This is a genomic window from Burkholderia sp. MSMB1588 (assembly GCF_001546925.1).
GTDB classification, from domain to species: domain Bacteria; phylum Pseudomonadota; class Gammaproteobacteria; order Burkholderiales; family Burkholderiaceae; genus Burkholderia; species Burkholderia humptydooensis.
Genome location: NZ_CM003770.1, coordinates 745,345 through 859,580 on the forward strand (window position 1 = coordinate 745,345; position 114,236 = coordinate 859,580).

102 protein-coding genes and 6 pseudogenes (1 of these 108 running past the window's edge) are annotated in these 114,236 nt (G+C 65.6%); 48 read left to right on the forward strand and 60 right to left on the reverse strand.

Features of this window, described 5'->3' with window-relative positions:
* Positions 1-26 precede the first annotated feature (26 nt).
* The 4 genes from glnH to hpnD form a co-directional block, all read right to left on the reverse strand.
* The gene (gene glnH / locus WS92_RS03090) at positions 27-779 is read right to left on the reverse strand and encodes a glutamine ABC transporter substrate-binding protein GlnH (RefSeq protein ID WP_006028340.1); all 753 of its coding nucleotides are present in this window, start codon (positions 777-779) and stop codon (positions 27-29) included.
* 418 nt (positions 780-1,197) lie between these two features.
* Positions 1,198-1,905, reverse strand: coding sequence for a phosphorylase (locus WS92_RS03095; RefSeq protein WP_015603417.1), 708 nt, complete (start codon positions 1,903-1,905; stop codon positions 1,198-1,200).
* Between the two features lie 6 nt (positions 1,906-1,911).
* Positions 1,912-3,930, reverse strand: a complete 2,019-nt coding sequence (shc, locus tag WS92_RS03100) for a squalene--hopene cyclase (RefSeq protein ID WP_059934545.1) — start codon at positions 3,928-3,930, stop codon at positions 1,912-1,914.
* Positions 3,931-4,132: 202 nt separating this feature from the next.
* Complete coding sequence (gene hpnD, locus WS92_RS03105; protein ID WP_006028343.1) at positions 4,133-4,981, reverse strand: presqualene diphosphate synthase HpnD; 849 nt, start codon at positions 4,979-4,981, stop codon at positions 4,133-4,135.
* Between the two features lie 553 nt (positions 4,982-5,534).
* On the opposite strand from hpnD, the gene WS92_RS03110 reads away from it, so the two are divergent.
* On the forward strand, positions 5,535-6,440 hold the full coding sequence (locus tag WS92_RS03110; RefSeq protein ID WP_059934524.1) for an alpha/beta hydrolase: 906 nt from the start codon (positions 5,535-5,537) through the stop codon (positions 6,438-6,440).
* 47 nt (positions 6,441-6,487) lie between these two features.
* Here WS92_RS03110 and WS92_RS03115 read toward each other — a convergent pair whose 3' ends face one another.
* The 4 genes from WS92_RS03115 to WS92_RS36295 all read right to left on the reverse strand — a co-directional run bounded on the left by WS92_RS03115 (position 6,488) and on the right by WS92_RS36295 (position 9,044).
* Positions 6,488-7,423, reverse strand: a complete 936-nt coding sequence (locus WS92_RS03115) for a sensor domain-containing diguanylate cyclase (RefSeq protein ID WP_009916150.1) — start codon at positions 7,421-7,423, stop codon at positions 6,488-6,490.
* Positions 7,420-8,043, reverse strand: a complete 624-nt coding sequence (locus WS92_RS03120; protein ID WP_006028347.1) for a chemotaxis protein CheC — start codon at positions 8,041-8,043, stop codon at positions 7,420-7,422. Before WS92_RS03120 ends, WS92_RS03115 begins: the two co-directional genes overlap by 4 nt.
* On the reverse strand, positions 8,036-8,404 hold the full coding sequence (locus tag WS92_RS03125) for a response regulator (protein WP_006028348.1): 369 nt from the start codon (positions 8,402-8,404) through the stop codon (positions 8,036-8,038). Before WS92_RS03125 ends, WS92_RS03120 begins: the two co-directional genes overlap by 8 nt.
* 61 nt (positions 8,405-8,465) lie before the next feature.
* Positions 8,466-9,044, reverse strand: a complete 579-nt coding sequence (locus WS92_RS36295; RefSeq protein ID WP_231756006.1) for a hypothetical protein — start codon at positions 9,042-9,044, stop codon at positions 8,466-8,468.
* Here WS92_RS36295 and WS92_RS03130 point away from each other — a divergent pair.
* Positions 9,013-11,190, forward strand: coding sequence for a hybrid sensor histidine kinase/response regulator (locus WS92_RS03130; protein ID WP_231756005.1), 2,178 nt, complete (start codon positions 9,013-9,015; stop codon positions 11,188-11,190). The genes WS92_RS36295 and WS92_RS03130 overlap by 32 nt on opposite strands.
* Before the next feature lie 17 nt (positions 11,191-11,207).
* Here WS92_RS03130 and WS92_RS03135 read toward each other — a convergent pair whose 3' ends face one another.
* Positions 11,208-11,765: an NADPH-dependent FMN reductase gene (locus WS92_RS03135; protein WP_059934525.1), complete on the reverse strand. Its 558-nt coding sequence runs from the start codon at positions 11,763-11,765 to the stop codon at positions 11,208-11,210.
* A gap of 364 nt (positions 11,766-12,129) precedes the next feature.
* On the opposite strand from WS92_RS03135, the gene WS92_RS03140 reads away from it, so the two are divergent.
* Positions 12,130-12,735: an RNA polymerase factor sigma-70 gene (locus WS92_RS03140; protein WP_059934546.1), complete on the forward strand. Its 606-nt coding sequence runs from the start codon at positions 12,130-12,132 to the stop codon at positions 12,733-12,735.
* On the forward strand, positions 12,716-12,913 hold the full coding sequence (locus WS92_RS03145; protein WP_009916152.1) for a zf-HC2 domain-containing protein: 198 nt from the start codon (positions 12,716-12,718) through the stop codon (positions 12,911-12,913). Before WS92_RS03140 ends, WS92_RS03145 begins: the two co-directional genes overlap by 20 nt.
* 316 nt (positions 12,914-13,229) lie before the next feature.
* Here the strand turns inward: WS92_RS03145 and arsC are convergent, their stop codons facing one another.
* Positions 13,230-13,586 (reverse strand): arsenate reductase (glutaredoxin), encoded by a 357-nt coding sequence (arsC, locus tag WS92_RS03150; RefSeq protein WP_059934526.1) that lies wholly within the window; start codon positions 13,584-13,586, stop codon positions 13,230-13,232.
* A 481-nt stretch (positions 13,587-14,067) separates the two neighbouring features.
* On the opposite strand from arsC, the gene parA reads away from it, so the two are divergent.
* The gene (parA, locus tag WS92_RS03155; protein ID WP_006028354.1) at positions 14,068-14,730 is read left to right on the forward strand and encodes a ParA family partition ATPase; all 663 of its coding nucleotides are present in this window, start codon (positions 14,068-14,070) and stop codon (positions 14,728-14,730) included.
* A gap of 24 nt (positions 14,731-14,754) precedes the next feature.
* Positions 14,755-15,822 carry a ParB/RepB/Spo0J family partition protein gene (locus WS92_RS03160; RefSeq protein WP_059934527.1) on the forward strand — a complete coding sequence of 356 codons (1,068 nt, stop codon included), beginning with the start codon at positions 14,755-14,757 and terminating at the stop codon, positions 15,820-15,822.
* A 93-nt stretch (positions 15,823-15,915) separates the two neighbouring features.
* Here WS92_RS03160 and WS92_RS03165 read toward each other — a convergent pair whose 3' ends face one another.
* The gene (locus WS92_RS03165) at positions 15,916-17,289 is read right to left on the reverse strand and encodes a replication initiation protein (RefSeq protein WP_059934528.1); all 1,374 of its coding nucleotides are present in this window, start codon (positions 17,287-17,289) and stop codon (positions 15,916-15,918) included.
* A gap of 2,453 nt (positions 17,290-19,742) precedes the next feature.
* Here WS92_RS03165 and WS92_RS03170 point away from each other — a divergent pair.
* Positions 19,743-20,930 (forward strand): DNA-binding protein, encoded by a 1,188-nt coding sequence (locus tag WS92_RS03170; RefSeq protein WP_059934529.1) that lies wholly within the window; start codon positions 19,743-19,745, stop codon positions 20,928-20,930.
* A 92-nt stretch (positions 20,931-21,022) separates the two neighbouring features.
* Here the strand turns inward: WS92_RS03170 and WS92_RS03175 are convergent, their stop codons facing one another.
* The 3 genes from WS92_RS03175 to WS92_RS03185 all read right to left on the reverse strand — a co-directional run bounded on the left by WS92_RS03175 (position 21,023) and on the right by WS92_RS03185 (position 23,304).
* Positions 21,023-22,069, reverse strand: a complete 1,047-nt coding sequence (locus WS92_RS03175) for a tyrosine-type recombinase/integrase (protein ID WP_059934530.1) — start codon at positions 22,067-22,069, stop codon at positions 21,023-21,025.
* Positions 22,070-22,235: 166 nt separating this feature from the next.
* Positions 22,236-22,616: a DUF2471 family protein gene (locus tag WS92_RS03180; RefSeq protein WP_059934531.1), complete on the reverse strand. Its 381-nt coding sequence runs from the start codon at positions 22,614-22,616 to the stop codon at positions 22,236-22,238.
* 67 nt (positions 22,617-22,683) lie between these two features.
* On the reverse strand, positions 22,684-23,304 hold the full coding sequence (locus WS92_RS03185) for a helix-turn-helix domain-containing protein (RefSeq protein ID WP_006028360.1): 621 nt from the start codon (positions 23,302-23,304) through the stop codon (positions 22,684-22,686).
* A gap of 167 nt (positions 23,305-23,471) precedes the next feature.
* Here WS92_RS03185 and WS92_RS03190 point away from each other — a divergent pair, with 167 nt between their 5' ends.
* Together WS92_RS03190 and tdh are read left to right on the forward strand one after the other, a co-directional pair.
* Complete coding sequence (locus tag WS92_RS03190; protein ID WP_059934532.1) at positions 23,472-24,671, forward strand: glycine C-acetyltransferase; 1,200 nt, start codon at positions 23,472-23,474, stop codon at positions 24,669-24,671.
* Positions 24,672-24,683: 12 nt separating this feature from the next.
* The gene (gene tdh, locus WS92_RS03195) at positions 24,684-25,715 is read left to right on the forward strand and encodes an L-threonine 3-dehydrogenase (RefSeq protein WP_015604146.1); all 1,032 of its coding nucleotides are present in this window, start codon (positions 24,684-24,686) and stop codon (positions 25,713-25,715) included.
* Position 25,716: 1 nt separating this feature from the next.
* On the opposite strand, the gene kdpA is transcribed toward tdh, so the two are convergent.
* The 4 genes from kdpA to WS92_RS03215 form a co-directional block, all read right to left on the reverse strand.
* Complete coding sequence (gene kdpA / locus WS92_RS03200) at positions 25,717-27,528, reverse strand: potassium-transporting ATPase subunit KdpA (RefSeq protein WP_015603749.1); 1,812 nt, start codon at positions 27,526-27,528, stop codon at positions 25,717-25,719.
* Positions 27,529-27,671: 143 nt separating this feature from the next.
* The gene (locus WS92_RS03205; protein ID WP_006028364.1) at positions 27,672-28,091 is read right to left on the reverse strand and encodes a hypothetical protein; all 420 of its coding nucleotides are present in this window, start codon (positions 28,089-28,091) and stop codon (positions 27,672-27,674) included.
* Entirely contained in the window at positions 28,088-28,741 is a 654-nt protein-coding gene (locus tag WS92_RS03210; protein WP_006028365.1) for a GNAT family N-acetyltransferase, read from the reverse strand. The genes WS92_RS03205 and WS92_RS03210 overlap by 4 nt, the downstream gene beginning before the upstream one ends.
* Before the next feature lie 174 nt (positions 28,742-28,915).
* Positions 28,916-29,566, reverse strand: coding sequence for a YceI family protein (locus tag WS92_RS03215; RefSeq protein ID WP_059934533.1), 651 nt, complete (start codon positions 29,564-29,566; stop codon positions 28,916-28,918).
* An 88-nt stretch (positions 29,567-29,654) separates the two neighbouring features.
* On the opposite strand from WS92_RS03215, the gene WS92_RS03220 reads away from it, so the two are divergent.
* Entirely contained in the window at positions 29,655-30,272 is a 618-nt protein-coding gene (locus WS92_RS03220; protein WP_059934534.1) for a TetR/AcrR family transcriptional regulator, read from the forward strand.
* 100 nt (positions 30,273-30,372) lie between these two features.
* Complete coding sequence (locus WS92_RS03225; protein WP_006028368.1) at positions 30,373-30,852, forward strand: nuclear transport factor 2 family protein; 480 nt, start codon at positions 30,373-30,375, stop codon at positions 30,850-30,852.
* 58 nt (positions 30,853-30,910) lie between these two features.
* Here WS92_RS03225 and WS92_RS03230 read toward each other — a convergent pair.
* Together WS92_RS03230 and WS92_RS03235 are read right to left on the reverse strand one after the other, a co-directional pair.
* Positions 30,911-31,322: pseudogene (locus tag WS92_RS03230) on the reverse strand (succinylglutamate desuccinylase); the annotation flags it as partial.
* A 129-nt stretch (positions 31,323-31,451) separates the two neighbouring features.
* A complete protein-coding gene (locus tag WS92_RS03235; protein ID WP_269435041.1) occupies positions 31,452-32,639 on the reverse strand; it encodes a tartrate dehydrogenase in 1,188 nt (395 codons plus the stop codon).
* Between the two features lie 63 nt (positions 32,640-32,702).
* Between WS92_RS03235 and WS92_RS03240 the strand changes: the two genes are divergently transcribed.
* Positions 32,703-33,620, forward strand: coding sequence for a LysR substrate-binding domain-containing protein (locus tag WS92_RS03240; RefSeq protein ID WP_059934535.1), 918 nt, complete (start codon positions 32,703-32,705; stop codon positions 33,618-33,620).
* 51 nt (positions 33,621-33,671) lie between these two features.
* The gene (locus tag WS92_RS03245; RefSeq protein WP_015603261.1) at positions 33,672-34,349 is read left to right on the forward strand and encodes a methyltransferase family protein; all 678 of its coding nucleotides are present in this window, start codon (positions 33,672-33,674) and stop codon (positions 34,347-34,349) included.
* Positions 34,350-34,664: 315 nt separating this feature from the next.
* Here WS92_RS03245 and WS92_RS03250 read toward each other — a convergent pair whose 3' ends face one another.
* The 4 genes from WS92_RS03250 to WS92_RS03265 all read right to left on the reverse strand — a co-directional run bounded on the left by WS92_RS03250 (position 34,665) and on the right by WS92_RS03265 (position 38,016).
* Positions 34,665-35,129 carry a hypothetical protein gene (locus tag WS92_RS03250; RefSeq protein ID WP_059934536.1) on the reverse strand — a complete coding sequence of 155 codons (465 nt, stop codon included), beginning with the start codon at positions 35,127-35,129 and terminating at the stop codon, positions 34,665-34,667.
* A 79-nt stretch (positions 35,130-35,208) separates the two neighbouring features.
* On the reverse strand, positions 35,209-36,447 hold the full coding sequence (locus WS92_RS03255) for a DUF3734 domain-containing protein (RefSeq protein ID WP_015604053.1): 1,239 nt from the start codon (positions 36,445-36,447) through the stop codon (positions 35,209-35,211).
* Positions 36,444-37,229, reverse strand: a complete 786-nt coding sequence (locus WS92_RS03260) for a 3-hydroxybutyrate dehydrogenase (RefSeq protein WP_061083804.1) — start codon at positions 37,227-37,229, stop codon at positions 36,444-36,446. The genes WS92_RS03255 and WS92_RS03260 overlap by 4 nt, the downstream gene beginning before the upstream one ends.
* Before the next feature lie 46 nt (positions 37,230-37,275).
* Complete coding sequence (locus WS92_RS03265; protein ID WP_015603353.1) at positions 37,276-38,016, reverse strand: acetoacetate decarboxylase; 741 nt, start codon at positions 38,014-38,016, stop codon at positions 37,276-37,278.
* A 468-nt stretch (positions 38,017-38,484) separates the two neighbouring features.
* Here WS92_RS03265 and WS92_RS03270 point away from each other — a divergent pair, with 468 nt between their 5' ends.
* Entirely contained in the window at positions 38,485-39,081 is a 597-nt protein-coding gene (locus tag WS92_RS03270) for a phosphatase PAP2 family protein (protein WP_059933643.1), read from the forward strand.
* 32 nt (positions 39,082-39,113) lie between these two features.
* Here WS92_RS03270 and WS92_RS03275 read toward each other — a convergent pair whose 3' ends face one another.
* The 4 genes and pseudogenes from WS92_RS03275 to WS92_RS36300 form a co-directional block, all read right to left on the reverse strand.
* The gene (locus tag WS92_RS03275) at positions 39,114-39,350 is read right to left on the reverse strand and encodes a hypothetical protein (protein WP_006028379.1); all 237 of its coding nucleotides are present in this window, start codon (positions 39,348-39,350) and stop codon (positions 39,114-39,116) included.
* Between the two features lie 497 nt (positions 39,351-39,847).
* A complete protein-coding gene (locus WS92_RS03280; RefSeq protein WP_059933681.1) occupies positions 39,848-40,675 on the reverse strand; it encodes a siderophore-interacting protein in 828 nt (275 codons plus the stop codon).
* A gap of 42 nt (positions 40,676-40,717) precedes the next feature.
* The gene (locus tag WS92_RS03285; protein WP_059933641.1) at positions 40,718-41,425 is read right to left on the reverse strand and encodes a PadR family transcriptional regulator; all 708 of its coding nucleotides are present in this window, start codon (positions 41,423-41,425) and stop codon (positions 40,718-40,720) included.
* Between the two features lie 113 nt (positions 41,426-41,538).
* Positions 41,539-42,069 (reverse strand): annotated as a pseudogene (locus tag WS92_RS36300) (IS5/IS1182 family transposase); the annotation flags it as partial.
* 501 nt (positions 42,070-42,570) lie between these two features.
* Here WS92_RS36300 and WS92_RS03290 point away from each other — a divergent pair.
* Positions 42,571-43,638, forward strand: coding sequence for a JmjC domain-containing protein (locus WS92_RS03290; RefSeq protein ID WP_141667956.1), 1,068 nt, complete (start codon positions 42,571-42,573; stop codon positions 43,636-43,638).
* A complete protein-coding gene (locus WS92_RS30880; RefSeq protein WP_082743863.1) occupies positions 43,628-44,854 on the forward strand; it encodes an MFS transporter in 1,227 nt (408 codons plus the stop codon). The genes WS92_RS03290 and WS92_RS30880 overlap by 11 nt, the downstream gene beginning before the upstream one ends.
* Before the next feature lie 115 nt (positions 44,855-44,969).
* Here WS92_RS30880 and WS92_RS03300 read toward each other — a convergent pair.
* Both WS92_RS03300 and WS92_RS03305 read right to left on the reverse strand, forming a co-directional pair.
* Positions 44,970-46,260, reverse strand: a pseudogene (locus tag WS92_RS03300) (IS4 family transposase).
* Positions 46,261-46,503: 243 nt separating this feature from the next.
* A pseudogene (locus WS92_RS03305) lies at positions 46,504-46,855 on the reverse strand (ABC transporter permease); the annotation flags it as partial.
* Between the two features lie 240 nt (positions 46,856-47,095).
* Here WS92_RS03305 and WS92_RS03310 point away from each other — a divergent pair.
* The 6 genes from WS92_RS03310 to WS92_RS03335 all read left to right on the forward strand — a co-directional run bounded on the left by WS92_RS03310 (position 47,096) and on the right by WS92_RS03335 (position 53,593).
* Positions 47,096-48,505 carry a RiPP biosynthesis cytochrome P450 ApyO gene (locus WS92_RS03310; protein WP_059933634.1) on the forward strand — a complete coding sequence of 470 codons (1,410 nt, stop codon included), beginning with the start codon at positions 47,096-47,098 and terminating at the stop codon, positions 48,503-48,505.
* Between the two features lie 151 nt (positions 48,506-48,656).
* Positions 48,657-48,857, forward strand: a complete 201-nt coding sequence (locus WS92_RS03315) for an aminopyruvatide family RiPP (protein WP_006028385.1) — start codon at positions 48,657-48,659, stop codon at positions 48,855-48,857.
* Between the two features lie 111 nt (positions 48,858-48,968).
* On the forward strand, positions 48,969-49,820 hold the full coding sequence (locus WS92_RS03320) for a multinuclear non-heme iron-dependent oxidative enzyme ApyH (protein ID WP_059933631.1): 852 nt from the start codon (positions 48,969-48,971) through the stop codon (positions 49,818-49,820).
* Positions 49,817-50,650, forward strand: coding sequence for a RiPP maturation protein ApyI (locus WS92_RS03325; protein ID WP_059933627.1), 834 nt, complete (start codon positions 49,817-49,819; stop codon positions 50,648-50,650). The genes WS92_RS03320 and WS92_RS03325 overlap by 4 nt, the downstream gene beginning before the upstream one ends.
* The gene (locus WS92_RS03330; RefSeq protein ID WP_059933624.1) at positions 50,647-52,590 is read left to right on the forward strand and encodes a RiPP biosynthesis radical SAM protein ApyD; all 1,944 of its coding nucleotides are present in this window, start codon (positions 50,647-50,649) and stop codon (positions 52,588-52,590) included. The genes WS92_RS03325 and WS92_RS03330 overlap by 4 nt, the downstream gene beginning before the upstream one ends.
* A 13-nt stretch (positions 52,591-52,603) precedes the next feature.
* Positions 52,604-53,593 carry a RiPP biosynthesis methyltransferase ApyS gene (locus WS92_RS03335; protein ID WP_009914073.1) on the forward strand — a complete coding sequence of 330 codons (990 nt, stop codon included), beginning with the start codon at positions 52,604-52,606 and terminating at the stop codon, positions 53,591-53,593.
* 231 nt (positions 53,594-53,824) lie between these two features.
* Here the strand turns inward: WS92_RS03335 and WS92_RS03340 are convergent, their stop codons facing one another.
* Complete coding sequence (locus WS92_RS03340) at positions 53,825-54,445, reverse strand: LysE/ArgO family amino acid transporter (RefSeq protein ID WP_006028390.1); 621 nt, start codon at positions 54,443-54,445, stop codon at positions 53,825-53,827.
* 107 nt (positions 54,446-54,552) lie between these two features.
* Between WS92_RS03340 and WS92_RS03345 the strand changes: the two genes are divergently transcribed.
* Entirely contained in the window at positions 54,553-55,446 is an 894-nt protein-coding gene (locus WS92_RS03345) for a LysR family transcriptional regulator ArgP (RefSeq protein WP_006028391.1), read from the forward strand.
* Positions 55,447-55,490: 44 nt separating this feature from the next.
* On the opposite strand, the gene fnr is transcribed toward WS92_RS03345, so the two are convergent.
* Positions 55,491-56,246, reverse strand: coding sequence for a fumarate/nitrate reduction transcriptional regulator Fnr (fnr, locus tag WS92_RS03350; protein ID WP_009914074.1), 756 nt, complete (start codon positions 56,244-56,246; stop codon positions 55,491-55,493).
* A gap of 149 nt (positions 56,247-56,395) precedes the next feature.
* On the reverse strand, positions 56,396-56,863 hold the full coding sequence (locus WS92_RS03355) for a universal stress protein (protein WP_006028393.1): 468 nt from the start codon (positions 56,861-56,863) through the stop codon (positions 56,396-56,398).
* A 343-nt stretch (positions 56,864-57,206) separates the two neighbouring features.
* Here WS92_RS03355 and WS92_RS03360 point away from each other — a divergent pair, with 343 nt between their 5' ends.
* The 3 genes from WS92_RS03360 (at position 57,207) to WS92_RS03370 (ending at position 60,356) form a co-directional block, all read left to right on the forward strand.
* Positions 57,207-57,437 (forward strand): hypothetical protein, encoded by a 231-nt coding sequence (locus WS92_RS03360; protein WP_009914076.1) that lies wholly within the window; start codon positions 57,207-57,209, stop codon positions 57,435-57,437.
* 391 nt (positions 57,438-57,828) lie between these two features.
* Positions 57,829-59,409 carry an aldehyde dehydrogenase (NADP(+)) gene (locus WS92_RS03365; protein ID WP_059933621.1) on the forward strand — a complete coding sequence of 527 codons (1,581 nt, stop codon included), beginning with the start codon at positions 57,829-57,831 and terminating at the stop codon, positions 59,407-59,409.
* Positions 59,410-59,414: 5 nt separating this feature from the next.
* Positions 59,415-60,356: an SMP-30/gluconolactonase/LRE family protein gene (locus WS92_RS03370; RefSeq protein ID WP_059933678.1), complete on the forward strand. Its 942-nt coding sequence runs from the start codon at positions 59,415-59,417 to the stop codon at positions 60,354-60,356.
* Positions 60,357-60,683: 327 nt separating this feature from the next.
* On the opposite strand, the gene WS92_RS03375 is transcribed toward WS92_RS03370, so the two are convergent.
* Positions 60,684-61,100, reverse strand: coding sequence for a DUF3005 domain-containing protein (locus WS92_RS03375; protein ID WP_006028397.1), 417 nt, complete (start codon positions 61,098-61,100; stop codon positions 60,684-60,686).
* A gap of 268 nt (positions 61,101-61,368) precedes the next feature.
* Between WS92_RS03375 and WS92_RS03380 the strand changes: the two genes are divergently transcribed.
* Positions 61,369-61,605 (forward strand): HlyU family transcriptional regulator, encoded by a 237-nt coding sequence (locus WS92_RS03380; protein WP_009914080.1) that lies wholly within the window; start codon positions 61,369-61,371, stop codon positions 61,603-61,605.
* A gap of 112 nt (positions 61,606-61,717) precedes the next feature.
* Entirely contained in the window at positions 61,718-62,641 is a 924-nt protein-coding gene (gene epsC, locus WS92_RS03385; protein WP_006028399.1) for a serine O-acetyltransferase EpsC, read from the forward strand.
* A 39-nt stretch (positions 62,642-62,680) separates the two neighbouring features.
* On the opposite strand, the gene WS92_RS03390 is transcribed toward epsC, so the two are convergent.
* The 3 genes from WS92_RS03390 to WS92_RS03400 form a co-directional block, all read right to left on the reverse strand.
* On the reverse strand, positions 62,681-63,484 hold the full coding sequence (locus WS92_RS03390; RefSeq protein ID WP_059933618.1) for an SDR family oxidoreductase: 804 nt from the start codon (positions 63,482-63,484) through the stop codon (positions 62,681-62,683).
* Complete coding sequence (folE, locus tag WS92_RS03395) at positions 63,485-64,156, reverse strand: GTP cyclohydrolase I FolE (protein WP_006028401.1); 672 nt, start codon at positions 64,154-64,156, stop codon at positions 63,485-63,487. It abuts the gene before it with no gap.
* 144 nt (positions 64,157-64,300) lie between these two features.
* Complete coding sequence (locus WS92_RS03400) at positions 64,301-65,224, reverse strand: LysR family transcriptional regulator (RefSeq protein ID WP_006028402.1); 924 nt, start codon at positions 65,222-65,224, stop codon at positions 64,301-64,303.
* A gap of 220 nt (positions 65,225-65,444) precedes the next feature.
* On the opposite strand from WS92_RS03400, the gene pobA reads away from it, so the two are divergent.
* The 7 genes from pobA to WS92_RS03435 all read left to right on the forward strand — a co-directional run bounded on the left by pobA (position 65,445) and on the right by WS92_RS03435 (position 72,487).
* The gene (pobA, locus tag WS92_RS03405) at positions 65,445-66,668 is read left to right on the forward strand and encodes a 4-hydroxybenzoate 3-monooxygenase (RefSeq protein WP_059933615.1); all 1,224 of its coding nucleotides are present in this window, start codon (positions 65,445-65,447) and stop codon (positions 66,666-66,668) included.
* 206 nt (positions 66,669-66,874) lie between these two features.
* Positions 66,875-67,579 (forward strand): 3-oxoacid CoA-transferase subunit A, encoded by a 705-nt coding sequence (locus WS92_RS03410; protein ID WP_059933612.1) that lies wholly within the window; start codon positions 66,875-66,877, stop codon positions 67,577-67,579.
* A gap of 18 nt (positions 67,580-67,597) precedes the next feature.
* Entirely contained in the window at positions 67,598-68,254 is a 657-nt protein-coding gene (locus WS92_RS03415) for a CoA transferase subunit B (RefSeq protein ID WP_015602988.1), read from the forward strand.
* A 139-nt stretch (positions 68,255-68,393) separates the two neighbouring features.
* On the forward strand, positions 68,394-69,752 hold the full coding sequence (locus tag WS92_RS03420) for a 3-carboxy-cis,cis-muconate cycloisomerase (protein WP_059933675.1): 1,359 nt from the start codon (positions 68,394-68,396) through the stop codon (positions 69,750-69,752).
* Positions 69,753-69,764: 12 nt separating this feature from the next.
* Positions 69,765-70,550, forward strand: a complete 786-nt coding sequence (gene pcaD, locus WS92_RS03425; protein WP_009914085.1) for a 3-oxoadipate enol-lactonase — start codon at positions 69,765-69,767, stop codon at positions 70,548-70,550.
* 15 nt (positions 70,551-70,565) lie between these two features.
* Positions 70,566-70,952, forward strand: coding sequence for a 4-carboxymuconolactone decarboxylase (gene pcaC / locus WS92_RS03430; RefSeq protein WP_006028408.1), 387 nt, complete (start codon positions 70,566-70,568; stop codon positions 70,950-70,952).
* A gap of 179 nt (positions 70,953-71,131) precedes the next feature.
* Positions 71,132-72,487, forward strand: a complete 1,356-nt coding sequence (locus WS92_RS03435) for an MFS transporter (protein WP_059933609.1) — start codon at positions 71,132-71,134, stop codon at positions 72,485-72,487.
* A gap of 58 nt (positions 72,488-72,545) precedes the next feature.
* On the opposite strand, the gene WS92_RS03440 is transcribed toward WS92_RS03435, so the two are convergent.
* The 4 genes from WS92_RS03440 to WS92_RS03455 form a co-directional block, all read right to left on the reverse strand.
* Positions 72,546-72,794: a hypothetical protein gene (locus WS92_RS03440; RefSeq protein WP_006028410.1), complete on the reverse strand. Its 249-nt coding sequence runs from the start codon at positions 72,792-72,794 to the stop codon at positions 72,546-72,548.
* Positions 72,795-72,894: 100 nt separating this feature from the next.
* Positions 72,895-73,512, reverse strand: a complete 618-nt coding sequence (locus WS92_RS03445; protein WP_006028411.1) for a LysE family translocator — start codon at positions 73,510-73,512, stop codon at positions 72,895-72,897.
* A 188-nt stretch (positions 73,513-73,700) separates the two neighbouring features.
* Entirely contained in the window at positions 73,701-74,774 is a 1,074-nt protein-coding gene (locus WS92_RS03450; protein WP_059933607.1) for a TIGR03118 family protein, read from the reverse strand.
* Between the two features lie 577 nt (positions 74,775-75,351).
* Positions 75,352-75,957: a TetR/AcrR family transcriptional regulator gene (locus WS92_RS03455; RefSeq protein ID WP_043283032.1), complete on the reverse strand. Its 606-nt coding sequence runs from the start codon at positions 75,955-75,957 to the stop codon at positions 75,352-75,354.
* A 112-nt stretch (positions 75,958-76,069) separates the two neighbouring features.
* Here WS92_RS03455 and WS92_RS03460 point away from each other — a divergent pair, with 112 nt between their 5' ends.
* The 5 genes and pseudogenes from WS92_RS03460 to WS92_RS03475 all read left to right on the forward strand — a co-directional run.
* Entirely contained in the window at positions 76,070-77,125 is a 1,056-nt protein-coding gene (locus WS92_RS03460; RefSeq protein ID WP_059933604.1) for a sugar phosphate isomerase/epimerase family protein, read from the forward strand.
* A 31-nt stretch (positions 77,126-77,156) separates the two neighbouring features.
* Positions 77,157-78,041 (forward strand): alpha/beta fold hydrolase, encoded by an 885-nt coding sequence (locus tag WS92_RS03465; RefSeq protein WP_059933601.1) that lies wholly within the window; start codon positions 77,157-77,159, stop codon positions 78,039-78,041.
* Entirely contained in the window at positions 77,965-78,753 is a 789-nt protein-coding gene (locus tag WS92_RS36305) for an alpha/beta hydrolase fold domain-containing protein (RefSeq protein WP_231755975.1), read from the forward strand. Before WS92_RS03465 ends, WS92_RS36305 begins: the two co-directional genes overlap by 77 nt.
* Positions 78,735-84,635: an excinuclease ABC subunit UvrA gene (uvrA, locus tag WS92_RS03470; protein ID WP_059933598.1), complete on the forward strand. Its 5,901-nt coding sequence runs from the start codon at positions 78,735-78,737 to the stop codon at positions 84,633-84,635. Before WS92_RS36305 ends, uvrA begins: the two co-directional genes overlap by 19 nt.
* Positions 84,636-84,646: 11 nt before the next feature.
* Positions 84,647-85,168 (forward strand): annotated as a pseudogene (locus WS92_RS03475) (porin); the annotation flags it as partial.
* A gap of 43 nt (positions 85,169-85,211) precedes the next feature.
* Here WS92_RS03475 and WS92_RS03480 read toward each other — a convergent pair.
* From WS92_RS03480 to WS92_RS03525, 10 genes are all read right to left on the reverse strand, one after another.
* The gene (locus WS92_RS03480; RefSeq protein ID WP_015602695.1) at positions 85,212-86,480 is read right to left on the reverse strand and encodes an MFS transporter; all 1,269 of its coding nucleotides are present in this window, start codon (positions 86,478-86,480) and stop codon (positions 85,212-85,214) included.
* A gap of 56 nt (positions 86,481-86,536) precedes the next feature.
* Entirely contained in the window at positions 86,537-87,403 is an 867-nt protein-coding gene (locus WS92_RS03485; protein ID WP_015604149.1) for an alpha/beta fold hydrolase, read from the reverse strand.
* A 225-nt stretch (positions 87,404-87,628) separates the two neighbouring features.
* Complete coding sequence (locus WS92_RS03490; RefSeq protein WP_059933596.1) at positions 87,629-89,113, reverse strand: catalase; 1,485 nt, start codon at positions 89,111-89,113, stop codon at positions 87,629-87,631.
* Between the two features lie 94 nt (positions 89,114-89,207).
* On the reverse strand, positions 89,208-90,602 hold the full coding sequence (locus tag WS92_RS03495) for a pyridoxal phosphate-dependent decarboxylase family protein (protein ID WP_059933593.1): 1,395 nt from the start codon (positions 90,600-90,602) through the stop codon (positions 89,208-89,210).
* 67 nt (positions 90,603-90,669) lie between these two features.
* Positions 90,670-91,569, reverse strand: coding sequence for an iron-containing redox enzyme family protein (locus WS92_RS03500; RefSeq protein WP_059933590.1), 900 nt, complete (start codon positions 91,567-91,569; stop codon positions 90,670-90,672).
* Between the two features lie 46 nt (positions 91,570-91,615).
* On the reverse strand, positions 91,616-92,860 hold the full coding sequence (locus WS92_RS03505; RefSeq protein WP_059933587.1) for an ATP-grasp domain-containing protein: 1,245 nt from the start codon (positions 92,858-92,860) through the stop codon (positions 91,616-91,618).
* 14 nt (positions 92,861-92,874) lie between these two features.
* Entirely contained in the window at positions 92,875-94,218 is a 1,344-nt protein-coding gene (locus WS92_RS03510) for an ATP-grasp domain-containing protein (RefSeq protein WP_059933583.1), read from the reverse strand.
* A 3-nt stretch (positions 94,219-94,221) separates the two neighbouring features.
* Positions 94,222-95,565 carry an ATP-grasp domain-containing protein gene (locus WS92_RS03515; protein ID WP_059933580.1) on the reverse strand — a complete coding sequence of 448 codons (1,344 nt, stop codon included), beginning with the start codon at positions 95,563-95,565 and terminating at the stop codon, positions 94,222-94,224.
* A 17-nt stretch (positions 95,566-95,582) separates the two neighbouring features.
* On the reverse strand, positions 95,583-96,287 hold the full coding sequence (locus WS92_RS03520) for a heme oxygenase-like domain-containing protein (RefSeq protein ID WP_006028427.1): 705 nt from the start codon (positions 96,285-96,287) through the stop codon (positions 95,583-95,585).
* Between the two features lie 109 nt (positions 96,288-96,396).
* Positions 96,397-96,696: a 2Fe-2S iron-sulfur cluster-binding protein gene (locus tag WS92_RS03525; protein ID WP_059933577.1), complete on the reverse strand. Its 300-nt coding sequence runs from the start codon at positions 96,694-96,696 to the stop codon at positions 96,397-96,399.
* 508 nt (positions 96,697-97,204) lie between these two features.
* Between WS92_RS03525 and WS92_RS03530 the strand changes: the two genes are divergently transcribed.
* Positions 97,205-97,663, forward strand: a complete 459-nt coding sequence (locus WS92_RS03530) for a winged helix-turn-helix transcriptional regulator (RefSeq protein ID WP_009914101.1) — start codon at positions 97,205-97,207, stop codon at positions 97,661-97,663.
* 134 nt (positions 97,664-97,797) lie between these two features.
* Here the strand turns inward: WS92_RS03530 and WS92_RS03535 are convergent, their stop codons facing one another.
* The 3 genes from WS92_RS03535 to WS92_RS03545 all read right to left on the reverse strand — a co-directional run bounded on the left by WS92_RS03535 (position 97,798) and on the right by WS92_RS03545 (position 100,212).
* Positions 97,798-98,538, reverse strand: a complete 741-nt coding sequence (locus WS92_RS03535) for an SDR family NAD(P)-dependent oxidoreductase (RefSeq protein ID WP_043282967.1) — start codon at positions 98,536-98,538, stop codon at positions 97,798-97,800.
* An 85-nt stretch (positions 98,539-98,623) separates the two neighbouring features.
* Entirely contained in the window at positions 98,624-99,229 is a 606-nt protein-coding gene (locus WS92_RS03540) for a glutathione S-transferase family protein (protein WP_009914102.1), read from the reverse strand.
* 485 nt (positions 99,230-99,714) lie between these two features.
* The gene (locus tag WS92_RS03545) at positions 99,715-100,212 is read right to left on the reverse strand and encodes a winged helix-turn-helix transcriptional regulator (protein WP_006028432.1); all 498 of its coding nucleotides are present in this window, start codon (positions 100,210-100,212) and stop codon (positions 99,715-99,717) included.
* 176 nt (positions 100,213-100,388) lie between these two features.
* Between WS92_RS03545 and WS92_RS03550 the strand changes: the two are divergent.
* A pseudogene (locus WS92_RS03550) lies at positions 100,389-100,520 on the forward strand (formaldehyde dehydrogenase, glutathione-independent); the annotation flags it as partial.
* Positions 100,521-100,618: 98 nt separating this feature from the next.
* Complete coding sequence (locus WS92_RS03555; RefSeq protein ID WP_059933672.1) at positions 100,619-101,080, forward strand: SRPBCC family protein; 462 nt, start codon at positions 100,619-100,621, stop codon at positions 101,078-101,080.
* 62 nt (positions 101,081-101,142) lie between these two features.
* On the opposite strand, the gene WS92_RS03560 is transcribed toward WS92_RS03555, so the two are convergent.
* Positions 101,143-101,661 carry a hypothetical protein gene (locus tag WS92_RS03560; RefSeq protein WP_082743859.1) on the reverse strand — a complete coding sequence of 173 codons (519 nt, stop codon included), beginning with the start codon at positions 101,659-101,661 and terminating at the stop codon, positions 101,143-101,145.
* A gap of 147 nt (positions 101,662-101,808) precedes the next feature.
* Here WS92_RS03560 and WS92_RS03565 point away from each other — a divergent pair, with 147 nt between their 5' ends.
* On the forward strand, positions 101,809-103,743 hold the full coding sequence (locus WS92_RS03565) for an SMP-30/gluconolactonase/LRE family protein (RefSeq protein WP_059933574.1): 1,935 nt from the start codon (positions 101,809-101,811) through the stop codon (positions 103,741-103,743).
* Between the two features lie 243 nt (positions 103,744-103,986).
* Positions 103,987-105,063, forward strand: coding sequence for a hypothetical protein (locus WS92_RS03570; RefSeq protein ID WP_015603633.1), 1,077 nt, complete (start codon positions 103,987-103,989; stop codon positions 105,061-105,063).
* Here WS92_RS03570 and WS92_RS03575 read toward each other — a convergent pair.
* Positions 105,041-106,027, reverse strand: a complete 987-nt coding sequence (locus WS92_RS03575; RefSeq protein ID WP_006028437.1) for a ribose-phosphate diphosphokinase — start codon at positions 106,025-106,027, stop codon at positions 105,041-105,043. The genes WS92_RS03570 and WS92_RS03575 overlap by 23 nt on opposite strands.
* Positions 106,028-106,117: 90 nt before the next feature.
* A complete protein-coding gene (locus tag WS92_RS03580; RefSeq protein ID WP_059933571.1) occupies positions 106,118-108,250 on the reverse strand; it encodes an NAD(+) synthase in 2,133 nt (710 codons plus the stop codon).
* Positions 108,251-108,619: 369 nt separating this feature from the next.
* On the opposite strand from WS92_RS03580, the gene WS92_RS03585 reads away from it, so the two are divergent.
* From WS92_RS03585 to WS92_RS03595, 3 genes are all read left to right on the forward strand, one after another.
* A complete protein-coding gene (locus WS92_RS03585; RefSeq protein ID WP_006028440.1) occupies positions 108,620-109,069 on the forward strand; it encodes a CBS domain-containing protein in 450 nt (149 codons plus the stop codon).
* A gap of 124 nt (positions 109,070-109,193) precedes the next feature.
* Positions 109,194-110,309, forward strand: coding sequence for an alanine dehydrogenase (gene ald / locus WS92_RS03590; RefSeq protein ID WP_006028441.1), 1,116 nt, complete (start codon positions 109,194-109,196; stop codon positions 110,307-110,309).
* Positions 110,310-110,500: 191 nt separating this feature from the next.
* Entirely contained in the window at positions 110,501-110,848 is a 348-nt protein-coding gene (locus tag WS92_RS03595; RefSeq protein WP_015602628.1) for a hypothetical protein, read from the forward strand.
* 211 nt (positions 110,849-111,059) lie between these two features.
* Here the strand turns inward: WS92_RS03595 and WS92_RS03600 are convergent, their stop codons facing one another.
* The 3 genes from WS92_RS03600 to WS92_RS03610 all read right to left on the reverse strand — a co-directional run.
* Entirely contained in the window at positions 111,060-111,599 is a 540-nt protein-coding gene (locus tag WS92_RS03600) for an Hsp20/alpha crystallin family protein (protein ID WP_015603372.1), read from the reverse strand.
* A gap of 145 nt (positions 111,600-111,744) precedes the next feature.
* On the reverse strand, positions 111,745-114,126 hold the full coding sequence (locus WS92_RS03605; protein ID WP_059933568.1) for an exo-beta-N-acetylmuramidase NamZ domain-containing protein: 2,382 nt from the start codon (positions 114,124-114,126) through the stop codon (positions 111,745-111,747).
* Positions 114,081-114,236 carry the end of a putative glycoside hydrolase gene (locus tag WS92_RS03610; protein ID WP_015602578.1) on the reverse strand. 1,107 nt of this gene lie beyond the right edge of the window, so only the last 156 of its 1,263 coding nucleotides appear in the window; the start codon falls outside the window, past its right edge; its stop codon occupies positions 114,081-114,083. Before WS92_RS03610 ends, WS92_RS03605 begins: the two co-directional genes overlap by 46 nt.

The window sequence follows — 114,236 nt, forward strand, 5'->3', positions numbered from 1 at the left end:
CGCGCCGCGTCGCCCTGATGCGTCGCTCAAGACTTCGGCGGCTCGGAGCCGAACCATTTCTTGTAGATCTTCGCGTAGCGGCCGTCGGCCTTCATCTTCGCGAGCTCCGCATTGACCTTCGCGACGAGCGGGCTGCCCTTCGGGAAGCCGATGCCGTACTTGTCGCCACTCACCGGCGCGCCCGCCACCTTCACGCGCCCCTTGCCCTCGTTGTTCACGAAGAACAGCACGTTCGGCGTGTCGTGCATCGCGGCGTCGACACGGCCCGCCTCCAGCGCGAGATACGCCTGATCGATGTTCGGGAACTGGCGGATCTCCTTGGGCTTCAGGTGCGCCTTGATCCAGTCGATCGTCGCGGTGCCCGTCTTCGCGGCAATCACCTTGCCGTTCAGATCGTCGATCGACCTGATCATCGTGTCGTTCGCCTGCACCATCGCGGCGAGGCCGCTGTCGTAGTACGGGTCGGAGAAATCGATCGCCTTCCTGCGCTCCTCCTTGATCGTCATCCCGGACAGCGCGACGTCGATGTTCTGCGTCTGCAGCGCCGGAATCAGGCCGGCGAAATCCATCGGCTGGATCTTGTAGGTCCAGCCGGCGTCCTTCGCGATCTCGGCCCACAGGTCGAGATCGAAGCCGACGTACTTGTCGCCCTGCTTGAATTCGAACGGCATGAACGAAGTGTCGGTGCCGACGACGAGCTCCTTCGCATGCGCGCTCGCGAGGCTCGCGCCGACGAGCGCGACCGCGACGACTGTCTTGATGAACGAACGGCGTCCCATGATTTCTCTTCTCCGCAGTGAATGGCGATGCCCCGAGCCGACGGGGGATTGGCGACGAACACCGGCGACATCGAAACATACGATGTCATTATCGTAGTCTATGCAACATGTGTTGTCATGACGGATGCTAAGCCGCCAAAAAAGAAAGCAACAGGAATTCGTGTCGCGAGAAACCCTAGGGTCGGTGGAGGATGGGAAGGAGGGCGGAATGGCCGCGCGCGCCGGTCATGGTGGAGCGGATGTCGGAATCTCTGGCGGGGTCGGAGCAAGAACGGGCGCGCATTGCTTCGAATGACGAACCGATTCGCACGGCGGCTGCGCAGCGGAATGCGGCCGCGTCGCACGCGCGCCGAAACGACGCAACGACGCAACGACGCAACGGATCAGTCCATGCTGATCGCGGACCGCCGCCCCGTGCTCAACCGATCCGCCACGCCCCCGCGCGCTCGAACGCCTGCCGCGCCTGCACGAGCGTCGCGCGGGCGGCGCGCGCGTCGCCCGCGACTTGCAGCAACGCGCCGAGCTGCGACGGCGCTTTCGCGAGTTCGCGCAGGATCGGCAGGATCGCCGTGCTGCCGTCTTCACGCAGGCCGGCCATCGCGGCCTTCGGCAGCGTGCGCCACGCCGGATCGACGATCGCGCGGCACACCGCGAACGGCACGCCGCGCGCCGCCGCGAACGCGCCAGCGATATGCGATTCCATGTCGACCGCGAGCGCGCCCTTCGACCGGTGCAGCGCGTCCTTCTCGCGCGCGTCGACGACGGGCGCGCCGACCGCCGCGACCGCGCCGCGACGCGTGCGCGACGCGACCGGCGTGCCGGCGAGCGCGGCGACGATGCGCGCGCTCCACGCGGCATCGGTATCGAGCACGCCGAACGGCCCGTCGACGGAATCGGCGACGATCAATGCGCCCGGCGCGAGTTCGGGCGCGAGCCCGCCCGCCGTGCCGAAGCTGACGACGCCCGCGCAGCCGTGCGCATCGGCCGCCTCGGCGAGCGCACGCTCAAGCCGGTCCGCGCGCGCCGCATAGACGGCCTCGACGCCCACGCCGCGCGCGATCCGCGCTTCGAACGCCATTCCGGCGACGGCGATCACGGGTGCGGCCGAACGACCGAAACCAGCCATCGGCCGTTACATCCCGACCGTCACGCGCGCCGCACCCGCGCGCTTCAGGTTGCGATAGCGGGCGAGCGCCCACAGCGGGAAGAACTTGCGGTAGCCGTGATAGCGCAGATAGAACACGCGCGGGAAGCCCGTCGCGGTGAAGCGCGTCTCGTCCCACAGGCCATGCTCGCGCTGCGTGCCGAGCAGATGGTCGATGCCGCGCGCGACGGCCGGATTGTCGACCTCGCCCGCCGCCATCAGGCCAAGCAGCGCCCACGCGGTCTGCGACGACGTGCTCGGCGCGCGCTCGTAGCCGCGGTAGTCGAGCTTGTAGCTGTCGCCGTCCTCGCCCCAGCCGCCGTCGGGATTCTGGATCGACAGCAGCCATTGCGCGGCGCGCTTCACGCGCGGATCGTCGTGGCCGAGGCCGGCCGCGTTCAGCGAGCACAGCGCGGTCCACGTGCCGTAGATGTAGTTCATCCCCCAGCGGCCGTACCAACTGCCGTCCGGCTCCTGCTCCTTCAGCATGTAGTCGAGCGCGCGGCGCGCGGGCTCGCTCGACGCGCTCGTCTCGCCGAGCTGCGCGAGCATCGACAGGCAGCGGCCCGACACGTCGGCCGTCGGCGGATCGAGCAGCGCGCCGTGATCGGAGAACGGGATGTTGTTCAGGTAGTACTGCGTATTCTCCGGCTCGAACGCACCCCAGCCGCCGTCGCTGCTCTGCATGCCGACGACCCACTCGCGCGCGCGCGCGATCGACTCGCGGTACGCGTCCGTCTGATCGTGCTTCGCGACGCGGTCCATCGCCATCACGACGACCGCCGTGTCGTCGACGTCCGGATAGTGCGCATTCGCGTACTGGAACGCCCAGCCGCCGGGCCGCACGTGCGGGCGGCGCGAGATCCAGTCGCCGCGCACGTCGAGGATCTGCCGCGGCACGAGCCAGTCGAGGCCGCGCACGGCCGCTTCGCGCGCGCGCTCGTCGCCCGTTTCGAGCAGCGCGTGCGCGGCGAGCGACGTGTCCCAGACGGGCGACAGGCACGGCTGGCAATACGCCTCCTCTTCGCCGACGACGAGCAGCTTCTCGATCGACTGGCGCGCGATCGCGCGGTTCGGATGATCCTCGGGGTAGCCGAGCGCCGCGTACATCATCACCGCGTTCGCCATCGCCGGATAAATCGCGCCGAGGCCGTCCTCGCCGTTCAGGCGCTCGTCGACGAACGCCGCCGCCTGGCGGATCGCGCGCTCGCGCGTATAGCGCGGGAAGAGGCCGTCGGCGAGACGCAGCACGCCGTCCACCGCGCGGAAGAACGCAAACCAGCCGGCATGCTGATGCGGCTGCTTCGGCAGCAGGCCGGTGTTGACGGGCGCGCTCTTGAACAGCTCGTCGATGCGCACGCCGCGCGGGTTCTTCGCGACCGGGCGCTTCGCGTTCAGCACGAGAAGCGGCACGATCACGGTGCGCGCCCAGTACGACACCTTCGACAAATGGAACGGGAACCACTGTGGCAGCAGCATGATCTCGACCGGCATCATCGGCACCGCGTACCACGGCACGACGCCGTACAGCGCAAGCTGGATCCGCGTGAACACGTTCGACATCTCCGCGCCGCCCATCGCATGGATCGCGCGGCGCGCACGCTGCATGTGCTCGGCGTTCTCGTCGTCGCCGATCACCTTCAGCGCGAAGTACGCCTTCACGCTCGCGCTGATGTTCGGCGCGCCGTCGGTGAAGAGCGGCCAGCCCCCGTCCGGCTGCTGGATGCGGCGCAGATAGCGCGCGATCTTCTGCTCGAGCTCGGCGTTCGGCTCCTCGCCGAGATAGTGGACGAGCAGCACGTATTCGGCGGGAATCGTCGAATCGGCTTCGAGCTCGTAGACCCAGTGGCCGTCCGCGTTCTGCGCGGCGAGCAGCGCATCGGTCGCGCGCGCGACGGCGGCGTCGAGGCCGGTCGTCGCGGCGGACGGGGCGGGCGCATCGGCGGCGGCCGGCGCGGCGGGCACAGCGGTGGCGTCGAGCGTGTGCATTTCGGTCATGTCGTTCATCGGTCCCTCTCTTATTGCCGGCGCGTGCCCGGCGGTTTCGCCTGGCGGAGCGCGCCCGTTCGTCGCGGGCCGGCCTGCGGCCGTCCAAGCGCCCGCGAGCACCTGGATCGGCACGCGCATGCGCGTGCCGGGGGGGTTGCATGCGCCGCGCGGGTGTCGCGCGACGGCGAATGGCGATGCGGCGCGCGCCGCCCGCATCGAATCAGAACAGCGCGTAACGCGCCACGAGCAGCAGCATCCGCGCGCGCGGCTTGCGCAGCGGCGCGCGCGGCGGCGCGAAGCCGCGCGCGACCGCGGCTTCGAGAATCAGGCGATACGCGCCCGACATGATGCGCGGCGCGCGAACCTGCGCGCGCCGCGACGCGTCCATCACCGCGTCGGCCTGCGCAAAATGTTGCTGCGCGCGCTCGACGAGCGTCGCGCACACGCGCGGCAGCTTCGGGTCGCGCGCAATCGTCTGCGGATCGGCGATCGCGATCCCTTCGCGCGCGAGCAGCTCGCGCGGCAGGTAGCAGCGGTTGATCGTCGCGTCGTCGTCGATGTCGCGCAGGATGTTCGTCAGTTGCAGCGCGCGGCCGAGGTGATGCGACAGCTCGCGGCCGGGCTCGTCCGGCATCCCGAAAATCCTCACCGATAGCCGGCCGGCCGAGCTGGCGACGCGGTCGCAGTACAGATCGAGCGTCGCTTCGTCGGGCGCGCAGATGTCCTCGGCGGCGTCCATCGCCATGCCGTCGATCATCGCGTGAAAGTCTTCGCGACGCAGGCCGAACTTGCCGATCTCGCGCGCGAGCGGCACGAGCGACGCGCGTGGCTTGCCCGCGTAGCAGTCGTCGATGTCGGCGCGCCAGCGGTCGAGCTGCGCCGCGCGCTCGGCGCGCGGACCGCCTTCGTCGGCGATGTCGTCGACCGCGCGGCAGAATGCGTAGACCTGGAACATCGCGTCGCGCTGCTCCGCGGGCAGGATGCGCATCGCGAGATAGAAAGAGCTGCCCGATGTGACGGCAGCGGCGTCGGTTTCGTTATCGTCCACGACGGGATTGGAAACGGCCAAGACGAGCTCCGCTAAGACGCCCCCGCGGGGCGATTGAAGAAGCCATGCCCGGCTGGGGATGGTAAATGCGTGCGAGATGCGCGAACGATCGGCGCAGACAGGCACAAATTACCGGCGGGAAACCGGAATTGGGCGTGAGTATAGCAATCTTTAAAGGCCGTTGCCGCGCGGTTCGGCTGTCGAATTCGGGGCGGGCGGCGAAGCGTGGCGCGGTTGCGACGCGGTCGTGGCGAATGCCTGGCGATGGTGTGGCGAGCGATCCGGCTTGGCGGACGGAGCCTGGCCGAATGGCCGGTGGAATAGGGGACGGAAGCGCGGCAATGGTTGACGTCGAAGACCAATTTCACTCCCATAAAACCACAATTCGTCAATTTCCCTAGAATTGACAACCTCATAAATTCAATCGAGATCAGCCTGCGCCAGACACGCCGCCCACGACGGCGGAGTACATTCTTGGGGCACGATCACCCGCCACAGTGCGCCGATTCGTCACTAAGATGGCGCTGGCTCGCACCCGAAGTTTGAAGCAAATCGAAGATAGAAGGAGACAGACTTGCCGACCGAACCGCGCGACACCCCCGCCGACCGCCGCGACCCCGCGGCCGCGACCCCGCTGCCTTTCGTGCTGGTGCACGGCGCCTGGCACGGCGCATGGGCCTACGAGCGGGTGATCCCCGCGCTCGCCGCGCACGGCCACGCGGCCATCGCACGCGATCTGCCCGCGCACGGCGTCAACGCCCGCTTCCCCGCGTCGTTCTTCAAGCGGCCGCTCGATGCCGCCGCCTTCGCGAGCGAGCCGTCGCCCGTCGCGGGCACGACGCTCGACGATTACGTCGACCACGTGCTGCGCACCGTCGACCAGGCTCGCGCGCTCGGTCACGAGCGCGTCGTGCTGGTCGGCCACAGCATGGGCGGCATCGCGATCACGATGGCCGCCGAGCGCGCACCCGAGAAGATCGCGAAGCTCGTCTATCTGGCCGCGTTCATGCCGACCGCCGGCACGAAGGGGCTCGACTACGTGCGCGCGCCGGAGAACCAGGGCGAAATGCTCGCGCCGCTGATGATGGCGAGCCCGAAAGCGACGGGCGCGCTGCGGATGGACCCGCGCAGCGAAGATCCGGCGTACCGCGCGGCCGCGAAACGCGCGCTCTGCGACGACGCGGACGACGCCGATCACACGGCCGTCGGCCATCTGCTCAGTTGCGACGTGCCCGCGGCGCCGTTCGCGGCGCGCATCGAGACCACGGCCGCCCGCTGGGGCGCGATCGAGCGCCATTACGTCAAGTGCCTGCGCGACCGGGTGCTGCTGCCGGCGCTGCAACAGCGCTTCATCGACGAGGCCGACGCGCTCGCCCCCGGCAACCGCACGCACGTGCACACGCTCGACAGCAGCCACTCGCCGTTCATTGCGCAGGCGGGCGCGGTCGCCGATACGCTCGCCGCGATCGCGCGCGGCTGACGCCGGTCGTCCGACGAAGCGAGGCAGGGCAAACCGGCCTCGCCGCCTCAGCCGAACGCAACCGAGCAGTTGCGCCCCTGCCGCTTCGCGCGGTAGAGCGCGGCGTCGGCTTCGTTGACGAGCGTCTCGTGCGTGAGCGCGCCGGCGTGCGCGGCCGCGCCGCCGACGCTCGCCGTCACCGGCACCCGCACGCCTTCCGCTTCGATCGGCGTGCTGCCGATCGTCTGCCGGATCTTCTCGGCGACGTGCATCGCCTCGTCGAGCGACGTGCACGGCAAGAGCAGCGCGAATTCCTCGCCGCCGAAGCGGCCGAACGTGTCCTGCGAGCGCACGACGTCCGCGACGCGCTGCGCCATCATGCGCAGCACGTTGTCCCCGACGACGTGGCCGAAGCGATCGTTGATCGTCTTGAAGTGGTCGAGATCGAACAGCAGCACCGACAGATTGCCGCCGTAGCGCTGCCAGCGCGAGAATTCGTCGCGCAGCCGCGCCTCGAAGAAGCGCCGGTTCGCGATGCCCGTCAGGCCGTCGCGGTTCGCGTATTCCTGCAGCTTCGCGACGGCCTCCTCGCGCTCGCGCTGCATCACGCTCACGTGCGTGACGTCGGAGATCGTCACGCAGACGGCCTCCACTTCGCGCCCGCGTGCGATCGGCACGAACGTGCAGTCCTGCTGCATGAAGTCGACGCCGCCCGTGATCGGCCGGTCGTGATCGAAGCGGAACAGATACGGGCGCTGCTCCCACGAGCTGAACGCGAAACCGCCGAGCTGGAACACGCTTTCGATCTTGCGCGACAGCCACGCGCGCGGCAGGTCCGGAAAGCTGTCGAACAGATTGCGGCCGATCACGTCGGCGGCCGCGACGCCGCTGTGATCCTGCATGAACCGGTTCCACATGAGTACCCTCATCTCGCGGTCGACCACGAAAATACCGAAGCTGACCCGTTCGATGACGAGATCGCTCAGTGAGGAAAGCAGGTTCATAAGCTGGACAACAACGAATCGAGCGCGTCGCTCATGTGGCGAATCGAATCTTCCGCGAGCAGCATCACGAAATGCGTGCGCGCACCGTCGTCCGCGACGCCGAAGTTCACTTCGAGAAGAAGCGTCTCGCTCCACGCGAGCACGTCGGGCTGAAACACGTCGTCGAGCGCGATGTCCTCGCCGAGCAGCCCCGGCGGCGAAAACACCGGCGTGCGCCCGAGCTCGTCAAGGATCGACGATACGCACGCGCCCATCAGCACGTTTGCCATGTCGAACACGAGCTCGGCCTGCGTGACGGTGCCGAACTCGTCGTCCGCGTATGCGTCGTCGACGAGCGACACGAGCTGGCCGAGGCCCGCGCTGCGGCACAGCATCAGCGCCTCGCCCTTGATGTCCGAACGAAAGCCCTGGCGCACGGCGGTCACGTTGTCGTGAATGCCCGTCATGTCGCGCAGCACGCGCCCGACGTCGGCCGCGCGCACGACGCGCACGCGCGGCACCGAAAGCTCGATGAAGGTGCCGAGGAGAAGCGCGAGCCGCGCCGCCGCGCGTCCCATCGCGAGGTTGGCGATCTCCTGCAGGGCGTCGCGTTGCTCCGCCGTCAACACCGTCTCAGACATACAACCCATACTCCTTGAGAATGGGCAGCAATGCTTCCGAGGTGACGGGCTTGGCGACGAAAGCCACCGCGCCCAGCTCACGCACGCGTGCCTGCGCCATCGGTTGGATATCGGCGGACACGACGATCACGAACGTGTTCAGATCCTCGCCGCGCAACGTCTCGAGCACTTCGTAGCCGCTCATGTCCGGCATCGTCAGATCGAGAAACATCACCGATGCCTTGCCGTCGCGATACAGCGCCAGCGCCTCGCGACCGTTCGACGCGTAGTTCACGTCGACGTCCCAGTCCGCCGGCAGCGCCTTCGTCAGCAGCTTGCGGGCAAGCAAGGAATCGTCGGCGATCACAATCGGCAGGGGCATGGCTGTCGTGGCGGTAAACGGAGTCGTATGTCTCGCGTTAACGACGGTTCGCCGCGCTTCTTTAGGCAAGGTGCGACTGGCGATACGAGGGACGGACCACGCGCGCGCCGCTCGGCTCGCAAGAACCGGCCGACCGCCTGACGCACCCGCCCGCGGATGGGCCTCGTCGAGGCCGCGCCCGGGCATCGCGGGCGTTTTCCGCATAGGAAAGCGATGCGCGATTCTGGTAGTAAACCCCGTGCGTTGCAACTCGCCATTTTTGGCGGTTCGAACAGAATTGATTAGCTCGAATTCGAATCCGGGAATAGCTCGAATTGTTTTGGCGATAAGCACGCAAATTATTCTTTTGCTTACGTTTGCGCTTTTGAATTCGTCGCTGTTTGCGCGCGGCGCGCGCAACCGCCGGAAATCCGGCCTTGCGCAAGCTCCGCGCCCCACGCGGATCGCGCGTGCGCGACTCGTTTATGATGCCGATCAATCCTTTCCGCATTCGTTCGCCCACCATGACGCCCGAACGGCCCGACGCCTCACGCCCGACATCGACCGACAACGACGATTGGGAGGACGATGCTTCGTTCGCCCCCGGCGCGCCGGAGCACGATTTCGCGGTGCGGCGCGTGACGCTCATCGTGATGCTCATCGCCGCGATCGTGCTGCCGTGCGTATACGTCGCGGTGATGGCGTACAACGACATGCGCACGCGCGAGGCGACCGCGCGCGACGTGACGATGCGCACCGTGCGCGTCGCCGAGGAGCACGCGCTGAAAGTGTTCGATCTGTCGGAGACGCTCGACGCGCGGATCGTCGATCTCGTGCAGGATCTCGACGACGCCGCGGTGCGCAACGCCGAAGCCGACATCCACGATGCGCTCAACACGATCGGCGGCGGCTATCCGCAAGTCGCGTCGGTGTCGATCTTCGGCGCGAGCGGGATGCTGCTCGCGAACAGCCTCTATTACCCGGCGCCGTATGCGTCGATCGCGGAGCGCGACGATTTCGTCGGCATCCGCGACGGCAAGGTGATCGAGCACATCTCGCGCGTGATGCCGGGACCGCTGAAGGCGGCGAATCCGGGGCCCGTGTTCAACACGGGCGTCGCGCGGCGCCATAGCGACGGCACGTTCGCCGGGATGGTGTCGATCGCGCTGAAGTCGTCGTATTTCAACGCGTTCTATCGCGATCTGCTCGGCGGCGCCGACGCGCCGATGTCGATGGCGCTCACGCGCACCGACGGCGCCGTGCTCGCGTCGTATCCGCCCGCGCCGCGCGGCGCGCCGGGCGACGCCGCCGCGCAGGCCGACAGCGCGAATCCGTTCGGCGGCGCGCAAGGCGATCAGCACGCGGGCATCGTGCGCGTGAAGCGCGACGGCGACAGCGAGATCGTCGCGTACCGGCAGGTCGGCAGCTATCCGGTGTTCGTATCGTGCGCGTACCGCACGTCGGCGATCCGCCACGCGTGGTACGAGCACCTGAGCGTGCTGTTCATCTCGATGTTCGCGCCGTCCGCCGCGCTGTGGGGCGTGATCTGGCTGTCGCTCAAGCGGCTGCGCGCGGAAGAGGAGGCGTGGGAGCGATGGCAGGCGGAGGCGTCGATGCGGCGCTCGATCGAATCGGCATACCGGCAGTCGCGCAAGATGGAGGCGCTCGGCAACCTGGTCGGCAGCGTCGCGCACGACTTCAACAACCTGCTGATGATCATCTCGAGCAACGTGCAGATCGTGCGGCGGCGCGGCGTTCAACATCTGGACACCGAGCTCGCCGCGATCGAGCGCGCGCTGAAGAACGGCCAGTCGCTCACGCGCCAGTTGCTCGGCGTCGCGCGCAAGCAGCCGCTGCGCAGCGAGACGATCGACATCGCGCACTGGCTCGCGTCGTGCCGCGAGCTGCTGAAGACGTCGCTCGGCTCGAAGTCGACGCTCGCCGTCGACACACAGCTCGATTTGTGGCCCGTGCGCGTCGACGTCGCGGAGCTCGAGCTCGCGGTGATCAATCTCGCGGTCAACGCCCGCGACGCGATGCCGCAGGGCGGCCGCTTCAAGATCAGCGCGCACAACATCACGTTCCGCCGCGAGGATGGTTTTCCGCTGACGGGCGACTTCGTGCAGATCTCGGTCGAGGATACGGGTCTGGGCATGTCGCCCGAGGTGCTCGCGCGCGCGTTCGAGCCGCTTTTCACGACGAAGGCGAAGGGGATGGGCACGGGCCTCGGGCTGCCGCAGGTGTTCGCGTTCTGCGAGCGCTCTGGGGGGCTCGCGACGATCGACAGCGAAGCCGGCGCCGGCACGTCGGTGCGGCTCTACCTGCCGCGCACGACCGACGCCGTGCCGCCCGCCGATACGCCGAACGCCGTCGACGGTCCCGCGGCATCGACGCCCGCCGGGCTGCGAATCCTGCTCGTCGAGGACAACGGCGAAGTCGCGGCGGGCACCGAGGCGCTGCTCGAGCTGCTCGGCCATCAGGTCACGCACGCGCCGAACGCGGACGATGCACTGCGCATGCTGAACGCAGCGGGCGCCGAGCCGGCGGCGCCCGGCGCGTTCGATCTGGTGATCTCTGACATCCACATGCCCGGCACGATGAACGGGATCGACCTCGCGGAGGCGATCGAGCGCGGTGACCTGAAGCTGCCCGTGATTCTCGTCACCGGCTATGCGGAGGAATTCGACCGGACGCGCCGCGTGCATGCGCGACTGCTGTCGAAGCCGTTCGACATCGCGCTGCTCGACGACTTGCTGCAGAAGATCCAGCACGAGCGCGATGCGCGGCTCGCGGGGCATGAGGATTGAAGGTAGTACGCCGTTGCTCAGGCCGACTTCGCGTGCCGGCGCACCCACTCCGCGTAGCGATCGACGAAACCCTGCAGGAACTTGCGCGTGTCGTCGTTGACGACGTTGCCCTGCTCGTCGATCTTCGATGCATCGTGCTTGATGAATATCTCGGGCTGGCCGAGCGTCGGAACGTCGAGATACGCGAGCACGTTGCGCAGATGCTGCTGCGCGAGCGCAGTGCCAGTCGCGCCCGGCGACGTGCCGAGCACGGCGGCCGGCTTGCCCGACCACGAATTGCTGCCCCACGGACGCGAACCCCAATCGAGCGCGTTCTTCAGCACGCCGGGCATCGAGCGGTTGTACTCGGGCGTGACGAACAGCAAACCCTGCGCGGCTTCGATCGTCTGCTTGAAACGTTTCGCGACGTCGGGAAAGTCGGCGTCGTAATCCTGGCTGTAGAGCGGCAGCGAGCCGATATCGACCATTTCGAACGACAATTCGGCCGGCGCGACCGAAATCACGGCGTTTGCGAGCGCGCGATTGAACGACTCGCGCCGTAGACTGCCGACAATCACTGCAATGCGGTAAGTCATCTGCGTCTCCTTCCGCTCAGTAGGTAATCAGCTAGTTTTGTTTCCGATTGCGCACCAACCGGCCCTTTTATGTGCAAGCCAGCTTGAGTCCCGGCGCATCGGGGCTTCGAACCAGATTTCCACAAAGTTTTCCACAGAAACTGTGGATAACCTGATGAATATGTACGCCGGTTACATTGATGTCGACGGCATGCGTTTCATGTCTCTGTCATCGATCGCCGGCGCGACCTACGATGTCAGCATAGCGCGCGATGGCGACGCGCGTTGCTTGCAGCGCTCTTGCAACGACGCGCATCGCATGGATAATCTTGCGCTGCCGCCCGGGCGTGCCGTATGCGCGCGGGCACGAACCGGAAGCCATCCCATGCAGCACGCGCGCGCCGCGCACGACGATCCCGCCTATCTCGCGCAATTGCGCCACGATTTACTTCGCTTCGCGCGCCTGCAATTGCGCGACGCCGATGCAGCCGAAGACGCCGTCCAGGAGGCGCTCGCGGCCGCATGGGCGCAGGCCGAGCGCTTCGACGGACTGTCGAGCCACAAGACCTGGGTGTTCGGCATCCTGCGCAACAAGCTGATCGACACGATCCGGGCGCGGCGAAAGACGATCAACGCGTCGGCGCTCGACGCCGAGCTCGATGGCGAAGCGCTTCTTGAGCGCGAACTGTTCGCGGACAATGGTCACTGGGCGCCGCATGCGAAGCCGCGTCCGTGGCCGAAGCCGGAAACGATCCTGCAGCAGCGGCAGTTCTGGATGCTGTTCGAGATGTGTCTCGATCACCTGCCGGAGCAGATCGGCCGCGTGTTCATGATGCGCGAGTTCCTCGACCTCGCAATCGACGACATCTGCATGGAGCTCGAACTGAAGGCGAACCATTGCAGCGTGCTGCTATACCGCGCACGGACCCGGCTGCGCACCTGTCTCACCGAAAAAGGCCTGACGACCGAAGATGCTACTGGGGAAATGTAAGGACATCACGCGACTTTTGTCGGACGAACTCGATCGTCCGCTGTCGCTCGTCGAGCAACTCCGCGTGCGCGTGCATCTGCCGGCTTGCACCGGCTGCCGCAATTACCGGATGCAGATTCGCGTGCTGCGGGAAGCGGCTCGCGTCGCGGGCGGGAACGACGCGCAACGGAGCGAGTGAGCGCAGCGGCGCGGCCGATGCGATGCGTGCGAGGCGCATGGACCGTGCACGGCCGAATCGACGGAGAATCAACGATTGGCAATCGTCCGATCGGCAGCCTCCCGGGTTTGGCGAAACCACAGAGCGAAACTGAGAGACGCGTGAAAACGCTCGTGTCTCGACGAGCGATGGCCAGGCCCCGGACCTCCCGGGCGGCGCGACTGTTGGGCGATGCACGCCGGATCGGCGTTGGGTCGGCGCGCATTGCATCTCGCCTCTACATCGGGAAGCGCTGTCGCGCACCGACATCCTCTTCGAATTATTATTTTTTTAATAATTATTCGAATAACGACTTCACTACCTCCGGCGGACGACCGATCGCGGCCTTGTCGCCATGCACGACGATTGGACGCTGCAACAGGATAGGGTGCTCCGCGATCGCGTCATACAGTTGCGCATCTGACAAGGCAGGGTCGGCAAGATTGAGGTTTTTATAAGGCGCTTCGTTGTCACGAATCATGTCGCGCACTGGCCGTCCGAGCTTGCGGTGCAGCGCTTTCAGTTGCGCCACGGTCGGCGGCTGCTTCAGGTACTCGACGACATTGATTGCCTCCCCGGTCTGATTGAGCGTTCCGAGCAATGCCAGTGTTTCGCGCGATCTGGAGCAGCGGGGGTTGTGATAAATCGTGATCATCGGTTGCAGGTGGGAGTAGGTTAAAGACACGGGTATTGTAGCGGCCGGGCGATGGGGGGGCTTGGTGCTCGGGAATCTGATCTTGAATCGTCTGTACGTTCCGGCTTTCCACGATCAGCCGAGCTGGGCGTACGTTACGCGCTACAGCGTAGGTAGGCGATGCGGCCATTCACTGCTTTATGCGCATAAAGGCCACCGCGGCTCGTTGGCGTTGGCACGCCACAGCATAGGCGCAAGACCGATCGCCCCGTCACATACGCATCAGTTCAAGTGCAGTGCGCGATAGCTTCGTCCGCACGAAGGCGCGAATTGCACCACGCAGGCTCTGCCCATCTTCTTCCACGTGCTCAGATCGACATCCCCCCGGCTTTATGCGCATAAACCATCGGCCAGGTGGCTAACGCGTCGTTCCTTCACAACAAATTCATTGAAATAAAAAAATTGTCCGGTAAAATTCTCCCGATCAAAATAGGAGTGAAAATTGGCGGCTGAAATCATTGCAGTCACTCAACAAAAGGGCGGTGTCGGCAAGAGCACCATTGCGATGCACCTCGGCGCCGCATTCCACGAAAAAGGGCGACGCGTTCTGGTCATCGACGCCGACGGCCAAAACACGCTCGTTCACTGGTCCAGTTCCTCCGCGGACAGCGAAACCGGCATCCCGTTTCCTGTCGTGAACCTTGCCGAAGCCGGCGGCCAGATCCATCGCGAGATCAAGAAGTTCATCAACGACTACGACATCATCATCGTCGACTGTCCACCGTCGATTACGGAGAAAGTGTCCGGCGTCGTATTGCTTGCCGCGACGATTGCGGTGATCCCGACGTCGTCATCGCCGGCTGACTACTGGTCGAGCGTCGGCCTCGTCAAACTGATTCAGCAAGCGCAGGTGATGAATGAGGATCTTCGCGCCGTGTTCCTGCTGAACAAGACTGAAGAGAAGCGGATGCTCACGCGTGAATTGAAGCGTGCGCTCGAAGAACTCGGCTTCCCGCTTCTCAAGACGCAAATCCCCACGCGCGAAGCCTACAAGCAAGCAATGGCGCTAGGCCAAACCGTCTTGCAGATGAACGACCGCGGCGCAAAGCTCGCAGCGGCAGAAATCCGTGCATGTGCTGACGAGATCGGCGCGATGCTGCCCTGACTTTATGCGCATAAAGGACCCTGAATGAAACCCTCCCAATTCGCCAAAGGCTTCCAAGCGCGCCCCGACATCACGACGAGCGAAAAGCGCACGGCGCTCGATCGACTCAATGCAATTGATGGCCTCGTCAAATCCGAGGCCGCGACGCCCGCTGCTCCCGCCGGTAAATCGTCGAAGAAGACCATCCCGGTCACAATCGTCGAAACGCCGCCCACCACGGACCCGATCGACGAATCGAACCAATATCGCGCGTGGCGAATCGAAAACCGCTATCAGTCCGGTCAGGTGATCGAACTGCCGCTCAAGGCGATCAAGCCGAGTCCCTTCAATCCTCGGCACTTCTATTTGAAGTCATCGATCGCGGAGCTGGCCGTCAATCTGGCGAAGCAGGGTCAGCAACAAGCGATTCACGTCATCCCTGATTACGACAATCCCGGCTCGTACTTCGTCAGCGACGGTGGCCGTCGCGTCCGCGCGCTGAAGGAAGCGAACAAGGAATCGGTCAAGGCGATCGTCATCGATCTGCCGATCGGCATTCAAAGCTACAAGCTCGGCTACGACCTCAACGTCCAACGCGATTCACAAACGGTCTTCGACAACGCGATCGTCTGGAAGCGCTTTCTCGAGGAAAAGTATTTCCAGAGCCAGAAGGAATTGGCCGAGCATCTCGGGCTCGACGAATCGACGGTCGCCGTTGCGCTCTCGATCGGCAAGTTGCCCGAAGCCGTCATGCAGGAGATGGTTGCGCGTCCGGATCGCTTCGGCTCGAACATGGCGTATCAGGTCGGCCGTTACCACACGGCACGCGGCACCGACTCGACGCTGCGTCTCATCAACAAGATTCTGTCCGACGACCTCAGCACTCGTCAGGTCGCCGATATCGTGAAGGGAAGGGCGACCGCGCAGGAAAACCCGAAGCCCGCAAGCCGGCAGCGGTATGCGCAGCGACATGAGATCAAGCTGAACGGCGTGTCGGTCGGCGATTTGAAGTCTTACGGCGAAGATCGGCTAGAGTTGCGGCTGCGCGGCCTGACGCGAGAAAAGCGGGACGAAATCCTGCAGCAGCTCGAACGGATGCTGTTGTCGAACTAAACGAACGAACCGAAAAGAAACGGGGCCCAGCAGGCTCCGTTTTTTGTTGCTAGTCGCGGAAGAGGAGAAGAATCCGGTGAATCGGGCATTCGCTCAAGCCGCGCGAGACTGGCTGAGCGTGAAGGCGAGCAGATCGCCGTCGGTCGGTTCGCCCCAGGTCTTTTGCGCGAGCCAGTCGAAGAAAGCCGTTTCGACAAGCTTCGAGTCGAGCCCGCGCCGTCGCCAATCGTCCCGCAGATGCGGACCCAGCGCCGGCAGCACGTCGGACTCGAACGACGCGCGCGCGATCTCCCGCTCCGCGTCGCCTTGTTCCTCATACAACTGTTTCGCTTCCTTGCGCCGGTAAGCATCGTACTCGCTGCGCAGACGCGCCTTCGGGTCGTCCGCCTGCCCGGCGTTGGCCGCGACGGCCAACTTGGCGCTGCTGCCGAGCGGCGGCGTTTCGACCGTGTCGACGGGCGGCGCATATCCCTTCTTCAGCGCATCCTTGAACAACGCCGGCGCGCTGCGCACGGGCGGCAGCGTCGTGCTGCGCACCCGCTGCTCGGTCAGTTGGAGCGCGGCGCGAATCCGGTTTTCCTCGTTGTCCGCGTAGAGCGTCTGCGCTTCCTTCAGCGGAATGCCGATCTTCACCATCCGGTCGACGAGCGTGCTGTCGAACACATTCGGATGCTCGTCGAGCGCGAGCATCGGCTGCTTGCGCTCCGATACGCGGAACTGGATCTCGGCAACCCGGCGTCCTTCGCGATGCTCGACCAGTTCGACGAAGATGTTCGTCACCGCGTTCACCTCGGCGATCGCCGGACGCAGGTAGTCGCGCTTGAAATACTTGTATTCGCGCTTCGCCTCGTCGCCGGCCTCGGTATCGGGCGTGCCGGACAGAATCGGGCGCCACCATTCCCACGGCTCGCGCATCGTCAGATGGCTCGGATTCGTCAGGTAGCGCACGCAGATTTCGTACAGCGCGAGCCCCGCGCTGCTGCGCAGTTGGCTCTGGAACTGCAGGCTCAGGCGCGCGTACTGCACCGGGTCGAGCAGTTTCTTCTTGATTTTCGGCGCAAACGAGAATTCGACCCATACGCGCCGCGTCGCCGGATCTTCGAGAATTTCGGCGTCGGCGATCAGCGTGGAGATCCCCCACTTCCGGCCGGGCTTCTGGCTCGACGTGCCCGTGCTCCATTCCACCTGCACCGACACCATCCGCCGCAAGTGCTCCTTGACGAGCGCGGTATCGTTGGAATCGAAAGCCGAGTTCGCGACGATGTCCGACAACAGCGCACGATAGGTGTCGCCGGAATCGTCCGCTTGTTGGGCGACCGCAAGCAGCACGTTGAACAGCTTGCGGGTCAGGAGGGTGATCTTGCCGTTTTTCGGCTGAATTGCGATTGCCTCGACGGCCTTACGCAATTCGGCGGAACTAGCACTCACCACATCCACATCGGTTTTCTTGGCGCGCTTTGTGGCCATGCGTCGGGTCGGAGGAGAAGTTTCCGGAAGGATAGCGTCTGTGGTGATGTGCGTCCAGAACGGCATGCTCACCATATGCGGTGAAGCTCGGCGATTTGCCGCCGCTCACCCGATCGGGCTCCCGTAAACGCTCACCGGTCCAAAATCCGGCCATCGTCGACTCACCTTTGCGGGCAGCGTCAAGCGCGGCGAACGCCGGCTTTCCCGCATTCGCGTTCCGCGGCGCAGCGGCTCCCGTATCGTCTCACCTCCAATCCTGTCGCAAAATTGCTACGACAAATTCACGCGCACGGGCATCTCCGTGATCGACTTGCAACGCCGGCCTGAGGAACAGCGCGCAGCAAGCCGATGCCGACACCGATCGAAGCCCAGCCGGCCCGGCGCCGGGAGTCTGTCGGTATGCACGGATCGGATCAGCCGGGCGGAATGAGCGGCGATGCACATGACTCGGCGTACGCCTGCCCCGGATCTTCAGGCGTTGACGTTCGACCGGCGTGTCTCGTCCGTCCGGGCGCCCCCGATGGAAAGGTGTCAAATGAAGGCGAGACGGGCAACGACTGCCGGCCGCCGGCGCGAATCGGCCACGCGTGAGCCGTCGAAATCGATCGGCCTCACCAGTACGCGCGCCAAGCGGGAGCGTGGAGCGGCCGCATTACGTGTCGCGCGACCTCGAGCGCGGCACGCCATGCGTCATCGCCGACCGACAATGACGCAGGTCCGGCATCGGACCGCATCCGGATGCCGTTCGGCGATGCGAGCGAGCGCGCCCAAGTTCGCCTCACCGGACGAGAGATCATCCCCGACATGAAACGCATACGCGCGCCCCGCACGGCCTCCCGGCCGCGAGCCGCTTATGGACGGCAAATCAGCCCGGCGACCAGCCTCGGGCCGCAAGCGTGAGCCCTCCCAAGCCGAGTCGACTCACCCGAGCGTGCGACAGCCCGTCAAACGTGAGCAGATCCAATGCATCCGACTAACCGGATGGATATCCGTCAAAGACAAAATGAGTTGCGATGCAGCGTTTCGACTAGCCCCAAGAGCCCCACCTGGGCCCCTGCCGGAGAAATGGCCGGCTTACGAAGCGTTTTTTCCAAGCCTTGACGCTCGGCAATGCAGGCTTGCTCCCGAAAAAGCTCACCATTCAGGTCCCGTCAGCCAACGAGCAACCTCGTCCGCAGGTCCGGCATACGGGCGACTACCGGCAATCGGCCCCCGTAAAGCCTCACCTCAGATCGATTTTTGCCCTGCGCGACAGCGCACCCGCAGCCCCCGAAAAAGCTCACCATTCCTTCCGATACGCAAAAAATCCATATATATCAATTACTTACAAATCATAGCTAACGCGCTGGTCGAAATTTTCTTCTCCCGTATGCCCTCACCTTTCGCACGCGGCTCGACGTCACTTGTCATGAGATCGCATCCTGAAAAATCTCACCTTTGACGAAGAGCGGGCTCCGCAATGGCACTTGCTACCCAGCATCCACGGGCCTTTGCGGCCGAATGAGCGCCACCATGTCCCGAAAAGTCTCACCTTTGGCGAATTTCTGCAGTGCGCCAGATCCTGAAAAACCTCACCTCAAGCGAGATCGGTGCGGGCCGGCCATGCGCCCGAATTCCCTCACCTTTCGCGAGAACCTCGTCTCAGCGCTGAAGAAGATCCCCCGAAAAACCTCACCTCTAGGCCGTTTCGGGCGGCAACGCCCCGTCGGACGAGCCTTTACCAGCCTTCCTTCCCGGAAACGCTCACATCAAAACGGGCTGGAATCCCGAGAAATCTCACCTATGCCCCAAATTTGCTTAAAAGAAGGGCAGAATCATTGCTCCACCGACCTCCCGAAAAGCCTCACCTATACCTGTGCGGATGTGGATAGATCGATTCAGGCTGCGCGCGGCTCCACCTTTACTGTGCCCCCGAAAAACCTCACCTTTGGCAACCTCATCTGTGGGAAAGCATCCTGAATCCGCTCACGATCTTTCCTGCATCGGCTCACGCCGATCCCCGAACCCCATCACGTCGAATCCTGGAAAATCTCACCTCACATCCCGTAAAATTTCACCTCATCGGTCGCAATCCCTTGCTGGGCAAGGCCTCCCGATGGCGTTAACGTTTTTAACGAAGGTTCAAGGGTGTTTACTTCTAATACTCTCAAGACGCCCCCGACGAGTTTTCCACAGAACCCCCATTTCGCCTCCAGACATGCCCCGAGAACCACAGCGCTCGGCATGTGAAACAATTACCGTTATTCGGGTCCCATCCAATAATCTTTTAAAAACAGAGGCTTGAGTCACATTCTTCGCTTTGTTTCACGGATTTCCAGCGGTTGTGTGAGCAAAATCGATCGACATCCCCTGAATGCCTCTGTGAGTAGCAAAAGTACAACAAGCACATCAAAATCGTATCAAACAGAACGTATTTCGTTATGATTGGTACGCTTCAGCTTTTCGCAACGACCATGACCCTCGACGAAATCCGGCAATCCATTCGCGAAGAGCTCGATGCGCTGCGCGCGTCCGGCGCCCGCCGGCAAGACTTGTCGCTGCATGCGTGCAAACGGCTGTTCTTCGACCTCGGCATCCGGCCGTCTGCGGCGAACGTCCGCGATTTGACCCAGACCGGTAGCGCAAGCGATATCCCGAAAGACATTGATCATTTTTGGGAGCGAATCCGGGCTGCATCGAAAGTCCGGCTCGAAGGAGCCGCTTTACCGAAACCGCTCGAGGAAAAGGCCGGCGCGCTACTGGGCGCGCTATATGAAGAGGCGCTGAAACAGGCGCGTGAGAGCCTCGATGCCGAACGGCAGCAAGCGAGCGGCGAAGTGGCCGCTGCCGAACAGAAATATCGCGATGCGCTGATTCGCCAGGAAGCGCTCGAGGCCACGCTCGCCCGAAGCGACGCGCGCGCCGAGCAACTGCAGAATCGTCTGACTGATGCCGAGGTGCAATTGGCGTCCGCGTCGACGCAAGGTCTCGCGCATCAGGATTCGCTGCAGGGCCTGATTCGCCGGATGGAAAACGAAAATGCACTGCTGAATCAAAGACTTGAAACCGAGCAGAGCCAAAACGCGGCGCTGCGTGAGCGGATCGACGCGCTGCACGCGGAACTGCGCGAGAACACCGAGCACTATGCGCAGCAGATCAAGGACGCGATCGCGGAAGCCGAGCGGCGCGTGAAGCCGATGCTCGTCGAGCTCGATTCGCTGCGCAGCATGGCTTCGACGTATCAGCAGGGGTTGCGCGACGTCAATCGCAAGGAGTTCGATTTCCTGCAGCAACTGAGTGCGGCGAAGGCGCGTGCGGATCGGCTCGACGCGCAGTTGCGCGAACAAGGCGACGAATTGACCGCCGCGGTCAACGAAGTTCAGATATTGCGGGCCAGCCAGGGCATGACACCCGAGATCGCCGCGCTGATCCGGCGTCTGGCGGACGCGGGCAATCTCGATGCGGCTGCGTTCGATGCGATCGGCACGTCGCTCGATCAGCATGTGGCGCTGCCGGCGCGGTGTCCGAAGTGCGGCGACGGCGAACCCGAGCTGTCTCACGACGCGCACGGTTACGAATTGCTTTGTCCCGAATGCGAGCACACGTCGGGAGTGCGGCCATCGCGCTTCGCGGCGGCCGCCTGTTTCACCCGGACAGCGTGACGGACGGCGCCGGAAATCCTCAAAGGTGAGGAAATTCGGGAATCAAGAGGTGAGAAAAGGTGAGCATTTTCGGGAGGCCGAAACCGCCGATCTCAAGCCTGGCTTGACGCGGCGGTCGGCGCTTCATTGGTGAGCGACTCGGCGCCCGGCAGCGCACTGACGAGGCTTTCCCGCCAATTCTTCCATGCCCGATGCAGTCGATTCGACGAAATCGGCTGCGCGAATCCCAGCCACTGACCGACTTTTTCCGGCTCGACGCCGTTTTCGAACAGTTCGGCCGCGAACGTGTTGCGCAACGTCTGCGGGCTGGCGCGCGCGGTGCGCGATGGCGCGATGTCGGCCGCGTCGACGATCGCATCGACCGCACGCAGCATCGTCGCCTTGTGCATCGGCCGGCCGGATTGCGACGCGGGGAAAACGAGCTCGCCCGGAATGCCGCAACGCTGACGTTCGGCTAGCCATGCGTCGAACAGCGCGATCGCGAACGATGCGAGATGCGTTTCGCGCGTGAATTCTGGCCGGGCCGCCGGGATCATCAGCACGGTCGATCCAAGGTTGACGCAACTAATCGTGAGCGCGCGCGCTTCGCCGGTCTTCAATCCGCCGCCGAGGAATGCGGCGATCAGCGCACGATCGCGGCGTTCCTTCCAGAGCGCCGCGCCTGTCGCGGGCAGTGGGGAAAATAGATAAGCAAGCAGCGCGGCGCGTTCGGCCGGCGCGAGAAAACTCGTCGGCTCGTTGTCGCGCGCGCTGCGCCAGGTCGCTTCGCCATCCTGAGCAATGAAGCGGGCAGGGTTCGTCGAGCCGAATTCGTTCTTGCGCACATGATCGAGCACGCGCTCGATCAGCCTCAAATAGCGGACTCTCTGCGTTTTCTTGATCGGGAGCTCGCCGACGAAAAGGGCGATCGTCTCGGTGTCGACCGTCGCGACGTTCTTTTGCCGTTTCGCGAGCCAACCGAGAAACGCGCCCCATTGTGCGCGGTAGACGTCGGCCGACGAGCGGCGAAATTCCTGGGTGGCCAGCCACGCATCGAAAGCGGTGTCCGGATGGTTGAGCCAGTCCGACGTGTCGCGATCGAACAGATCGCTCGGGATGTCGGGCTGCGCAGGGGGACTCGTCAGAATGGGCAGCGACATGTCATTTATACCGTTAGTTGCAATTCATCATAGCGTGTCGCGTTCGCTCGACAAAGCGTTTTCGAGTCAGCGGCGGGCATCCTGCGGCTAACGAGCCGCCGGAAACCGGGTTGTCTGCATGCGACATGCGGGCCGGGTGGGCCGCCGGGCAAGACGCGGCGACCGGCTAGTCGCCCCATGCGCGCGACGCGCGCGCGGCGCGCACCGGCGCAACGGACGCGTCGGTGCGCGCGTTCGCGGCCCGCTCGTACGCGGCGACCGCGAACGAGAACACCGCGGGCAGCGCATTCGACCGCCCGAAGTCGACGAGATCGTCGGTTTCCGGGAAGCGCAGCTCGGCCGGGCGGTCGAACAGGCAGCGAACCATCGGATCGTGCCGGCTCGCGAAGCCGAGATCGGCGAGCGCTTCGGCTTCGACCGCGTGCAGAAGCCGCCACGTCAACGGAACGCCTTGCCGGATATAACGCTCGGCAATGTGGCGGACAATCGTTTCCATATCGTGCGCCGCAGCCTTGAAGCTGAGCGCGGCCAGATCCTGTTCGGTCATCGCGGGCTCCTGTTTTGCGTATACTGTACGAATATACAGTATTTTGCGCAACTGGCCGTTGAGCAGACTAGACGCCGTGCTGCCGATGAATCACGATCAGGAGCGCTTTTGCCTCGCTCTTGCCCGCGTTGCGGATCGCGTGCGGCCCGTCGGCCGCGTAGCGCGCGGTGTCGCCCGCCTTCAGCCGCCGCGCGGTGCCCGCCGCTTCGATTTCGATCGCGCCGTTCAGCACGGTCAGATGCTCGCGGGTGCCGGGCTCGTGCGGATTCGACACGAGCGCGCCGTTCGCCGGCAGCGTCAGCTCGTACCATTCGAACTTGCCCGCGAGTTCGATCGGTCCCCACACGCGTAACTGGTATTGCGCGTCGTGGCCGGCGAGCGTCGGAATGTCGTGCGGGCCGTCGACGCGGATCGTCTCGGGCGCCTTCGGCTGCGCGAACAGCTCGTCGAGGCTGATGCCGAGCGCGTTCGTGAGCCGCCACGCGACGGCGATCGTCGGATTCGCCTTGTCGCGCTCGATCTCCGACAGCATCGATTTCGACACGCCGGCCGCGCGCGACAGATCGTCGAGCGTGAGCTTGCGCTCGTTGCGCAGGCGCTGGATCTGCTCGCCGACCCGCGGCGGCGTCGCGCCGCGGGCGGCGGGAGCGGGCGCGGCCGTGCGCCGCGCGCCGGAAGAGCTTGCCATTTGAATTCCGTTCGCTTAGAGTTGTTCGGTATTTCGAATTTTAGTTCGAAATACAGGAAAAATACGCTGGATCAGACGGCCGACTATAACAGTAGCAAGCCGCTTTGCCGCCGCCACGAGCGCGGACGAGCGCCGAGCCTTGCAGCCCATGTCAGGAGCTTATTGCGATGCGTGATGCCTATCTTGCCCATCTACGCGGCACCCTCGACCAGATTCGCGCGGACGGTTTCTACAAGACCGAGCGCGAGATCGCCAGCCCGCAGGCGGCCGACATCCGGCTGGCCGGCGGCGCGCACGTGCTGAATTTCTGCGCGAACAACTATCTGGGGCTCGCGGACGATCCGCGCCTCATCAAAGCCGCGCAGGCGGCGCTCGAGCAGGACGGGTTCGGGATGGCGTCGGTGCGCTTCATCTGCGGCACGCAGACCGTGCACAAGCGGCTCGAGGCCGCGCTGTCCGCGTTCCTGCAAACCGACGACTGCATCCTGTATTCGAGCTGCTTCGACGCGAACGGCGGCCTGTTCGAGACGCTGCTCGACGAAAACGACGCGATCATCAGCGACGAGCTGAATCACGCAAGCATCATCGACGGCGTTCGCCTGTCGAAGGCGAAGCGCTTGCGCTACAAGAACAACGACCTCGCCGATCTCGAAGCGAAGCTGCGCGAGGCCGACGCGGCGGGCGCGCGCTTCAAGCTGATCGCGACCGACGGCGTGTTCTCGATGGACGGCATCATCGCGAACCTGAAGGGCGTATGCGATCTGGCCGACCGTTACGGCGCGCTCGTGATGGTCGACGATTCGCACGCGGTCGGCTTCATCGGCGAGCACGGGCGCGGCACGCCCGAATATTGCGGCGTCGAGGGCCGCGTCGACATTGTCACGGGCACGCTCGGCAAGGCGCTGGGCGGCGCGTCGGGCGGCTACGTCGCCGCGCGGCGCGAGATCGTCGAGCTGCTGCGGCAGCGCTCGCGCCCGTATCTGTTCTCGAACACGCTGACGCCGAGCATCGCGGCCGCGTCGCTGAACGTGCTCGAGCTGCTCGCGAGCGACGAAGGCGCGCGGCTGCGCGAGCGCGTGCGCGCGAACGGCGCGCACTTCCGCGAGAAGATGAGCGCGGCGGGCTTCACGCTCGTGCCGGGCGAGCATCCGATCATTCCGGTGATGCTCGGCGATGCGCAGGTCGCGTCGAAGATGGCCGATGCACTTCTTGCCGAAGGCGTGTATGTGATCGGCTTCTCGTATCCGGTCGTGCCGCGCGGCCGCGCGCGCATTCGCACGCAGATGAGCGCCGCGCATACGCCCGAGCAGATCGATCGCGCGGTCGACGCGTTCGTGCGCGTCGGCAAGACGCTCGGCGTCATTTGACGGAGGCTCGCGATGAAAGCGCTTGCGAAGCTCGAACGCGGGCCGGGCCTCACGCTCACGCGCGTGAAGAAGCCCGAGGTCGGCCACAACGACGTCCTCATCAAGATCCGCCGCACCGCGATCTGCGGCACCGACATCCATATCTGGAAGTGGGACGACTGGGCGCAGAAGACGATTCCGGTGCCGATGCACGTCGGCCACGAATACGTCGGCGAGATCGTCGAAATGGGCCAGGAAGTGCGCGGCTTCTCGATCGGCGATCGCGTGTCCGGCGAAGGCCACATTACATGCGGCTTCTGTCGCAACTGTCGCGCGGGGCGGCGCCACCTGTGCCGCAACACGGTGGGCGTCGGCGTGAATCGCGAAGGTGCGTTCGCCGAGTATCTGGCGATACCCGCGTTCAACGCGTTCAAGATTCCGCCCGAGATCTCCGACGATCTCGCCGCGATCTTCGATCCGTTCGGCAACGCGACGCATACCGCGCTGTCGTTCAACCTCGTCGGCGAGGACGTGCTGATCACGGGCGCGGGGCCGATCGGCGTGATGGCGGTGGCGATCGCGAAGCACGTCGGCGCGCGCAACGTCGTCATCACCGACATCAACGACTATCGCCTCGACCTCGCGCGCAAGATGGGCGCGACGCGCGCGGTGAACGTGTCGCGCGAATCGCTGCGCGACGTGATGGCCGATCTGCACATGACGGAGGGCTTCGACGTCGGGCTCGAGATGTCCGGCGTGCCGAGCGCGTTCACGTCGCTGCTCGAATCGATGAATCACGGCGGCAAGGTCGCGCTGCTCGGCATTCCGCCCGCGCAGACCGCGATCGACTGGAACCAGGTGATCTTCAAGGGCCTCGAGATCAAGGGCATCTATGGGCGCGAGATGTTCGAGACTTGGTACAAGATGGTCGCGATGCTGCAAAGCGGGCTCGATCTGTCGCCGATCATCACGCACCGCTTCCCGGTCGACGACTACGAGCAGGGCTTCGCGGCGATGCTGTCGGGCGAAAGCGGCAAGGTGATTCTCGACTGGGCCGGCGCGTGACTCAACGCGCAGCGCCCGCCATCGTCACCTGCTCGACGATCGGCCCGAGCGCCAATGCCGGTAGATACGTCAGCAACGTCATCAGCACGACCGTTCCGATCAGCAGGACGACGAAGAGCGGGCCGTGCGTCGGCAGCGCGCCGGGGCCGGCCGCGCGTCGCACCTTCAGCGCGAGCGAGCCGGCGAGCGCGAGCACCGGCACGATCGTCGCGAAGCGGCCGAACCACATCGCCGCGCCGAGCATCGCGTTGTAATAACGGGTATTCGCCGCGAGGCCCGCGAATGCGCTGCCGTTGTTGTTCGCCGCCGACGTGAACGCATACAGGATCTCGCTGAAGCCGTGCGCGCCGGGGTTCGCGATGCCGGCGACGCCGGCCGGCAGCAGCACCGACGCGGCCGTGCCGACGAGCGCGATGCAAGGCGTCGCGAGGAGCGCGATCGCGACGAGCTTCATGTCGTGCGGATCGATTTTCTTGCCGAGATACTCGGGCGCGCGGCCGATCATCAGTCCCGCGACGAACGCCGCGAGCATCGCGTGCATCAGCATGCCGAAGAGCCCCGAGCCGGGGCCGCCGAACACGACTTCGCCCGTCTGCATCAGCGCCATCGGCACGAGCCCGCCGATCGGCGTCAGCGAATCGTGCATCGCGTCGACCGCGCCGTCGCCGCTCGCCGTCGCGATCGTCGCGTAGAGCGCCGACGAGACGATCCCGAAGCGCGTCTCTTTCCCTTCCATGTTGCCGCCGGGCATCGACGCAGACGCGCGCGCGTCGATGCCCGGCGACGCGAGCGTCGCGCTGCCCGCTTGCTCGGCGCGCATCGTCACGAGCGCGAGTGCGACGAACATCGCGAGCATTGCCGCATAGATCGCCCAGCCTTGCCGCGTGTCGCCCACCATCGCGCCGAACGTGTGGCACAGCGCGGCCGGCAGCAGCAGAAGCGCGAGCATTTGCAGGAAATTGCTGAACGGCGTCGGATTCTCGAACGGATGCGCGGAGTTCGCGTTGAAGAAGCCGCCGCCGTCGCCGCTCAGCAGTTTGATCGCTTCCTGCGATGCGACGGGCCCCATCGGCAGAAGCTGCTCGCGGCCCGCAATCGCGCGCACGGCGGGACGGCCCGCGGCATCGAGCAGCGGCGCGCCGCTTGCGTCGGGCGCGGCTTGCCGCCGGACGGTGCTTTGGATCGTCTGGACGGTGCGATACCCGGAGAAGTTCTGGATCGTGCCTTGCGCGATGAACGCGGCGGCGAACAGCGCGGACAGCGGAATCAGCACATAGAGCGTCGCGCGCGTGAGGTCGGCCCACAGATTGCCGACGGAGCCCGCGCCGCGCGCGGCGAGCGCGCGGATCAGCGCGAGCAGCACGGCGATGCCGGCGGCGGCCGACAAGAAGCTCTGCACGGCGATGCCGCCCATCTGGGTCAGATAGCTGAGCGTCGTTTCGCCTGCGTAGCCTTGCCAGCTCGTATTGGTGGCGAAGCTGACGGCCGTGTTGAACGCCGAATCGGCGCTGACGGCAGGAAGGGCCTGCGGATTGAGCGGCAGCACGTGCTGAACGCGCTGCAACGCGTAGAGTGCGATCGTGCCGACGACGCTGAACGACAACAGCGCGATCGCATAGGTTTTCCAGCTCATTGCCTGCTCGGGATCGACGCCCGCCGCGCGATACGTCCATCTCTCGACGGGCCGCAGCATTCGCATCGGCCACGGCGGATCGCCGTTTGCGATGCGCGCGATGTATTGTCCGAGCGGCTTGACGAGCAGCGTCAGCACGACGACGAAAAGAGCGAGCTGCAGATAGGCGTGCCTGTCCATCGATTCTCCCGCTTCGGCCGCTGGTTCTTCATGTCTTCATTACAGCGCAGCGGATGTCAAACCGATCGAAAGAGTCGCGCGACGAGCGTAAACAACGCGTCAATATTTCGACTTCAAGCGATTCCGCGTGAGGCAGGCTTGCGTCATTGCACGCTGTCGAGCAGATGCGGATTCAATTCGATGTTCAGGATCACTAGCCAACGTCTCGGGCAATCGGCCGGAACGTCGAGCGGCGCGCCGTCATTCGGCGCGCTGCGCAGACGGCCGCTCGACCGCGCGTCGAGATATGCGCGCTGCGCGTCGGATTGCAGCCAGTAGCTGACGAGCGTGCACGTGACGAAGTTGAAGAGCAGCAGCGGCCCCGCCTCCACGTCGTGGCCGGCGATATGGGCGAGGCCCGCGAATGCCGCGGTCAGTGCCTGGCTCACCGCGATCGTGATGCACACGACCTTGACGAGACCGCGCATGCGCATCGCCGCCTTCACGTGGGCCGGCTTGTACGCGCGCCGATCGCCCGAGTCGCACGAGCGGTCGCGCCGGCGTGCGTCGTCGTCGTATTTCATGCGGCGCGATCGTATGGCGCTGGCATCGGCATCGGCATCGGCGTCAGCGGCAGTTCGCGCGCCTTCCATGCGGACGACCGCGATACCGCCGCCGGCTTGCTGAGGATCGCGCTGTCATAGCCTTTGCCGGAAAAGTGCATGACGTCGACGAGCCGAAATCCTTGGCGCGTGTAGAACGCGACGAGATGCGCGGCCGGCTGCGGCGTGTCGAGCGCAAGACGCCGGTAGCCGCGCGCGGCAGCCCAATGCGCGGCGAAATCGAGCATCGACCGGCCGATGCCGCGCCCTTGCCAGACGGGATCGACGCCGAACTGGCGCAACGTCGCGACGTTGCCGCGGCGATAGAGTTCGCATGGCGACGCGAGATCGCGCGCGTGAAGCGTCATCGTCGCGACGAGGTGGCCATTGCAGACGGCGACGAAGCATTCGCCCGCGAGCGCGCGTTGATGCGTGACGGCGGCCGGTTGATCGACGCAGGGACAATTGAGTCCCATCCGGCCGAGCCGGGCGAACGCGCGATGCAGCAGCGCGGTCAGCTCGTTGTACGAGTCGTGCGCAGGATCGAAACGTCGAAGCACGACGCGGCCGTCCGCATGCGTCGCGCATGCGAAGTGCATCGCTCGTTCGGTTTTCGCTCGTTGTTGCGGCATGTGACGCCTCCGAAACCTCGATGGTTGCCCGAAGTGTAGGGAGTCGCGAGCGCGCCTTTCAAGAAAAAATGTCGTAAAAAATGCGGCGCGGCGATAGAGGCTGGAGGCGGCGATGCGCGAAGCCATGACGAACGTCGCGCGTTCCTTCGAGCGGCAACGTGCGTCATCGATGCGTCATGGCGCGGGCGCTTCGCCTTCCTTGACGAACTCCGCCTCGATGCGCACGCGCACCTCGTCGCCAACGGCCGGATACCAGCTCGTCACGCCGAATTGCGCGCGGCTGAACGTGCCGCGCGCGGAGAAGCCGAGCGTGTCCTGCCTCGTCAACGGATTGCGGCCGTAGCCATTGAACGTGACGGCGAGCGTGACGGGGTGCGTCGCGCCGCGGATCGTCAGGTTGCCGGTCAGCGTGCCCTGCGTCGCGCCCGTGCGCGCGAAGCGCGTGCCGTCGAAACGAATTTGAGGGTTGCGGGCGGCGTCGAGCGCATCGGCGCCCGCGACGAGCTTGTCCAGCAGCGGCACATTGGTGTCGACGCTCGCTGCGTCGATCGACGCCGTCACGCCGCTGCCGGCGAGCCCGCCGGCGCGCCAATCGAGTTGCGCGCTCGCGCGATCGAAGCGCATCGTGAAGCGCGAATACTTGAAGTGGTCGACGTCGAACACGATGCTCCAGTGGTGCGGATCGAGCGTGTAGCGGCCGGCCGGAACGGCGGCTTCCGTCGTCGACACGCTGTGCGTGACGACCCGAAGCGGCGTGCAGCTTGCCGTCACGCCTGCGAGCGCGATCGCGCACGCGAATTGTCTCGCCCATCTCGCCGGTTTCATCCGAGCCCCTTTTTGCCGAATGCGTGCGAAAACGATATCGCATCGTTTCGAGGTTGACAAAGGAGAATGATCGTTCTACCGTAAACGCATGGATACGAAACCTGAACCAATCCCTGCCGCCAGCGCGCGCGAACGCTTGCTCGACGCGGCCGAAACGCTGATCTACGCGGGCGGCATCCATGCGACGGGCGTCGACGCGATCGTCAAGCTGTCGGGCGCCGCGCGCAAGAGCTTCTATACGCACTTCGAATCGAAGGAGGCGCTCGTCGCCGCCGCGCTCGAGCGCCGCGATGCGCGCTGGATGGCGTGGTTCGTCGAAGCGACGGCAAAGCGCGGCAAGACGCCGCGCGCGCGGCTCGTCGGGATGTTCGACGTGCTGCGCGAATGGTTCGAGCAGCCGGATTTCCACGGCTGCGCGTTCCTGAACGCGGCGGGCGAGATCGAGCATCCGGACGATCCGATTCGCGTCGTCGCGCGCGAACACAAGGAACGCTTGCTCGTGTTCGTGCGCGAGCAGCTCGATGCGCATGCGGCGGAAACGGGCGCGGATCGCCGCCATATCGCACGGCTCGCGCGCCAGTGGCTCGTGCTGATCGACGGTGCGATCGGCGTCGCGCTCGTGAGCGGCGACGCGTCGGCCGCGCGCGACGCGCGTGCGGTGGCCGAACTGCTGCTCGACGCGACGCTGCCGAGCCGGTCCGGCTAAAGCTCCGCCTTTTCATTCGATCGAATCGCAGCACCCCCGCCTGCCCGCCGCGCTCGGCGAGCCGGGCGGGTCTTTTCACGCCCTCAATCTGGAGAGCACGATGTCCGATTCAACCGAAATCCGCCCGCCTGTTCCGCCGTTCACGCGCGAAACCGCGATTCAAAAAGTTCGGGCTGCTGAAGATGGCTGGAACACGCGCGACCCCGAGCGCGTTTCGCTCGCCTACACGCCGCAGAGCAAATGGCGCAATCGCGCGGAATTCGCGACGGGCCGCGCGGAGATCGTCGCGCTGCTGCGCCGCAAGTGGACGCGCGAGCTCGATTATCGGCTGATCAAGGAATTGTGGGCGTTCACCGGCAACCGGATCGCGGTGCGCTTCGCGTACGAGTGGCACGACGACGCGGGCAACTGGTTCCGCTCATACGGCAACGAAAACTGGGCATTCGACGAAAACGGCCTGATGGCGCATCGCCATGCATGCATCAACGACATGCCGATCCGCGAAGCGGATCGCCTGTTCCACTGGCCGCTCGGCCGCCGGCCCGATGACCATCCGGGCCTGTCGGATCTCGGGCTCTGATCGGCGGCGGGTTGCATAAAGCATCGCGCCGCCTGCAACGGCGAAGCGCTGTTTCGCCGCGCATCACGGTTGCCGGCGCACCGATCTGCAGCGCGAGCGCCGTGCCCTTGTCGAGCGGGCCCGCGACGATCAGCGGCGCGCTGCGCTCGTGCATCGAATGCAGATCGAGCAGCCAGTCAGCCTCGTCGACGAACGGCCGGATCGCGCGCGCACGATCGAGTTCGACCGAGTGCTTCGACAGATCGTCGAGCACGGCGGGCGTTCACACGCGACAGCAACGCATCGACGACGATCGCGCCGCACACTTCGTTGCCGTGCGTGAGCGCGTTGATCATCACGTGCGGGCCGGACACGCCCGAATCGAAGCGATGCACGTAATCGACGCCGGCGTTGCCGATGCGATGCGCATCGAGGTCCGGAAAGTCGACCTCGATCGAATAGTGAGGAAATACGGGAGCCGATTCGGTCATGGTGAGCTTTTTCGGGAGTCGGGGAAAATGCCGCGCGCCTTTACGTCGGAAGCGCGTCGTCGTCGCTGTTGTCGGCGGCTTCGGCGATCACGTCGAACGCGGTCGATCAGCGATCAGCCGAGCAGCCGATCAGCCGAGCAGGTGCGCGACGATCGCGTCGCCCACTTCGCTCGTCGATGCCTGGCCGCCCATGTCGCGCGTGCGCGGGCCGTGCTTCAGCACGTGCTCGATCGCGGCGACGATCGCATCATGCGCCTCACGGGCGGGGCCCGCGCCCTCGCCGAGGAAATCGACCATCATCGCGGCCGACCAGATCATCGCGATCGGGTTCGCCACGTGCTTGCCCGCGATGTCCGGCGCGGAGCCGTGCACCGGCTCGAACAGCGACGGAAACCGGCGCTCCGGGTTCAGGTTCGCCGACGGCGCGATGCCGATCGTACCGGTGCATGCGGGGCCGAGCTCGGACAGGATGTCGCCGAACAGGTTCGACGCGACGACGACGTCGAAGCGCTCCGGCTGCATCACGAAGCGCGCGCACAGGATGTCGATGTGCTGCTTGTCCCACGCGACGTCCGGATAGCGCGCGGCCATCTCGGCGGCGCGCGCGTCCCACCACGGCATGCTGATCGCGATGCCGTTGCTCTTCGTCGCGACGGTGAGCTGCTTCGCGCGGCGCTGCGCGAGCTCGAACGCGAACTTCATCACGCGTTCGGTGCCGTGCCGCGTGAACACCGCCTGCTGGACGACGAACTCGCGATCGGTGCCCTCGAACATCGCGCCGCCGACGGCCGAGTATTCGCCCTCGGTGTTCTCGCGCACGATCATGAAATCGATGTCGCCCGCCTGGCGGCCGGCGAGCGGGCACGGCACGCCGTCGAACAGGCGCGCGGGACGCAGGTTCACGTATTGATCGAACTCGCGCCGGAATTTGATCAGCGATCCCCACAGCGAAACGTGATCGGGCACCGTCTCGGGCCAGCCCACCGCGCCGAACAGCAGCGCGTCCATGCCGGAAAGTTGCGTCTTCCAGTCGTCCGGCATCATCTGACCGTGCTTCGCGTAGTAGTCGCAGCTTGCCCATTCGATCGGTTCGTATTCGAAGCGCAGGCCGAAGCGGCGGCTCACCGCGTCGAGCGCGCGCAGCCCTTCGGGCATCACTTCCACGCCGATCCCGTCGCCGGGGATGACGGCGATCTTGTACACCTTGTCGCTCATGCTGGCTTCCTCATCTCGTGTCCTGCCGCGCGCATCGGCCGAGCCGGGCGCGCGCGGCATCAAGGAGGCGATCGCGCGGGGCTTGCGCGATCGTCGATCCATGCATTCTATTTATTTCTGGAAGGATTAAAATCGGCCATTCGGTTAATCGACTTTCCACGCGCCGTGAACAATTCCCCGAACCTCGATGACCTGCGCGTGTTCAGCGTCGTCGTGCGGCTCGCGAGCTTCAGCGCGGCCGCCGAGCAGCTCGCGGTGTCGCCCGCGTACGTCAGCAAGCGCGTCGCGCTGCTCGAAAAGCAGCTCGGCACGCGGCTCCTGCATCGCTCGACGCGCCGCGTCGCGGTGACGGAAGCGGGCGAGCGCGTCTATGCATGGACCGAGAAGATCCTCGACGACGTCGACCATCTCGTCGAAGACGTGTCGACCACTCGCAGCGTGCCGCGCGGCACGCTGCGAATTTCGAGCAGCTTCGGCTTCGGCCGGCACGTGCTCGCGCCCGCGCTGCTCGATTTCAACGAACGCTATCCGCAACTGAACGTGCGGCTCGATCTGTTCGACCGGCTCGTCGACGTGGCGGGCGAAGGCTTCGATCTCGACATCCGGATCGGCGACGAAATTGCCGATCACCTGATCGCGAAGCGGCTCGCGACGAACTACCGGGTGCTGTGCGCGTCGCCCGGCTATCTCGCGCGACACGGCACGCCGCGCCAGCTCGCGGATCTCGCCGCTCATCAGTGCCTCGCGATCAAGGAGCGCGATCATCCGTTCGGCGTATGGCGGCTCACGGTGCGCGGCGAGACGGCGACAGTGAAGGTTGGTGGCGCGCTGTCGACGAATCACGGCGAGGTCGCCGTGCAGTGGGCGCTCGCCGGGCGCGGGATCGTGCTGCGCTCGATCTGGGAGGCGGGGCCGCTGCTTGCGAGCGGCAAGCTCAAGCGCGTGCTGCCGGACGCGCTCCAGCCGGCGAACGTGTGGGCCGTGTATCCGGCGCGGCTCGCGGCGTCGGCGAAGGTGCGCGTGTGCGTCGATTTTCTCGCGGACGCGTTCGCGCACCTGAACGAGCGCGCGAACGGCGGATAATCGTTTGGTGAGTGTATCTGCAACTAACTGCCCATCCCGGAGGAACCCGCAATGGACTCGTTGTCGAAGCGCGTGCTCGGCGCGCAAGCGCGTTTCGTCGCGGCGCTCGCCGTGCTGATCTTCGCGTCGGCGGGCTCGCTGCGTTACTGGCAGGGCTGGATCTACTGGCTCGTGTTCTCCGGCGCGACGACCTGGCTCGCGCTCCATTTCCTCAAGCACGATCCGGCGCTCGTCGAGAGCCGGATGCGCGTCGGCGTGCGAGCGGAGCGCGAGCTCAGCCAGAAGATCATCGTCGGCGTCGTGAGCGTGGCGAGCGTCGGGCTCGTCGTCGCGATGGGCGCCGAATGGCGCGTCGCGCACACGCCGGTCGACTGGCGCTCGGTCGCGCTCGGCAATGCACTCGTGATCGCGGGCTTCGCGATCTGCTTTGCGGTGCTGCGCGCGAATCGCTTCGCGTCGAGCATCGTCGAGGTGACGCGCGATCAGACAGTGATCTCGTCCGGCCCGTATCGTCTCGTCCGCCACCCGATGTATTCCGGCGCAATGGTGATATTTTTCGGGAGCCCGATCGCCGCTCAATCGACATGGGCCTGGCCGTTCGCCGCGGTGCTCGCTGCAGGCGTCGTCGCGCGGCTCGTCGACGAGGAACGCTACCTGAGCGCGCATCTCGACGGCTATCGCGCGTACTGCGAGCGCGTGCGCTGGCGGCTCGTGCCGCGCGTCTGGTGACGCCGCCAAGCCCGCCACGACGGCGCTTGCTCTACCTCGAAGGGCGCGTGACGATCTGACGAACGACGGCGGCGCGGCCGCGCATGCTGCCGCCGTCCGGTCCGGCGGCTTGAAGAAACAACCGTCGACGCTCGCTCCGCGAACGCGCCGGCCGCCCGCGTCGACACGTTTTCCACCCAAAGGTGAGATTTTTCGGGAGCTGCCGCGAAGGTGTCCGGAACCCGTCCGGACCCCGCCGGCGGCTCGCCGATCGTCCATGAAACCGGGCGCGCGGCCGGATCGAGCCTGCGGCGATACCGGCGGCATTCGCCGCACTCACAGGCGCTGTCGCTTCGCGAGCGTCAGCACGCGCTCCCAGCGCAGCGCGTCGCGCTTGCCGTCCATCGGCAGCGTCCACTCGGCGCGGCGCTCGTCGCGCACGGCAACGACGAGATACCAGCGGCCATCGAGCGCCTGCGCGCGGCAGCCGCTCAGATCCGTGAGCGTGTAGCGGCCGTCGGCGCCGTCCTGCGACAGCCACAGCAGCCCCTTCGTCGCCGAGACGCGCAGGTCGCCCCATGCGCGTTGCAGCACGTGCGTCCAGCCGTCTTCGCGCGCGTTCGGCGCGACGTCGCGCCGCCGCCGGACCCAGCGCGCGATCACCGCCGCGGTCGCGCCGGCCGCGACGGCGGCGGCGCCGATCGCAACGGCGTCGCCGAAGCGCGCGGCGATCGCGTGAAACGTATGGACGGCGCCCCAGATCAATGCGACGAACGCGAACAGAACGACGAATATCGGCATGGCGAAGCGGGAAATGGCAAAACGGGAAATGTCGAAACGAAACGCACGGCCGGCGCGCGCCGGCCGCGAGCGGCGAGCTTTACCGAATCCGGTGAATGTCGTGCGTGACGAAGCCTGCGTCGTTGTCCGGCAGCGCGAGCCCGTTCTTCACCGCGAGCGTCTTGCGGATGTCCGCGAGGCCCGCGGTCCAGTGATCGCGCATCGTCGACGCGCCGAACTGATAGTCCTTGTAGTGCTGCTCGTAAGCCTTCTGCTGATAGATCAGATGCTGGACGTTGTAGCGCTTGCTGCACGACAGCGTCTCGGCCTGCTGGCACCACGGATCGCTCTCGCGGATCGCTTCGGGCACCTGATCGAGCACGCGGCGCAGCACGTTGCGAAAGCGCTGCTCGCGCTGCAGCGTATCGGTAACGAAGCGCGTGCGGCTCGAATACTGAACGTCCTTCGTGCGCTCCGTCACTTCGTTCATCGATTCGGGCAACGGCCCGCGCGCGCTCCACAGGTCGACCTGGAACGCGAGCGTGTCGCGGCGCGGCGACGCGCGCAGCACCTCCATCAGCGGCGTGTTCGACACGATGCCGCCGTCCCAGTAGAACTCGCCGTCGATCTCGACGGGCGGAAACGCCGGCGGCAGCGCACCCGACGCCATGAAGTGCTCGGGACGCAGCGTCGTCTTCGTGTTGTCGAAGTAGATGAAGTTGCCCGTGCCGACGTTCACCGCGCCGACCGACACGCGCGTCTCGCCCGAATTGATCCGCTCGAAGTCGCACAGCTTGAGCAGCGTCGCGCGCAGCGCGGACGTGTCGTAATAGCTGACCTTCTCCGGCGGATGCGCCGAGCCCGGCAGCGGCGGCGGGAAGCGCGGCACGAAGAAGCCGCGCTGTCCCTGCACGACCGCGCTCGCCGCCTGGCTCGCGGTGAAGAACGTGCGCACGTATTCGTGGCTGTTGAAGAGCGCGGCCTCGAACATCGCCGGCAGCGCGGGAAAGAACGCGGGCTGGCAGATCGTGTTCCAGAACTCGCGCAGCCGCTCGACGCGCCGCTCGGGCGGATTGCCGGCGATCAGCGCGGTGTTCAGCGCGCCGATCGAGATGCCGGCGATCCAGTCGAGCGGAATGCCCGCTTCGTGCAGCCCCTCGAACACGCCCGCCTGATATGCGCCGAGCGCGCCGCCGCCTTGCAGCACGAGCGCGATCGTTTCGTATGGCAGATCGTGGAACGGCGTGGGCGCATGCTCGAGCGCGTGCGGCGCGCCTGCTTCGTTGTGCAGGTCCGCCGGATCGACCGCCTGCTTCTCGGTGCGGGCGCGCGGCTTCATTGCATGAACCAGCCGTGGCTGACGACGAACGACTGGCCGGTCAGCGCCGCGCTCGGGAACGCCGACAGGAACAGCACCGTCTTCGCGACGTCCTCGACCGTCGTGAACACGCCGTCCACCGTCTGGCCGAGCATCACCTTCTTCACCACGTCCTCTTCGCTGATCCCCAGCTCCTTCGCCTGCTCCGGAATCTGCTTGTCGACGAGCGGCGTGCGCACGAAGCCCGGACACACGACATGCGAGCGCACGTTGTGCTTCGCGCCTTCCTTCGCCAGCACGCGCGCGAGGCCCAGCAGCCCGTGCTTGGCCGTCACGTACGCCGACTTCAGCGGCGATGCCTCGTGCGAGTGCACCGAGCCCATGTAGATCACCACGCCGCCGCGATCGTCCTTGTACATGTGCTTGAGCGCGGCCTTCGTCGTCAGGAACGCGCCGTCGACGTGGATCGCCTGCATCTTCTTCCAGTCGGCGAACGCGTAGTTCTCGATCGGATTGACGATCTGGATGCCCGCGTTCGACACGAGGATGTCGACCGAGCCGAACGTCTCGGCCACCTTGTCGATGCCGGCGTTGACCGCGTCCTCGTTGGTCACGTCCATCGCGACGCCGATCGCCTGGCCGCCCGCCTGCTTGATCTGCCCGGCCACCGCGTTCGCGCCGTCCTGATTCAGGTCGGCGATCGCCACCGCCGCGCCCGCGCGCGCGAGCTCCAGCGCGATTTCCTTGCCGATGCCGCTTGCTGCGCCCGTCACGACGGCGGTCTTGCCATTCAGATTGCTCATGATCGAATTCCTGTCGAGAAAGTGATAGGGAACGAAGAGGCTCGCGTTACTGCGCGAGGTAATCGTAGACGACTTCGCCGAGGCCGAGTGTCAAATCGGCGAGCAGGTGCCGCGCTTCGACGATTTCGAGCACCGGCAGATCGGCGACGGGCGCGAGCGCATGCGGCGCGAGTTGCAGCGACGCGGGGCCCGTCCACGCGCCTTTCATGCTGATGTCCTGCAGGTAGTAACGCACGAGCTCGCACACGCGCGCCGAGCCGTCGACGTGCGGAATGATCTTCAGCAGGAAGTTCGCGCCGCCGAGGCGCTTCGCCTGCTCTTCGAGATCGAGCTCCCGGTGCTTGTAGCCCATCGTGCCCGTCGCGACGCGCACGGGGCCGTAGTCGAGCGTGCCGAGCAACGTGTCGATGTGCGTTTCCAGCGTCGGCTGCGCGAGTTTCTTCGGGAATCCCCACAATTCGCGGCCGCCCGCGATCGGCGGGTGATCGTTCAGATACATCGCGAGCGTATAGCCGCCCGGCTGGCCCTTGTATTCGACGGGGATCACCTGCCCGCTCTCGGTGTAATCGCCGAAGCCCGTCGAATCGGGCATGCGGATGAATTCGTAATGGACGAGCGGCTCCTTGACCTCGAGCGGTTCCGGCACGATTTCGCGCAGGCGGTCCATGTCGGTGCGATACGTGATGATCAGGAATTCCCGGTTGACGAAACGATAAGGGCCCATCGGGAATGCCGGGCTCGTGAGCGGCATCGCGAATGCTTTCGATCGGACTTGGCTTGGCTTCATGCGGACTCCTTGTTGATCGCTTCGTGGTCGGGGTGCCGATATCGTATGCTTCCAGGAATCGATTGTGCGATGCCGCAACTGGAAAAGATTATTGCGGAATTCGCGGCAACGAAATGACAAATATTGACAATGTTGCCGAGGCGGTAACGAACGCGCATCGGCGGGTAATGGGAGACAAATCGCTGCCGCGCCGAGTCGCAAAGGTGAGGCTTTTCGGGAGCTTCGGTGAGTATTTGCGGGACCCGTGAAACGAGGGTGAACGCAGGCCGAAAACCGGATGCGGTGACATGCGGCGCGCGCAATTGAACTTTTGGGGCGTGACTGTTCTCGAAGCGTCGCGTTGTTGAAATTGTCGATTTCCCTCTCGATCTCGCGGCGCTTCGGGTTAAGCCTGTCTTAAGCGTGCGCGTCCTAGCATCGTGCGGACCGGTGACCCGGCATCGTTCGATTCGCTACCGTTTCAGTCCCATGCAAAACTTCAATCTCGCCGTCTTTTCCGCGCTCAATGCGGGTCCCTCCCCGCATCTCGCCGCCGCACGCTTTGGCGTGTTCGCCGCCGATTGGCTTGTCTACGCGGTGCCCGCGCTGCTGTTGCTGACCTGGGTGATGGGCGCGCGCCCGACGCGCCGCCAGGCGATCGAAGCGGGCGTCGGCGCGTGCATCGCGCTCGCGCTCGCGCAGGTGATCGGCCATTTCTGGTATTCGCCGCGGCCGTTCGTGCTCGGCGTCGGCGCGCAACTGATTCCGCACGCGCCGGACGGCTCGTTTCCGAGCGATCACACGACGTTCGTCTGCAGCGTCGCGGTGGGCCTGCTGATCGCGCGCGCGACGCGCCCGGCGGGCGTCGCGCTCGCCGTCATCGCGACGGCGATCGGGTGGGGGCGCGTGTACGTGGGCGTGCACTGGCCGCTCGACATCGTGGGCGGCGCGCTCGTCGGCACCGCCGGCGCGCTCGCCGCGCATCTGTACGGCCGCCCGGTGACGGCGCTGCTCGACCGGATCGGCGAATCGGTGCATGCGATCGCGTTCACGCGATTGCGCGAGCGGCCGATCCGCATCGACTGACGGCGATCGACGGGAATCGGCGGGAATCCGAACTAACCGGGCGTTCTCGTCTGCGCGGCGTCGTTCGTCGAGCCCGGCTCGGCGTCCGCGCCGCCGTGCAATTCGACGTTCCCGTTCTGCAACTGACGCGCGGCTTCGCGATCGAGCGCGCTGTCCTTCAGGATCGCGCACATCGCGACGAACAGCGCGAGCGCGATTGCGCCGAGCCCGCAATAGCCGACGATTCTGAGCGTTCTCGGGATGCCTGCGTGAGTGTGGCGGCGAGTCATGGTCGCGTTCCGGGTGGCGACGCGCGAAGTCGCGCGGTCTCGTTCTCGTTCGACGCGGAAAAAGCACGACGCGCGTCGCTGCGTTTTCGATATCCGGTCACGGCGGCGCGGGCTCCGTTGTCCCGTGAATGACGCCGATGCGTGCCGCGACGGCTTCGCCGAACCGGCCGCGTGCCGTCGACACAGGTATAGGACACGGGCGTTGCGGATGCAACTCCGTTCGTGTGGAGACGCGCGCGAGGCGGCTCGTGCGATGCAGGCGGATCGACGGAATGTGAACGCGTGCGCGTCGACGGATGCTGCTGCGGCGTTTATCTACGGGAAAACGGCGGAAAAACGAATGAAACGGCTTCGTCGATGCGCAGCGTGGCATCGAAGACGCGCAACGTGATTTGCCGTTCGCCACCCGCCGTTCGCCGGCGCAACGCTCATGCGCCCAGCCTGCCGCCCGCCGATGCGAGCCGAACGCGCGCCGCGCGCTCGGCTCGCTTGCCGCATCAGTCTTCGAGCGATTCGTGCACCGCGACCGCGCCGTGCTTCCAGTAAGCGGACGCGCGAATCCGCGATTTCGCGACGCCGCGCTCGCGGCACAGATGCTCGCGCACGCCGCGCATCGCGGCTGCTTCGCCTGCGGCCCACACGTAGCCGTCGCCCGCCGGCAGCGGCAGTTCGCGCAGCGCGTCGACGAGCTGGCTCGCGCCGCGCTCGCCGTTCGCCGCATCGCCGCGATGACGCCAGACGACATACAGATTCGCGTCGGTTTCGAACTCGATCTGCGCCGACGGATCGGCCACCTCGAGCACGGCCGCGACGCGCGTGCCGGCCGGCAATTCCTCGAGCCGTCGCGCGACGGCGGGCAGCGCGGTGTCGTCGCCGATCAACAGATGCCAGTCGAAATCCTTCGGGATCACGAACGAACCGCGCGGCCCGCCGATGCCGAGCGTCTGCCCGACGCGTGCCCGCACGGCCCACTGCGACGCCGGCCCCGGATGGCGCAGCACGAAATCGAGATCGAGCTCGCGCGCGGCGCGATCGTAGCGGCGCGGCGTGAAATCGCGGGCGATTGGCCGCGGCTTGTCTTCGGGAAACACGATGCCGTCCGGGCCGAATTCGGGGCGTGCGGGCGCGTCTTCGCCGGGCGGCGGGAAGAAGACTTTCACGTGATCGTCGAACGACGCCGATTCGAAATCGTCGAGCTCGTTTCCTGTCAGCGTCACGCGCTTCAGGTGGGGTGTCACGTCGACGACGCGCTTGACCTGCAGCAGGCGGAATTTCAGCGTATGGCGCACGCGTACGACCGCGCGCTCGGTAGTCGGTTGGGTCATCATATCGATCGGTTCTCCTTGATAAACCGGATGCGGCGCGATTCAGCCCTCCGTGCGGCCTTCGATGTCGGCGACGGCGCGCCGCAGAATGGCCGCGATGCGGCGTTGCTCGTCGGCGCTGGCGCCGCTCTTGCGAAAAAGCGCCTGCTTGAGCGCCATCCGCGCTTCGACGAATTCCGGCAGCCAGCCGCGCGTGTCGTCGTCGGGCGCGGCAGGCGCTTCGCCGGCGAACGCGCGACGCATGAAATCCATCTTGCGACCGAGATGCGCAAGCTTCGCGAACAGCATCTCGACGCGCTCGCGCTGCGCGTCGAGATGCGCGCGGCCCGCGTCGGCGAGCGCGTAGCGCTTGCGGTTGCCTTCGGCCTGCACCGTTACGTAGCCGAGCTCCTCCAGATAGGTGAGCGCCGGGTACACCATGCCGGGGCTCGGCGCGTAGAAGCCGCTCGAGCGCGTGTCGAGCGCCTTGATCAGCTCGTAGCCGTGGCTCGGCTGCTCGGCGAGCAGCGCGAGCAGCAGCAACTGCAGGTCGTCAGCGCTGAATTGGCGGCCGCGCGGCATCGCGTCGTCTCCGCCGAAGCCGCCGAAACCCCCGGGGCCGCCGCCGAAGCCGCCGAATGGGCCGAAACCGTGCCGGCCGCCGCCGCGGCGATGGCCGCCGAACATATGGCGGAACATCTCGAGCGGGCTGGGGTGAACCGAGTCGTGTATGCCGCATTCGCGGCGGGAAAACCGATGAGCGTGGTGCATTGTCACCTCCTGGGTGACTTTGGATATGTCGAAAGATATATATCGAAAGATATAAAGTCAACGGGATTTAAAAGGGATGGATGAGAGGGGCGCAGTTGATTGTCGACGTATCCGAGGACTCGCCGATACTTGTCATGATCGTAGCCGCGATCCGCATAGACGCATTTGGGCCGGCTCAGCGGTCGGCCATGGACGCTTGATCGGCATGATCGCTTCGATCAAGGGAATCAGTTGCGTGACGTGATTGTGTGGCTAGGGGGCCGTCAGGAGGATTGCCGCGACTGGTGCACCGTTGGCGTCGGTGGGGTTCGGGCCGGTTCTTCGCCCGCTCCAACCGCACGAATCGACGAGGAGCCGGAGACCACGCGCGAGAAGTCGATCTGCCTTGCTGCGTGTAGTTTGATCAGTCGCAATGCGTGCAAGGCGTCCCGCACGCCAGCCGCTGCAAGCTGCTCACACCCGAGCCAGATCCATTTCCGCAGGAAGATCGCGCCGGCGAATACCCGTCTTCGGCACGAGCAGGATGCTCGTGAGCGCGGCTTGCGATCTCGATACCTGAAGCGACGGGGCTTGGTCGGCGGTAGAAGCGGCTCGATTAGTTTCCACAATCCGTTGTCGACGATTGACTTGCCCGTCTTCCTGATCCCGTTGTCAGCGCTTGGTTGACAGTGGAAGTCATATCTGAAAATTGAGCTTGCCCTGTTCGCCCGCTGATAATGACAATTTTGCGTAACTTGAAATTATTAATTGAACTGAGCCCGTTCATGAAGCGGAACAGATTCAATCGCGATCAATAATAATTCTCAAGCTGTAAATCTCTTCAGGTAAATATGCAATAACAGATTTATTGAGGTTGGGGTAGCATTTTGTGATTGGAGTGACGAAGAACAAAGGCTAAATAATTCATTTTCCTTGCTGTGCCCATACGAAATCTCATAGAGCAAAATTTCTAACTCCGAAATTTTGAAAATAATGCTGATCGTGCTAATTTGAATGGGCTGCCATCATTCGATGGTGGCTCATTGGTTTCTTGATTTATCAAAGGAGCGGAAATGACTCTCAATGCTGAAGACATCAATTTGAATAAACAATACGTCAAGCTCCGGGAGGTGAGCAAATCTTATCTGTAATGGAGAGTGAGGGATTTGGATGATTACTTGAATTCTCACGAGGGAAATTTGCATGAATTCGTGCAGGGTGCGAAAGACGGATCACTGATAGATATTCCTGCGTTCAATGAAAATAATGGTGGAGGGCAAAAGCAGTTAATCGCAAATAAATTCCACAAGGGCGCAACGTTCAAGCTCAGCGAGCTTGAATGGAGAATTCCGCTGTTTGGTTCCCTGCGCAGAAGTATGGAGGAAACATTCGGTGGTGAAACTGTCGCGAAAATATTCCTTACCCCGCCAAACACCAGTGGATTCTCGCCGCATTTTGATTCGGAGTCTGTCTTTGCTGTTCAGCTTTCCGGCACTAAGATATGGTCGACCTATCCAAGAATCGCGACCAACCCGCGTGCCTCAGTGGCACGGAAGCTCACTGCGAAGGAGATTTCACAGCCTGCCGAGCAGTTCGTTCTGGAGCCCGGTGATGTGCTGTATTTGCCAGCCGGGACGCCTCATCGAACGCAATGTGACGGCGCCATGTCGCTATACGTAAGTATTGGATTGACGCCGTGGACCGCAACGGATGTGATCAAATACATCGTCGACAGTTTGTCGCTCAAGGAACCGGCCCTGCCTGCGCCGCTGTTCCAGTCCGAACCCTACTGCGAGATCCTGCTCAACGAGGCCATCGAACGTGCCGCGACGGAACTGAAAAAAGTATCGGCCGGCAAAGCTTGGGCTCATTACATTCGCTCGGAAAATTCAGTTCGCCCACGTGTCAATGATCAGGCGTTTACCAATTACAGTTTCGCGCAGGACATTTCCGCGACATCGCTCGTTCGACGTAATCCGTGCAAGCTGGTTGAAATCGTCGAGAGTGAGAATGGAATAAGACTGTCTTTATCTGATTCGACGAGTGCCGCCCTTAATTTGCAGAAGCAACCATCTTACTTGGAACTTCCTGGATTCGTTAAGCAGGATCTGGAAGAACTCATATCGCTCGACGCCGCCTGTGACATCGCGCAGGTTCCTGGCGCCCTCGACACGAAGTCGAAAATTATTCTCGTCAAAGAGCTCTTGAAACACGGAGTGCTAAGTGCAGAATAAATCTTTTCTTCCAGTTTTACTGGGTGACGTATTTGCCAATTTCGGATCATGGGTTGATTTTCTAGCAATTCTCACGCTGACGGCTTATCAGTTTCAGGCGTCGACGTACGATATGGCTGCACTCAGTACGGCGATGTTGGTTCCCAGAATAGTGCTTGCAAAGAGAATCGGCAGGATGTGCGATGCTTACAGTCCAAGGACGGTTCTCATCGTCAGCCTTATTGCGAGGATCGTGGCTACATTCATTATTATTTTCACGCGAAACTATTGGGCCTTCCTGGTGATTGTTCTGTTGCGGTCCTTCGCAAGCTCATTTGTTGTGCCTGCCGTCAATTCTCTCGTAAAACGCGTATCGACAGAGGATATTCTAAAGAGGCGATTTTCACTGTTGAACGTGACGAACAATTTTGCAAAAATTTTTGCGCCCATTGTCGGCACGGTAGCCAGTCAGATTTTAGGGGAAAGATCTGTTCTATTCGGTTCCATTGCACTAAGTTTAATTGGGGCGGCTTTCTTTGCATTGGCAGTCAATCCTTCCATCACAAACCAATCGATTGACTCAGGAAAATCATTGGAAAAGTTGACGTCCGCGTCGCCCATCGAATTACCGATTAATGCGATGTTGCCTTTGCTAATCTGCGTCGCGTTATATTCTGCGCTAGGCCAGATCGTCAACAATCAGATGCCCCTCATTCTGAAATCGTTGGGATACGGCAAGGACATGCTGGGTCTGTTGGTTTCATCAGCAGGAGCGGGGGGGATCGTGGGTGGAATGTTGCTGGCCAGCAAGAAAGCTGCCTTGGGCTCGGGCGCGAGCGTTCAGCGCGTCGTTGTCCCCGGCATCGCGTCGGCAATGACCTTCATGATTATCGGTGTCGCGATACAGCACCCAGCACCGTTGAGTACCTATATTCTGTCTTTCGCATTCTTCACGACTGGCTTCTGCGGGTCCAATTTTGCGATTGCATCCAATATCTATCTCAGCCATCACTTTGGATTTGCAATCGGGCAGGCGAGCTCGATCCGGCAAGCCGTACAGTCGTTCATCAACCTGGTGGTGCCATTTGCTGGTGCATATCTTCTGAATCATCTAAAAATACACCAGGTATTTATATATGATGGCGCGATTATATCTGTGGCGTTTTTGGTAATTGCGGCTTATGTCAAAATGGCTCGCCAAAAATCTTCATATATTGCGTCGGAGGCAGGCCAATGAAAGATTGGAGCGATCGCCGTTCTAGCCCGCCAGTAATTTCCCGTTATTTTGGCGTTGATGCGCTGAAGATTCTGACTCTGCCGCAGGACGACTCGCGGAGGGCAACTCCATTCCATTACACACAAGTCCGGTGCTCAACCTCGCGCATATATCTGATGCCGGCAACGAAGTCCACGATTCGCTGCATGCCTAGCCAGATGGTTTTGACGCCAGGCTCGCCATCGCCTTTGTGCGCGAGGAAGCCGCCGAGCCGTACCACTTCATTCAGTTGCGGTGGTTTATCGGGCGAGGTCTTCTTGTTGAGGATGAAGGCGGCCTTCCATTCATCGGGCTCAAACAGCAGTCCGGCATCAAGGTCCGGGCAAGTGCGGCCTAAGCGCATGAGACGAGCAATGCGCCACGCCACCACCATGAACACCGCCAGTGCCCGCTCGATGCGCTCGATCGCGCTCAGTTGCAGCGCCTCGACTCGGCAACCCTTCTTCAACTCATGAAAGAAGGTTTTCACCTCCCAGCGGGAGCGATACCAATCGATCAGCCGCGCAGCCTCGGCCAGATCCGGGCACGTCGCAATTGCTCAGCAAGCGCCATTCGATCGGCGTCACGCCGCTCGGCGTGTCTATCTCGCGCGCGACCAGGCAACTGATCGACACCACACCGCCCTGGGCATCGGGCAGATCGACCCGTCGACTCCATATTTGCTGATGAACTTCCTGCGCCTTCTGTCGCTGGCGACCAGGCAACGTGAAACGAATTTCACCGAGCGGCTAAGCTTGCGTGGCGTGATCCCAGAGTTTTTGATCCTCGGGCAACGCGCGATTGTGCTGGGCGAATCAGCCAGTCCGCCGGACAGCCGAGATCGTGCGCTCGGCGCATCAGCGCGATGATGTCCGACTCCCGGTCCGCAACGTACACCAACCGCGTGCCGGGCAGATCCGCCGCCTGCTCCGCCACGCGTTCGTATCCTTCAATTCAGCGTGTGCTTTCCCTCTCGCCGCCACGCACACCATCGGCGCCCTTGCGCTCACGCGCCCACATCCAGGCATTCAACACGCCCAACGGTTCACGCTGCGGCGTGACCGCGTAGGTCGCGTGAACGTACATGCCGCGCTGGGCTTCATACGACAATGGCCCCAGTCCGGCGATGTCCTGCCCGTCGAAGTTCAACTCCGTCGTATCATCCAGGCACAGCACCACGTCGCATGCCCGCATCCGCTCAGCCGAGCACTGCCAATGTGGTTCCATCACGCCGATCCAGTCCAGCTTGTCCTGCGCGAAAAACCGATAAGCCGCAGCCGTCTCGGCCCAGCCGCCACACGCCTGCGGAAGGCTCGCCATCGGATTCCCCGACAGCTTTCGGCCAGCAGGATCGCCCGCCGGTTCAGCCGCTTGTCGCCCAGATCGATACCCTTGAATTCCATTGCCGCCCAGCTCCCCGTTGCTTCTGCCATTCGTGCATCGCGCAAAAAGCAAGAGTAAACGGCAAGCCGCGCAAGTTTACAAGCCGCTCACGCCGACTTGTGTGTAATGGAATGCACTCAACCCGCACCCCTCGCCATCACTCATACCGCAGCGCCTCCGCCGGCTCGAACCCTCGCGCTGCGCCAATAAGCGGAAGGCGTCACGAACCGAATGTCGAGCGCGCAGCCGAGTACCACGCCCGTCACCTTGCCGCCGTGCATGAGCAGCGCCTGGGCCTCGGCGTACGGCGCCGCGCTTGACCGACGGATTGCGCAGCGATTCATCGGCGGTTCGCATCCAGTCCGGCATCGTTCCCGTCGGCGAGAAGATCTCGATGTGCGCGAGCACCGACAGCATGCGGTCGCGCCCTTCGCTCCTGAACCCGTTCATGACGGACAGCAGGATGATCAGCGCAGCCACGCCGGGCGCGATGCCCGCCATCGACACCGCGGCGATGAACGAAACGAAGCCGTTGCCTGTCGCGCGCTTGCCGGCGCATGTATCGCGCAGCCCGATCTGCCATTCGTACTCGCGTTTCAAGGGGTGTTCTCTGATGGAAGGACGGGCGAGCGGCATGCGTCGACAGTCGGCGGGGCCGAAGCGTACTCCGCGTGCATCAACAGCGGCGCCACGGAATTTTCAGCTCGACGCGGGAGCCGCCGCTGCGCGATGCGGCAACGTAGACGCCATCAGGCGTGATACTGTGATGACGCCATGCGCTGTAGCGATCAGCCGGCGTAGCCAGGATCGGCACGAGTCGCTCACGGATACTGCTCGCAAATGAATGGTCTACCTTCGTCGCTTCCACGAGTCGGCAGCACCGAGTCGCTTTTTGCGGAGCCGCTCGCGTTTCTCGCACGAGCTCGCTCGCAGCACGGCGATGTCGTCGTCATGCGAGAGCGCGGCCCGATTTTCTCCCGCGCGAGCGATTGCAGCGGCGTGATAGCGGTATTCGGCGAGCATCGGCTTCGACAGATATTGACCGAGATAGACGATTTCGCGCTGCCGATGTCCGCGGCGGCGAAGTTGGCGTTGCCGAAAAATCTCGTCAACCTCAATCGCGGCTTGCACAGCATGCGCGAGCCGGAGCATGGCCGGCACAAGCGCCTCCTGACGGGAACGATCAACCGCGAGCAGTTCGACGCGCATCGAAACGGGATACGAGCGGCGTTGGATCGGCTGGGCGAAAGGCTGAAGGAAGACGGCCGGATTGCCGTGGTCAGCCGGATGCGCGAGCTGACCTCGGAGATGGCGTCGCATGTCTTTCTTGGGCCGCAGTGCCATGAAGAGGATGCCGAACTGGCTTTTCTATTAAGCGCTTATTTTACTTTGAGGCGCGAGGCGTCTTCGCTGAACGCGCGCGATCCTCATGTATACCGGGCCGAGCTGATCGGCGTCGGGCAGCAACTCAATCGCACGTTGCGGGAGCGTATCAGACGGTATCGGAATGGTCCCGCCGACGATCGGGCGGGGCTGCTGCGACGTCTGGCAACGGCTGGCCTGCCGGGTTCGCCCGCGCTTTCCGAGGACGAGATAGTCGGCCATGCCAACGTCATGTTCGTGTCGAGCACCGAGCCCGTCGCGATATCGCTGACATGGCTGCTGCTCGTTCTGTCGCAGTTGCCCGGCCTGAGACGCGCCCTGCGCGCGGAGATCGCCGGCCGCGCATCGTCGCCGACATCGCCGGGCGGCGCGCCATTGCTCGAGAACGTCGTCAACGAGACGCTCCGGCTCCTGACACCCAACGCGTTGATGGTCCGCGCGACGACGCGCGCGGTATCGCTGCAGGGCGTCGCGCTTCCGGCGCATTGCGAGATCGTCGTGTGTCCGTTCCTCGCGCATCGCGAAGCCGGGCCGTTTCCGGACCCGCTCGCATTCTCGCCGTCCCGGTGGGAGACGGCCAGGCCGTCTCCGTACGAGTATTTTCCGTTCGGCGCCGGCGGTCACTTCTGCGCGGGGCGAAATCTCGCGCTATTGCTGATTCGCGAAGTGCTCTCGACACTGCTGTTGCGCTTCGATTTCGTTTTGGATGGCGAACAGTCCATCGACTGGCGCATTCATATCATGCTGATGCCGACCGGTGATCCGACGCTCATCGCGCATCCCGCCGATGAACGCCGTGACACGCCATCGCCGAAATGGCGCGGGCCGGCAACCGACCTGTTCCATTTCGCGCCGGGGCTTTCTTGACATTTACTAGGGCGCGTCCTTTAATCAGAAGCAAATCGGCATGCATGCCCATCGGGATTTTTTCCAGTCATTGATCCGCATCGCGCTTTCCAAGGGTTATTCCGCGCTCACACGCTAAGCGGCGCGTTCCGCCTACAACACAGGAACAATCATGGCTACGAAACCCAAAAAAACAAAGGGCGTTTCTGTTTCCATCGAAGGGAAGCTGCCCAAGATGACCCTGGAAATGCCGGTGGATGCGAGAAAGATCAAGGCCATCCAGAAATGCCTTGAAAACGGCAAGCTGACCATCACGGTGAGCAAGGTGGATCTCGCCGGCGGCCGCATGGGCGAGGGCTACCTGTACGACTGATTTCGGAGGGAAGCCGCGTTGCCGAACGTCATGCGTCTGGCGCGCGGTCACGCAATAGCGGGCGACAAACCCCGAGCTTCGGCAGTTCGACCTCAAAGGCGCGGGAAGCCTATGAAAGCTTTCGATCGCGACGCTTCGATGCCTCGGATCGGTCTGGCGTATGGGCCCGGAATGGCGGAATTCGCCGCACGGAATGCGCATCTCGTCGATTACATCGAAGTGCCGTTCGAGCAATTGCGATTCTCGCCGGCGGTCGCCGAGCTTCAGCAAACCATTCCGTTCGTTCTGCACTGCGCCAGCTTGTCCATTGCGGGATTCGTGCCGCCGGACACTTCGACTGTCGACGCAATCGAACGCACGGCCGTGCAAACCGGCACGCCTTGGATAGGCGAACATCTCGCGTACATCTCGGCCGATCCCATTGGCGAAGAGCTGGGTGGGGCCGGCGAGCCCACGTCGTTGTCGTATACGTTGTGCCCTCAGTTGAGCGACGAGACGGTGCGGCGCGTCGTCGACAATCTCGCTGCGCTTCGTCCGCATTTTCCGGTTCCGCTGATCGTGGAAAATTCGCCTCAATACTTTCCCATACCGGGCAGCACGATGGGAATGGCGGACTTCATTCGTGCGATCGCGCAACGGTGCGACGCCGGTTTGCTCCTCGACCTGAGCCACTTTCTGATCACGGCTCACAACACGGGCGCCGATGTGCATCGGGAATTCGCCCGGCTTCCGCTGGAGCGCGTGGTCGAAGTCCACCTGTCCGGCATGAGCGTGCAGTCCGGCACGGCCTGGGACGACCACTCGCTGCCGGCGTCGCCGATCCTGTTCGAACTTCTCGAGCGCCTGCTCGCCGTGACGCGGCCGCGAGCGCTGACCTTCGAATACAACTGGTCGCCATACTTCCCGCTGTCCGTCCTGACGGCCCATATCGAGCGCGCACGCGAGTTGATGGGGCTCGCATGAACGCAAGGCAAATACACGCCCTGATCGCCGCCAGCGCCAGCAACCCGCAGCTCATCGCGCGTTGGCGGCAGCGGCCGGATCTGTTGCGCACTGCGGGAATCGAGCCGGACCAGCTCGATTTGCGCGTATTGGAAAATTTCGTCGGGTTGAGCCTGAAGGTGCGTCACAACGGCCTGCGCGGGGATTTTCCGCTGAGTTTCAGACTGCTGAGCGTAACCGGCCTCGAGATCGAGGTATTCGCCGCGTATGCGTCGAACTGCGCGCAAAGCGGCCATGCATTCGCCGCCACGCCGCGGGAGCGCGCGCGCGATCTGATTGCGTTTCTTGACAGATGGCTGGATCCCGCGCAACGAAATCACGCTCTGCTGTGGGACATCCTTCGCCACGAATATGCGCTTTCGTGCCTGCGGCAAGAAAGCGCCGCACCGCTTCCCGCCGCTGGCCTCGTCATTCGTTATCGGGCACGCGCGACGGGCGGCAGCATCCCGATGCTCAACGGCGCCGTCGCCCAGCACGTGATGCATTGCGATCCGGAGCGCCTGGCGGCGGTGTTGCGCCGGAAGGTGCCGGCGCTCGACACGGTGCCCGCCGCCGACACGTACTGCTGCTATTGGCGCTCCGCCGAAACGGGCGAAATCCGGTTTCTGCGGGTCGATGCGCTGGGCTACTTCGCAATCGAAGCGATCGACGGCAGACGATCCGCCGCCGACATCTGCGATCGGCTGCTCGGCGATCGTCGTCTGCTGCCGCAGTTCTTGAGGTCGCTCGACCAACTGGCCGGAATCGGGCTCGTGCGATTCGAGAGGCCGCCCGGAAGCGTCACGGCATGAAATTGCTGCTCGTCGACAATCTCGTCATGCCGGAAGAGGGCTCGCTCGCCTATCTCGACGTGCATCCGCATCTCGGGCTGCTCGCGCTGGCCGCGGTCGCCGAAGCCGATGGCCATCGCGTGCAGATCTACGATCCGAAGCGACTGATCAGGGACGGCACGCTGGCTTACGATGCAACGCTTTACGAGCGGGCGAGCGACGCCGTGCTCGCCGAGCGTCCGGACGTGGTCGGCTTCACGGCGCTCGGCTGCAGTTTCCTGTTTGCCCTCAATGTCGCGGCGCTGCTGAAGCGGCGCGAGCCCGACTTGCCCGTTTTGCTCGGCGGGCCGCACGCGACGATGCTGCACCGGCAGATCCTCGAGCGATTCCCGCAGTTCGACGTCATCGTCCGCTACGAAGCGGATGAAATCCTCCCCGCCGTGCTCGATTGCCTCGAGCGACGGACATTCGACGTGATCCCCGGTTTGAGCTGGCGCGCCACGGGCCGCGGTTCGCTGTTGCGATTCACCGACGGCAAGCCCAAGGTCGAGAACCTGGACTTGCTGCCGATCGCGTCGTACGACCATTATCCGATCGCCGAATTGGGCCTCTCGATGCTGCGTATCGAGGCCGGCCGCGGGTGTCCGTTCGCGTGCACATTTTGTTCGACAGCCGGCTTCTTTCAACGCAGCTTCCGCATCAAATCGGCCGAGCGCCTGGTTCGCGAACTGGACATCCTTCACCGGCGTTATCGCGTGTCGGACTTCAAGCTCGACCACGACATGTTCACCGTGAACCGCCACAAGGTGATGGAGTTTTGCGAGGCGGTCGCCGGGCGCGGCTATCGGTGGCGCGCGTCGGCGCGGATCGACTGCGTCGACGAAGCATTGTTGAAGAAGATGGCCGACGCGGGCTGCGTGAATCTTTATTTCGGCGTGGAGACAGGCTCCGCGCGCATGCAGAAAATCTGCCAGAAGCGACTGGACTTGCAACGGGTCGAGCCCATTCTGGCGGCGGCGGACTCGTTAGGAATCGAGACGACTGCTTCGTTCATTACCGGATATCCCCAGGAAACCGGGCAAGACCGGGACGACACGCTGGACATGATCGGGCGCTGCGCTCGACGGCCGTCCTGCCTCACGCAATTGCACATGCTCGCGCCGGAGCCCGGCACGCCGCTGTTCGACGAGCGCGGGGCGGAAATCGCCTACGACGGCTATGGCGGGCCTTACAACACGCGCCTGCTGAGTTCGTCGGACGAGCGCGAGGTGCTCGACCATCCCGAGATATTCCAAACCTACTATTACTACCCCGCCGCGCTGCCGCGTGCGGAATGCATCTTTGTGGTCGAGGCGGCGGATTTGCTGCGCCGGGTCGGGCCGGTCATCTTCGCATACGCATTGCGGGAATTCGGTGGGCGGCTGAGCCGGCTGATATCGGAGTGGCGGCACTTCGCCAACGAAACGTCGCCCGGCGCGGCTCCGGATGCGGCGGGGCTGGAAGCCTTCGTCGCCGCGCGATTCGGCGGCGGCCATCACCTGCATTCGCTTTTCCGTTATGCGTTGCGGCTGTATGCGGCGCGCGCTCCGGCGGACGTCGTCGCCGAAGGGCCTTATGAGGCGGACCAGCCTTGCATACTGGCCGAAAACGTCGGCCTGCTGGAGGACATTCACAATTGCGAAGTATTGGTCGACCGCATCCGGCGATCGAACGAAGCTTCGCCGATGCTCGGCGACGCGGATGTCGGCGGGCTCGGAACCTATATCGTTCAAGGTCACGGCGAAGCCGCCACTGGCTATTGGGTGGAGTCCGGCATCGCGACGATTCTCGATCTGTTCAGATCGCCCCGTTCGTGCCGCGCCGTTGCGCAATGGCTGGCGGATGTCACCAGCAATGACGGCATAGACGCTTCGATCTTCGAGCCGCTGCTGCGCAGGGGCATCCTGGTCTCGGCCCGTTGACTCCATTTCGTCCATGGTGCGCCGGAAACTCGAACGCTGGTCCGCGCTGGATCTCGCAGAGGGCCTTCAACTGGCGCATGCCGTGGCCGCGCTGCAAGTGCTCGGCGTTCTGGACGCGATGAAGGAACCGGTGACGGCGCAAACGCTGAGCGACGGCCACGATCTCGATCCCGAGTTGTTGCGAGGCGTCCTCGAATACGCGGCATCGAGAACGAATCTGGTCTGCAAGACGGACCGCGGATTCACGATTTCCGAGCACTACACGGCGCAGGCGCGTTTCCTGCTGAACCTGTATGCCGGCGCTTACGCCGATAACGCTTCACGGCTGGCGACGCTGCTCCGGAGGCCGGCGCTGGCCGGCTCCATGATCGACCTCGTCGCGCACGCGCGCGCCTTCGACGCGAGCGAGGCCGGCGGAGGGGCGCTGGCCGCGATCGTCAGCCAATTGCGTCTCAATCACGTGCTGGATCTGGGATGTGGCGCCGGCGCGCTGCTGCGCGAGTTGGCAGCGGGCGATTGCGAATTCGTCGGCTGGGGATTGGATCGCAATCCCTCGATGTGCAGGGCGGCTCGGGTTCGAGCGCGGCAAGCGGGGCTCGCCACGCGCGTGAAGGTGTTCCATGGCGACGGCAGGAATCCGGGGGCGTCGATCCCGCCGCGCGTGGTGGCGCGCGTGCAGAACGTCGTCGCGAGCCAGTTCGTCAACGAGATGTTCCGCGGCGGCACATCGCGGGTGGAAACGTGGCTTAGGCGCATGCGGCGCCTGTTGCCCGGGCGCATGCTCGTGATATCGGACTACTACGGTCGCCTCGGCCACGGCTTTCGAACGATGCACCGCGAGACGCTGCTGCACGACTATGTGCAGCTCATATCGGGGCAGGGCGTGCCGCCGCCCGATTCCGACGCGTGGTTGGCCGTTTATCGAGCTGCCGGCTGCCGGCCTCTGCACGTGATCGAAGACCGGACGGCGACGACACGCTTCGTTCACCTGGTGGGGCTGTAGGAGCGGGGCCGTTGCCGCCCGCCGAATGCGCCCGCGCCGGATGCGGCGCGAAGCACTTGCGCGGTCGGCCCGTCGTCGCGTCGCGGCCGTGAACGCCGGGCCGGGCGCAGAGCGTGTTGTCAACGGCGTGCTTCGGGATTCGCGATGCGCTCGCGATCGCGCGTCTCGTCGCACGCGCGCTGCGCCCCGTGCTTTCTCAGCGCGCGAGCGCGGCAAACCGGATCTTTCACGTCACCGCAACTGCACCGCCGCGAGGAACAGCACCATGCTGCCGATCGCGCCGTCGAGCACGCGCCACGCGAGCGCGCGCTTGAACCACGGCGCGAGCAATCGCGCGCCGTATCCGAGCGCGACGAACCACACCGCGCTGACGGCCATCGCGCCGATCGCGAACGCGCTGCGTGCGCCTTCCGGCTCGCGCGCGCCGGCCGTGCCGATCAGCAGGAACGTGTCCAGATAAACGTGCGGGTTGAGCCACGTGAATGCGAGCGTCATCAGCACGATCGTCCAGGCGCGCTGCGCGGGCGGCGCGACAGCCCCGCCCGTCGCGTCGAGCGTCTCGTGTCCGGGCTTGAATGCGCGGCGCAGCGCGCTCAGGCCGAACCACGCGAGATACGCGAGGCCGACATACAGCACCGCGTGAACGAAAGTCGGATAGCGCTCGACGAGCACCGACGCGCCGCCGACGCCCGCGCCGATCAGCAGCATGTCCGACAGCGTGCAGAGCAGCACGATCTTGCCGACGTGCGAGCGCATGATCCCCTGCCGGAGGATGAACGCGTTCTGCGCGCCGATGGTGACGATGAGCGATGCGCACAGCATCGCGCCGTGAGAGAAAGCGATCCAGTTCATGTTCGTTGTGGCTTCGGGCGGTGGACTAACGGAGCGGGAGGCGCTAGTCTGCGATGATCGCTTGAATCAGAAAAGCTAAATCATCTAATCCTGATTAAGGAAAACTGATGCTCGACTACGCGTTGCTCGATGCGCTTGCCGAAGTGATCCGTCACGGCTCGTTCGAACGGGCGGCAAAAGCGCTCAACGTGTCGCCTTCGGCGGTGTCGCAGCGCGTGAAGCTGCTGGAGGAGCGGGTGGGCAGCGTGCTCGTGAAGCGCGGGCAGCCGTGCGTCGCGACGACGTCGGGCGCGCTGCTGTGCCGCCACACCGAGCGGGTGCGCATGCTGGAGGCCGAGCTGTCCGGGCATATGCCCGCGTTTGCGGGCGCGGAAGCGGGGGCGTGGCCGACGCTGCGCGTCGCCGTCAACGACGACAGCGTCGCGACCTGGTTCGTCGACGCGGTCGGCCCGTTCTGCGCGGAAAGCGGCACGTTGCTCGATCTCGTGATCGACGATCAGGACTACACCGCGGAGCGGATTCGCGACGGCAGCGTGCAGGGCGCGGTGACGGCGCTCGCGGAGCCGATCCAGGGCTGCCGCTCGACGCGTCTCGGCCGGATGCGCTATCACGCGGTATGCTCGCCCGCGTTCCACGCGCGCTATTTCGGCAACGGCGTCAACCGCGACGCGCTGCGGCGCGCGCCATGCGTGATGTTCAATCCGAAGGACAGCCTGCAGGCGCGCTTCATCCGGCGCGTGACGCGCGTCGATCTCGATCCGCCGCAGCACTGGATTCCGCACGTCGCGGGCTATCTGCGCGCGTGCGAGGCGGGGCTCGGCTGGGGCATGTGTCCGGAGCGGATGGTCGAGCGCCAGATCGCCGCGGGCGAGCTCGTCGATTTGTCGGACGGAAGGAGCATCGACGTCGAGCTCTATTGGCAGAGCTGGCGATTGTCGATCGGCTGGCTGGACGAGTTCAGCGCGGCGCTCAAGGCGAGCGCCGCGCAGTATCTCGATTGATCAGTGGATTCGGCGAAGGGAAAGGGCGGACGCTTCGTGCCCGGTTACAGCCGGTGCAGGCCGTCGAAATCGACGATGCGGACCATCCGGCCGTGCATCTCGATCAGGCCGCGCTTGTGGAATTTCGACAGCGTGCGGCTGACCGTCTCGAGCGTCATGCCGAGATAGCTGCCGATGTCCTCACGCGTCATCCGCAGGTTGAATTCGTTCGGCGAATAGCCGCGCTTCATGTAACGCGACGACACGTCGAGCAGGAACGCCGCGACGCGCTCCTCGGCGTTCAGCGAGCCGAGCACCATCGTCTGCGACGTCTCGCGGACGATCTGCTCGCTCATCAGCTTGTGCATCCGCAACTGCATCGTGCCCGCTTCCGAGCACAGCGTTTTCAGCGCGCTGTACGGAATCACGCAGACCGAGCTGTCTTCGAGCGCGACCGCGGTGCGCGGATGCGCGTCGTCGCAGATGCCGTCGAGGCCGAGCGCCTCGCCCGCGAGATGCAGGCCGGTGACCTGCTCGCGGCCGTCGTGGCGCGTCGCGATGGTCTTCAGCGATCCTGAGCGCACCGCGTACAGGCTGTCGAACGTGTCGCCCTCGCGGAACAGCGTTTCGCCGCGGCGGACCGGGCGGGCGGTGCAGATCACGGATTCGAGGCGCGCGAGCGCCTCCGGCGCGAGCCCCTGAGGCATGCAGAGATGACGCATCGCGCACGTCGAGCAGTGCGCGGCCTGACGCGGCGCCCACGTGCTGGAGGCATGGACGGGAGCCGCGGCGGCGGCAGGTCGGGCGACGGGCGTAAGCATGATGGATGGCTCTGAGGTTGAATCGGTAAAGCCATTGTCCCATCGTGGACTAAGCCTGTTTAGCGACAAAACGCCGCGACTCCCCGTGCGATTTCCTTGTTCGGCCGCAACGCGCGGTTGCGGCGAAACATCGCAGCCATTGCGTTTGGTCAGCTTTCCCGATCTTCCGGGTGCGCGGCGGCCGGGATCAACAGCACGGGCAGCGCCGAATGGCGCACGCACTGTTCGGCGACGCTGCCGAGCACGAGCCGTTTGAAACCGCGCCGGCCGTGCGTGCCGAGCACGAGCAGATCCGCGCCGAACGCTTTCGCGCCTTCGACGATGAGCGACGGCACGTCGGCGAGCGACGTCGCCTCGCCGACCTTCAGCGCGCCTCGCACGCCGGCCGCCTGCATTTTCTCCGCGAATTCCTTCGCGAGCTCGTTGCCCTGCTGGAGGAGCTGCGTGCGCAGGATCGACGGATCGTAGCCGGGCACGTTGTAATAGATCGCGGCGTTTTCCACGACGTAGAAGGGCTGCAGTTCCGCGCCGCTCGTCCTGGCGATGTCGAGCGCCGCGTCGAATGCGTGGCGTGCCGTTTCGCTGCCGTCGACTGCGACAAGAATGCGCTGATACATGATGTCTCCGTGGTGCAGTTGAGAAAAGATCGGCCGTTCGGCCGGTCGAGTTTGACGACGTCTTTTTACAAAGTAAACGATTACTGACCGAGGTGCGGCGAACTGACGCGGCGGAGTAAACGCGGCGCCGCATTTTTCCGGATTCGATCCGGCGCCGTCGATTTTTCGCGCGCGACCGGCATGCCGGCTGGGTCGATCGACGCCGCGCGCCGCGATGCCGTAATAGACTTGACCAGCTTGCCTACCGGCCGGCGCGGGCCGGCGCTGGTTCGAAGCACATCGGGCGGGGGCGCCCGCTGCGCTCCGCGGGTCCGTTTCGCTCGACCGGAGAAGGAGGAGACATATGCCGTATGTTGCGCTCGAGGTGCTGACCGAGGACGCCAACCGGTATTCGCTGCCGGACCTGATCGGCGTTGGCGGCGCTTCGCCCGATGTGCCGCACGTCTGCGAAATGCTGTTCGCAGACGTGCAATGGCCGACGATCCAGGCCTATCTCGATCGGCAGGAGCTGCCTTACAAGTTTGCGATGCCGAGTACGGGGCGCAGGGTGGGACGGAACAACCCGTGTTGGTGAGCGTGACCGCTTTTTCGAAAGCGATGATCGCCAAACGCGCGCGGGGCCGCGATCCGTTGCCGGCGCTCGTGTCGCGCGGCGGTTCGAACGCATCGAGACGTCGATCCTCAAGGGCCTGCCGCATCCTCTTCTCATCGCGACAAAGAAGCGAGCCGACACATCGCACTGTTGCTTGCCACGGGCGTTCGCGTGCACGTCCGTTCGCCGGTCGTTCGCCAGTCGGCCGAGCAGCGCGCCGCCTCGTCTGGCACGATAATGCGATTCACGTGTGCCGGATCGGCGCGGCGCATCGAGCCGCCCGATCGTCCTGAACGTCCTGAATCGTCGGCCGGCGGCTCCCGCAGCGGCCCGCGCGCGCCGCCCGCGGCAAACTTTCCAATCCGGAGGAAGCATGCAGATCACTGGGGAGATGTTGATTGGCTCGGCCGCGGTGCGCGGCACCGAAGGCACGATGCGCGCTTGCGATCCGGCGCGAGGTATCGAGCTCGAGCCGGCGTTCGGCGCGGGCGGCGCGGGCGATGTCGACCGCGCGTGCCGCCTCGCGAACGCCGCGTTCGATTCGTTTCGCCAGACGCCGCTCGAGACGCGCGCGCGTTTTCTCGAGGCGGTGGCCGAGCGCATCGTAGGGCTTGGCGATCGATTGATCGAGCGCGCGCACGCGGAATCGGCGTTGCCCGTCACCCGCCTCGAAGGCGAGCGTGCGCGCACGGTCGGCCAGCTCAGGCTGTTCGCGTCGGTCGTGCGCGACGGCCGCTGGCTGAATGCGACGCTCGATTCCGCACTACCCGAGCGCAAGCCGATCCCGCGCGCCGATCTGCGCTTGCAGAAAATTCCGGTCGGCCCCGTCGCGGTGTTCGGCGCGAGCAACTTTCCACTCGCGTTCTCGGTGGCGGGCGGCGATACCGCGTCGGCGTTCGCGGCCGGCTGCCCGGTCGTCGCGAAGGCGCATCCCGCGCATCTCGGCACGTCGGAACTCGTCGGACGCGCGATCCGGCAGGCGGTTGCCGATTGCGGACTGCACGAAGGCGTGTTCTCGCTCGTCGTCGGCGCAGGCAACGCGATCGGCGAGGCGCTTGTCGCGCATCCGGCGATCCAGGCGGTCGGCTTCACCGGCTCGCGCGCGGGCGGCATCGCGCTGATGGGCGTCGCCGCGCGGCGGCGCGAGCCGATTCCGGTCTTCGCGGAAATGAGCAGCATCAATCCGTTCTTCGTGTTGCCAGGCGCGTTGCGCGCGCGCGGCGCGAAGATCGCGCAAGGCTTCGTCGAATCGTTGACGCTCGGCGTCGGGCAGTTCTGCACGAACCCGGGGCTCGTCGTCGCGCTCGAAGGGCCCGACCTGAAGGCGTTCGTCGATGCGGCCGCGCAGGCGCTCGCGCAAAAGGGCGCGCAGACGATGCTGACGTCGGGCATCGCGTCGTCGTACGAGAGCGCGGTCGCGGCGCGTCGTGCGGCGGCCGGCGTCAGCGAGGTCGCGCAAGGCGCGCGCAGCGACGCGCGGAACGCCGCGTTGCCCACGCTTTTCACGACGACGCAGACGCAATTCGTCCAGGACCCGCAGCTCGAAGCCGAGATCTTCGGGCCGACGTCGCTCGTCGTCGCGTGCCGCGACATCGGCGAGATGATCGCGCTTGCCGAGCACGTCGAAGGGCAACTGAGCGCGACGCTGCATCTCGAAGACGACGATGTCGATCTGGCGCGCAAACTGCTGCCGACGCTCGAGCGCCGCGCGGGCCGCATCGTCGCGAACGGCTATCCGACGGGCGTCGAGGTCGCGCACGCGATGGTGCACGGCGGGCCGTTTCCGGCGACGTCGGATTCGCGCAGCACGTCGGTCGGCGCGCTGGCGATCGAGCGCTTCCTGCGGCCCGTCTGCTATCAGGACCTGCCCGCGGCGCTGCTGCCCGACGCGCTCGCCGACGCGAATCCGCTCGGCCTCTGGCGCCTGCGCGACGGCCGGCTCGGCCAGGCGTGAGCGCGATGAACGAGATCGGCTCGCGACGTTATCCCGACCCCGCGGTGCGCGTGCTCGATCCGCGCTTCGGCGCGCTGCGGCTGGCGTCGGCATCCGTTGAATGTCTGTTTCAAGGTGCGCGCTGGTCCGAAGGGCCGGTGTGGTTCGGCGACGGCCGCTATTTGCTGTGGAGCGACATTCCGAACAATCGGATGCTGCGTTGGGACGAGCAGAGCGGCATGGTCGGCGTGTTTCGCCAGCCGTCGAATAACGCGAACGGCAACACGCGCGATCGCACAGGGCGGCTCGTCACATGCGAGCACCTGACGCGCCGCGTCACGCGCACCGAATACGACGGATCGATCACCGTGCTCGCCGAGCGTTGCGCGGGCAAGCGCTTCAATTCGCCGAACGACGTGATCGTGAAGTCCGACGGCTCGATCTGGTTCAGCGATCCGGATTTCGGCATCCAGAGCTTTTACGAAGGCGAGAAGCAGGAGTCCGAAGTGCCGGAGCGCGTCTATCGGATCGACCCGCATACGGGCGCGGCCGAAGTCGCCGTTGACGGCGTGCTCGGGCCGAACGGTCTCGCGTTTTCGCCGGACGAATCGGTGCTCTATGTCGTCGAATCGAAGGGGCGGCCGCGCACGATCCGGGCGTACGACGTCGCGGCCGACGGCAAGACGCTACGCAACGAACGCGTGCTGATCGACGCGGGGCAGGGCACGCCGGATGGCTTTCGAATCGACGTGAACGGCAACTTGTGGTGCGGCTGGGGAATGGGCACCGACGAGCTCGACGGCGTGCGCGTATTCACGCCCGAAGGCGTTGCGCTCGGGCACATCGCGCTGCCCGAGCGTTGCGCGAACGTCTGCTTCGGCGGGCGGCACAGGAACCGGCTGTTCATGGCGGCGAGTCATGGCTTGTATTCGCTGTACGTGAACGTGCAAGGGGTGTCGGGCGGGTGAGCGCGAGTGCGTATCGACGTCGACGGATATCGACGTTGGTACCGGTACCGATTTCGCATGCGGCGTGAGGACCGATGGCGTTGCATCGATGCCGCGGCGAGCCGCGCGACGATCGCGCGGCTTGCGTATTCAAACGCCCGAATCAAACGCTTGGCCGGGTCAGACACGTAGGCGCACGAACGTCTTGATGGGCGACTGCAAACGCGGCCGAGCTGCCGTGCGGAGACTGTGCGGCGATAACGATCGCTCGCGGCACGAACCGCCGCCGCGTCGGTACGCGCGTGCCGACGACGTCAAGCCGCCATCACATCGGCATCGACATCGGCTTCAACGCGAAACCGGCGCGAGCTCGACGATGCGCCCCGGCCGGCGCGGCGGATGATAAGACGACGGGAACTCGTCGTCCGCGCGCGCATCGCGTGACGCGGCGGCGTCGAACCCTTTGTCGACGACCGTGTAGCCCGCCCGCAGCGCGAACTGCGGACGATTGCCGCCGGGCCGGCTGTCGAAGCCGGCGAAGCCGTCGGGCGTCTCGGGCATCGCATTGTCGAGCGACGCGTTGCTCGTCGTGATCTGGTCAGGAGAAATCGGCCCGCCGCTCGCGATGCGGGCGGCTTCGCGGTTCTTGCCATCGGTGTCGACGGTGCTGTCGTGCGTCGCGTCGTTGTACAGCTCGGCGCTGCGCGGATGCGCGCGGCCGCCATCGGCGGGCGTCTTGCGTTCGAACGGATTCATCGCTGTCATCCCGGCGGCGCGACGCCCGGACCTTCGAAGAGCCGTTCCGGGCAACACGGAAAAGGATGCGCGTGCGAGCGCCGCTGCCGCACCGCGCGTCGCGCTTTCCAAATAATTATTTCAGCTAGAAGACGCGTTTCCTACAGAGTATGATTCTTTTCCGACAAGCGGTGCGCGACATTCGGCGCACCCGCTTCCACCCGCATCGGGCGCCGCGGCATCCTTAACGGACGGGTAGCGAAGAAGAAGGTAAAGGGGACTTAAGGTGGGCGGACTTATGCACTCTACGACTACTGCATTCACGCATCGCGGGTATCTGTTGAACTGCGCGCCGGCGCGCGCGAGCGACGGCTCCTTCCAGCCCTACGTCGTCATCTCGCGATCGAGCGACGGCGAACTGGTTGCGAATCGCTTCTTTCCCTCCGATCTGCATTTCAACGACGAAGACGCGGCGATCGCGCATGCGCGCGATTGGGCCGTCCGATGGATCGACGCGAGCAGTCTCACCATTTAGGACGGCGCGGCGACGCGCACTCCGCTGACACGGCAAAAACGCGGTAATCTTGCGGAACCCGTCACTTTTATCAGGCGGCCGTATGCGCAAGCGCGGCCGTGCGTTTTTGCCTATGTCGAAATCCGCCCGAAACTGGGGCCTCGAACAGATCGTCGCCGACCTGCGTGAATCGCGCGAGAAGCTGCACCGCACGCGCCATCCGCGAGGCATTCGCGAGTTGCCGTCGCGCGATGCGATCTGCACGATCGTGTCGGGCTTGCGCGCGTCGATGTTCCCGACGCATTACGGCGCGCCCGATCTGACCGACGAGACCGTCGACTACTACGTCGGCCATACGCTCGAAAGCACGCTGCGCCTGCTCGCCGAGCAGATTCGCCGCGCGCTGCGGTTCCTGCCCGAGCACGCGGAGACGCCGCTTGCCGTGCTCGACGAACGCGCGTTCGAGATCGCGCGCGAGTTCGGCACGCAGTTGCCCCGCATCCGCGCGCTTCTCGTCAGCGACATCCAGGCCGCATACACCGGCGATCCGGCCGCGCAGCACATCACCGAAATCCTGCTCTGCTATCCGGGCGTGCTCGCGATGATGCACCACCGGCTTGCCCATGCGCTGTATCGGCTCGGCGTGCCGCTGCTCGCGCGCTTCATCAACGAGATCGCGCACTCGGCGACGGGCATCGACATCCATCCGGGCGCGCAAATCGGCTCGAGCTTCTTCATCGACCACGGCACGGGCGTCGTGATTGGCGAGACCGCGATCATCGGCGAGCGCGTGCGCGTCTATCAGGCGGTCACGCTCGGCGCGAAGAGCTTTCCCGCCGACGGCGACGGGATGCTCGTCAAGGGCAACGCGCGGCATCCGGTCGTCGAGGACGATGTGGTCATCTATGCGGGCGCGACGATCCTCGGCCGCGTGACGATCGGCAAGGGCTCGGTGATCGGCGGCAACGTGTGGCTCACGCACAGCGTGCCGCCCGGCAGCAGCGTCGCGCAGGGGAAGATTCGCGAGAGCGACAAGGATCAGGCCGAGAAGGACTGAGCGGGCGGCGCGGTTGCCGCTTGCCGCCGTCGCACCGAATCAATGCTTGCCGGCCGGCGACCGGTGCTTGTACAGCACGTCCTGATCGACGCGGATCAGATTCTGTCCCGCGTCGACGACGAAATCGGCGCCGTTGTACGCAGGCCCCGTCAACAGCAGGATCGCGTCCGCGACGTCGTTCGGTCCGGCGATCCGCGCAAGCGGCGTCGATGCGCGGCTCGCGTGCTCGAAATCGGCGGGCGTCTGATCGTCGCTCGGCAGCATCAATCCAGGAAACACCGCGTTCACGCGCAGCACCGGGCTCGCCGACAGCGCGAGCATCTGCGTGAGATTGCCGAGCGCCGCTTTCGCGACCGTGTAGCTGAAGTGGTCGCGATGGAAGTTTTCCTTGATCTTCTGATCGACGACGTTGATCACGACGCCCTGCGCGAGCGCCGCCTTCGCACGCTCGTAGTACGCGCGCGTCAGCAGGACCGGTGCGCGGCAGTTGATCGCCCACGCGTTGTCGAATGCGGCGAGATCGAAGCTCGGCAGATGGTCCTGCCAGAACACGGACGCGTTGTTCACGAGCACGTCGAGACGGCCGAAGCGCGCGTAGACCGCATCGACGAGCTGCGTGATCGCCTCCGCGTGCGCGAGGTCCGCCTGCAGCGCGACGGCTTCGCCGCCCGACGATTCGATCTCGCGCACGACCGCCTGCGCGGCGTCGGCCGAGCGGTCGTAGTGCACCGCTACGCGATAGCCGCGCGCGGCGAAGCGCAACGCGAACGCCCGGCCCGCGCGCCGCGCGGCGCCCGTCACGAGCACGACGGGCGGGGTGGCTGGTTTCATGCTCGGCTGCATTTACGTATTCGTCAGGTTGACCGAGGAAGGGTTCGCGACGATCGACAGGAATTCGCGGCGCGTCGTCGGATCGGAGCGGAACGTGCCGAGCATCCGCGACGTCACCATCTCGACGCCGGGCTTGTGGATGCCGCGCGTCGAGATGCACTGGTGCGCGGCCTCGAGAATCACGCCGACGCCTTTCGGCTGCAGCACATCGAACAGCGTGTCGGCGATCTGCACCGTCATCTTTTCCTGGATCTGCAGGCGCTTCGCGAACGCATCGACGAGACGCGCGAGCTTCGAGATGCCGACGACGCGATGATTCGGCAGATACGCGACGTGCGCGCGGCCGATGATCGGCACCATATGATGCTCGCAATAGCTTTCGAAGCGGATATCCTTCAGCACGATCATCTCGTCGTAGCCGTCGACCTCGCTGAACGTGCGCGCAAGAATGTCGCGCGGCTCGAGCGCGTAGCCGACGAAGAATTCTTCGTATGCGCGGACGACGCGCGCCGGCGTGTCGACGAGACCTTCGCGTTCCGGATCGTCGCCCGCCCAGCGCAGCAGCACGCGAACGGCCGCTTCGGCTTCGTCGCGGCTCGGCCGGTTCGCCGGCGCGCTCGTGCGGGCCGCCTCACGGGCGGCCCGCTTGCCTGCCGCCTTGCTCGCGGTCTTTCCTTTAGCCATATGCTCTGAACTCCATGAAGACCGCTGATGCTGCGGCCGGTCGATCATTGTTTCATGCTTTCGCTGCGAGCGTGCGCTGCGGTTCGCGTTTGCAAACGACGGGCGAGCGTAGCCGCACGCGCCGCTTGCGGTTGCCGCTCGCCGTCACTTCGGCCATTCGTCGAGCGCATCGTTGAACAGCCCGGCGACGACGCCGCGCAGCCATGCGATGCTCGGATCGTTGTGGAACTTGCGATGCCAATGCTGCTTCAGGTCGAAGCGCGGCAACGGCAGCGGCGGCTCGACGAGCGTGATCGATGCGTGCTCGGTTGCATACGCATAGCCGATCGCGTGCGGGACGGTCGCGATCAGATCGGTGCGGCTCAGGATGAACGGCAGGCTCATGAAATGCGGCGTCTCGAGCACCGCCCGGCGCGCGAGCCGCCGCTTCGCCAGATACTGCTCGAGCACTTCCTGGCTGCGGCCTTCCGCGCGCACGACCGCGTGGCCGCACGCGAGGAACCGCTCGAGCGTGAGCGGCCGCTCGGCGAGCGGGTGGCCGCGCCGCAGCAGGCAGATGAAGCGGTGCGTGAAGAGCCGCTGCTGAAAGAAGTTCGTGCCGCCGAGATCCGGAAAGTAGCCGACCGCGAGATCGATGCCGCCGTCCTCGAGCGCGTGCGCGACTTGCGCGTGCGACAGCGATGCCGAGCGCAGGTTCGCGTGCGGCGCGCGTTCCGCGAACGCCTGCAGCAGCCTCGGCAGGAACACGATCTCGCCGACGTCGGACAACGCGATCGAGAACGTGCGCGCGCTCTTCGCCGGATCGAAGTCGTGCGGCGCGCCGAGGCCGCGCTCGATGCTCGCGAGCGCGTCGCGCGCGGCCGGAATCAGTGCGAGCGCGCGAGGCGTCGGCTCCATGCCGCGCGAGGTCCGCACGAACAGCGGATCGCCGAAGTGCTCGCGCAGCCGCCCGAGCGCGGCGCTCACGCGCGGCTGGCTCACGCCTAGCAACTCGCCCGCGCGGCTCACGTTGCGCGTCTCGTTGAGCGCGACCAGATAAGGAATCAGGTTCAGATCGAGATCAGGCATCGCATCACTACTATTGAATATCCATATAGAACTTATCTCCTAAATTGCATTGCTGAATAGTCGGGATAGCGCTGACAATCTGTTCGCTATTCGAATCAATGTTCATATTGCATGCGACCGGAGTGCGAAGCGCGGGGCCGGAGTCAGTGCGGACAGAAGCATCGACTCCGGCCGACATAAGCGCCAAAGCGCCAACGCCGATCGACACAGGAGACGAACAATGCGCGCGCAAGTCGCGATCATCGGCGCCGGCCCGTCCGGCCTGCTGCTTTCCCATCTGCTCCGTCTGCAAGGCATCGACGCCGTCGTGCTCGAAGCGCGCTCGCGCGAATACTGCGAGAACCGGATTCGCGCCGGCGTGCTCGAGCAGGGCACCGTCGACACGCTGAACGAAGCGGGCCTGGGCGCGCGGATGCGGCGCGAGGGGCTCGTTCATCGCGGCATCGAACTGCTGTTCGACGGCCGCCGCCACCGGATCGACTTCGGTGTGTTGACGCCCGGCAGAGCGATCACCGTGTACAGCCAGCACGAAGTCGTGCGCGACCTGATCGCGGCCGCGCTCGAAAACGGCCAGCCGATCCATTTCGACGTGCGCGACGTCGCGCTGCACGGCGTCGCAACCGATCGGCCTTCGGTGACGTTCACGCACGCGGACGGCCGCACCGACCGGATCGATTGCGACTACATCGCCGGCTGCGACGGCTTTCACGGCGTCGCGCGCCAGACGATCCCGGCCGAACGGCTGCGCACGTTCGAGCGCGTGTATCCGTACGCGTGGCTCGGCATCCTTGCCGATGCGGCGCCGTCGCTCGACGAGCTCGTCTATGCGCACCACGCGCGCGGCTTCGCGCTGTTCTCGATGCGCTCGCCGACCGTCACTCGACTGTACCTGCAATGCCGGCCCGACGAGAACCTGGCCGAATGGCCGGATGCGCGGATCTGGGAAGAGCTGCGCACGCGTTTCGAAAACGAAGGCGGCTGGACGCCGAACGAAGGCCGCATCACGCAGAAGAGCGTGACGCCGATGCGCAGCTTCGTGTCGGAGACGATGCAGTACGGCCGGCTGTTTCTCGCGGGCGATGCCGCGCACATCGTGCCGCCGACGGGCGCGAAGGGGATGAATCTCGCGGTCGCCGACGTTCGGGCGCTCTCGCGCGCGCTGGGCACGCGCTACCGCGACGGGCAAGACGATCTGCTCGATGCCTACTCGTCAACCTGTCTGGAACGGATATGGCGCGCCGAGCATTTTTCGTATTGGATGACGAATATGCTGCATCCGTCGGTCGACGATTCGCCGTTCGTCAATCGGCTGAAGCGCGCCGAGCTCAAGTACGTGACGCGTTCGCGCGCGGCCGCGCAGTCTCTCGCGGAGAACTACGTCGGCTTGCCGTTCGACGATGCGGCGGGCATCGCGTCATCGTTCGACGAGGTCGCCGCAGCGTGAGCGTGTCGCGCCGCAACCGCGGACACGGGGCCGGCTGGCGTTGCCTTGACAATCGTGCGCACGCGCCTCTATGATCGGCAAACCGTTCGCTAATCGAATCTGAGTTCGTAATTAGAACAAATCGGATCGTCTGGCGAAGCGCGCAGTTTCTCGCGCGAACGCGTGCCGCGACGGGCGCGTGCGCGCGGATTCGCATAGGAAGAGACATGGTCAACAAGATTTTCGATTCCCTCCAGTCGGCGGTGGCCGATGTCCACGACGGCGCGACGATCATGATCGGCGGCTTCGGCACGGCCGGGATGCCCGCCGAACTGATCGACGCGCTGATCGCGCAGGGCGCGCGCGACCTGACGATCGTCAACAACAACGCCGGCAACGGCGAGACGGGCCTCGCCGCGCTGCTGAAGGCGAAGCGCGTGCGCAGGATCATCTGTTCGTTCCCGCGTCAGGCCGATTCGCAGGTGTTCGACGCGCTGTATCGCGCGGGCGAAATCGAGCTCGAGCTGGTGCCGCAAGGCAATCTCGCCGAGCGGATTCGCGCGGCGGGCGCCGGCATCGGCGGCTTCTTCTCGCCGACGGGCTACGGCACGAAGCTCGCCGAAGGCAAGGAAACGCGCGTGATCGACGGCAAGCACTACGTGTTCGAGACGCCGATCCACGCGGATTTCGCGCTCGTGAAGGCGCACCAGGGCGACCGCTGGGGCAACCTCGTCTATCGAAAGACCGCGCGCAACTTCGGGCCGGTGATGGCGATGGCCGCGAAGACGTCGATCGTGCAGGTGTCGGAAGTCGTGCCGCTCGGCGCGCTGAATCCCGAGCACATCGTGACGCCCGGCATCTTCGTGCAGCGCATCGTCGAAGTGCCGCAGGCCGCGCATGCGGCCGAGCTGGCCGCCGAGCGCGCCGCCTGAATCCCCGAGGAGAACACGATGAAACGACTGACCCGCGACGACATGGCGAAGCGCGTCGCGCAAGACATTCCCGAAGGCGCATACGTGAACCTCGGCATCGGCGTGCCGACGCTCGTCGCGAACCATCTCGATCCGAGCAAGGAAATCTTCCTGCACAGCGAGAACGGCCTGCTCGGCATGGGCCCCGCCCCCGCGCCGGGTGAAGAGGACGACGAGCTGATCAACGCCGGCAAGCAGCACGTGACGCTGCTCACGGGCGGCGCGTACTTCCATCACGCGGATTCGTTCGCGATGATGCGCGGCGGCCATCTCGACTATTGCGTGCTCGGCGCATTCCAGGTGTCCGCGCAAGGCGACCTCGCGAACTGGCACACGGGCGCGCCCGACGCGATTCCCGCGGTGGGCGGCGCGATGGATCTCGCGATCGGCGCGAAGCAGGTGTTCGTGATGATGGAGCACCTGACGAAGCAGGGCGAGAGCAAGATCGTCGCCGAATGCTCGTACCCGGTGACGGGCGTGCGCTGCGTCGACCGCATCTACACCGATCTCGCGGTGCTCGACGTGACGCGCGACGGCCTCGCCGTGCGCGAGATTTTCGCCGACCTCTCGTTCGACGCGCTGCAGAAGCTCACGGGCGTGCCGCTCGTCGACGCGACGCAGAAGGCTGCGGCGTGATGTGGCGCGGCGCCGCTCGCTTCGCTCGGCGGCCCGGCGCGATTGGCGCGGATTGGCCGCGATTGGCTGAACGGCCGATCGCGCAACGTCCGGCGCTTCGGTGGACAATAAGCGCAATTCGTTTTTTTCGATCGACTCCATGCTCGAAGACAGTGCCCGCCTGACCGCTCTCGTTTGCGGAAGCGAACCGCTCAACCGGATCTGGTCGCCGCATGCGACGTTGCAACGGATGCTCGACGTTGAAGCGGCGCTCGCGCGCGCGCTCGCCGCGAACGGCGTGATTCCGGCGAGCGCGGTGCAGCCGATCGAGGCCGCATGCACGGCCGGCGCACTCGACGCGCAAGCGCTGATGCGCGAAGCGGCGTTCGGCGGCAACCTCGCGATTCCGCTCGTCAGGCAACTGACCGCGCACGTGAAGGCGCGCGACGTCGAAGCGGCGAAGTACGTGCACTGGGGCGCGACGAGCCAGGACATCATCGATACGGCGACCGTGCTGCAACTTCGCGACACGTTCGACTGGCTCGATCCGCTGCTGCGCGACACGTGCGCGACGCTTGCGGCGCTCGCGGCCGCGCACCGCGCGACGCCGATGATCGGCCGCACGTGGTTGCAGCAGGCGCTGCCGATCACGCTCGGATTGAAGTTCGCGCAATGGCTCGACGCGCTGCTCCGTCATCGCGAGCGTGTCGCAGCATTGCGCGAGCGCGCGCTCGCGTTGCAGTTCGGCGGCGCGGCGGGCACGCTCGCGAGCCTGCGCGACGCGGCGTCCGCGGTGGCGCGCGCGCTCGCGGACGATCTGCAGCTCGCGCTGCCGGCCGTGCCGTGGCACACGCAGCGCGACCGGATCGCCGAGACCGCCGCTTGCTTCGGGATGCTGATCGGCACGCTCGGCAAGATCGCGCGAGACATTTCGCTGTCGATGCAGACGGAGATCGGCGAACTCGCGGAGCCTGCCGCGGCGGGCAAGGGCGGCTCGTCGACGATGCCGCACAAGCGCAATCCGGTCGGCTGCGCGGCCGTGCTGACCGCGGCCGTGCGCGCGCCGGGGCTCGTGTCGACCGTGCTCGCCGGCATGGTTCAGGAGCACGAGCGCGCGCTCGGCGGCTGGCAAGCCGAGTGGGATGCGCTGCCCGAACTCGCGCGGCTCGCGGGCGGCGCGCTCGCGCAGATCGCGCAGATCGTCGATGGCCTCACTGTCGACGTCGCGCGTTTGGCCGAAAATCTCGACGCGACGCACGGCCTCGTGCTCGGCGAGGCGGTGATGCTCGCGCTCGGCGAGAAGATCGGCCGGCTCGACGCGCATCATCTCGTCGAGCGCGCATCGAAGGAAGCCGTGCGCAGCGGCCGCTCACTGCACGACGTGCTGGCCGCGGACCCTGACGTCGCCGCGCACCTCGCGCCGGATGCGCTGCGGCAGTTGCTCGACCCCGCTCATTACGTCGGCGAGGCGCACGCCTATGTCGACGCCGTGCTCGCGCTCCACGCGAGCCGCCATTAAGGAGGGATTCCCATGCCTTTCGCTTCAGTCGATGGAGTGCGACTGCATTACCGGATCGATCGCGCGGCGCGCGCCGACGCGCCGTGGCTCGTGTTCTCGAACTCGCTCGGCGCGGACCTGTCGATGTGGGCACCGCAGATCGGCCCGCTGACCGCGCACTTCAATCTGCTGCGCTACGACACGCGCGGTCACGGCCATTCGGACGCGCCGGCGGGCTCGTACACGATCGCGCAACTGGCGGGCGACGTGATCGGCCTCCTCGATCACGTCGGAATCGCACGCGCGCATTTCTGCGGTATCTCGATGGGCGGCCTGACGGGCGCGGCGCTCGCCGCGCGCCATGCGGGGCGCATCGATCGCGTGGTGCTGTCGAACACGTCGGCCAGAATCGGCTCGCCGGAAATATGGGGGCCGCGCGCGCAGAAGGCGCGCACCGAAGGGATGGCGGCGCTCGCCGACGCGGTGCTGCCGCGCTGGTTCACGGCCGCATTCTTCGAGCATGAGCCGCGCCTCATCGACGTGATCCGCGATACGTTCAATCACACGGACAAGGACGGCTACGCGGCGAACTGCGACGCGCTGAATGCCGCCGATCTGCGCGATGAAGTAAAGGGCATCGCGGTGCCGACGCTCGTCGTGACGGGCGCGCACGACCTTTCGACGCCGCCGGACCAGGGGCGCGCGCTCGCCGCGTCGGTCGCGGGCGCGAAGCATGTCGAATTCGACTGCGCGCACATCTCGAACATCGAATGTGCGGGCGGCTTCAATCGCACGCTGATCGATTTCCTGACGGCCTGACGCGAGCGCATCGAGATGAACGACGATCAACGTTACGAAGCGGGCATGAACGTGCGCCGCGCGGTGCTCGGCGATGCGCACGTCGACCGCTCGCTCGCGAACCGCACCGAGCTGACCGACGAATTCCAGAATCTGATCACGCGCTATGCGTGGGGTGAGATCTGGACGCGCGACGGCCTGCCGCGCCACACGCGCAGCCTGCTGACGATCGCGATGATGGTCGCGCTCAACCGCGGCGAGGAACTTGCGCTGCATCTGCGGGCAGCGAAGAACAACGGCGTGACGCGCGACGAGATCAAGGAAGTGCTGCTGCAGACCGCGATCTACTGCGGCGTGCCCGCGGCGAATTCTGCATTCCACCTCGCGCAGCGCATCTTCGGCGAAGAAGACAGCGCAGCCTGACCTCGCTCGATACGAACGACCCGAGAAGCACGAGAAGCACGAGAAGCACGCAACACGAAGCGACACACCGCACGGACGGCGCGCCGAACAACGGCCGCCGCCCGTGCGTGACGACACGCGCCGGCATCGTATCGGCGCAGGACGCGAACGCGTCGACGATAACCCCAACGGAGACAGCAATGACCGACCTCGCGCGCCAGCTCGATGTGCAGCAGTTCATCGACGAACGGCGCTTTTCGCCTTATCAGTGGCTGATTTTGATCCTGTGTTTTCTGATCGTCGCGGCGGACGGCTTCGATACCGCTGCGATCGGCTTCGTTGCGCCTGCGCTCGGCCAGGAATGGCACGCGACGAAAGCCGCGCTCGGGCCGGTGATGAGCGCGGCGCTCGTCGGCCTCGCGCTCGGCGCGCTGACGGCAGGCCCGCTCGCCGACAGGATCGGCCGCAAGCGCGTGCTGGTGGGCTCGGTCGTGCTGTTCGGACTCTTCAGCATCGGCTGCGCTTTCACGCAGTCGGTGACGGAACTCGCGGTGCTGCGGTTGTTGACGGGGCTCGGCCTTGGCGCCGCGATGCCGAACGCGACGACGCTGATGGCCGAGTACGCGCCGCACGCGAAACGCTCGTTCCTCGTCAACACGATGTTCTGCGGCTTCACGCTCGGCTCGTCGGCGGGCGGCCTCGTCGCCGCTGCGCTGATTCCCGATCACGGATGGCGCAGCGTCTTTATCGTCGGCGGCGTCGCGCCGCTCGTGCTCGGCGCATTGCTGGTCGCGCTACCCGAGTCGATCCGTTTCATGGTGCTGCGCGGCGCGCCGCACGAGCGGATCGCGGCGGTGCTGCGGAGGATCGCGCCCGATGCGCCGTTCGACGGCGTGCGCTTCGTGCTGTCCGACGACCACGGCGAGCAGCGGCGCTCGGGTGCGGCCGTCGTGTTGTCGCCGCGCTATCGCGCCGGCACCGCGATGCTGTGGCTCACTTACTTCATGGGGCTGCTCGTCTACTACCTGATGACGAGCTGGCTGCCGACGCTGATTCGCGACACGGGCTTCACGGTGCGCGATGCGGCGCTCGTCACCGCGCTGTTCCCGCTCGGCGGCGGCATCGGCGCGATCGCGTGCGGCTGGCTGATGGACCGCTTCGAGCCGCATCGAGTGATTGCGGTCACGTATGCGCTGACGGCGTTGTTCGTGTGGATGATCGGATTGCAGGCCGGGCACCTCGCGCTGCTCGCGGCTGTCGTGTTCGTCGCGGGCGTTTGCATGAATGGTGCGCAATCGTCGCTGCCGGCGCTCGCGGCGGCGTTCTATCCGACGAGCGGGCGCGCGACGGGCGTCGCGTGGATGCTCGGCGTCGGGCGCTTTGGCGGAATTCTGGGAGCGTTTTCGGGAGGCTTGCTGCTGCAGGCGCAACTCGGATTCGACACGATTTTTTCGATGCTCGCGGTGCCGGCGCTGATTGCGGCGGGTGCGCTGATGGTCAAGCGCGCGGCTGTGCTGCGCGACGGGGAGCCGAGCGCGCCAACGCGAGCGGCGTGATTGGCATGATGGGGGCGAGCCATTGCGACGATCGACGGGGCGACGCGTTCGCGCCCCGTCATTCCTCGGCGTCGTGGACCTTCGCGAAGTGGCGCAGATACGCGCGCAATGCGGCTTCTCGGCCGCGGTGATCGGCAGGCGTCGACGCGCCCATCTCCTCCTCGTCGCCGAACAGCGCGGACGGTGCGCCGTAAGTGCCCACTTCGGCACGCTCGCGCAGCACGCGAATCAGATGTGCGCGATGGCGGTACTCGGCAACCCAATGCAGGCCTTCGATCCGATCGCCTGCTTTCAGCAGTGGCTTCATCTGCGTTCTCCCGGCCGGGACGGGTCCGCGATGCGGCGAACCGATGTCCGGAAGGAAAGCGTACGCTTTACCGGATCGGATCACAACGGGGCGAAGCGTTTCAGTGGCCGGCGACCTTCGCGAACAGCGGATAAAGCGACAGAACGAGCAACGCGGCCATCGTGATATTGAACGCGCGCAGCCATCGCGGATTGGACAGAAAACCGCGCAGCCCCTGACCGAACGCCGCCCAGACACTGATGCACGGCAGGCCGACGAAGACGAACACGAGCGCCATCCAGACGGCGTTGCGGCCGTAGTCGGCGGAGAGCTGGATCGTCGTTGCGGCGGTCAGCACCATCATCCACGCTTTCGGATTGACCCATTGGAATGCGATCGCTTCGACGAACGTCATCGGACGCGATTTGCCGTTGTGAGCGCGCACTTCGCCCGACGTGCCGATGCGCCACGCGAGATACAGCAGATAAACGACGCTTGCGGTTTCGAGCAGCGTGTAAAGAATCGGGATCCGCTTGAACGCTTCGCCGAGGCCGAAGCCGACCGACAGCATCAGGATCGCGACGCCCGAACTGATGCCGAACATGTGCGGCAGCGTGCGACGAAAGCCGAAGTTGACGCCGGACGCGAGCAGCATCGTGTTGTTCGGGCCGGGCGTGATCGAGGTGACGAGCGCGAACAGCATGCCGGCGGGCAGCGCGCTGACGGTGAAATAGTCCATGGTGATGCTCTCTTCGTCTGCGGAATCAATGCAAGGATGACGAAGCGAGTGTAGTGCACTGAATCGGTACAGTACCGATACAGTTTGTGGGATGGTTGCCGGTACGGGATAGGGCGGCGGCGGACGGTTTGGCGGGTTCTTGTCGAGCGTCGGTATTACGTCACACCATGCCGTCCCGGCGATTGCGATCACGGTTCCACGTCGATGCGGCCATAAAGGCCGTCGGCTTCGTCATTGGGTCCGGCGGCGAAGAACAGTGTATCGGTGGGTTGGCTGTTGAGCCCGTTGCCGAATGCGATGCCCCACAGCCCCGGCTCGACGATCGCACTGCCATCGGCGTGCTGCAGGGTCCCAAGTAACATTCCAGAAGCCGCCTCGAACGCGTGGATCATGCCGTCGCCGAAGTTGCCGACCAGAATGGCATTGCCGAAGCGACCAAAATTCGCAGGCGCCCGCGCCATGCCCCACGGCGCGTTCAGCGGCCCGCCGGTGGTGAAGCGCTGAATGAATTGGCCCGACGGGCTGAACACGTCGATCAAGCCGAAGCCTGCGCCAGCAACGTCATCATGCGCTGCCGCGTCCTGCTTCGCGTAAGCGACGAAAAGTTTCGAGCCGATCGCCTGGATTCCGAACGGCGCGAATCCTGCTGGCAACGAGGGGTCTTGAAACGCGCCGGCCGGCGTGACCTTCGTGAAGGTCCGATCGAATACGTCGATCCGGTTATTGTGGAAATCCGTCGCGTACAGGAAATTCGCCCCATTATTGCTGGCCATCGCCAGCCCCTTGTAGACGGCGGCGCCACGGCTGTCGAACACCGTGACCGCCGATGTCGGATTGATTGCGGGCGACCATGCGGCTATGGTCCCGCCCTCTCCCACGAAAATGAAGGCTGCGGGTCCCGACTTGGCGCCCTGGGTCACCATGAAGTCGGTCGTGCCATTGAACACAATGCCGGTCGGATCGGGGTCGCCGCTGGCGCCGGGGGGAATGGTCACAACGAGAGACTGCGGCACGCCGTTGCCATCATAGAGGGTCGCATGCTGCGAGCCGTTATCCGCAACCCATACAAAGCCCTGGGGATTGAAGGCAATGCCCCAAGGATTCTTCAGGTTGACATCCACGTGAGCAGCCGGAAGCGCACCGTCGGAGACCAGGGCGCTGACCTGGTATTGCCTGGCGTGTGTGGAACCGCCGCACGCCACGACGCTCGCCAGCACGATAGCCGCCAATGCAGCGCCGAGCGCCGCATGAACCTGTTTCATGATTGCGCTCCGAACGCGGAAGAGCCGTTAGTAAACGGACAGGCCATCGTGTTTATTCCGACCGCCCCCGATCGCTCACCGTGCGACGCGGGAATCGGAAGGCAGGGAGTAGGCTCTCTTGCGCGCGGTATCGGGTATGGGTACTTTGGGTGCCAACTGCGGTTGCAGTGTGGTCGATCCAGGAATCGGCTTGCAGCAAAGCTCGGCAGCTTTGGCTGCTTTCAACGATCTTCAGATCGAAATGGTGCTGATCGGCACGAACTTACCGAGCATAACTATCAATTTAGGTCGCAGCGGCGACGGTTACGCACGCGCCCGTCGGCGGCGCCGTATCGCTTGTGACGGCTTGGCGAGTGAATGCCCAGGATAGGGGGAAAGCTTGGCAATCCTTGCTGATTCGTCCGTTTGCCGCATGGGCAGAAGACTTGTGACGTCAACCGGATGGATGGCCGAATTGAGCTGGAGCGCTTGCATTTCCGATATCGTTTGCCGACACGCGATGCCGATGCAACCCATGTGGGAACCGTTCATTGAATGTCCTGCCCGGCGTTTCATTGCGGCCGTTCGGCATGATAGGTCACGCCATGTCACGCAAAGCCATCGCGAGCGGCATCATGGCCGGACCGATGGACGCCAGCAGGCGCTCCTTCGATACCCCATCGCGGGACTGAACGGAGATGCCATGCAACTGGGTCGCATAGAAATCGGCCAACGCCTTGATGTCGGTTCCCGGCGCGAGCTGCCCTTGTTCGGTTGCGAGCCGCAGGCGCTCGGCGATCGATTGCGTGCGTGCACGCCGATGTGCCGCCAGCCATTCCACGACACCTTCGTTTTCGGCCGCGCAGTTGGTGGCGGCGGATACCACCATGCAGCCGTGGGGATGGCCGCGCTTGGTATAGGTGGCTATGGCGTCGCGCAGCATCCGTTCGATGGCCGCGCGGACATCGGTTTCCTCGCTGAGGGCGCGGTCGGCGAAACCGCCGTCGCCTTGCTCGTAGAGCGTCACGGCTTCGTGGAACAGCGCCTCCTTGCTGCCAAAGGCGGCATAGATGCGTGCTGACGCGATGCCCATGACTTCGACCAGGTCAGACATCGACGTGCCTTCATAGCCGCGTCGCCAGAACGCGAGCATGGCCCGTTTCAGGGCCATGTCGCGATCAAATTCTCTCGGTCGTCCCGCCATCGCCTCTCTCATCCGTCGATACATCGTTGCGTCGATTTTATCGCGCGTCGTGTTGACATGCGATGTTCCCTCATTCTATTCTTTGTCAATCAACAAACAATTGGAGCTTCGCATGCGTACCCTCAAGGGCCCCAGCCTTCATCTCGCGCAGTTCGCCGACGATGCCACCCCGTTCGACAGCTTGCCGGACATCGCGCAATGGGCCGCCGGCGTTGGCTTCAAGGCGTTGCAGATTCCCGCCTGGGACGGGCGTCTGTTCGACGTGGAGACCGCTGCGGACAGTCAGGATTATTGCGACGAAGTGAAGGGCTCCCTGGCCGAGCATGGCCTGGAGATCAGCGAGTTGACCACGCACATCTTCGGGCAACTGGTCGCGGTGCATCCGGCGTACGACGCGATGTGCGACAACTTCGCCCCCGAGGCCGTGCGCGGCAATCCGATCGCGCGCACGGCATGGGCCCTGGACCGACTCAAGCTGGCGGCACGGGCCTCACGCCGCCTGGGGCTGACCGACATGGGCACCTTCTCGGGCTCGTTTGCGTGGCCCTACCTGTTTCCCTTTCCCCAGCGGCCCGCGGGCCTGATCGAGACGGCCTTCGACGAGCTGGCGCGGCGCTGGCGGCCGATTCTCGATGTCTGCGATGAAAACGGCGTCAACCTCTGTTACGAGATCCACCCGAGCGAGGACCTGCATGACGGCATCACCTTCGAACGCTTCCATGCGCTGGTTGGTCAGCACGCGCGCTGCAAGATCCTGTTCGATCCCAGTCATTTCGTGTTGCAGCAGTTGGACTATCTGGCCTACATCGACATCTACCGCGAGCACATCCGCATGTTCCATGTGAAGGATGCCGAATTTCTTCCCTCGGGCCGGCAAGGCATCTACGGCGGCTACAGTTCATGGCTGGAGCGTGCCGGCCGTTTCCGCTCGCTCGGCGACGGTCAGGTCGACTTCAAGGCGATCTTCTCCAAGTTCGCGCAATACGACTACACGGGCTGGGCCACCCTGGAGTGGGAATGCTGTCTCAAGGACCAGGAGGACGGCGCGCGCGAAGGCGTCGCGTTCATCAATGACCACATCATCCGCGTGACGGAGCGCATCTTCGACGACTTCGCCGGCGCCGCGGTCAATCCACGACAAATCCACGCCATGCTCGGCATGGCGTGAGCCGCTTCCCGCATTGCTACGGAAAATCGATATGTCCGCTCAACTTCCGCCGCCATCGGCCAACTCCCAAGGCTTCACCCACCAATATGTGCGCATCGATGGTCAGCGCGTGCATTGTGTGATCGCCGGCGCCGGTACCCCTGTCCTGCTGATTCCAGGGTGGCCGCAGACCTGGTACGCGTGGCGCCATGTCATGCAGGCGCTCGCAGCGCATGGCTTCATGGCTGTTGCTGTCGATCCGCCAGGCACCGGCTATTCCGACCGGCCGCATGTCGGCTATGACACCGGTCACACGGCCGCCACCTTGCATCGCGTGATGACGCTGCTCGGCTTCGACGTCTACCAGGTGGCGGGTCACGACGTCGGCATGTGGGTGGCCTATGCGTTGGCCAGCGATCGACCCGAGGCGGTGACGGCGCTCGCGCTCACCGAGGCGGTGATTCCCGGGCTGGCCCCCGCGCCGCCGATCTTCGTCCCGCCGGAAGAAAACATCTTCCTCTGGCATTTCATGTTCAATCAGCTCGCCGACTTGCCCGAGACGCTGATTGCCGGGCGTGAACGCGCCTATCTGGAGTTCATGTTCAACCGCTGGTCGTTCCGGCGCGATTGTGTGGCTGTCGATGTTTATGTCGACGCCTATGCGGCTCCGGGTGGTTTGCGCGGCGGTTTTTCCTATTACCGTGCCATTCCGGAGACGGTCCGCCAGAATCGGGAGCGTGCGAAGCGCAAGCTGACGATGCCGGTGCTCGCCATCGGCGCCGAACATGCCACCTGCGACGCGCCGCTGGTCACCATGCGCGATAACGCCACGGATTTGCAGGGCGCGGTCGTACCCGATTGTGGTCACTTCATCATGGAAGAGGCGCCCGACGCCTTTATCGGGCATCTGTTGCCCTTCCTGGAACGGCGCCGCTGAACATGCGCCGATCGACGCCAACATTGCCACGCTGCTGGAGCTCGACCCTGCGCGCATCGACGTCGGCGGCGACAGCGCGGGAGGGAACCTCGCGGCGGCGGCCTGCCTGGTCGCCCGGGAGCAGGGCGGTCCGCCGATCGCGCATCAGTTGTTGCTGTACCCGCCGCTGGATGCGTCGATGAACACGGAGTCCTATCGGACTTATGAGCAAGGCTACTACCTCGCGCAGGAGGTCATGCGGTATTGCTTCGATATGTACCTGGCCGATCAGGCCGAGGGCGGCTCGCCTTGCGTGTCGCCGCTACGGGCGGCTTCGCGCGAGGGGTTGCCGCCAGTCACGTTGCCGGCGTGCGAATACGATCCGTTGCGCGACGAAGCGCCAAGCGTATGCGCAGCGATTGCGGCAAGCCGGCGTGCCGGTCGATCTCGCCGTGCTGCCCGGGATGGTCCATGCCTGCATTCATATGTGCGTCGTGCGCCCGTTGCCGCCAGGCGCCGCCCCAAGGCGGCCGCCCGTTCCGCACGGCATCGGTCTGAGATAGTCATGGAAAGCTGTATAAATATCCAGTATAGTACTCGTCGAAATCGAGCCGCACCGGTGCCCGCGCAGCAATGCGTGCGCCGGGCCTGCGAGCCTCCCGCAGCCTTTCGGCGCCGCGAACTCTGGCTAACTCATTCAGACGGGCAGACAAATTGTCATCCAGCAATCTGATCCGCATTCGCGGAGCACGTCAGCACAATCTCAAGCATATCGATCTCGATCTGCGCACCGGCGAAATGACGGTCGTCACCGGCCCGTCGGGCTCCGGCAAGTCGAGTCTCGTGTTCGACACCCTGTACGCGGAGGGCCAGCGGCGCTACGTCGAGACGTTCAGCGCGTATGCGCGGCAGTTTCTCGATCGGATGGACCGGCCGCAGGTGGACCGCGTCGACGGCGTGCCGCCCGCGATCGCGATCGACCAGACCAATCCGGTCCGCAGTTCGCGCTCGACCGTCGGCACGATGACCGAGCTCAACGATCACCTGAAGCTCCTGTACGCGCGCGCGGCGGAACTGTTCGACCGCAAGACCGCGCGGCCGGTGCGGCACGACACGCCTGAGACGATCTATGCGGACCTCTTCGCGCGCACGGCGGATCACGATCCGCGGCTCGCGGTCACGTTCGCCGTCGAGTTGCCGGAAACCGCGAGCGACGAGGAAGTCGAGCAGTGGCTGTCGGCGAGCGGCTATACGCGGGTGCAGGCGCGGCGCGAAATCGCGTCGCCCACCGGGCCGCGCAAGGTGCTCGACGTGGTGGCCGACCGCTTTCGTCTGCGTCAGGTCGACAAGGCGCGCGCGATCGAGGCGATCGAAGCGTCGTTGAAGCGCGGCGGCGGGCGGGTGAGCGTCTACGTGCTCGCGCAGGTGCCGGAGAACGCGAGCGACACGGCCGCACAGTCTCAGGTATGGCGATACTCCACCGGGCTCCATGACCCCGACAGCGATCTGCGCTACGCGGATCCGCAGGCGGCGCTGTTCTCCTTCAACTCGGCGTACGGCGCGTGCGAAACCTGCCGCGGCTTTGGCCGCGTGATCGGCGTCGATCTCGGCCTCGTGATTCCCGACGCGCGCAAGACGCTGCGCGGCGGCGCGATCAAGCCGATGCAGACGCCCGCCTGGAAGGAATGCCAGGACGACCTGATGCGCCATGCGGCGCAGGCGGGCATCCGGCGCGATACGCCGTGGGCCGAGCTGTCGGACGAAGAGCGGGACTGGGTCGTCACCGGCTCGCCGGACTGGAACGGCAAGTGGCAGAGCCAGTGGTACGGCGTGAAGCGCTTCTTCGGCTACCTCGAATCGAAAGCGTACAAGATGCATATCCGCGTGCTGCTGTCGAAATACCGCAGCTACACGCCTTGCGAGGTGTGCGGCGGCGCGCGCCTGAAGACGGAAGCGCTGCTGTGGCGGCTCGGCACGAAGGCGAACGCCGACGCGGTGCTCGCGAGCGCCGATCGCTTCATGCCGCGCGGCGTCGACTGGACCCGCGCGCAGCTCGAAGCGCTGCCGGGCCTGACGGTGCACGACCTGATGCTGCTGCCGATCGAGCGCATTCGCCGCTTCTTCGACGACATCAGCCTGCCGAGCGCGCTGCTCGACGATGCGCTGAAGCTGCTGCTCGCCGAGGTGCGCACGCGGCTGAAGTATCTGTGCGACGTGGGGCTCGGCTATCTGACGCTCGACCGGCAGAGCCGCACGCTGTCGGGCGGCGAGGTGCAGCGGATCAACCTGACGACGGCGCTCGGCACGTCGCTCACGAAGACGCTCTTCGTGCTCGACGAGCCGAGCATCGGGCTGCATCCGCGCGACCTGAACCGGATCGTCGAGGCGATGCAGCGCCTGCGCGACGCGGGCAATACGCTCGTCGTCGTCGAACACGATCCGTCGGTGATGCTCGCGGCCGACCGGCTGATCGACATGGGCCCCGGCCCGGGTGAGCGCGGCGGCACGATCGTCTACGACGGCACGCCCGGCGACATCCGCTCGGCCCAGACGCTGACGGGCGAGTATCTCGGCGGCCGCAAGCACGTCGCGCACGCGTCGCACTGGTCGCGCCGGCCCGTGGACGCGCACACGCCGCGCATCGTGCTCGAGGGCGCGAGCGAGCACAATCTGCGCGACGTGACGGTCGAGATTCCGTTGCGGCGGCTCGTTTGCTTGACCGGCGTGTCGGGTTCCGGCAAATCGACGCTGTTGCAGGACGTGCTCTATCCGGCGATGGCGCGGCACTTCGGCAAGGCCACCGAGTCGCCGGGCGCGTACCGCCGCCTCGCGGGCGCGGAGCAGGTGAGCGATGTCGTGTTCGTCGACCAGTCGCCGATCGGCAAGACCACGCGCTCGAATCCGGCGAGCTATGTCGGCGCGTTCGACGAGATCCGCAAGCTGTTCGCGAAGGCGCCGCTCGCGCTGCAACGCGGCTACGGCGCGGGCACGTTCAGCTTCAACTCGGGCGACGGCCGCTGCCCGACGTGCGGCGGCTCCGGCTTCGAGCACATCGAGATGCAGTTCCTGAGCGACGTCTACCTGCGCTGCCCGGACTGCGACGGCCGGCGCTACCGGGCCGAGATTCTCGAAGTGCGGATCGAGCGCGGCGGCCGCGCGCTCAGCGTTGCCGACGTGCTCGATCTCACCGTCAGCGAGGCCGCGGCGTGCTTCGCCGCCGACGCCGAGGTGTTGCGCGTGCTGCAGCCGATCGTCGACGTCGGGCTCGAGTACGTGAAGCTCGGCCAGCCGGTGCCGACGCTGTCGGGCGGCGAAGCGCAGCGCCTGAAACTGGCGGGCTTTCTCGCCGAATCCGCGAAAACCGGCGGCGTGCGCCGGACTGACGCGAGACAGGCGCGCACCGCGCGTCTTTTCATGTTCGACGAGCCGACCACGGGGCTGCACTTCGACGACATCGCGAAGCTGATGCAGGCGTTCGGCAAGCTGCTTGCGGCAGGCCATTCGCTGATCGTGATCGAGCACAATCTCGACGTGATCCGCGCGGCCGACTGGCTGATCGACCTCGGCCCTGAAGGCGGCGACGGCGGCGGCCTCGTGCTATGCGCGGGCACGCCCGACGAAGTGAAAGCCTGCGCCGGCTCGCATACCGGCGCGGCGCTGTTGCACTACGACCGCGCGCCGGGGGCGCAGGCCGAGCCCGCCGGGCAGGGCGTGCCGTTGCAGGCCGTGTTGAACGCGGCGCGGGCGCGGCGGGCGATCGAAGGCGAGGACGTCGTGCGGATCGTCAACGCGCGCGAACACAACCTGAAGGCGCTCGACGTCGACATTCCGCACGGCAAGTTCAACGTGGTGACTGGCGTGTCCGGCTCCGGCAAGTCGACGCTCGCATTCGACATCCTCTTTCACGAAGGCCAGCGCCGCTACCTCGAATCGCTGAACGCGTACGCGCGCTCGATCGTGCAGCCGGCGGGGCGACCGGAAGTCGATGCGGTGTACGGCATTCCGCCGACGGTGGCGATCGAGCAGCGGCTGTCGCGCGGCGGCCGCAAGAGCACGGTCGCGACGACGTCCGAAGTGTGGCACTTCCTGCGGCTGCTGTACGTGAAGCTCGGCCTTCAGCATTGCATCCATGACGGCACGCCGGTGACGTCGCAAACCGTCGAATCGATCGCCGCGCAGTTGCTGCGCGATCACCGCGGCGAGCACGTCGGGCTGCTCGCGCCGCTCGTCGTCAACCGCAAGGGCGTGTATACGGATCTCGCGAAGTGGGCGAAGGCGCGCGGCAACACGCATCTGCGCGTCGACGGCGAATTCGTGACGGTGGACCCGTGGCCGAAGATCGACCGCTTCCGCGAGCATACGATCGAGCTGCCGGTGGCCGACCTCGTCGTGTCGCCGGACAACGAGGCCGAGCTGAGACAGCGTCTGAACGAGGCGCTCGAGCTCGGCAAGGGCGTGATGCATCTGCTCGCGCCGCTCGACGGCCTGCATCACGCGATGGCCAACCGTCTTTCCACCGCTCGCGTCGGCGCGGTCAAGGTGCTGTCGGTGAAGCGCGCGTGCCCGGTGTGCGGCACGAGCTACCCGGAGCTGGACCCGCGGATGTTCTCGTACAACAGCAAGCATGGCTGGTGCACGGCCTGCGTGGGCACCGGCCTCGCGCTCACGCGCGAGCAGCGCGCGGCGTACGACGACACGGTGCTTGCCGAAGACGGCCGCGGCCGCGAGCAGACGCTGCCCTCCGACGAGCAGGAACCGGAGGGCGTCGGCGACGCGCCGTGCCCGGATTGCGGCGGCACGCGTCTGAATCCGTCCGCGCGCGCGGTGACCTTCGACGGCCATTCGATCGTCGACGTCGCGCAATGGACCGTATCGGATACGCGCCGCTGGATCGACGGCCTGCGGCTCGCGGGGCGGGACGCGCAGATCGCGCGCGACATCGTCGGCGAAATCGGCAGCCGCCTCGCGTTTCTCGAGGAAGTCGGGCTCGGCTACCTGAGCCTCGATCGCGCGGCGCCGAGCCTGTCGGGCGGCGAAGCGCAACGCATCCGGCTTGCGGCGCAACTGGGCAGCAACCTGCAGGGTGTCTGCTACGTGCTCGACGAGCCGACGATCGGCCTGCATCCGCGCGATAACCAGATCCTGCTGAACGCGCTGCGCAAGCTCGGCGACAAGGGCAATACGCTCGTCGTCGTCGAGCACGACGAAGACACGATTCGCCGCGCCGATCACATCATCGACATCGGCCCGGGCGCCGGCAAGCGCGGCGGCACGCTGGTCGCGCAGGGCGGGGTGGCGGATCTGTCCGCGCAGTCCGAGTCGGTGACGGGGCGCCTGCTCGCCCAACCGATGACGCATCCGCTGCAGACGCGCCGCGGCGTGAATCCGCCTGGCAAGAAGAACGGGCCAGCGGTGCCGCAGACCTGGCTGACGGTGCACGGCGCAAGGCTGCATAACCTGCGCGACGTCACGGTCGGCATTCCGCTCGCGCGGCTCGTCGCGGTGACGGGCGTGAGCGGCTCGGGCAAATCGACGCTCGCGCGCGATGTGCTGATGACCAACCTGCTCGACGCGGTGGGCCGCTCGGTGCTGTCGTCGCCCGCGACGCGGCGCGCGCGCAAGGCCGCGCAGCAGGAAGCGCCGCAGGCGGGGAATCGCCGCACGAGCGTGCTGGCGCGCAGCGCGCCACGGCCGTCGCTGAACGTCACGCATGCGTGGCAGGGCTGCGAATCGATCAGCGGCTGGGAGCATATCGACCGCGTGCTCGAAGTCGATCAGACGCCGATCGGCAAGACGCCGCGCTCATGCCCGGCGACCTACATCGGCGTGTGGGACACGATCCGCAAGCTGTTCGCGGACACGCTGGAGGCCCGTGCGCGCGGCTACACGGCGTCGCGTTTCTCGTTCAACACCGGCGAAGGGCGTTGCCCTGCGTGCGAAGGGCAAGGCGTGCGCACGATCGGCATGAGCTTCCTGCCCGACGTGAAGGTGCCGTGCGACGTGTGCCACGGGCAACGCTTCAACCCGGAGACGCTCGCGGTGACGTGGCGCGGCCGGAACATCGGCGACGTGCTGACGATGGAGATCGACGAAGCGGTGGAGTTCTTCGCGCCGATCTCGAACATCGCGCACCCGCTGCAACTGATGAAGGACGTCGGCCTCGGTTATCTGACGCTAGGCCAGCCGTCGCCGACCTTGTCCGGCGGCGAGGCGCAGCGCATCAAGCTCGTCACCGAGCTCAGCAAGGTGCGCGACGACATCACGCGGCGCGGCCAGAAAGCGCCGCACACGCTATACGTGCTCGACGAACCGACCGTGGGCCTGCACATGGCGGACGTCGCGAAGCTGATCCGCGTGCTGCACCGGCTCGTGGACGCGGGGCACAGTGTCGTCGTGATCGAGCACGACCTCGACGTGATCGCTGAAGCGGACTGGATCATCGACCTCGGCCCGGAGGGCGGCGCGGGCGGCGGCGCGATCGTGGCGGCCGCGCATCCGGAAGGGCTCGCGCAGGTGAGCGCGAGCCATACGGGGCGCGCGCTCGAACCGGTGCTGGCGCGAACGGGCGCGGACCGGGGCGAGCCTGTGCGAAGCGGTGAGGCGGGAGTCGGTTGAGCAAGGCGCTTCTGATCGGGATGACGGTCGGTCCGCAAACGCACAGCCGATGGGGCCTGCGCGGCAGCGAAGATCTGGGCGGCGGCCTGTCGGCGATCTTCCGCTTCGAGAACGGCTTCGAACTCGGCGACGGGAAACTGCACGTGCAGAACACGCTGTTCAGCCGGCAAGCGTATGTCGGCCTGTCGAGCAACCGGTATGGCTCGCTGACCTTCGGCAACCAATACGCGCCGCTGTACGACACCCTGGGCGACATCTTCGATCCGATGACCGTCGGCGACTACTGGCAGGATAGCTGGATGTACAACGGCATCGGCAACTTCCTGACCGTGCGGAACTCGGTCAAGTACACGTTCTCGTATAACGGCCTCGGCATCGACGCGATCTACGGCTTCGGCAATCACGCCGGCGCAATGGGGTTCGACAGCACGTATGGCGTGGCACTGACTTATGCGCAAGGGCCCGCGTCGGTCGACGCGGGCTTCCAGCAGACCTCGGTATCGTCGTTGAACGGCAGTGCGGTGAACGGCGCGAGTTCTAAGCGCCGGATTGGACGGCCGCGCCGGCCGTCGCGAATCATCCGGCTTCCGGCCGCGTTTCCGGCGTCAGATGCCGGGTCGCCGCCCAGAAGACGAGTGCCGCCGCGCTGATGAGCGCGCCCGCGGTGCACACGCCCAGCCATCCGTATCGCGCGTAGACGAGCGTCGAGCCGATGGAGCCGCTCGCGCAGCCGATAGAATAGCAGATCATGTAGCCGGCGGTCAGGCGGCTGCGCGCGTCCGGCCGAACCCGGTAGATCAGGCTCTGATTCGCCACGTGTACGGATTGCAGCGCGAAGTCGATCGTCACCACGCCGACGACGAGTGCCCACAGCGAACGGTCGAGCAGCGCAACGGGAAGCCACGAAACGAGCATCAGCAGCAGCGCGTAGCCCGTCGTGCGCTGCGCGAAACCTCGATCCGCCAGTCGACCCGCGCGGGCGGCGCCCAGTGCGCCGACGGCGCCCGCCAGACCGAACAGGCCGACTTGCGTATGCGACAGCGAAAACGGCGGCGCGCTGAGCGGCAGCACCATCGGCGTCCAGAGCACTGTGATCGCCGAGAACACGAGCAGCGCGATCGTCGCGCGCACGCGCAGCACGGGCTCTTCGACGAACAGCGTGAACACCGAGCCGATCAGGCGCGGGTAGGGCACGTGCGAGCGGGCCTCGTGCCGGTCCGGCAGCGCGCGGTACAGCAACGCGGCGATCGCGAGCGTCGCGGCGGCCGACACGAAATAGACGGACCGCCAGCCGAACAGGTCGGACAGCGTGCCCGACACCGTTCGCGCGAGCAGGATGCCGATGATGATGCCGCTCGTCACCACGCCGACGATTTGCCCTTGCTCGCTCGGGCGCGCGAGAAACGCGGCGTACGCGACGAGCACCTGCGTGACGACGGCGAGCAGGCCGACGGCGGCCATGCCGATCAACAGGATGGCGCTCGTCGGCGACACGCCGACCGCGACCAGCGCGAGGACCGACAGCAGCGACTGTCCGACGATCAGCCGCCTTCGATTGAGCAGATCGCCGAGCGGCACGATGAGCAGCAGGCCGAAGCCGTAGCCGATCTGCGTGACGGTGACGACGAGGCCGATGGTCGCGGGGCTGATGCCGAACTCGTGCGCCATCGTGTCGAGCAGCGGCTGAGAGTAATAGACGTTGGCGACCGCGAGGCCGCAGGCGAGTGCGAACAGCAGCGCGACGGCGCGGGAGAGCGTGGGCGCGTCGAAGGTCGTCTGGCTCGCGGCGTAGCCGGCGTCGAACTCGCCGGGGGAAGCGCGTAGGGTATCGGTGTCGGGGGGCATCGGTGGCTCCGTTCGAAAAAGGGGGCGTGCAAGCGCGATGCGCGCGCGCATCGGCTTCATGCGGATACGGCGTTTTCCGCAAACCGCTTGATGTGCGCGGCGATTTCCGCGGATTGATCTTCGAGCGCGAAGTGGCCGGTTTCCAGCAGATGGAAGTCGAGCTGCTTCAGATGCCGACGATACGGATGGGCGCCGCTTTCCGGGAACACCACGTCGTGCTTGCCCCATACGATGAGCGTCGGCGGCTGATGGGCCTCGAAGTACGCATGCCATTCCGGATAGCGATCGAGATTGGTCCGGTAGTCGTACAGCAGCGCGAGCATGATCTCCTTGTTGCCCGGCCGCGCGAGCAGCGCGCGCTGCAGCACCCAGTTGTCCGGATTCACGCGCTCGACGTCGGCGACGCCGTGGGTGTAGTTCCATTCGAGCGCTTCGTCGGAGATCGCCGCGTTGCGGATCTTGTCGAAGTTCTCGGGCGAAGGATCGTTCCAGAGCGCGCGCGCGGGCGCCCAGAAATCGTCGGGCAGCCCTTCCTCATACGCATTCGCGTTCTGAATGACGAGAAACGTGACTTTGTCCGGATGCCGGCTTGCGAGACGGAAGCCCACGGGGCCGCCGAAATCCTGCAGATACAGCCCGTAGCGCTCGATGCCGAGCTGAGCCGTGAATGCATCGATCACGTCGGCGAGGCGGTCGAACGTGTACGTGAACGCCCCGACGGACGGCGCGTCGCTGTATCCGAAGCCAGGATAGTCCGGGGCGATCAGATGAAAGCGGTCCTTCAACTGTTCGATGAGATCGCGGTACATGAACGAAGATGCGGGGAAACCGTGCAGGAGCAGAAGCGTCGGATTCTTTCTGTCGCCTGCTTCGCGGTAGAAGATCTTGATGCCGTCGACGATCTGGGTGCGGTAGTACGTCACGAACTTCTCCTATGAACGAATGGCATGCCGGAAGACACGCATGGTTTTAAATTGAAACTACGTGCTTTGTAGCATGTATGGTTTTTATGTGCAACCACAAGGGCATGAGGGAATCTCGGCGTCGAAGCCTCGGAGTTGTCGAAGGCGGCGTGAGAAAGAGGGGGCGGCGAGTGACGCGGCGCGCCGATGCGCGAGGCCGCCGCGTTTACGCCGACATGGCGGCGCTCAGTCTTCGAGATGCGCGGCTTCGGCCTTCACGCGGGCCGCGTCGTCGCCGAGCGCCTGGGCGACAGACGTGCCGTAGGCCGGATCGGCTCGATAGAGAAAGCTCAGGATCGTATAGCGATTGCGCTCGTTCGTGACCTGGCGCAAGTCGCCTGACAGATTCCTGACGAGATGGGCCTTGTCCGTATCGGACAGCGATCGATAGAAGTCGCCCGCCTGCTGGAAGTCCTGTCGCTTGCGGATCGGTTCTTGCCGCGTCGTTCCGGTCAGCGGCAATTGGCTGTAGCGATACTGCGGATCGGCATGCACGTCGCTGAAGTGACTCGGCTCGTAATTGACTTCTCCGCTGCGCGCGCCGTAATCGCCGGCGCCGTTCTGGTTGTAATTGACGACCGGCGCGATCGGCCGGTTGACCGGAAACTGCGAATGATTCGCGCCGAGCCGATAGAGTTGCGTGTCCGAATACGCGAAGATGCGCCCTTGCAGCAGCCGATCCTCCGACGGCTCGATGCCGGGCACGAGGTTCGCGGGCGACAGCGCGACCTGTTCCGTCGCCTCGAAGAAATTGTCGGGAACGCGGTCCAGCGTGAGCGTGCCGATCTTCTGTTCGGGCACGTCGGGCCAGATCTTCGTCGCGTCGAGCGGATCGAAATAGAAGCGGTTCAGCTCGCTGGGCTGCAGCACCTGGATGTACAGATCCCATTGGGGGAACTCGCCCGCGGCAATCGCCCGGTACAGATCGTTGGTCAGATTGTTGAAATCCTTGCCCTGGATGTCGGCCGCTTGATCGATGTCGAGCGTCGCGACGCCTTGCAGGCTCTTCCAGCGAAACTTGACGTACGCATAGCGTCCCTGCGCATCGACGAACTTGTATGCGTGCACGCTGTAGCCGTCCATTTTCCGGTAGCTCGCCGGAATGCCGAGATCCGTGTACAGGCGGGTCAGGATGTGCGTCACCTCGGGAACGTGCGACAGGAAGTCGAATATGCGTTCGGGATCCTGAACGTTGCGAACGGGCGACGGCTTGAAGCTGTGAACGATGTCCGGAAACTTGATCGCGTCGCGAATGAAGAACACCGGCAGATTCAGCCCCACCAGATCCCAGTTCCCCTCGTCCGTGTAGAACTTGGTCGCGAAACCGCGAGGATCGCGCAGCGTTTCGGGCGAGCCGGCCGGATGGATCACCGTGGAGAAGCGCACGAACGCCGGCGTGCGCTTGCCGGGAGCAAACACGGCGGCGCGCGTCAGGTGCGAGATGTCGGCCGTCGCGACGAAATGGCCGTGGACGCCGGTGCCGCGCGCATGCACGACGCGCTCCGGAATCCGTTCGCGATTGAAGCGCTGCAGCTTCTGAACGAGCTGCACGTCCTGCAGCGTATCGGGTCCGGTCGGTCCGGCCGTCTGCGAGTTTCGGTTGTCGCCGACTGGCGCGGCATTGTCGCGGGTCAGCACGGTTTGCCCGGCGCTCAGGGGTTCATTCGACATGTTCGATTCCTTTTGTAAGACGTGTGTGGTGGGGGGTACGGTTGCCCGGCCGAACGGTCACGACGGCCGTTCGGCCTCTCGGGGCGGGAAATGGTCAGTGCAGCGCGTTCAGCGCGTCGCGTAACGACGAAGCGATGCGTTCGATGTCGTCGTCGACGGTGCGCCAGTTCGTGAAGGCGACGCGCAAGCCCCACGTGCCGTCGTAGACGGTGCTCGTGACGAACACGTCGCCGAGATCCCGTATCGCGCGCACGTACGCGTTCACGCGCGCCTCGTCGGGCCGCTCGGCCAGCGTGAAGCACACGACGTTGACGCGCGTCGGCGCGAGGAGCCGCAGGCCCGGCGTCTGCGCGAGCCGTTCGCCGAGCGCCTGAGCGAGCCGGATGTTGCGCGCGACGATTTCCGCATGCCCCGCGCGCCCGTAAGCGGCGAGCGCGAACCATGTCGCCAGCGCGCGCAGCCGGCGCGAGTTCTCCGGCGTCAGATGGACGAAGTCGGGGTTGTCGGTCGGCACGCCGAGATAAGCCGAGCTGTTCTGGAATATGCGTACCTGCAGGTCGCGGCGCCGGGTGAACTGGACGGCCGCGTCGTACGGCACGTTGAGCCACTTGTGCAGATCGATGCAGATCGAATCGGCGGCGTCGAGCCCGTCGACGAGCGCGGCATACTCAGGCACGAGCGCGACGAATGCGCCGAACGCGGCGTCGACGTGCAGCCAGAACGGATAACGCGCCTTCAGCGCGTGGATTGCGCGCAGGTCGTCGAAATCGACGGTGTTGACCGTGCCCGCGCTGGCGACGACGATCGCCGGCTCGCCGTTCAGCGCGGCGAGCGCGGCTTCGAGCGCGGCGACGTCGACCGATTCGCGTCCGGGTTGCGTCGCGATCTTCCGTACCGCGCGGCGCCCGATGCCGAGCACCGACAGCGCCTTGTAGATGCTCGAATGGGGCACGGCCGACAGCACGCGCACGTCGCCGAGCGCGGCGAGCCCTTGTTCGGAGACGTTGACGCGCTTGCGCTCGCCGAGCCATTCGCGGCCCAGTGCGAGGCCCACGAGATTCGACATCGTTGCGCCCGTCACGAAAACGCCTTGCTGCGCGTCGCTCAACCCGAAGAGCTCGCGCAACTGGCCGACGGTCTCGCGCTCCAGATCTGGCGCGGCGCTGTCGATGCCGGCGGTCGGATTCTGGTCGTAGACGCTCGTGAGCCAATCGCCCGCGAGCGACGCGGGCGTTGCCCCGCCCGTGACGAAGCCGAGATAGCGCGGCCCCGGGCTGCCCGAGAAACCGGGCGCCCAGCGTTTCGCGAACTCCGCGAGCGCGCCGTCGAGCCCGATGCCGTCGTCGCGCAGCGGCTGCGGATTGGCGGGGGGCGGCGCGAGCGCGGCGGGACGCGTGTCGAGCGCGGCGAGCGCCGACGTCGCGTGGCGCAGCGTGCGTTCGAGATGTGAATCGATGTCGGCGAGATCGGAGGCGAGAGTTGGATGCATGATGAAGTCGAAGGTTGGAATGGCGTCGTCGTTGGCGACGGGACGAACCGGTTGCGCGTCGGAACGCTCAGTGCAGGCGGCGATCCATCACGTCGCGCGCGCCCGCGTAATACTCCTGCTCGATCTGGAAGCGGACCAGGCAGCCTTCGCAGAGATCGCGAATGACGCGCGGGCTCTTGCGGGCGAGTGGCAGCAGCACCCGCGCGACCAACTGCTTGCCGTGGTTCGCGTCGACGGGCACGTGCAGATCGTGGTAGTAGCGAAACTCTTTCGGCACGTTGTGGCGGTGCATGCCTTTCAGCATCCGCGTGAAGCGGTACGGGACCGTTTGCTCGAGCAGCGTCAGCGCGCCGAGCAGGCGCCCGACGTGCTGGCGGCGCAGCGCATACATCAGCAGCAGATTGCCGTTCTTGAGCGCCGCGACGGGGATGTCCCGGTCGAGATCGAGAGCGCCGAGCTGCGCCTTGAAGAACGGCGCGGCGCGCGTGAACACGCGCGTGTGCATCTCGTCGAGATCGCCGAGACCCATCTCGTCCCAGTAGTTCTCGGCGAGCGCGAGTTTCATGTCGCCGTCCATGCCGAGCTGCGAGAGCGCGATGATGTCGTCGAAGCGGCCGTCCACCTGCGCTTCGAGGCTGACGAACAGCGATAGCTGCGGCAGCGACGCCTGTTCGGCGAGAAAATCGAAGAACGGCGCGACCGCCTTGCGATGCGCGTTGCGCAGCTCGACGTACCATTCCTCGAACTGCTCCGCGTCGGCCGGCACGTCGCCGAGTTCGATTCGGGATGCTTCATAGTTGCTCCATGCCGTTTCGAGCCCCAGGATGCGGGCGTAGTCTTCCGGCAGCGGAACCGTTTCGGGCGCGCTCGGCGGCGCGAGCTCCCTCAGATAGAACGAATTGAGCGCCTGCTGGCCGGCGAGCGTGTTGCAATCGAGCGTGTCGGGGATGATCTGTTGTGTGGTCACGATGAATTCCTGATGGTTGAGATGGAGGCGGGCCTTTGCGATCCGGCTACGCGGCGCGCGCCAGTTGCTCGGCGTTGCGGGCGGCGGCGAAGAGCGCGTCGATCCAGTCCCGCGTGTCCCGCCAGTCCGGCCTGGCGACGATGCCGGCGAGCGGTGCCTCATGGGCCGAGTACGTGATCCGGCGAGGCAGCGGCGTGCCGGGCGCGAGCTCCGCCCAGTGAACGAGCGAAGGATCGTCGCGAAACGCGTCGATTCCGGCGATGCCGCGATGCGTGTCGGCCTCGCGCTTGTGACCCGGGAAGACGAACCACCCGTGCCAGTGCGGATGGGTTTGCGTCGGCGGCAGCGGGCGCGACGGCCGGCCGTCCAGCATCACGCGCAGCTCCTCCGACGGCAGGTGGACGCCCGTTGCATGCTCGAATGTCGCGACGACGTCCGCGCCGCCGACGCGATTGCCGACTTCGAGGAAGACCGTCTCCGCGCGATTTTCGATCGCCTCCAGATGGAAGCTGCCTTGGCGGATGCCGACGGCGGCGAGCGTGGCGCGCACCCACGCGGCCGCGTCGTCCGACACCGGGAAGTGGTACGAGCCGAGCGGCTCGCCCTGCGCGAAGCCGAGGCAGGTGCCGATGTAGCGGCTCGCGGTCAGCGTCAGCACGTCGCCGTTCGCGACGAGGCCGTCGAAGTGCACGATCGCGCCTTCGACGAATTCTTCGAGCTCGTAGGCGTCGATCGCCTGGACTTCGCCGTCGAGCCGCGCGACGCCCGAGCGGCGGCCGGCGATCGCCTGGGCGATGTCGGCGGGCGAATCGAAGATGACGACGTCCTCGCTCGACGCGCCGCTGATCGGCTTGAGCACGGTGCGGCCGCGCCACGGCAACGCGGCGGGCGCGCGCAGGAGCTCGGCGACCGAAGCGAAGCGCGGCACGCGCAGGCCGGCGCGCCGTACCGCCTCCTTCATTTCGACCTTGTCTCGCACGAGCGTGACGTCGCCGACGGTCGCGCCCGGCACGCCGAGCCATTCGCGCAGGCGCGCCGCATCGAGCAGGTCGTATTCGGACATCGCGATGATCCGGTCGAAGCGACGGTCTTCGCGCTGCAGCCACGCGCGCGCTTCGTCGAACGTGCCGGCGTGGCCGGGGCGCTCCACGACTTCGTGGCGCAGGCCGGGCGGCAGCGTGTCGAGCAGCGCGCGCGTGCCGAAGTACGTGACGAAGTGGGCGTCATGATCGATGCCGCGCGCATATTCGATGCGCGGATAGGGCACGCGATGCAGGATGAGCAGATTCATGGTTCGGGCTCCGTTCAGGCCGCGAGAGCGGCGCCGCGCCGCGCTGCCGCTTCGCCGGCGCCGATCGGCGCCCGCGCGAGTTGCGCGAGCCACGCATCGCGCACGGCGGCGACGAGCGCGCGCATGTCGGCCGCATCGTCGTCGGTCGCGAAGCATGCCTGCGCGACGAAGTCCGCGTTGTCGCGCGGCACGGCCGGGATGGCGCGCGACCGTTCGGAAAGCCAATCGAACGCCAGCCGCCGCAGCGCTCCCGTGTTGGTTTTGCGCGCTGCGCTGTCGAGCGCCTGCTCGAACCATGCGATGCCGGTTTCGATGTCGGGCGGTGTGAAGACGCGGTCGGCCGGCGCGCCGAGCATCACGGTCGCCGCTTGCCGGCCAGACGTCGCCAGGCTCGGCTCGCGCGGCACGCCGAACGCGGCGTCGACCCAAAGCGCGTAGAAGTCGACGCCGTAGACTTCCGCGGCGATCGTCCATATCTTCATGCCGGCCGGGCGGCGGTTCGGTTCGACGACGGCGGCGAGCCGGCCGTCGTCGTCGAGCTTGATCTCGTTGTGGAACGGGCCGTCGCGTTGCCCGACCAGCACGTTCGCGAGCCGTCCGCTCCGCGTGAGCGTGCGGCGCTCGGCGGGCGTGAGCGCGGCGGGCACTACCTGCGCGATTTCGACCGGATAGCGGCCTTCGGCGCTGATCTTCTCCGTGATGAATTCCGTTGCGCCCACGCCGTCGAACGAGAATTCCCGGGCGAACGGAATCAGGGTCTCGCAAATCGCGCCGCGAGAAAGATAGGGCGCGACGGCCGCGAACGCGGCATCCAGATCGTCACCCGGCTTGACCACCACGACGCCGCGATTGTTGCCTTCGCACGACGGCTTGACGACGAAGCCCTCCGGATGCGATGCGGCGAATTCGCGCAGATCGGCGACGTCTTTCACGTCGGCGCTGTCAGGAACGAACAGATGCTGGGCTTCGAGCAGTTCGCGCGCGCGGGCCTCGGCGACGCGATAGGCGCGCTTGCTGAACGCACTCGCGGCGAGCGGCGCGGAATCGACCGGCAGGCCGAGCCGCTCGAGCAGCGCGGCGCCGCTTTGCACCGCGTTGTCGGAGAACACCATGCCGGCCCGCAGCCGCGCGCGCCACGGCGCCAGGCGTTGCAGCGCGGTGTCGGCGAAATCTTCGGCGAGCGGGTCGAGATCGAGCACGTAGTCACAGATCCGCGCGTCGCGTTCGGTCGGCTGCGCGCGGATCAGCAGCGTTTGCGCGCCGTGGCGCAGGCGTGCGTAAGCGGCGATGTGCTCGACGTCGGATATCCGCGAGAGGTTGTAATCGACGATCAGCAGCAACGACGATTGGGCATTCACGATTTATGCCTCCAATGCGATGGATGATGAGTGGTAGTGCACATCGATCGCGTTGGCCGACTCGGCAAGGAGCGCGGGCAGCTCGGCTTTCTGCGCATCCCGCGTCATGTGCCACAGCAGTTGGCCGAGAAACACTTCCCTTGACGCTTGCTCGACGACGTCGCCTGCCTTCAGCAGAATGTGCGTGAGCGCGGGCGGCCGGCTGAGCGGCCGGATTTCGATGCGGTCGATGTGGCCGGGTGCGGCGAAATACACCCGGAAAAACGTCGCGTTCGCCGTGGGGGGCGTGCCGTTCGCCGTATAGGCGAGGCGCGCGAGCGTGTCGCGGAACGATGGATTCGCGCGTTCCTTCGTCTGCGCGAGCAGCAGATCGAGCCATAGTTCGAGCAGGTTCGCCTCTTCGTTCAGCGCGCCGACGCTCGGTGAAATCAGGCTGCCGCCGATCCGCGGATTGATCTCGATGAGATCCCACCGGTCGCCGTCGAAGCGGGCTTCGACGTGAAAGCAACCCCAGTCGAGCGAGAAGTGGGCGAGCACGGCGCGCAGCCAGTCGATTCCCGCGGCGATGCCGGCCGCGGAAATCGAGACGGGCGGACTCGTGCAACTGTCTTCGAGTACGGTGCCGTTCGCCTCGGTCAACTGGCATTTCTCGTGGATCGCCACGACGAACGTTTCGCCGTTCACGGTCAGCGCCTCGAAGCTGAACTCGATGCCGGCGACGTAATCCTCGGCGATGAACGCGATGTCGTCGCCGAGCGCGGATGCATAAACCGTGTCGTCGCGCGCGCGCGTCGCGATGTCGGCGAGCGTCGACCACGTCGTATCGGCGGTCAGCCGGAACGCGCCGTAGGACGCGATGCCGCGTGCGGGCTTCACGAAGTACGCCCGCCCGTCGCGTTTCAGCACGTCGAGCGATTCGGGTGTCAGCAGGCGCGCGCCGCTGCGGGACAGTTCCGCCCGTTGCAGTGCGTTGCGCACGAAATGCTTGTCGCGCAGCGCAGCGATGCGTTTGGCCGGCACGTCGCTCACGTCGAGGCTCGCGTTCGCGAGCGCCATGAGAGCGCGATAGCCTTCCCACACGCTGACGCACGCGATGACGGCGGCATTCGATTCGCGCAGGGCGGCGATGGCATGCAGGACGTCGTTTTCCGCGAGCACGTGCGAATCGGCCGACAGCACCGCTTCCGCCTTGTCCCGCAACGCCTGCAGACGCGCGTCGCCGTGTTCCGGCAGGGGCTTGGAGCTCAGGACGTACGCTTGCAGGCCGCGTGCGTGGATTGCGGCGATCAGATCCTCCGCGAACGAGAAGCCGCAGTGGCTCAAGATCAGGACACCTGTGGATGCCATCGCCTGTCCTCCCGTCGTCAGGCGGCCGCTTTCAGCGGCGCCTGGATCTTGTCTTCGTAAAGCTCCTTGAAGTACAGCGCGAGCACGGACTGATGCTCACCCAAGTAGCGCTTGAACGCATCGATGTCGTCATCGCTGCGCAGCAGGTGGCGGATCGCCTGCCACACTTCGCCCGGATGGTCGTCGTTGATGTCGGTGTGCGAGTGCGCGACCTGGCCGGTAATGTTGGTTTCGCCGACGGATTCCTTCAGCGCCTTGATCTTGCGCGGCTCGAGCTTCACGTTCACGTATTCGACGAGGTACGAATAGGCGACCACGCCGAGCGGACCTTCGTGGTCGAGCAGGTACGAGAAGTAGCCCGTCAGCAGCTTCGTCGACAGATACGGCTCGGTCGCGAGAAACTGATCGCGGCTCACGCCCGCTCGCGCGAGATCCTGAATGAACAGCTCGTCGTGCAACATCTCTTCGCGCTCGTAGTTCGCCCAGATCTGCGCGGCTTCCGGGCTTTGCTTCGCGATTTCCGCCAGCGCCTTCGATTCGGACACGCGCAGCAAGCGGATTCTCCATGCGGTCTCGATCAAATGGCGCTTGTAGTATTCGGAATCGACCTTCTTGCCTTCCAGATGCGCGGCATACGGAACCGTTTCATACCAGTTCTCGATTTGCGTATCGATGAGCGCGTCGATTTGCTTGCGCAATTCGTCGGAATCATGGGAGCTCAAGAAAGGAACCCGATTTCCGAGTCCGGTATTTTTTACGCGGTTAACCATGATGATTTCCTTGTTTGGTTGAGGAAAATACGAGGTGAATCCGGTGCGGCGATTCGCGGTATCAGGTGTGAGGCGCTGCGACGCGAATCGCGACCGCTCCGTTGACGCGACATTGACACGCCAATCTGAATGCGTCGCCCGCATAGCCCAAGGTGTCGAGAAAGGCGCTTTCGCCCGTCGAGCGCTTGCCGAGCTGATCGAGCCCTTCCAGAACCTCTATGACGCACGCGCCGCATGCGCCCGCACGGCAGCCGAACGGGATCGACTCCTGCCCGTGCAGCTCGAACTCCAGCTCGGTCAGCGAGCTTCCGGACGGCAGTTGAACCTCGATGTTTTGCGGAAGAAGTTTGACGGTAGGCATGATCGAACTTTGACGCGATGTGAGGTCAGGTTAATTTGAATGCCTGAATTCAAAATATGAAGACAATGAAATTTCAGATTGATGAGGCTGGTGATCCGATCGAATAAAAATGGAGATCGAAATAAGGACTGAATCAGAAAATTCTTATTGGTTATGGTTGATTGCGTCTGTGAGACCGGATTATTTTTCTTAAGGTTGCAGATTGCAACTTATATTTTGAGAATAATTTATGAGCGAATATTGGTTGCTGGTTTGTTGGGGAGTTCGCGCACAAAGGCGCGTTTGCGCTGGGAATTGGGCGGGCTGATTCGCCCAATGAGGCGCCTCGTTCGGTTGCCCGGCGAGTCGACGTCACGCCGGCCAGTCGCGCGTATGGACAAGCGGATTTGGAAGCATTAATTTGATCGTGAAAGTCCGGGTAATGTGACGAATTCGGACCGGCCGATGCATCGGCGCGCATGCCGAGCACCTTCCGGGAAAGGCTCGATACCGAACAAGGGAGATTCCAATGATCAAGCGAAACTGCGTGGAAATTCAGGCGATTTGCCCCGTCGCGCGCGCGGTGGACGTGATAGGCGATCGCTGGTCGCTATTGATCGTTCGCGCGGTGCTCGAAGGCGTCCGGCGGTTCGGTGCATTGCAACGTCATCTCGGCATTGCAAGCAACATCCTGAATGACCGGTTGCGGACGTTGATGGCAAAAGGCGTGCTGGAGGCGAAGCAGGCGTCGGACGGGTCGGCTCATCTCGAGTACGCGCCGACGAAGCTCGGTGAAGGGCTGTTTCCGGTCATCGTCACGCTGCATCAGTGGGCGGAGACTTATTTGTATGCGGAAGGCGAGCGCTACGCGATGCTGATCGAACGAGGCAGCGAGCGGCCGATTCGCCGGCTGGAGTTGCTGCGGCACGATGGCGGCCCGCTGAGTGCGACGAACACGGTCGTCTATTTGCCCGCCGCCGGCGATTGAACGCGCGGTTGCGGCGATGCCGCTTCTTCCGGGCGTGATCGCGCAATGCAGCGGCGCGCGCCTCGCGAGCGGCCGTTCTCGTGGCAACGCATGTGCGTTTCGTATGGAAACAGACCCTGGTCGAGGGCCCGCGTTCACCACTTCTCTGCGAACGGGCGAATCACGTGATCGAACGACCAGGTCGACGGGTGTTGATGCGCGATGTGAAAGACCTCGTCGGCAATCGCGTCGGGGTGCGCGAAGTACTCGTCGCGCGCGAATGGCCAGCCTTTCGGCGGTTCGACCCACGCAGGCCGCGTGCGGCCGTCTTCACCGAGCCAGGGCGCGTCTATCGCCGCGTCGATGATCACATAACCGACATGCACGCGTTGCGGGCCGAGTTCGCGCGCGAGCGCTTCGGCGAGAATCCGCTGCGCGGCCTTGGTGGGCGCGAACAGCGCATAGTTCGGCTTGCCGCGCAGCGAAGCCGTGTTGCCCGTCACGATGATCGCGCCGCCTCCCGCTTCGATCATGCCCGGCGCGCACGCGCGGGCAAGATGCAGCAGCGCCGTCGTGTTCACGCGAAAGTTGCGCTCGAGCCGTGCGGGGTCCGCTTCGAGGAACGTCGCGAACGTTTCGGACACGGCGTTATGGACGACGACCGACGGCCGGCCGAACTCGTTGCGCACGGCTTCGACTGTCGTTGCAAGTGCGTCGAGATCGCCGACGTCGCAGACGAATGCGCGACTGCCTTCGATCGTGCGCTCGAAGTCGAGCAGACGTTCGCGGTTGCGCGCGAGCATCGCGACCCGGTAGCCGTCGCGGGCGAACCGGCGGGCGATCGACGAGCCGGTCGCGCTGCCCACTCCGGTGATCAAGCAGATTCGGTCAGTCATGGTGTGGTGTCCTGTCGAAATGCGGCGATATGGCGGCGCTCGCTTTTGCGCGGCGTCGACGTTTTTTCATTTCGATCGCGGCGTTCTACGGGCGAGTGCGGGCGAATGCGGGATGGTCCGCGACGGACGCGGCGACGGCGGAGAGCGCACGCGCATGCGAGCCCAAATCGAGATCCGGATGGGTTGCTTGCGCATAGTCGTACGCAACAACGGCGGTGATCGTCGCCAGATTCAGCGCGGTCGAGCGGATCGGGCCGCCCGAGCGAACGACTTCGTCGAGCGCGGTGAAGCCGTTGAGCGTTTGCGTGCGATAGCGGTCGATCAGATCGGCCTGCGTACCGTTGTCCGCCCGGTGCTCTTCCGCGTAGCGCGCGGTGGTTTTCTCGTAAATCGTCGTCGCGATTGCCGCGAGTTGAAGCATCGCTTGACGCGGCGCGCCGAAGCGCGGGGCGAGTGCGCGCTCGGGGCCGACTCGCTCGTCGAGAAAGTCGAGAATCGCGCCGCTGTCGATCAGGCGGGTGCCGTCGTCGAGTTCGAGCACCGGCACTTTGCCGACCGGATTCAGCAAGTCGGCGCGCGCGGCCTCGGTATAGCCGTTCAACGGATCGTGCTCGAAACCGATGTCGAGAACGTTGAGCGCAACGCCGACACGACGTGCGAACGGCGAGAAGTAGGTGCCGATCAATTTCATGGCGATGATATTGAGGAATGCATCGATTTGACGAAGGCAAGACGCGAACGCCCGGCCGCATCGGCTCGGATTGCCTGATTCAGGTGTGCCGCCTTGCTTGTGGCGGCGGCGAGCCCGGTCGGCTGTGCGTCGCGCCGTAGGCGCATGTCGTTCCACGTTGCGATTGCATCGTATGTTCCTTTTTTCCGAACCGATGAGGCCGACAATGCCGCTTTATAGCATTCGTGGTTTCATATTGCAACCTAATGGGCGATTGACCGCGAGCCGCCCAGAAAAGAGCGCATGGAGGATTCGTGTACGAGCGCGCGGCGTGGTGTTTTCGTGCGGCAGGGCAGCCGCGCTCGGCGTTCGCCGAATGCGGCCCGCTGAGGCGGGCGACGGGAGCGGGATGAAGCGACGCCAATTTGCCGGCGTTGCGAGATCGTGAGCGCCGCTTCGGCGGAGCGGGCGCAGGCGGTTACGGCCGCCAAGTCGCGAGTATCGGCTTAACGGGAACCCGTCGTTTTCGACTTGGTTGCCGCGCGAGTTGCCGCGCGAGGTTTGACGACACGCACGACGGTGTCCTCAGGCTGCAACAGGTTGCCGTCCTGAGCGTACACTTCGACGCGCTTGACCGGCCGGCCCGTTTGCCGATCGACGAGGCGCACGCGCGCGGCACTCCCGGGGAAGCAATAGTCTTCACCCCATTGCCTCAGCGCGACGAGCAAGGGAAACAGCGCGCGCCCCTTTTCGGTCAGCTCGTATTCGTGATGGACGCTGCCGTCCGACGCCGGCACGGTGATGAAGATGCCGTGCTCGACGAGGCTGCGCAGCCGGGCCGCGAGGATGTTCTTCGCGAGCCCGAGGCTTTCCTGAAACTCGCCGAACCGCCGCAGACCGTCGAATGCGTCGCGCACGATCAGCAACGACCAGTTGTCGCCGATCGCGTCGAGCGGACGCGCGACGCCGCAGCCGCTTTCCTTGTGACTAGTTCGCTTGCCCATTTGATTCCCAAAAAGCAGACGGCCGCGCACGTCGAGTCCGTGATGGCGCGGGATCGGCCGTTGCGCCCCCGGTGATGGGCGGACGCAGGATTGTTGCAAAATCGCATTGGCATTCCAGCATGCCATGGTTGCATTATAAAACGATGCCGGCATGGATCTGCCGTGTCCGGGGCCGGCCTTTGCCGGTGCTCGTGGATGTGGCAGTCATCGAGTTGGACCAGGCGCCGGACGGATATGCGGAATTCGATGCTGGCGTGCCGAAGAAATTCGTGATCGATCCGCACGGGAGCCTGGCGGCAGCCGCATGACCGGATCGGTCCGATCGTGTTGCCGAGCGCGGACGGGGCGGCTCATGATCGAATCCGATCCGGCCGTACAGGCCGGCGCAAAAGGATGGAGCAGAACCATGACCCGTTTGACAGGCCGCCGCGACACGGCGGCAAGGCTGATCAAGGCGTCGCGCCAAACGATCTATGATGCGTTCGTGAGGTGCGACGCCGTGTCGACATGGTTGCCGCCGCAGGGCGCGACCGCGCAGGTCCAGGCTTTCGAGCCGTGGACGGGCGGGCGATTTCAGATGACGCTTGCCTTCGCTACGGCTTCCGGCAAATCGACCGCGAATACTGACGTCGTGGCGGGTCGATTTGTCGACCTCGTGCCGCAGGAACGTATCGTTCAGGCTTTCGAGTTCGCCGCCGCCGATCCGGCCTTTGCCGGAACGATGACGATGACATGGAGTCTGAGGGCGGCGGAGGGCGGCACGATCGTTACCGTGACGGCCAAGAACGTTCCGCCCGGCATCGATCGAGCGGATCATGAAACCGGCATGAACTCATCGCTGGCCAATCTCGCGGCGTATGTCGAATGAACGCGGGCGCAGCCGTGCACTCGTCGCCCTGACAGCACGGACGCTCGATCGGATTGCGGCGCTTACTGCTCGCACCGCACGTCGCGCTTCAGCACCGAGATGATCGCCGGATACGTGCCGTGATCGAGGTCGATGCGCGCGACGACGTCCAGCATCGTGTCGTCGCCGTCGTCGTACACGCTGACGCGCTCGCGGCGCAGATACGCGAGGCCGGCGCAGCCGGATGCGCGGCCGTCTTCGGACACGCGGCAGTCGAGCGGATGGTCCGCGAGATAGCGGTAGCGATCGCGCTCGCGCGCGGCGAGATATTCGCGCAGATTCGGCGCGGCGCCGCCGACGCCCGTGACGATCGCGATTGCGCATGCCGGGGCGGCCGCAGGCGTGTCGTCGACTGTCTGCGCATGCGCGGCCGCGCAGATGGCCGCGGCCAGCGCGGTGAGGATCGAGATTCGAAGGAAGGGCATGGTGCGGGACGCTGTCGTCGGAACGAATGTCGGATTGTAGTGCGATTCCGGATGAGGGCGCGCCAATGCCAATGCCAATGCCACCCCCCCCGGCAGCAACGCGTTCGTCACGCGCACGTTGACGGTACACCGGACGCAATACAGACTGCAGACTGCGCCAGCGATACCGAGGAAGATTTCATCAATCACCGATCACGGATGTCGAGAAATCCGGCTGGCCGACCATTCACGTGAATGATTGCCACATTCAGGAGGGCATCAGTCATGGTCGAAACAAGACGAATGCATGCTGCGCTCGTCGCGGCAGCGATCGCCGCGATTGCACCGGCCTGTCACGCGCAAAACACCACCGACTGGCTGGCGAACACCTACGGCACCCTCGCGGCCCACGTGGGCAACACCGCGCGTTCGATGTGGGTCGCGCCCGAAGGCGTCATCTACACGTCCTCGATGTGGGACGAATACGAGGGCGGCGTCGCGATCTATCAGAACGGCAAGAGCCTCGGCTCGATCGGCTCGCACGCCGAGTTTCAGGGCGGCGCGATCACGGGCAACGCGACGTCGATCTTCGTCGCGCTTCAGTACGACAAGTCGCATGGAAGCGGCGCGGTCGGGCGCTACAACCGCGCCACCCGGGCTCGCGATCTTTTCATTCAGGTCAGCGCGTCGAACAACCAGCCTCGGGTCGACGTCGTCACCGGGCTCGCCACCGCGGGCTCGCTCCTCTATGCGAGCGACTTCTACGGCAATCGCGTCCGGATCTTCACGACGGGCGGCGTCTGGCAGCGGGACATCGGCGTCTCGGGCCCGGGCGCGCTCGCCGTGGATCGCGCAGGCAACGTCTGGGTCGCACGCAAGAGTGCGGGCGCGATCGTCGAGTTCAGCCCGGCCGGCGCGTTGCTGAACACCATCCGGATGCCCGTCGGATCGCAGCCGTCCGCGCTCGATTTCGATGCGTCGTCGGGGCAACTGATGGTCGGGGACGAGGGCCCGGACATGAACATCAAGCGCTACGACGTCTCGGGCACGCCGGCGCTCGCCGGCACGTTCGGCATTCGGGGCGGCTATCTCGACGCCACGACGGGCATCAAGGGCCAGGTGGGCGCGAAGCGCTTCACCCGCGTCGCCGGCATCGGCAAGGACACCGCCGGCAATCTCTATGTGCTCAACAACCCGTGGGGCGGCAGTTGGGACCTCGGCCGCAACGGCGGCACCGACATTCATGCGTACGACAGCGCCGGCAACCTGCAGTGGACGCTTCAGTCCCTCAACTTCGAGGGCGTCGCCGCGCCGGACCCGGCCACGGACGGCGCGCTGTTCTACGGCGGCACCAACATCCATGCCGGCAGCGCCGGCGGCGCCTTCGTCGCGAACACCGTCGATCCGTTCTCCTACCCGTCGGACCCGCGCATCGACATGAACGATACGCAGCGCGACGAGCATTTCGGGCAACTCGTCGCCGTTGGCGCGAACCGGATTCTCGTGGCGTCCGGCCAGAATCCGCCGATCTTCTACTTTTTCCATTTCGACAACGCGAATGGCTACGTCGCCATTCCGGACGCATCGATTCCCGGCCCCGCGTTCAATACGACCCAGCGGGTCACGGGCGGATTCTGCATCGACAGCAAGGGCGGCGTGTGGGCGGGGCTGGACAAGACCGGCTCGATCTACCATTACCCGCTGACCGGTTTCGACGCGAGCGGCAAGCCGGCATGGGGAGCCGGCATTCCGGTCCGCATTCCCGCGAGCGTCCAGCCGCTGACGCGCATCGTCTACCTCGCGGACAGCGACACCATGATTCTCGCGCAGGGCATCGCGGGGAGCGCGGACTGGACGTCGATCGGCACGCGGATCGAGGTGTATCACGGCTGGCGCGCGGGCAACACCACCGCGCCCGATCCGGTGATCAATCTCGCCAGCGCGGGCGCCAAGTCGATCGATGCGGCCGGCAATCACCTGTTCGTCGGCTACTGGTTCAGCAGCGGCGGGCCGGCGAGGCCGGACATCGACGCCTTCAACCTCGCCACGGGCAAGCTCGACGCCACGCTGGTCAACACCAGCACCGCCACCGTCGACGCCAGCAGCGCCGTCGATTCGATGTACGGCGTCAGGGCATACCTCCGATCGACGGGCGAATACGTGGTCACGAAGAACAACGTCAAGGGCAACAGCATCACCGTTTATCGCTGGAAGCCCTGATCGTGCGTTGCGTCCGTGAAAGCGGCGGCCGAGCGCCGCGGCAACGCGCCCGCGCTTGATCTCGCGCAACATTGCCGCCGCGCCGAAATCTATGCTGGCCGTGTCGATGGCGGCGCATCGGCATCGAAACGTCGCGCGGCGAGCCGGTGCGCGGCCGTCGGGGACGCGTGCGCCTCGCCGCGCCACCCACGCTCAATGCGCGATCTGAGCGGTGCGAATCGCGTACTCGGATCAGAGGCTTGCATGATCGATGCGGATCGTGGGCGGTCGCCCGTCGCCTCGCTGATGGAGAAAGTCGCCCGGCTGCGGGAGCCCGCTACCTGGCCGGACGGCGCGCATGCGGTGACGGCGATCGAAACGCACATGTCCTGGGTATTCCTCACCGATCGCCATGCGTGGAAACTCAAAAAGCCGGTGCGGGCGTCGCAGCTCGATTTTCGCTCGCTCGCCGCGCGCGCGCGTTTCTGCCACGAGGAAGTCCGATTGAATCGCCGGCTTGCGGCGGACGTCTATCTCGATGCGGTGCCGCTCACGATCGATTCGGACGGCCGCTTGAGGCCGAATGGCGCGGGCGAGATCGTCGACTGGCTCGTCGAGATGAAGCGCCTGCCTGCTGAACGGATGCTCGACCGGGCGCTGCTGCACGGGACCGCGACGCGGGCAGACGCGCGTCGCGTCGCGGAGCGATTGAGCGCGTTCTACCGCTCGCTTGCCCCCGCGCGAGGCGGCGCCGATCTGTACCGCGACGGCTTGCGCCGAACGATCGACTGCAACGAACGTGCGTTGCGCCGGCCGATGTTCGAGCAGCCTGTCGAGGTCGTTCGGGCGGTTTGCGTATTGCAGCGTGCGCTGCTGGACGCCGAGGCCGCCCGCTTCGACGCGCGCGTCCGGCAGGGGCGCATCGTGGAAGGGCATGGCGATCTGCGGCCCGAGCACGTCTGCATCGACGCGCAGATCGCGATCATCGATTGCCTGGAATTCTCCAGGCGGCTGCGCACGCAGGATATGGCCGACGAGATCGGCTTTCTCGCACTCGAATGCGAGCGACTCGGCGCGCCCGACTTCGCGCGCGCGCTATTGGACGAATATCGCGCGGCGAGCGGCGACGCCGTCGACGACGCGCTCGTGCATTTCTATCAGAGCTGCCGCGCGATGACGCGCGCGCGACTGGCCGCCTGGCATCTGCGCGAGAAGGCGTTCCGGGCGACCCCGGTCTGGCGCGATCGCGCGCGCGCATACGTCGCGCTCGCGCAGCGGCACGCCGGTTGCTGCGAGCGCCTGTGGACGGCGGCGCGCATCAGCGCCGCAGCAGGTCCGTGAGCGAGCCGCCGCGATGGATGCGCGCGATCGCCTCCGCGAACAGCGGGGCGCTGTCGAGCACGGTGAGCTTGTCTCTGAGCACGCCGGGCGGCACGCGCCACGGCGGCACCGAGTCGGTGACGGCAAGCGCGGTGAGCGCGTCGCCGCCGAGCAGTTCGGCGGCGCGGTCGAAGAACATCCCGTGCGTCGCGACCGCATAGACAGACTGCGCGCCCAATGCCCGGCAGTCGGCGGCGGTGTGGGCGAGCGTCGTGCCGGAGCCGATCAGATCGTCGACGATGACCGCGCAGCGGCCCGCGACGTCGCCGACGAGCGGCTTGGCGGTCACGACGCCGCTGCTGCGCAGCTTGCCCGCGAAGGCCGCGTCGACGGGGCGGCCGAGCCGCGTGGCGAGCCTCGCCCGAAAATCTTCCGCGCGGCGCACGCCGCCGGCATCCGGTGACACGACCACGATGGGCAGCTCGCCCGCCTGCCCGGCGAACCAGTCGACCAGCAGCCCGTTGGCTTCGAGGTGTTCGGTCGGGCAGCGAAACGCATTCTGGTATGCGGCGACGTTGTGCACGTCGATCGTGACGATGCGATCGACGCCGACGGCTTCGAGCATGGCCGCCACGTAGCGCGTGGAGACCGGATCGCGCGGCTGCGATCGTCGGTCCTTGCGGGAGTAGCACAGGTACGGCACGACCGCGCAGACGCGCGCGGCGGAGGCGTCCTTGAGCGCGCCGATGAACAGGAGCAGCCGGCACAGTTTGTCGTTGACGGAGCTTCCCGCTTCTCCGTACAGCGACTGCACGACATAGACGTCGTGTCCGCGCACGCTGACGAGCGGGCGCGTCTTGTGTTCGCCGTCCTCGAACGCGCGCTCTTCGTGCGCCGTGAGCGTGACGCCGAGATGGGCCGCGAGCCGCTCGCCGAACGAGCGGCTCGTCGCGAAGGCAAAGAGGCTGAAGGGGCTGTATGGCATGGTGGGAGATCCTCGATTCAGGAGCCGTCGCCGCGGCGGCGACGGGCAAGACACGCCGGCGCGGTCATGGCGGAGGCGGCGGCGTCCGCTTCAGCGCGACGCGGGGGCGGAGCGGTCGTCATCGATGGTCTCCGGCACCGTCGCGAGGTCGGCGAGCCAGGCGCGCGCACTCGCGTCGCTCGGCGCGCGGTAGTCGCCGCGCGGCGACAGCGAACCGCCGGAGCCGACCTTCGGGCCGTTCGGCAGGCAACTGCGCTTGAACTGCATGTCCTCGAAGAAGCGCGTGACGAAGATTTCGAGCCAGTGCTTGATCTCGCCGATCGAATAGGCATGCCGCTGGCCGTCCGGCACGTCGGGCCAGCGGCCGTGCGTTGCGTCATGCCATGCATGCCAGGCGAGATACGCGACTTTCGACGGCCGATAGCCCAGCCGCAGCAGGTAATAGAGATTGAAGTCCTGCAACTCGAACGGACCGACGGCGGTTTCCGATTGCTGCGCCGGTTCGGCATGGGCGTCGCCCGGAATCAGTTCGGGGCTGATCGCCGTCGTGAGCACGTCGTGCAGCACCGGGCTTGCTGCGCCCGCAAACGGGCCCTGCTCGGCCGCCCAGCGCACGAGGTAGCGAACGAGCGTTTTCGGAATGCTCGCGTTGACGGCGTAATGGGACATCTGGTCGCCGACGCCATACGTGCACCAGCCGAGCGCGAGCTCGCTCAGATCGCCCGTGCCGACGACGAGCGCCCCATGCCGGTTCGCGAGGCGGAACAGGTAATCGGTGCGCATGCCGGCCTGCACGTTTTCGAAGGTCACGTCGTAGCACGCCTCGCCGCGCGAGAACGGGTGGTCGAGATCGCGGAGCATCCGCGTGCAGGCGGGCCGGATGTCGATGCCGATGTGCCGGCAGCCGAGCGCGGCGATCAGGCGGGCGGCCTGCCCCGCCGTGCGCGCGCTCGTCGCGAAGCCCGGCAGCGTGCACGCGAGCACGTGATCCCGCGGCAGACGAAGCGCATCCGCCGCGCGCACGCACGTGAGCAGCGCAAGAGTCGAATCGAGCCCGCCCGATACGCCGATCACCAGACGCTCGACGCCGGCCGCCTTCATCCGCGTCACGAGCCCCTGCACCTGAATCGCGCTGATTTCCTCGCAGCGTTCGTGGCGCAGGGCCGGATCGGACGGGACATAGGGAAATCGCTCGCATACCCTCGCGAGCGGCAACACGCCATCGGAATCGACGGCGACGTCGATCGGAATCGTCCGGAATGCCGCGCACGCGCTCTGGTGCCGCAGCGCGGCGTGCGCGAAGCTCGTCTGCCGCATCCGTTCGCTGGCGAGACGCTCGACGTCGACATCGGCGAACAGGAGCTGCGGCGTCGGCGCGAAGCGGCGCGCCTGCGCAAGCAGCACGCCGTTCTCGAACAGCATGCCGTGGCCGTCCCATGCGAGATCGGTCGTCGATTCGCCCGCGCCCGCGCAACTGTATGCGTACGCGGCCAGGCAACGGGCCGACTGGTTGCCGACGAGGGCGCGCCGGTATTGCGCTTTCGCGACAGTGGCGTTCGAGGCGGACAGGTTGAACAGCACCGTTGCGCCGGCGAGGGCGGCATACGACGACGGCGGAATCGGCACCCACAAATCCTCGCAGATCTCGACATGGAACGTCAGCAGCGGCTGCGCGCGGGCCTGGAACAGCAGGCGGCTTCCGCATGGAATCCCGGCTTGCATCGGCAGATCGACGGTTTCCTGCGCGAGCGCGTCCCCCGACGCGAATTGCCGCGCCTCGTAGAACTCGCGGTAGTTCGCGAGATAGGTCTTCGGCACGATTCCGCAGATTCGCCCCCGATGGACGACCGCCGCGCAGTTGTAGAGCGTGGCGCCGATTCGCAGCGGCACGCCGACGATGGCGACCGCCGCGAGATCGTTCGACGCGGCGACCACGTCGTCCAGCGCCGCAAGGCCGGCGTCGAGCAGCGCCTGCTGCTGGAAGAGGTCGTCGCAGGTATAGGCGGACAGGCCGAGTTCCGGACAGACGACGACCAGTGCGCGTTCGCGCGCCGCGTCGCGCATCGCGTCGATCGTGCGCGCCGCATTGAAGGCCGGGTCCGCGACGCGCACGGGCGGTATGGCGATGGCGATCCGGACGAAGCCGTGCCGGTACGGATTGAGGAAGCGTTGCGCGGATGCGTCGCCGGTCGCCGGGCGGCGAGGGCGGGCGGGGGTCGTCATTGCTTGCTCCGGATGGCGCGCCGCGGGCCGACACATGCGTCGGGGCGGAACGCTCGCCGAGTGGGCTGCGCGCGGCCAGGCGGGCGAGCCGCGGCGCGCCCGACGTGCCGCACAGCGCCTGACGTTTCGAATCTAGGAACAAAGCCGCGAGGATGATTTGACGGACATCAAGTCCGCGCGGAAGCGCCGACGCGGGCCGAGGCAGCGGCATTCGGCTCGCAGCGCGTCGCGTCGATTGCGCCCGCGTTCGCCGCGCGCGATGCGTTGACGTACGTCAATCCCCGCCGAGTGGCGGCTCCTAACCTGATCGCACGATACGTCGCGCGACGCGCTTCGCCGTGCGCGGCCATTGGCACAGGAGAGACAACCATGCATATCGGAAGAATCAGCACCCAGCCCGTCGAATTCTGCACGGTCGATTGCAGCGCGCTCGAATTGGCAGAGCGCATGCGCCACGTTCATGTCGGTGATATCGTCGTGATCGAATACCGCGATGGCGACGCCGTGCCGATCGGCCTTGTCACCGACCGGGATCTCGTCATCGAAGTGATGGCGCGCGGCGAAGATCCGGGCCATGTGACTGCCGGCCAGATCATGTCGCGGGGTCTGATCGTCGTATCGGAGACCGACGAAATTGCCGTCGCACTCGAGGAGATGCGTCGTTCAGGCATTCGCAGGCTGCCGGTCGTCGACGACGCAGGCCGGCTGACCGGAATCGTCACGCTCGACGACATCGTCGAGTATCTTGCGGCGCTGTTCGGCGGAATTGCGGAAGTCAGCAAGCTGCAGCAGGTCGAGGAGCAACGCTTCCGCGCGTAGCCGATCACGTGCGTCACGCTTCGGACGCCGGCAGGGGGAGGGAGCAAGCGCATCGCGGCCGCCCGGTTGGGTGGAGCGGCGAGCATGCGAGTAGACTCTGCACCAAAACCCGAGGAGACAAATCATGCTGATTGGCGTGCCGAAGGAGATCAAGGTCTACGAATATCGCGTCGGCCTGACGCCGGCGGGTGCGCGCGAACTTGCACTGCACGGCCATCAGGTGCTGGTGCAGCGCAGCGCGGGCGCGGCGATCGGCCTGCGGGACGAGGATTACGCGGCGGCCGGCGCGACGCTCGCCGACGACCCGGCCGACGTGTACGCGCGCGCCGACATGATCATCAAGGTCAAGGAGCCGCAGCCGGCCGAATGCGCGATGCTGCGGCGCGGGCAGATCCTGTTCACGTACCTGCATCTCGCGCCCGATCCCGAGCAGGCGGCGGCGCTCGTCAAGTCGCGCGCGGTCTGCATCGCCTACGAAACCGTCACCGCTCCCGGCGGCGGCCTGCCGCTGCTCGCGCCGATGAGCGAGGTGGCCGGCCGCATGTCGATTCAGGTTGCCGCAGCGCATCTCGAAAGTCCCGGTGGCGGAATGGGCCTCCTGATGGCGGGCGTGCCCGGCGTGCCGGCCGCGCACGTCGTCGTGCTCGGCGCGGGCGTCGTCGGCACCTGCGCGCTGCAGATGGCGGTCGGCCTCGGCGCGCGCGTGACCGTGCTCGACACCAGCGTCGATCGCCTGCGCCAGCTCGACCTGATCTTCGGCAACCGGATCGCGACGCTCCATTCGAACGCGCATGCGATCGACGACGCGGTGCGCAACGCGGACGTGGTGATCGGCGCGGTGCTCGTACCGGGCGCGTCCGCGCCGCGGCTCGTCACGCGCGAGATGGTGTCGAAGATGCGCGCCGGCGCGGTCGTCGTCGACGTCGCGATCGATCAGGGCGGCTGCTTCGAGACGTCGCATCCTACGACGCACGCGCAGCCGACCTACGTCGTCGACGGCGTGGTTCACTACTGCGTCGCGAACATGCCCGGCGCGGTCGCGCGCACGTCGACGTTCGCGCTCGGCAATGCGACGATCCGCCATGCGATCGCGCTCGCGAACAAGGGCTGGAAGCGCGCGCTCGCCGACGATCCGTATCTGCGCTCGGGGCTGAACGTCTGCGACGGCCGAGTCACGCACGAAGCGGTCGCGCGCGCGCTCGGTCTCGCCTACATGCACGCGGACGAGATGCTGGACTGAATCGTTGCGCAGCAGCCCGAACGAACGCGGATCGGCCGGCGGGCCGCGCGGCAAACCGGCCCGATGCGCGCCGCGCATGCCCGGCCGTGACGGCGGATTGACGCACATCAATCGCCGGCGTGTTCGAATGCATACGCTGAAATCGTGAGCGGCATCGGCGCGATGCGCGCATGCACGGATCGGAGGCTATTGTGCGGACCGGACATCACTTCTTTCCCGAACTCCGGCATGCAACGGTGCCGACTTACTTCGTCTCCTATCTGTTCCCGCTGCTTCTCGCGGGCTACGAAGCGTACCGCGTCGGATACTGGGTCAGCCGGCACGGCTGGCATTTCAACGAACTGTCCCAGGCGGGCTACGAATTCACGCTGATGCTGATCGTGTTCGCGCTGCAAGTCGTGCTCGACGGGCTGTTCTTCATCACCGCGTGGGTCGGCCGGCATCCGGACGTCGAGCACCGGCTCTCGAACCTGACGTTCGGCATCATCTGCTCGGCGCTCGTGCTCGCATTCGACGTCGTGCTGCAGGTTGTGTTCTGAGCCGCCGCCGCCCGGCCGCAGGCGCTGCGCGCTGCGCGTTGCGCGGCGTCGCGGGCCGCCCGCGGCGAAGCATTTTGCATCGACCGGGAGTCACGGTCTGCATCCCAAAATATCGTCGAGCGACCTCGAACGATGTCGGGGTCGCCGACGCGCGCCAATGTTCACGGCCGCGCCGCGGCGCGTGCGGTGGCCGCCGGGCAGCCGCGGAGCGTCAGCCGGCCTTGATCTCGATCTTTTTCTCGGCCTTGGACGCTTCGGGCGTCTTCGGCAGCGTGACCTTCAGCACGCCCTTGTCGAACGACGCGTCGATCCTGTCGCGGTCGACGCCGTCCGGCACTCGGAAGTACCGCTCGAAAGCGCCGAAGCGACGCTCGTGAACGTAATAGCCCTTGCGCTTTTCTTCTTTCTCTTCGTGTTTTTCGCCGTGAATCGACAGGCCGCCGTTCGAGAGCTTGACCTCGATATCCTTCTCGCTCAGCCCCGGTAATTCCGCGGTGATTTCGTAGGACGTGTCGGTTTCGACGAAGTCGACGGCGGGCTCGGCCGCCCACTCTCGTTCGCGGCGCCAGAACGGCTCGATGTCGAAGATCGCCCGTCGCATCGACGACACGCGCACGCCGTGATCGAAATCGTCGAGCAGGCGATCGATCTCGCGCCGCAGCGTCTCGATCGGGTGCCAGAACGGCGCGGTCAACGAACGCTCTGTGCTTTCCCGCGGCTTCTTGACCGGCAGCTTGGTGGTTTCGCTCATGTCGCACCTCCTTCTCGTCAATGGAGCGTTCATTCTCGGCCGGCACCGGTTGCGATTCTTGACGAAGGTCAACGCTCAAAATGGGGCGGCGAATCGGCTCCGCACGCACGCGCCGCCGCGCGGCCCTCCGCCGTGAACGCGCGCGTCAATACAGCAGATACGCGGCCCGCTCATGCGCGAACGCCGCGTTCTGCGCGTCGACGACCTGCTCGATCTCGTCGAGCGGACGCCCGTCGGCCAACATGTCGGCCACCTTGCGCGAGCCGACCGACGCACGGATCGCATCGATCCGGAACCGGTCCGGATAGCGCCGATGCAGTGCGAGCGCGAGCGCAAGCCCCACGCTGCCGGGCCGCACCGTTCCCGGCAGCCGCTCGATCCGCACGCCTTCGCAGAGCGCGCCGCGGTACGGCCCTTCCGTCGGCACGAACCGGGCCGGCGCGAACGTCGCGTTCAAATGCATCGCGCCGAGGTCGTCAGCGAGCGCGCGGCCATCGATCCACGGCGCGCCGACCACGCGGAACGGCGTCGCGGTGCCCCGTCCGACGCTGATGTCCGCACCTTCGACGATGCCGACGTCCGGATACAGAGACAGCGCAGCGGCATCGCGCAGATTCGGCGACGGCGGCACCCAGCCGAGCCCGGTATCGCCGTAGCGCATCGTGCGCCGGTAATTTTCCATCGGCACCACGACGAGATCGGCGCCGATGCGAAGCCGATCGTCGAACAGCTTCGCGAGCTCGCCGATCGTCATCCCGGGCGCGAGCGGCAACGGGTAATAGTTCGTGAACGATCCGGTGTCGGCGTCCGACACCGGCCCCCCGGCGACGTCGGCGCCAAGCGGGTCCGGCCGGTCGAGCACGACCACGGGAACGTGCGCGGCCGCCGCCGCCTCGAGCACGTAACCCAGCGTCGCGAGATACGTGAAGAAGCGCACGCCGGCGTCCTGGATGTCGAACACGAGCACGTCGACGTTCGACAACATCGCGGGCGCGATTCGTCGCCGGTTGCCATACAGGCTGTGGACGACGACGTGCGTATCCGCGTCGGTCGCATCGCCGAACGGCGAGTCGACGTCGGTCCCGAGCCCGTGCTCGGGCGCGAAGATCGCGACGAGCCGGGCGCCGGGCGCGTGCGCGAGCAGATCGATCGTGCGCCGGCCGAGCCGGTCGAATCCGCTGCGGTTCGTCACGAGTCCGATTCGCTTGCCGGCCACGGCTGCAAAGCCGTTCGACTCGAGCACGTCGATGCCGGCCAGCACGGGCCCGGCCGAGGCCGGCGCTCGCGCCGCCCGCGCGAGCGCCTCCGCCATCGCGGGCGCTTCCTCGGCGATCCGTTCGGCGGATACGGGTGGCGAGCGGCTCGCGACGATGCCGAGCACCTGTTCGCGCAGCGGCGCCGCGTTGCCGCGTTCGTCCGGATAGAGGCGGCTCGTCAGGACGATCACGAAGCGATGCGTGACGAGATCGATCCAGAGACCGGTGCCCGTATAGCCGAGGTGCCGCAGCAGACCGACCGGCGGCAGCCGATAGCGATTCGCGGCGAGCGGCGGCTGCAGTTCCCAGCCGGCCGTGCGCGCATCGCCTTCGGCGTCGAGCGTGGCCGGCGTCTCGAGCGCGGCCACGCTCGCGCGGCTCAGCACGCGCGCCGCGCCGATCGCGCCGCCGTTCAGCAGCATCCGTGCGAAGCGTGCGAGATCGTCGGCGCTGGCGAACAGGCCGGCATTGCCGGCGACGCCCGTCATTGCCGCGGCGATCGGGTCGTGCACGCGGCCCCTGAGCAGGCGGCCGTCGCGAACGGCGGTCGGCGCGACGCGCGAGATCGCCGCGGCGCGGGGCCGGAACGTCGCGGTCGCCATGCGAAGCGGCGCGAAGACATGCTTCGCGCACCATGCATCGAGCGGCCGACCGGTCACGCGCTCGACGATCTCGCCAAGCGCCACGTAGTTGACGTCGCTGTAGATCACGCGCGTTCCCGGCGGCGCCACGGGCGACATTCGCGCGACATCGGCGAGCACCGCCGCCCGGCTGCGCAGCGCCCGCGTCGACGTCACGCCGGCGGGCAAGCCGGACGTGTGCGCGAGCAACTGCCGGACCGTCACGCCGGCCTTGCCCTGCGCGGCGAAAGCGGGCCAGTAGCGTGCGGCCGGCGCATCCAGCGCGAGCCGGCCTTGCTCCGCAAGCTGCATGACCGCCGTGGCGGTCGCGACGACTTTCGTCAGCGAGGCGAGATCGAACACGGTGTCGGCCGTCATCGCTTCGGCGGCCGGCCCCGTCATGCGCCAGCCGCGAGCCACGCGCTCGCGCACGCCGCCGGCGTCGCCCGTCACGACGACCGCGCCCGTAATGTGGCCGTCGGCGATCTCCGCGTCGATCGCGGCGCCGATCGCGACGGCCGCCGATTGCGGCGCGGGGTGGCGGCCCGCGTCGGCATGCGCGCCCGGCGGCGCCGACACCGGCGACGCCAGCATCAGCGCGCCGCTCAATGCGGCAACGCAGCGGAATCGTAGCGATTGTGCGGATTCCATACCATCCATCCGTCCGTGCCCGCCGCTTCGGCGGCGTCGATTTGCACGCGAATCTCGTCGGCGCCGAATGTGCGGCGATCGAACGCGTAGTCGCGAAAAGCCTGTAGCCA

What these genes read in the sequence shown, in the direction of transcription:
- WS92_RS03465 (WP_059933601.1), top strand. Translation starts at nt 77,157, where the DNA reads ATGTCCGCTCAACTTCCGCCGCCATCGGCCAACTCCCAAGGCTTCACC.
- WS92_RS03320 (WP_059933631.1), top strand. Translation starts at nt 48,969, where the DNA reads ATGAAAGCTTTCGATCGCGACGCTTCGATGCCTCGGATCGGTCTGGCG.
- shc (WP_059934545.1), bottom strand. Translation starts at nt 3,930, where the DNA reads ATGAACGACATGACCGAAATGCACACGCTCGACGCCACCGCTGTGCCC.
- WS92_RS03575 (WP_006028437.1), bottom strand. Translation starts at nt 106,027, where the DNA reads ATGCCATACAGCCCCTTCAGCCTCTTTGCCTTCGCGACGAGCCGCTCG.
- WS92_RS03370 (WP_059933678.1), top strand. Translation starts at nt 59,415, where the DNA reads ATGAACGAGATCGGCTCGCGACGTTATCCCGACCCCGCGGTGCGCGTG.
- WS92_RS03270 (WP_059933643.1), top strand. Translation starts at nt 38,485, where the DNA reads ATGCAAAACTTCAATCTCGCCGTCTTTTCCGCGCTCAATGCGGGTCCC.
- WS92_RS03265 (WP_015603353.1), bottom strand. Translation starts at nt 38,016, where the DNA reads ATGAAGCCAAGCCAAGTCCGATCGAAAGCATTCGCGATGCCGCTCACG.
- WS92_RS03415 (WP_015602988.1), top strand. Translation starts at nt 67,598, where the DNA reads ATGAAACGACTGACCCGCGACGACATGGCGAAGCGCGTCGCGCAAGAC.
- pobA (WP_059933615.1), top strand. Translation starts at nt 65,445, where the DNA reads ATGCGCGCGCAAGTCGCGATCATCGGCGCCGGCCCGTCCGGCCTGCTG.
- WS92_RS03435 (WP_059933609.1), top strand. Translation starts at nt 71,132, where the DNA reads ATGACCGACCTCGCGCGCCAGCTCGATGTGCAGCAGTTCATCGACGAA.
- WS92_RS03355 (WP_006028393.1), bottom strand. Translation starts at nt 56,863, where the DNA reads ATGTATCAGCGCATTCTTGTCGCAGTCGACGGCAGCGAAACGGCACGC.
- WS92_RS03180 (WP_059934531.1), bottom strand. Translation starts at nt 22,616, where the DNA reads ATGACCGAACAGGATCTGGCCGCGCTCAGCTTCAAGGCTGCGGCGCAC.
- WS92_RS03455 (WP_043283032.1), bottom strand. Translation starts at nt 75,957, where the DNA reads ATGGCGGGACGACCGAGAGAATTTGATCGCGACATGGCCCTGAAACGG.
- WS92_RS03285 (WP_059933641.1), bottom strand. Translation starts at nt 41,425, where the DNA reads ATGCACCACGCTCATCGGTTTTCCCGCCGCGAATGCGGCATACACGAC.
- WS92_RS03310 (WP_059933634.1), top strand. Translation starts at nt 47,096, where the DNA reads ATGAATGGTCTACCTTCGTCGCTTCCACGAGTCGGCAGCACCGAGTCG.
- WS92_RS03380 (WP_009914080.1), top strand. Translation starts at nt 61,369, where the DNA reads ATGCACTCTACGACTACTGCATTCACGCATCGCGGGTATCTGTTGAAC.
- WS92_RS03460 (WP_059933604.1), top strand. Translation starts at nt 76,070, where the DNA reads ATGCGTACCCTCAAGGGCCCCAGCCTTCATCTCGCGCAGTTCGCCGAC.
- WS92_RS03145 (WP_009916152.1), top strand. Translation starts at nt 12,716, where the DNA reads ATGCTACTGGGGAAATGTAAGGACATCACGCGACTTTTGTCGGACGAA.
- WS92_RS03315 (WP_006028385.1), top strand. Translation starts at nt 48,657, where the DNA reads ATGGCTACGAAACCCAAAAAAACAAAGGGCGTTTCTGTTTCCATCGAA.
- WS92_RS03525 (WP_059933577.1), bottom strand. Translation starts at nt 96,696, where the DNA reads ATGCCTACCGTCAAACTTCTTCCGCAAAACATCGAGGTTCAACTGCCG.
- WS92_RS03190 (WP_059934532.1), top strand. Translation starts at nt 23,472, where the DNA reads ATGCGTGATGCCTATCTTGCCCATCTACGCGGCACCCTCGACCAGATT.
- tdh (WP_015604146.1), top strand. Translation starts at nt 24,684, where the DNA reads ATGAAAGCGCTTGCGAAGCTCGAACGCGGGCCGGGCCTCACGCTCACG.
- WS92_RS03585 (WP_006028440.1), top strand. Translation starts at nt 108,620, where the DNA reads ATGCATATCGGAAGAATCAGCACCCAGCCCGTCGAATTCTGCACGGTC.
- WS92_RS03325 (WP_059933627.1), top strand. Translation starts at nt 49,817, where the DNA reads ATGAACGCAAGGCAAATACACGCCCTGATCGCCGCCAGCGCCAGCAAC.
- WS92_RS03255 (WP_015604053.1), bottom strand. Translation starts at nt 36,447, where the DNA reads ATGAAGCCGCGCGCCCGCACCGAGAAGCAGGCGGTCGATCCGGCGGAC.
- WS92_RS03540 (WP_009914102.1), bottom strand. Translation starts at nt 99,229, where the DNA reads ATGAAATTGATCGGCACCTACTTCTCGCCGTTCGCACGTCGTGTCGGC.
- WS92_RS03530 (WP_009914101.1), top strand. Translation starts at nt 97,205, where the DNA reads ATGATCAAGCGAAACTGCGTGGAAATTCAGGCGATTTGCCCCGTCGCG.
- WS92_RS03565 (WP_059933574.1), top strand. Translation starts at nt 101,809, where the DNA reads ATGGTCGAAACAAGACGAATGCATGCTGCGCTCGTCGCGGCAGCGATC.
- WS92_RS03345 (WP_006028391.1), top strand. Translation starts at nt 54,553, where the DNA reads ATGCTCGACTACGCGTTGCTCGATGCGCTTGCCGAAGTGATCCGTCAC.
- WS92_RS03335 (WP_009914073.1), top strand. Translation starts at nt 52,604, where the DNA reads ATGGTGCGCCGGAAACTCGAACGCTGGTCCGCGCTGGATCTCGCAGAG.
- WS92_RS03135 (WP_059934525.1), bottom strand. Translation starts at nt 11,765, where the DNA reads ATGACTTACCGCATTGCAGTGATTGTCGGCAGTCTACGGCGCGAGTCG.
- WS92_RS03570 (WP_015603633.1), top strand. Translation starts at nt 103,987, where the DNA reads ATGATCGATGCGGATCGTGGGCGGTCGCCCGTCGCCTCGCTGATGGAG.
- WS92_RS03555 (WP_059933672.1), top strand. Translation starts at nt 100,619, where the DNA reads ATGACCCGTTTGACAGGCCGCCGCGACACGGCGGCAAGGCTGATCAAG.
- folE (WP_006028401.1), bottom strand. Translation starts at nt 64,156, where the DNA reads ATGGCTAAAGGAAAGACCGCGAGCAAGGCGGCAGGCAAGCGGGCCGCC.
- WS92_RS03545 (WP_006028432.1), bottom strand. Translation starts at nt 100,212, where the DNA reads ATGGGCAAGCGAACTAGTCACAAGGAAAGCGGCTGCGGCGTCGCGCGT.
- WS92_RS03115 (WP_009916150.1), bottom strand. Translation starts at nt 7,423, where the DNA reads ATGAACCTGCTTTCCTCACTGAGCGATCTCGTCATCGAACGGGTCAGC.
- WS92_RS03245 (WP_015603261.1), top strand. Translation starts at nt 33,672, where the DNA reads ATGGACTCGTTGTCGAAGCGCGTGCTCGGCGCGCAAGCGCGTTTCGTC.
- fnr (WP_009914074.1), bottom strand. Translation starts at nt 56,246, where the DNA reads ATGCTTACGCCCGTCGCCCGACCTGCCGCCGCCGCGGCTCCCGTCCAT.
- WS92_RS03215 (WP_059934533.1), bottom strand. Translation starts at nt 29,566, where the DNA reads ATGAAACCGGCGAGATGGGCGAGACAATTCGCGTGCGCGATCGCGCTC.
- WS92_RS03250 (WP_059934536.1), bottom strand. Translation starts at nt 35,129, where the DNA reads ATGCCGATATTCGTCGTTCTGTTCGCGTTCGTCGCATTGATCTGGGGC.
- pcaD (WP_009914085.1), top strand. Translation starts at nt 69,765, where the DNA reads ATGCCTTTCGCTTCAGTCGATGGAGTGCGACTGCATTACCGGATCGAT.
- glnH (WP_006028340.1), bottom strand. Translation starts at nt 779, where the DNA reads ATGGGACGCCGTTCGTTCATCAAGACAGTCGTCGCGGTCGCGCTCGTC.
- WS92_RS03225 (WP_006028368.1), top strand. Translation starts at nt 30,373, where the DNA reads ATGTCCGATTCAACCGAAATCCGCCCGCCTGTTCCGCCGTTCACGCGC.
- WS92_RS03600 (WP_015603372.1), bottom strand. Translation starts at nt 111,599, where the DNA reads ATGAGCGAAACCACCAAGCTGCCGGTCAAGAAGCCGCGGGAAAGCACA.
- WS92_RS03400 (WP_006028402.1), bottom strand. Translation starts at nt 65,224, where the DNA reads ATGCCTGATCTCGATCTGAACCTGATTCCTTATCTGGTCGCGCTCAAC.
- WS92_RS03120 (WP_006028347.1), bottom strand. Translation starts at nt 8,043, where the DNA reads ATGTCTGAGACGGTGTTGACGGCGGAGCAACGCGACGCCCTGCAGGAG.
- WS92_RS03170 (WP_059934529.1), top strand. Translation starts at nt 19,743, where the DNA reads ATGACCCTCGACGAAATCCGGCAATCCATTCGCGAAGAGCTCGATGCG.
- ald (WP_006028441.1), top strand. Translation starts at nt 109,194, where the DNA reads ATGCTGATTGGCGTGCCGAAGGAGATCAAGGTCTACGAATATCGCGTC.
- WS92_RS03360 (WP_009914076.1), top strand. Translation starts at nt 57,207, where the DNA reads ATGCCGTATGTTGCGCTCGAGGTGCTGACCGAGGACGCCAACCGGTAT.
- WS92_RS03210 (WP_006028365.1), bottom strand. Translation starts at nt 28,741, where the DNA reads ATGCCGCAACAACGAGCGAAAACCGAACGAGCGATGCACTTCGCATGC.
- WS92_RS03410 (WP_059933612.1), top strand. Translation starts at nt 66,875, where the DNA reads ATGGTCAACAAGATTTTCGATTCCCTCCAGTCGGCGGTGGCCGATGTC.
- WS92_RS03390 (WP_059933618.1), bottom strand. Translation starts at nt 63,484, where the DNA reads ATGCAGCCGAGCATGAAACCAGCCACCCCGCCCGTCGTGCTCGTGACG.
- WS92_RS03365 (WP_059933621.1), top strand. Translation starts at nt 57,829, where the DNA reads ATGCAGATCACTGGGGAGATGTTGATTGGCTCGGCCGCGGTGCGCGGC.
- arsC (WP_059934526.1), bottom strand. Translation starts at nt 13,586, where the DNA reads ATGATCACGATTTATCACAACCCCCGCTGCTCCAGATCGCGCGAAACA.
- WS92_RS03095 (WP_015603417.1), bottom strand. Translation starts at nt 1,905, where the DNA reads ATGGCTGGTTTCGGTCGTTCGGCCGCACCCGTGATCGCCGTCGCCGGA.
- WS92_RS03495 (WP_059933593.1), bottom strand. Translation starts at nt 90,602, where the DNA reads ATGCATCCAACTCTCGCCTCCGATCTCGCCGACATCGATTCACATCTC.
- WS92_RS36295 (WP_231756006.1), bottom strand. Translation starts at nt 9,044, where the DNA reads ATGAGCATCACGATGAGCGTCACGCGCCGCACCGCGAAATCGTGCTCC.
- WS92_RS03330 (WP_059933624.1), top strand. Translation starts at nt 50,647, where the DNA reads ATGAAATTGCTGCTCGTCGACAATCTCGTCATGCCGGAAGAGGGCTCG.
- WS92_RS03205 (WP_006028364.1), bottom strand. Translation starts at nt 28,091, where the DNA reads ATGAAATACGACGACGACGCACGCCGGCGCGACCGCTCGTGCGACTCG.
- WS92_RS03220 (WP_059934534.1), top strand. Translation starts at nt 29,655, where the DNA reads ATGGATACGAAACCTGAACCAATCCCTGCCGCCAGCGCGCGCGAACGC.
- WS92_RS03260 (WP_061083804.1), bottom strand. Translation starts at nt 37,229, where the DNA reads ATGAGCAATCTGAATGGCAAGACCGCCGTCGTGACGGGCGCAGCAAGC.
- WS92_RS03165 (WP_059934528.1), bottom strand. Translation starts at nt 17,289, where the DNA reads ATGGCCACAAAGCGCGCCAAGAAAACCGATGTGGATGTGGTGAGTGCT.
- WS92_RS03505 (WP_059933587.1), bottom strand. Translation starts at nt 92,860, where the DNA reads ATGAATCTGCTCATCCTGCATCGCGTGCCCTATCCGCGCATCGAATAT.
- WS92_RS03580 (WP_059933571.1), bottom strand. Translation starts at nt 108,250, where the DNA reads ATGACGACCCCCGCCCGCCCTCGCCGCCCGGCGACCGGCGACGCATCC.
- kdpA (WP_015603749.1), bottom strand. Translation starts at nt 27,528, where the DNA reads ATGGACAGGCACGCCTATCTGCAGCTCGCTCTTTTCGTCGTCGTGCTG.
- WS92_RS03450 (WP_059933607.1), bottom strand. Translation starts at nt 74,774, where the DNA reads ATGAAACAGGTTCATGCGGCGCTCGGCGCTGCATTGGCGGCTATCGTG.
- pcaC (WP_006028408.1), top strand. Translation starts at nt 70,566, where the DNA reads ATGAACGACGATCAACGTTACGAAGCGGGCATGAACGTGCGCCGCGCG.
- WS92_RS03280 (WP_059933681.1), bottom strand. Translation starts at nt 40,675, where the DNA reads ATGACCCAACCGACTACCGAGCGCGCGGTCGTACGCGTGCGCCATACG.
- WS92_RS03480 (WP_015602695.1), bottom strand. Translation starts at nt 86,480, where the DNA reads ATGCCCCCCGACACCGATACCCTACGCGCTTCCCCCGGCGAGTTCGAC.
- WS92_RS03175 (WP_059934530.1), bottom strand. Translation starts at nt 22,069, where the DNA reads ATGTCGCTGCCCATTCTGACGAGTCCCCCTGCGCAGCCCGACATCCCG.
- WS92_RS03535 (WP_043282967.1), bottom strand. Translation starts at nt 98,538, where the DNA reads ATGACTGACCGAATCTGCTTGATCACCGGAGTGGGCAGCGCGACCGGC.
- WS92_RS03605 (WP_059933568.1), bottom strand. Translation starts at nt 114,126, where the DNA reads ATGGAATCCGCACAATCGCTACGATTCCGCTGCGTTGCCGCATTGAGC.
- WS92_RS03440 (WP_006028410.1), bottom strand. Translation starts at nt 72,794, where the DNA reads ATGAAGCCACTGCTGAAAGCAGGCGATCGGATCGAAGGCCTGCATTGG.
- WS92_RS03160 (WP_059934527.1), top strand. Translation starts at nt 14,755, where the DNA reads ATGAAACCCTCCCAATTCGCCAAAGGCTTCCAAGCGCGCCCCGACATC.
- WS92_RS03490 (WP_059933596.1), bottom strand. Translation starts at nt 89,113, where the DNA reads ATGTCGAATGAACCCCTGAGCGCCGGGCAAACCGTGCTGACCCGCGAC.
- WS92_RS03185 (WP_006028360.1), bottom strand. Translation starts at nt 23,304, where the DNA reads ATGGCAAGCTCTTCCGGCGCGCGGCGCACGGCCGCGCCCGCTCCCGCC.
- epsC (WP_006028399.1), top strand. Translation starts at nt 61,718, where the DNA reads ATGTCGAAATCCGCCCGAAACTGGGGCCTCGAACAGATCGTCGCCGAC.
- WS92_RS03515 (WP_059933580.1), bottom strand. Translation starts at nt 95,565, where the DNA reads ATGGCATCCACAGGTGTCCTGATCTTGAGCCACTGCGGCTTCTCGTTC.
- WS92_RS03275 (WP_006028379.1), bottom strand. Translation starts at nt 39,350, where the DNA reads ATGACTCGCCGCCACACTCACGCAGGCATCCCGAGAACGCTCAGAATC.
- WS92_RS03340 (WP_006028390.1), bottom strand. Translation starts at nt 54,445, where the DNA reads ATGAACTGGATCGCTTTCTCTCACGGCGCGATGCTGTGCGCATCGCTC.
- WS92_RS03140 (WP_059934546.1), top strand. Translation starts at nt 12,130, where the DNA reads ATGCAGCACGCGCGCGCCGCGCACGACGATCCCGCCTATCTCGCGCAA.
- WS92_RS03235 (WP_269435041.1), bottom strand. Translation starts at nt 32,639, where the DNA reads ATGGATCGACGATCGCGCAAGCCCCGCGCGATCGCCTCCTTGATGCCG.
- WS92_RS03445 (WP_006028411.1), bottom strand. Translation starts at nt 73,512, where the DNA reads ATGGACTATTTCACCGTCAGCGCGCTGCCCGCCGGCATGCTGTTCGCG.
- WS92_RS03125 (WP_006028348.1), bottom strand. Translation starts at nt 8,404, where the DNA reads ATGCCCCTGCCGATTGTGATCGCCGACGATTCCTTGCTTGCCCGCAAG.
- WS92_RS03375 (WP_006028397.1), bottom strand. Translation starts at nt 61,100, where the DNA reads ATGACAGCGATGAATCCGTTCGAACGCAAGACGCCCGCCGATGGCGGC.
- WS92_RS03420 (WP_059933675.1), top strand. Translation starts at nt 68,394, where the DNA reads ATGCTCGAAGACAGTGCCCGCCTGACCGCTCTCGTTTGCGGAAGCGAA.